Source organism: Bordetella genomosp. 2 (genome assembly GCF_002261345.1).
Taxonomy (GTDB): Bacteria; Pseudomonadota; Gammaproteobacteria; order Burkholderiales; family Burkholderiaceae_B; genus Bordetella_A.
In genome coordinates, this window is record NZ_NEVT01000006.1 from 338,684 (window position 1) to 448,082 (window position 109,399).

Annotated in this window: 114 protein-coding genes and 2 pseudogenes (2 of these 116 cut by a window edge); 47 read left to right on the plus strand and 69 right to left on the minus strand. The window is 68.3% G+C overall.

Annotated elements, in window-relative coordinates; genetic code table 11:
• The 4 genes from tauA to CAL24_RS11705 form a co-directional block, all read left to right on the plus strand.
• On the plus strand, positions 1 to 947 hold the 3' portion of the coding sequence (gene tauA / locus CAL24_RS11690; RefSeq protein ID WP_094806798.1) for a taurine ABC transporter substrate-binding protein. It extends 85 nt beyond the left edge of the window; only the last 947 of its 1,032 coding nucleotides appear in the window; its start codon lies beyond the left edge, outside the window; it ends in the stop codon at positions 945 to 947.
• A 72-nt stretch (positions 948 to 1,019) separates the two neighbouring features.
• Entirely contained in the window at positions 1,020 to 1,853 is an 834-nt protein-coding gene (locus tag CAL24_RS11695; RefSeq protein ID WP_094806799.1) for a taurine ABC transporter ATP-binding protein, read from the plus strand.
• On the plus strand, positions 1,846 to 2,679 hold the full coding sequence (locus CAL24_RS11700; RefSeq protein ID WP_028356044.1) for an ABC transporter permease subunit: 834 nt from the start codon (positions 1,846 to 1,848) through the stop codon (positions 2,677 to 2,679). Before CAL24_RS11695 ends, CAL24_RS11700 begins: the two co-directional genes overlap by 8 nt.
• Positions 2,680 to 2,785: 106 nt before the next feature.
• A complete protein-coding gene (locus CAL24_RS11705) occupies positions 2,786 to 4,303 on the plus strand; it encodes a PLP-dependent aminotransferase family protein (protein WP_094806800.1) in 1,518 nt (505 codons plus the stop codon).
• Between the two features lie 19 nt (positions 4,304 to 4,322).
• On the opposite strand, the gene CAL24_RS11710 is transcribed toward CAL24_RS11705, so the two are convergent.
• The 15 genes from CAL24_RS11710 to xsc form a co-directional block, all read right to left on the minus strand.
• Positions 4,323 to 5,744 (minus strand): NAD(P)/FAD-dependent oxidoreductase, encoded by a 1,422-nt coding sequence (locus tag CAL24_RS11710; RefSeq protein ID WP_028356042.1) that lies wholly within the window; start codon positions 5,742 to 5,744, stop codon positions 4,323 to 4,325.
• Between the two features lie 36 nt (positions 5,745 to 5,780).
• A complete protein-coding gene (locus CAL24_RS11715; RefSeq protein WP_028356041.1) occupies positions 5,781 to 6,176 on the minus strand; it encodes a nuclear transport factor 2 family protein in 396 nt (131 codons plus the stop codon).
• A gap of 37 nt (positions 6,177 to 6,213) precedes the next feature.
• The gene (locus CAL24_RS11720) at positions 6,214 to 7,209 is read right to left on the minus strand and encodes a CobW family GTP-binding protein (RefSeq protein WP_094806801.1); all 996 of its coding nucleotides are present in this window, start codon (positions 7,207 to 7,209) and stop codon (positions 6,214 to 6,216) included.
• A gap of 1 nt (position 7,210) precedes the next feature.
• Positions 7,211 to 8,866, minus strand: a complete 1,656-nt coding sequence (locus CAL24_RS11725) for an amidohydrolase (RefSeq protein WP_094806802.1) — start codon at positions 8,864 to 8,866, stop codon at positions 7,211 to 7,213.
• Positions 8,863 to 9,930 carry an ABC transporter ATP-binding protein gene (locus CAL24_RS11730; RefSeq protein ID WP_094806803.1) on the minus strand — a complete coding sequence of 356 codons (1,068 nt, stop codon included), beginning with the start codon at positions 9,928 to 9,930 and terminating at the stop codon, positions 8,863 to 8,865. The genes CAL24_RS11725 and CAL24_RS11730 overlap by 4 nt, the downstream gene beginning before the upstream one ends.
• Positions 9,927 to 10,922, minus strand: a complete 996-nt coding sequence (locus tag CAL24_RS11735; protein WP_094806804.1) for an ABC transporter ATP-binding protein — start codon at positions 10,920 to 10,922, stop codon at positions 9,927 to 9,929. Before CAL24_RS11735 ends, CAL24_RS11730 begins: the two co-directional genes overlap by 4 nt.
• Entirely contained in the window at positions 10,919 to 11,815 is an 897-nt protein-coding gene (locus CAL24_RS11740; protein ID WP_094806805.1) for an ABC transporter permease, read from the minus strand. The genes CAL24_RS11735 and CAL24_RS11740 overlap by 4 nt, the downstream gene beginning before the upstream one ends.
• Positions 11,812 to 12,780: an ABC transporter permease gene (locus tag CAL24_RS11745; protein ID WP_028356037.1), complete on the minus strand. Its 969-nt coding sequence runs from the start codon at positions 12,778 to 12,780 to the stop codon at positions 11,812 to 11,814. Before CAL24_RS11745 ends, CAL24_RS11740 begins: the two co-directional genes overlap by 4 nt.
• 10 nt (positions 12,781 to 12,790) lie before the next feature.
• The gene (locus CAL24_RS11750) at positions 12,791 to 14,377 is read right to left on the minus strand and encodes an ABC transporter substrate-binding protein (RefSeq protein WP_028356036.1); all 1,587 of its coding nucleotides are present in this window, start codon (positions 14,375 to 14,377) and stop codon (positions 12,791 to 12,793) included.
• Between the two features lie 118 nt (positions 14,378 to 14,495).
• Positions 14,496 to 16,115, minus strand: a complete 1,620-nt coding sequence (locus CAL24_RS11755) for a GMC family oxidoreductase (RefSeq protein ID WP_170947076.1) — start codon at positions 16,113 to 16,115, stop codon at positions 14,496 to 14,498.
• Entirely contained in the window at positions 16,112 to 17,044 is a 933-nt protein-coding gene (locus CAL24_RS11760) for a bifunctional enoyl-CoA hydratase/phosphate acetyltransferase (RefSeq protein WP_028356034.1), read from the minus strand. The genes CAL24_RS11755 and CAL24_RS11760 overlap by 4 nt, the downstream gene beginning before the upstream one ends.
• An 8-nt stretch (positions 17,045 to 17,052) precedes the next feature.
• The gene (locus CAL24_RS24330) at positions 17,053 to 18,366 is read right to left on the minus strand and encodes a TRAP transporter large permease (RefSeq protein ID WP_249278534.1); all 1,314 of its coding nucleotides are present in this window, start codon (positions 18,364 to 18,366) and stop codon (positions 17,053 to 17,055) included.
• Positions 18,363 to 18,899, minus strand: a complete 537-nt coding sequence (locus CAL24_RS11770) for a TRAP transporter small permease subunit (RefSeq protein WP_094806806.1) — start codon at positions 18,897 to 18,899, stop codon at positions 18,363 to 18,365. The genes CAL24_RS24330 and CAL24_RS11770 overlap by 4 nt, the downstream gene beginning before the upstream one ends.
• A gap of 57 nt (positions 18,900 to 18,956) precedes the next feature.
• The gene (locus CAL24_RS11775) at positions 18,957 to 20,060 is read right to left on the minus strand and encodes a TRAP transporter substrate-binding protein (protein WP_038853970.1); all 1,104 of its coding nucleotides are present in this window, start codon (positions 20,058 to 20,060) and stop codon (positions 18,957 to 18,959) included.
• Between the two features lie 211 nt (positions 20,061 to 20,271).
• Entirely contained in the window at positions 20,272 to 22,080 is a 1,809-nt protein-coding gene (gene xsc, locus CAL24_RS11780; protein WP_231501765.1) for a sulfoacetaldehyde acetyltransferase, read from the minus strand.
• 159 nt (positions 22,081 to 22,239) lie between these two features.
• Here xsc and CAL24_RS11785 point away from each other — a divergent pair, with 159 nt between their 5' ends.
• Both CAL24_RS11785 and CAL24_RS11790 read left to right on the plus strand, forming a co-directional pair.
• Positions 22,240 to 23,001, plus strand: a complete 762-nt coding sequence (locus CAL24_RS11785) for an IclR family transcriptional regulator (protein WP_094806807.1) — start codon at positions 22,240 to 22,242, stop codon at positions 22,999 to 23,001.
• A 54-nt stretch (positions 23,002 to 23,055) separates the two neighbouring features.
• Entirely contained in the window at positions 23,056 to 23,988 is a 933-nt protein-coding gene (locus CAL24_RS11790) for a DUF72 domain-containing protein (protein ID WP_038853969.1), read from the plus strand.
• A 13-nt stretch (positions 23,989 to 24,001) separates the two neighbouring features.
• Here CAL24_RS11790 and CAL24_RS11795 read toward each other — a convergent pair whose 3' ends face one another.
• Complete coding sequence (locus CAL24_RS11795) at positions 24,002 to 25,474, minus strand: sensor histidine kinase (protein WP_094806808.1); 1,473 nt, start codon at positions 25,472 to 25,474, stop codon at positions 24,002 to 24,004.
• Positions 25,471 to 26,181: a response regulator transcription factor gene (locus tag CAL24_RS11800; RefSeq protein ID WP_094806809.1), complete on the minus strand. Its 711-nt coding sequence runs from the start codon at positions 26,179 to 26,181 to the stop codon at positions 25,471 to 25,473. The genes CAL24_RS11795 and CAL24_RS11800 overlap by 4 nt, the downstream gene beginning before the upstream one ends.
• Before the next feature lie 126 nt (positions 26,182 to 26,307).
• Between CAL24_RS11800 and CAL24_RS11805 the strand changes: the two genes are divergently transcribed.
• The 18 genes and pseudogenes from CAL24_RS11805 (at position 26,308) to CAL24_RS11890 (ending at position 41,198) form a co-directional block, all read left to right on the plus strand.
• Positions 26,308 to 26,940, plus strand: coding sequence for a cytochrome b/b6 domain-containing protein (locus tag CAL24_RS11805; RefSeq protein ID WP_028356029.1), 633 nt, complete (start codon positions 26,308 to 26,310; stop codon positions 26,938 to 26,940).
• A 10-nt stretch (positions 26,941 to 26,950) separates the two neighbouring features.
• Positions 26,951 to 27,742: a molybdopterin-dependent oxidoreductase gene (locus CAL24_RS11810; protein ID WP_094806810.1), complete on the plus strand. Its 792-nt coding sequence runs from the start codon at positions 26,951 to 26,953 to the stop codon at positions 27,740 to 27,742.
• Positions 27,743 to 27,801: 59 nt separating this feature from the next.
• Entirely contained in the window at positions 27,802 to 28,107 is a 306-nt protein-coding gene (locus CAL24_RS11815; RefSeq protein ID WP_094807258.1) for a pentapeptide MXKDX repeat protein, read from the plus strand.
• A gap of 62 nt (positions 28,108 to 28,169) precedes the next feature.
• Positions 28,170 to 28,703, plus strand: coding sequence for a peptide-methionine (R)-S-oxide reductase MsrB (gene msrB, locus CAL24_RS11820; protein ID WP_094806811.1), 534 nt, complete (start codon positions 28,170 to 28,172; stop codon positions 28,701 to 28,703).
• Complete coding sequence (gene msrA / locus CAL24_RS11825; RefSeq protein ID WP_170947077.1) at positions 28,700 to 29,437, plus strand: peptide-methionine (S)-S-oxide reductase MsrA; 738 nt, start codon at positions 28,700 to 28,702, stop codon at positions 29,435 to 29,437. The genes msrB (CAL24_RS11820) and msrA (CAL24_RS11825) overlap by 4 nt, the downstream gene beginning before the upstream one ends.
• 210 nt (positions 29,438 to 29,647) lie before the next feature.
• On the plus strand, positions 29,648 to 30,097 hold the full coding sequence (locus CAL24_RS11830) for a nucleotidyltransferase family protein (protein WP_249278535.1): 450 nt from the start codon (positions 29,648 to 29,650) through the stop codon (positions 30,095 to 30,097).
• Positions 30,094 to 31,014, plus strand: a pseudogene (locus tag CAL24_RS11835) (XdhC family protein); the annotation flags it as partial. The gene CAL24_RS11830 and the pseudogene CAL24_RS11835, both read left to right, overlap by 4 nt.
• Before the next feature lie 130 nt (positions 31,015 to 31,144).
• Positions 31,145 to 31,777, plus strand: coding sequence for a cytochrome b/b6 domain-containing protein (locus tag CAL24_RS11840; protein WP_094806813.1), 633 nt, complete (start codon positions 31,145 to 31,147; stop codon positions 31,775 to 31,777).
• 10 nt (positions 31,778 to 31,787) lie between these two features.
• Positions 31,788 to 32,579: a molybdopterin-dependent oxidoreductase gene (locus tag CAL24_RS11845; protein WP_094806810.1), complete on the plus strand. Its 792-nt coding sequence runs from the start codon at positions 31,788 to 31,790 to the stop codon at positions 32,577 to 32,579.
• Positions 32,580 to 32,638: 59 nt separating this feature from the next.
• Positions 32,639 to 32,944, plus strand: a complete 306-nt coding sequence (locus tag CAL24_RS11850) for a pentapeptide MXKDX repeat protein (RefSeq protein ID WP_094807258.1) — start codon at positions 32,639 to 32,641, stop codon at positions 32,942 to 32,944.
• Positions 32,945 to 33,006: 62 nt separating this feature from the next.
• Positions 33,007 to 33,540 carry a peptide-methionine (R)-S-oxide reductase MsrB gene (gene msrB / locus CAL24_RS11855; protein ID WP_094806811.1) on the plus strand — a complete coding sequence of 178 codons (534 nt, stop codon included), beginning with the start codon at positions 33,007 to 33,009 and terminating at the stop codon, positions 33,538 to 33,540.
• Positions 33,537 to 34,274 (plus strand): peptide-methionine (S)-S-oxide reductase MsrA, encoded by a 738-nt coding sequence (gene msrA, locus CAL24_RS11860; protein ID WP_170947077.1) that lies wholly within the window; start codon positions 33,537 to 33,539, stop codon positions 34,272 to 34,274. The genes msrB (CAL24_RS11855) and msrA (CAL24_RS11860) overlap by 4 nt, the downstream gene beginning before the upstream one ends.
• 210 nt (positions 34,275 to 34,484) lie before the next feature.
• A complete protein-coding gene (locus CAL24_RS11865; protein ID WP_249278535.1) occupies positions 34,485 to 34,934 on the plus strand; it encodes a nucleotidyltransferase family protein in 450 nt (149 codons plus the stop codon).
• Complete coding sequence (locus tag CAL24_RS11870) at positions 34,931 to 35,956, plus strand: XdhC family protein (protein ID WP_094806814.1); 1,026 nt, start codon at positions 34,931 to 34,933, stop codon at positions 35,954 to 35,956. The genes CAL24_RS11865 and CAL24_RS11870 overlap by 4 nt, the downstream gene beginning before the upstream one ends.
• A 90-nt stretch (positions 35,957 to 36,046) precedes the next feature.
• Complete coding sequence (locus CAL24_RS11875; protein ID WP_094806815.1) at positions 36,047 to 38,878, plus strand: xanthine dehydrogenase family protein molybdopterin-binding subunit; 2,832 nt, start codon at positions 36,047 to 36,049, stop codon at positions 38,876 to 38,878.
• Entirely contained in the window at positions 38,875 to 39,423 is a 549-nt protein-coding gene (locus CAL24_RS11880) for a (2Fe-2S)-binding protein (protein WP_094806816.1), read from the plus strand. The genes CAL24_RS11875 and CAL24_RS11880 overlap by 4 nt, the downstream gene beginning before the upstream one ends.
• 2 nt (positions 39,424 to 39,425) lie before the next feature.
• The gene (locus CAL24_RS11885; RefSeq protein WP_028356020.1) at positions 39,426 to 40,673 is read left to right on the plus strand and encodes a c-type cytochrome; all 1,248 of its coding nucleotides are present in this window, start codon (positions 39,426 to 39,428) and stop codon (positions 40,671 to 40,673) included.
• Positions 40,674 to 40,772: 99 nt separating this feature from the next.
• Positions 40,773 to 41,198, plus strand: a complete 426-nt coding sequence (locus CAL24_RS11890; protein WP_028356019.1) for a universal stress protein — start codon at positions 40,773 to 40,775, stop codon at positions 41,196 to 41,198.
• A gap of 9 nt (positions 41,199 to 41,207) precedes the next feature.
• Here CAL24_RS11890 and CAL24_RS11895 read toward each other — a convergent pair whose 3' ends face one another.
• Together CAL24_RS11895 and CAL24_RS11900 are read right to left on the minus strand one after the other, a co-directional pair.
• Complete coding sequence (locus tag CAL24_RS11895) at positions 41,208 to 41,519, minus strand: protealysin inhibitor emfourin (protein ID WP_028356018.1); 312 nt, start codon at positions 41,517 to 41,519, stop codon at positions 41,208 to 41,210.
• Positions 41,516 to 42,571: a M4 family metallopeptidase gene (locus CAL24_RS11900; protein ID WP_094806817.1), complete on the minus strand. Its 1,056-nt coding sequence runs from the start codon at positions 42,569 to 42,571 to the stop codon at positions 41,516 to 41,518. Before CAL24_RS11900 ends, CAL24_RS11895 begins: the two co-directional genes overlap by 4 nt.
• Positions 42,572 to 42,789: 218 nt before the next feature.
• Here CAL24_RS11900 and CAL24_RS11905 point away from each other — a divergent pair.
• Positions 42,790 to 43,195: pseudogene (locus CAL24_RS11905) on the plus strand (DoxX family protein).
• Positions 43,196 to 43,326: 131 nt separating this feature from the next.
• Positions 43,327 to 43,881, plus strand: coding sequence for a peroxiredoxin (locus CAL24_RS11910; RefSeq protein ID WP_028356015.1), 555 nt, complete (start codon positions 43,327 to 43,329; stop codon positions 43,879 to 43,881).
• A 15-nt stretch (positions 43,882 to 43,896) separates the two neighbouring features.
• On the opposite strand, the gene arsC is transcribed toward CAL24_RS11910, so the two are convergent.
• From arsC to CAL24_RS11925, 3 genes are all read right to left on the minus strand, one after another.
• A complete protein-coding gene (gene arsC / locus CAL24_RS11915; protein WP_028356014.1) occupies positions 43,897 to 44,256 on the minus strand; it encodes an arsenate reductase (glutaredoxin) in 360 nt (119 codons plus the stop codon).
• 70 nt (positions 44,257 to 44,326) lie between these two features.
• Complete coding sequence (locus tag CAL24_RS11920) at positions 44,327 to 45,775, minus strand: CoA transferase (protein WP_094806818.1); 1,449 nt, start codon at positions 45,773 to 45,775, stop codon at positions 44,327 to 44,329.
• A gap of 102 nt (positions 45,776 to 45,877) precedes the next feature.
• Positions 45,878 to 46,204, minus strand: a complete 327-nt coding sequence (locus CAL24_RS11925) for a tetratricopeptide repeat protein (protein ID WP_094807260.1) — start codon at positions 46,202 to 46,204, stop codon at positions 45,878 to 45,880.
• A gap of 43 nt (positions 46,205 to 46,247) precedes the next feature.
• Here CAL24_RS11925 and CAL24_RS11930 point away from each other — a divergent pair, with 43 nt between their 5' ends.
• The 3 genes from CAL24_RS11930 to CAL24_RS11940 all read left to right on the plus strand — a co-directional run bounded on the left by CAL24_RS11930 (position 46,248) and on the right by CAL24_RS11940 (position 49,697).
• A complete protein-coding gene (locus CAL24_RS11930) occupies positions 46,248 to 47,906 on the plus strand; it encodes a DUF1800 domain-containing protein (RefSeq protein WP_249278536.1) in 1,659 nt (552 codons plus the stop codon).
• Positions 47,907 to 47,929: 23 nt separating this feature from the next.
• Positions 47,930 to 49,123 (plus strand): DUF1501 domain-containing protein, encoded by a 1,194-nt coding sequence (locus tag CAL24_RS11935; protein ID WP_094806820.1) that lies wholly within the window; start codon positions 47,930 to 47,932, stop codon positions 49,121 to 49,123.
• An 82-nt stretch (positions 49,124 to 49,205) separates the two neighbouring features.
• On the plus strand, positions 49,206 to 49,697 hold the full coding sequence (locus tag CAL24_RS11940; RefSeq protein WP_028356011.1) for a glutathione peroxidase: 492 nt from the start codon (positions 49,206 to 49,208) through the stop codon (positions 49,695 to 49,697).
• Positions 49,698 to 49,703: 6 nt separating this feature from the next.
• On the opposite strand, the gene CAL24_RS11945 is transcribed toward CAL24_RS11940, so the two are convergent.
• On the minus strand, positions 49,704 to 50,180 hold the full coding sequence (locus CAL24_RS11945) for an Lrp/AsnC family transcriptional regulator (RefSeq protein ID WP_094806821.1): 477 nt from the start codon (positions 50,178 to 50,180) through the stop codon (positions 49,704 to 49,706).
• A 130-nt stretch (positions 50,181 to 50,310) separates the two neighbouring features.
• On the opposite strand from CAL24_RS11945, the gene CAL24_RS11950 reads away from it, so the two are divergent.
• The 6 genes from CAL24_RS11950 to CAL24_RS11975 all read left to right on the plus strand — a co-directional run bounded on the left by CAL24_RS11950 (position 50,311) and on the right by CAL24_RS11975 (position 54,436).
• Positions 50,311 to 51,234, plus strand: a complete 924-nt coding sequence (locus tag CAL24_RS11950) for a DMT family transporter (RefSeq protein ID WP_028356009.1) — start codon at positions 50,311 to 50,313, stop codon at positions 51,232 to 51,234.
• Between the two features lie 117 nt (positions 51,235 to 51,351).
• The gene (locus CAL24_RS11955) at positions 51,352 to 52,050 is read left to right on the plus strand and encodes a glutathione binding-like protein (protein WP_028356008.1); all 699 of its coding nucleotides are present in this window, start codon (positions 51,352 to 51,354) and stop codon (positions 52,048 to 52,050) included.
• 22 nt (positions 52,051 to 52,072) lie between these two features.
• Entirely contained in the window at positions 52,073 to 52,543 is a 471-nt protein-coding gene (locus tag CAL24_RS11960) for a GNAT family N-acetyltransferase (RefSeq protein ID WP_094806822.1), read from the plus strand.
• Between the two features lie 17 nt (positions 52,544 to 52,560).
• Positions 52,561 to 52,836 (plus strand): biotin--protein ligase, encoded by a 276-nt coding sequence (locus CAL24_RS24225; protein WP_094806823.1) that lies wholly within the window; start codon positions 52,561 to 52,563, stop codon positions 52,834 to 52,836.
• Positions 52,833 to 53,609, plus strand: a complete 777-nt coding sequence (locus tag CAL24_RS11970) for a lipoate--protein ligase family protein (RefSeq protein ID WP_028356005.1) — start codon at positions 52,833 to 52,835, stop codon at positions 53,607 to 53,609. The genes CAL24_RS24225 and CAL24_RS11970 overlap by 4 nt, the downstream gene beginning before the upstream one ends.
• Complete coding sequence (locus tag CAL24_RS11975; protein ID WP_094806824.1) at positions 53,609 to 54,436, plus strand: RsiV family protein; 828 nt, start codon at positions 53,609 to 53,611, stop codon at positions 54,434 to 54,436. Before CAL24_RS11970 ends, CAL24_RS11975 begins: the two co-directional genes overlap by 1 nt.
• Before the next feature lie 39 nt (positions 54,437 to 54,475).
• On the opposite strand, the gene CAL24_RS11980 is transcribed toward CAL24_RS11975, so the two are convergent.
• The 6 genes from CAL24_RS11980 to CAL24_RS12005 all read right to left on the minus strand — a co-directional run bounded on the left by CAL24_RS11980 (position 54,476) and on the right by CAL24_RS12005 (position 59,825).
• The gene (locus CAL24_RS11980; protein ID WP_028356003.1) at positions 54,476 to 55,765 is read right to left on the minus strand and encodes a Glu/Leu/Phe/Val family dehydrogenase; all 1,290 of its coding nucleotides are present in this window, start codon (positions 55,763 to 55,765) and stop codon (positions 54,476 to 54,478) included.
• Positions 55,766 to 55,895: 130 nt separating this feature from the next.
• Positions 55,896 to 56,840, minus strand: coding sequence for a formimidoylglutamase (hutG, locus tag CAL24_RS11985; protein ID WP_094806825.1), 945 nt, complete (start codon positions 56,838 to 56,840; stop codon positions 55,896 to 55,898).
• Positions 56,837 to 57,616: an amino acid ABC transporter ATP-binding protein gene (locus CAL24_RS11990; protein WP_094806826.1), complete on the minus strand. Its 780-nt coding sequence runs from the start codon at positions 57,614 to 57,616 to the stop codon at positions 56,837 to 56,839. Before CAL24_RS11990 ends, hutG begins: the two co-directional genes overlap by 4 nt.
• Entirely contained in the window at positions 57,613 to 58,281 is a 669-nt protein-coding gene (locus tag CAL24_RS11995) for an amino acid ABC transporter permease (RefSeq protein WP_028356000.1), read from the minus strand. Before CAL24_RS11995 ends, CAL24_RS11990 begins: the two co-directional genes overlap by 4 nt.
• Entirely contained in the window at positions 58,278 to 59,021 is a 744-nt protein-coding gene (locus CAL24_RS12000; protein ID WP_028355999.1) for a transporter substrate-binding domain-containing protein, read from the minus strand. The genes CAL24_RS11995 and CAL24_RS12000 overlap by 4 nt, the downstream gene beginning before the upstream one ends.
• Before the next feature lie 66 nt (positions 59,022 to 59,087).
• Positions 59,088 to 59,825, minus strand: coding sequence for an IclR family transcriptional regulator (locus CAL24_RS12005; RefSeq protein ID WP_094806827.1), 738 nt, complete (start codon positions 59,823 to 59,825; stop codon positions 59,088 to 59,090).
• Positions 59,826 to 60,061: 236 nt separating this feature from the next.
• Here CAL24_RS12005 and CAL24_RS12010 point away from each other — a divergent pair, with 236 nt between their 5' ends.
• A complete protein-coding gene (locus tag CAL24_RS12010) occupies positions 60,062 to 60,796 on the plus strand; it encodes a hypothetical protein (protein ID WP_141218080.1) in 735 nt (244 codons plus the stop codon).
• A 5-nt stretch (positions 60,797 to 60,801) separates the two neighbouring features.
• Positions 60,802 to 61,377 carry a hypothetical protein gene (locus tag CAL24_RS12015; RefSeq protein WP_141218081.1) on the plus strand — a complete coding sequence of 192 codons (576 nt, stop codon included), beginning with the start codon at positions 60,802 to 60,804 and terminating at the stop codon, positions 61,375 to 61,377.
• A gap of 13 nt (positions 61,378 to 61,390) precedes the next feature.
• Here the strand turns inward: CAL24_RS12015 and CAL24_RS12020 are convergent, their stop codons facing one another.
• The 5 genes from CAL24_RS12020 to mltG all read right to left on the minus strand — a co-directional run bounded on the left by CAL24_RS12020 (position 61,391) and on the right by mltG (position 65,794).
• A complete protein-coding gene (locus CAL24_RS12020) occupies positions 61,391 to 62,218 on the minus strand; it encodes an ankyrin repeat domain-containing protein (protein ID WP_028355995.1) in 828 nt (275 codons plus the stop codon).
• A 57-nt stretch (positions 62,219 to 62,275) separates the two neighbouring features.
• Complete coding sequence (locus CAL24_RS12025; RefSeq protein ID WP_094806829.1) at positions 62,276 to 63,046, minus strand: TatD family hydrolase; 771 nt, start codon at positions 63,044 to 63,046, stop codon at positions 62,276 to 62,278.
• Between the two features lie 65 nt (positions 63,047 to 63,111).
• The gene (gene holB, locus CAL24_RS12030; protein WP_028355993.1) at positions 63,112 to 64,164 is read right to left on the minus strand and encodes a DNA polymerase III subunit delta'; all 1,053 of its coding nucleotides are present in this window, start codon (positions 64,162 to 64,164) and stop codon (positions 63,112 to 63,114) included.
• Positions 64,161 to 64,787, minus strand: coding sequence for a dTMP kinase (tmk, locus tag CAL24_RS12035; RefSeq protein WP_028355992.1), 627 nt, complete (start codon positions 64,785 to 64,787; stop codon positions 64,161 to 64,163). Before tmk ends, holB begins: the two co-directional genes overlap by 4 nt.
• Positions 64,784 to 65,794: an endolytic transglycosylase MltG gene (gene mltG, locus CAL24_RS12040; protein WP_038853963.1), complete on the minus strand. Its 1,011-nt coding sequence runs from the start codon at positions 65,792 to 65,794 to the stop codon at positions 64,784 to 64,786. Before mltG ends, tmk begins: the two co-directional genes overlap by 4 nt.
• A 150-nt stretch (positions 65,795 to 65,944) precedes the next feature.
• Here mltG and CAL24_RS12045 point away from each other — a divergent pair, with 150 nt between their 5' ends.
• On the plus strand, positions 65,945 to 66,952 hold the full coding sequence (locus CAL24_RS12045; protein ID WP_094806830.1) for a YgfZ/GcvT domain-containing protein: 1,008 nt from the start codon (positions 65,945 to 65,947) through the stop codon (positions 66,950 to 66,952).
• Here CAL24_RS12045 and CAL24_RS12050 read toward each other — a convergent pair.
• From CAL24_RS12050 to CAL24_RS12080, 7 genes are all read right to left on the minus strand, one after another.
• Positions 66,949 to 67,638 (minus strand): VIT1/CCC1 transporter family protein, encoded by a 690-nt coding sequence (locus CAL24_RS12050; RefSeq protein ID WP_028355989.1) that lies wholly within the window; start codon positions 67,636 to 67,638, stop codon positions 66,949 to 66,951. The genes CAL24_RS12045 and CAL24_RS12050 overlap by 4 nt on opposite strands.
• 7 nt (positions 67,639 to 67,645) lie before the next feature.
• A complete protein-coding gene (locus CAL24_RS12055; RefSeq protein ID WP_094806831.1) occupies positions 67,646 to 68,095 on the minus strand; it encodes a PaaI family thioesterase in 450 nt (149 codons plus the stop codon).
• Complete coding sequence (gene mmsB, locus CAL24_RS12060) at positions 68,092 to 68,982, minus strand: 3-hydroxyisobutyrate dehydrogenase (RefSeq protein WP_094806832.1); 891 nt, start codon at positions 68,980 to 68,982, stop codon at positions 68,092 to 68,094. The genes CAL24_RS12055 and mmsB overlap by 4 nt, the downstream gene beginning before the upstream one ends.
• Positions 68,983 to 69,027: 45 nt before the next feature.
• Positions 69,028 to 70,203, minus strand: coding sequence for an enoyl-CoA hydratase/isomerase family protein (locus tag CAL24_RS12065; protein WP_028355986.1), 1,176 nt, complete (start codon positions 70,201 to 70,203; stop codon positions 69,028 to 69,030).
• A complete protein-coding gene (locus tag CAL24_RS12070; protein ID WP_028355985.1) occupies positions 70,200 to 71,354 on the minus strand; it encodes an acyl-CoA dehydrogenase family protein in 1,155 nt (384 codons plus the stop codon). The genes CAL24_RS12065 and CAL24_RS12070 overlap by 4 nt, the downstream gene beginning before the upstream one ends.
• A gap of 180 nt (positions 71,355 to 71,534) precedes the next feature.
• On the minus strand, positions 71,535 to 71,876 hold the full coding sequence (locus CAL24_RS12075) for an RnfH family protein (protein ID WP_094806833.1): 342 nt from the start codon (positions 71,874 to 71,876) through the stop codon (positions 71,535 to 71,537).
• A complete protein-coding gene (locus CAL24_RS12080; RefSeq protein WP_028355983.1) occupies positions 71,866 to 72,300 on the minus strand; it encodes a type II toxin-antitoxin system RatA family toxin in 435 nt (144 codons plus the stop codon). Before CAL24_RS12080 ends, CAL24_RS12075 begins: the two co-directional genes overlap by 11 nt.
• Before the next feature lie 81 nt (positions 72,301 to 72,381).
• Here CAL24_RS12080 and smpB point away from each other — a divergent pair, with 81 nt between their 5' ends.
• Positions 72,382 to 72,849: an SsrA-binding protein SmpB gene (gene smpB, locus CAL24_RS12085; protein ID WP_028355982.1), complete on the plus strand. Its 468-nt coding sequence runs from the start codon at positions 72,382 to 72,384 to the stop codon at positions 72,847 to 72,849.
• A 103-nt stretch (positions 72,850 to 72,952) separates the two neighbouring features.
• Here the strand turns inward: smpB and CAL24_RS12090 are convergent, their stop codons facing one another.
• Positions 72,953 to 73,879, minus strand: a complete 927-nt coding sequence (locus CAL24_RS12090) for an SPFH domain-containing protein (protein WP_028355981.1) — start codon at positions 73,877 to 73,879, stop codon at positions 72,953 to 72,955.
• A 37-nt stretch (positions 73,880 to 73,916) separates the two neighbouring features.
• Positions 73,917 to 74,351 (minus strand): NfeD family protein, encoded by a 435-nt coding sequence (locus CAL24_RS12095; RefSeq protein ID WP_028355980.1) that lies wholly within the window; start codon positions 74,349 to 74,351, stop codon positions 73,917 to 73,919.
• A gap of 95 nt (positions 74,352 to 74,446) precedes the next feature.
• Here CAL24_RS12095 and CAL24_RS12100 point away from each other — a divergent pair, with 95 nt between their 5' ends.
• Entirely contained in the window at positions 74,447 to 75,196 is a 750-nt protein-coding gene (locus CAL24_RS12100; protein WP_094806834.1) for a glutamine amidotransferase, read from the plus strand.
• Between the two features lie 217 nt (positions 75,197 to 75,413).
• On the opposite strand, the gene ppsA is transcribed toward CAL24_RS12100, so the two are convergent.
• Entirely contained in the window at positions 75,414 to 77,777 is a 2,364-nt protein-coding gene (gene ppsA / locus CAL24_RS12105) for a phosphoenolpyruvate synthase (protein ID WP_094806835.1), read from the minus strand.
• Between the two features lie 160 nt (positions 77,778 to 77,937).
• Here ppsA and ppsR point away from each other — a divergent pair, with 160 nt between their 5' ends.
• Entirely contained in the window at positions 77,938 to 78,768 is an 831-nt protein-coding gene (gene ppsR, locus CAL24_RS12110) for a posphoenolpyruvate synthetase regulatory kinase/phosphorylase PpsR (protein WP_028355977.1), read from the plus strand.
• 45 nt (positions 78,769 to 78,813) lie between these two features.
• On the opposite strand, the gene CAL24_RS12115 is transcribed toward ppsR, so the two are convergent.
• Together CAL24_RS12115 and CAL24_RS12120 are read right to left on the minus strand one after the other, a co-directional pair.
• Positions 78,814 to 79,803 (minus strand): Bug family tripartite tricarboxylate transporter substrate binding protein, encoded by a 990-nt coding sequence (locus CAL24_RS12115; RefSeq protein WP_094806836.1) that lies wholly within the window; start codon positions 79,801 to 79,803, stop codon positions 78,814 to 78,816.
• 60 nt (positions 79,804 to 79,863) lie between these two features.
• Positions 79,864 to 80,682 (minus strand): RHO alpha subunit C-terminal catalytic domain-containing protein, encoded by an 819-nt coding sequence (locus CAL24_RS12120; protein WP_249278537.1) that lies wholly within the window; start codon positions 80,680 to 80,682, stop codon positions 79,864 to 79,866.
• Positions 80,683 to 80,724: 42 nt separating this feature from the next.
• On the opposite strand from CAL24_RS12120, the gene CAL24_RS12125 reads away from it, so the two are divergent.
• From CAL24_RS12125 to CAL24_RS12135, 3 genes are all read left to right on the plus strand, one after another.
• Positions 80,725 to 81,567, plus strand: a complete 843-nt coding sequence (locus CAL24_RS12125) for an RHO alpha subunit C-terminal catalytic domain-containing protein (protein WP_094806837.1) — start codon at positions 80,725 to 80,727, stop codon at positions 81,565 to 81,567.
• Entirely contained in the window at positions 81,560 to 82,126 is a 567-nt protein-coding gene (locus tag CAL24_RS12130; RefSeq protein ID WP_094806838.1) for a 3-phenylpropionate/cinnamic acid dioxygenase subunit beta, read from the plus strand. Before CAL24_RS12125 ends, CAL24_RS12130 begins: the two co-directional genes overlap by 8 nt.
• Positions 82,127 to 82,194: 68 nt before the next feature.
• Positions 82,195 to 83,181, plus strand: a complete 987-nt coding sequence (locus CAL24_RS12135; protein ID WP_094806839.1) for a Bug family tripartite tricarboxylate transporter substrate binding protein — start codon at positions 82,195 to 82,197, stop codon at positions 83,179 to 83,181.
• Here CAL24_RS12135 and CAL24_RS12140 read toward each other — a convergent pair.
• The 16 genes from CAL24_RS12140 to rpsB form a co-directional block, all read right to left on the minus strand.
• Positions 83,172 to 83,954, minus strand: a complete 783-nt coding sequence (locus CAL24_RS12140) for a TrmH family RNA methyltransferase (protein ID WP_094806840.1) — start codon at positions 83,952 to 83,954, stop codon at positions 83,172 to 83,174. The genes CAL24_RS12135 and CAL24_RS12140 overlap by 10 nt on opposite strands.
• Positions 83,951 to 84,565 carry a ribonuclease HII gene (gene rnhB / locus CAL24_RS12145; protein ID WP_170947078.1) on the minus strand — a complete coding sequence of 205 codons (615 nt, stop codon included), beginning with the start codon at positions 84,563 to 84,565 and terminating at the stop codon, positions 83,951 to 83,953. Before rnhB ends, CAL24_RS12140 begins: the two co-directional genes overlap by 4 nt.
• Positions 84,552 to 85,739 carry a lipid-A-disaccharide synthase gene (gene lpxB, locus CAL24_RS12150; RefSeq protein WP_094806841.1) on the minus strand — a complete coding sequence of 396 codons (1,188 nt, stop codon included), beginning with the start codon at positions 85,737 to 85,739 and terminating at the stop codon, positions 84,552 to 84,554. The genes rnhB and lpxB overlap by 14 nt, the downstream gene beginning before the upstream one ends.
• Complete coding sequence (gene lpxA / locus CAL24_RS12155) at positions 85,736 to 86,530, minus strand: acyl-ACP--UDP-N-acetylglucosamine O-acyltransferase (RefSeq protein WP_028355965.1); 795 nt, start codon at positions 86,528 to 86,530, stop codon at positions 85,736 to 85,738. The genes lpxB and lpxA overlap by 4 nt, the downstream gene beginning before the upstream one ends.
• On the minus strand, positions 86,531 to 86,986 hold the full coding sequence (gene fabZ, locus CAL24_RS12160; RefSeq protein ID WP_028355964.1) for a 3-hydroxyacyl-ACP dehydratase FabZ: 456 nt from the start codon (positions 86,984 to 86,986) through the stop codon (positions 86,531 to 86,533).
• Positions 86,987 to 87,047: 61 nt separating this feature from the next.
• Positions 87,048 to 88,142 carry a UDP-3-O-(3-hydroxymyristoyl)glucosamine N-acyltransferase gene (gene lpxD, locus CAL24_RS12165; RefSeq protein ID WP_094806842.1) on the minus strand — a complete coding sequence of 365 codons (1,095 nt, stop codon included), beginning with the start codon at positions 88,140 to 88,142 and terminating at the stop codon, positions 87,048 to 87,050.
• Positions 88,143 to 88,160: 18 nt separating this feature from the next.
• The gene (locus tag CAL24_RS12170; RefSeq protein ID WP_028355962.1) at positions 88,161 to 88,718 is read right to left on the minus strand and encodes an OmpH family outer membrane protein; all 558 of its coding nucleotides are present in this window, start codon (positions 88,716 to 88,718) and stop codon (positions 88,161 to 88,163) included.
• A 112-nt stretch (positions 88,719 to 88,830) separates the two neighbouring features.
• Positions 88,831 to 91,161, minus strand: a complete 2,331-nt coding sequence (bamA, locus tag CAL24_RS12175) for an outer membrane protein assembly factor BamA (RefSeq protein WP_094806843.1) — start codon at positions 91,159 to 91,161, stop codon at positions 88,831 to 88,833.
• A 54-nt stretch (positions 91,162 to 91,215) separates the two neighbouring features.
• Complete coding sequence (gene rseP, locus CAL24_RS12180) at positions 91,216 to 92,547, minus strand: RIP metalloprotease RseP (protein ID WP_028355960.1); 1,332 nt, start codon at positions 92,545 to 92,547, stop codon at positions 91,216 to 91,218.
• A gap of 26 nt (positions 92,548 to 92,573) precedes the next feature.
• A complete protein-coding gene (locus CAL24_RS12185; RefSeq protein WP_094806844.1) occupies positions 92,574 to 93,773 on the minus strand; it encodes a 1-deoxy-D-xylulose-5-phosphate reductoisomerase in 1,200 nt (399 codons plus the stop codon).
• Complete coding sequence (locus CAL24_RS12190; RefSeq protein ID WP_028355958.1) at positions 93,770 to 94,627, minus strand: phosphatidate cytidylyltransferase; 858 nt, start codon at positions 94,625 to 94,627, stop codon at positions 93,770 to 93,772. Before CAL24_RS12190 ends, CAL24_RS12185 begins: the two co-directional genes overlap by 4 nt.
• A gap of 18 nt (positions 94,628 to 94,645) precedes the next feature.
• Complete coding sequence (gene uppS, locus CAL24_RS12195) at positions 94,646 to 95,410, minus strand: polyprenyl diphosphate synthase (RefSeq protein ID WP_028355957.1); 765 nt, start codon at positions 95,408 to 95,410, stop codon at positions 94,646 to 94,648.
• 138 nt (positions 95,411 to 95,548) lie between these two features.
• Complete coding sequence (gene frr, locus CAL24_RS12200) at positions 95,549 to 96,109, minus strand: ribosome recycling factor (protein ID WP_028355956.1); 561 nt, start codon at positions 96,107 to 96,109, stop codon at positions 95,549 to 95,551.
• 15 nt (positions 96,110 to 96,124) lie between these two features.
• The gene (pyrH, locus tag CAL24_RS12205) at positions 96,125 to 96,841 is read right to left on the minus strand and encodes a UMP kinase (protein WP_028355955.1); all 717 of its coding nucleotides are present in this window, start codon (positions 96,839 to 96,841) and stop codon (positions 96,125 to 96,127) included.
• A gap of 93 nt (positions 96,842 to 96,934) precedes the next feature.
• Positions 96,935 to 97,813 (minus strand): translation elongation factor Ts, encoded by an 879-nt coding sequence (gene tsf / locus CAL24_RS12210; RefSeq protein WP_028355954.1) that lies wholly within the window; start codon positions 97,811 to 97,813, stop codon positions 96,935 to 96,937.
• A 177-nt stretch (positions 97,814 to 97,990) separates the two neighbouring features.
• A complete protein-coding gene (gene rpsB, locus CAL24_RS12215; RefSeq protein WP_028355953.1) occupies positions 97,991 to 98,740 on the minus strand; it encodes a 30S ribosomal protein S2 in 750 nt (249 codons plus the stop codon).
• A 373-nt stretch (positions 98,741 to 99,113) separates the two neighbouring features.
• Here rpsB and map point away from each other — a divergent pair, with 373 nt between their 5' ends.
• Both map and CAL24_RS12225 read left to right on the plus strand, forming a co-directional pair.
• Positions 99,114 to 99,935, plus strand: coding sequence for a type I methionyl aminopeptidase (gene map, locus CAL24_RS12220; RefSeq protein ID WP_028355952.1), 822 nt, complete (start codon positions 99,114 to 99,116; stop codon positions 99,933 to 99,935).
• Positions 99,936 to 99,949: 14 nt separating this feature from the next.
• Positions 99,950 to 102,562: a [protein-PII] uridylyltransferase gene (locus tag CAL24_RS12225; protein WP_038853958.1), complete on the plus strand. Its 2,613-nt coding sequence runs from the start codon at positions 99,950 to 99,952 to the stop codon at positions 102,560 to 102,562.
• Between the two features lie 187 nt (positions 102,563 to 102,749).
• Here CAL24_RS12225 and CAL24_RS12230 read toward each other — a convergent pair whose 3' ends face one another.
• The 3 genes from CAL24_RS12230 to CAL24_RS12240 form a co-directional block, all read right to left on the minus strand.
• Positions 102,750 to 104,168, minus strand: a complete 1,419-nt coding sequence (locus tag CAL24_RS12230) for a dihydrolipoyl dehydrogenase (protein ID WP_094806845.1) — start codon at positions 104,166 to 104,168, stop codon at positions 102,750 to 102,752.
• Between the two features lie 149 nt (positions 104,169 to 104,317).
• Positions 104,318 to 105,046, minus strand: a complete 729-nt coding sequence (locus CAL24_RS12235; RefSeq protein WP_094806846.1) for a glutathione peroxidase — start codon at positions 105,044 to 105,046, stop codon at positions 104,318 to 104,320.
• A 132-nt stretch (positions 105,047 to 105,178) separates the two neighbouring features.
• Entirely contained in the window at positions 105,179 to 105,382 is a 204-nt protein-coding gene (locus CAL24_RS12240; protein WP_094806847.1) for a heavy-metal-associated domain-containing protein, read from the minus strand.
• Between the two features lie 192 nt (positions 105,383 to 105,574).
• On the opposite strand from CAL24_RS12240, the gene cueR reads away from it, so the two are divergent.
• The gene (cueR, locus tag CAL24_RS12245; RefSeq protein ID WP_094807262.1) at positions 105,575 to 105,964 is read left to right on the plus strand and encodes a Cu(I)-responsive transcriptional regulator; all 390 of its coding nucleotides are present in this window, start codon (positions 105,575 to 105,577) and stop codon (positions 105,962 to 105,964) included.
• Between the two features lie 50 nt (positions 105,965 to 106,014).
• Here cueR and rlmD read toward each other — a convergent pair whose 3' ends face one another.
• From rlmD to CAL24_RS12265, 4 genes are all read right to left on the minus strand, one after another.
• Positions 106,015 to 107,388 (minus strand): 23S rRNA (uracil(1939)-C(5))-methyltransferase RlmD, encoded by a 1,374-nt coding sequence (gene rlmD, locus CAL24_RS12250; protein WP_094806848.1) that lies wholly within the window; start codon positions 107,386 to 107,388, stop codon positions 106,015 to 106,017.
• A 97-nt stretch (positions 107,389 to 107,485) separates the two neighbouring features.
• Entirely contained in the window at positions 107,486 to 108,238 is a 753-nt protein-coding gene (locus CAL24_RS12255; RefSeq protein ID WP_094806849.1) for a TorF family putative porin, read from the minus strand.
• Positions 108,239 to 108,509: 271 nt separating this feature from the next.
• Positions 108,510 to 109,133, minus strand: coding sequence for a hypothetical protein (locus tag CAL24_RS12260; protein WP_094806850.1), 624 nt, complete (start codon positions 109,131 to 109,133; stop codon positions 108,510 to 108,512).
• A 111-nt stretch (positions 109,134 to 109,244) separates the two neighbouring features.
• A protein-coding gene (locus CAL24_RS12265; RefSeq protein ID WP_028355943.1) for a 3'-5' exonuclease crosses the window boundary here: on the minus strand, positions 109,245 to 109,399 show its end. 637 nt of this gene lie beyond the right edge of the window; the window shows 155 of its 792 coding nt (coding positions 638-792); its start codon lies off the right edge, out of view; it ends in the stop codon at positions 109,245 to 109,247.

Sequence of the window (109,399 nt, forward strand, 5' to 3'; positions counted from 1 at the left end):
CCAAGCTGGTCGTCGGCTACCAGCTCATTGTCGGGCCGTTTCTATCGGCCATTGCCGACGGCAGCTTCGACAAGGCGCTGGCGCAGGCCGGCTACCAGGTCGACTGGCGCCAGTTCACATCAGCCGGTGATATCTCCACGGCGCTGGCATCCGGCAAGGTGCCGGTGGGCGTGCTGGGATCCACCGGCATCACCGCCGCGGCCACGCGCGGCGTGGACATGGAGCTGTTCTGGATCCTGGACAACATTGGCAAATCCGAGGCGCTGGTGGCCCGCGAAGGCTCCGGCATCAACAGCCCGCAAGACCTCAAGGGCAAGCGCGTGGCCACCCCGTTCGTGTCGACGGCGCACTTCCACCTGCTGGTGGGGCTGGAGAAAGTCTGGAAGATCAATCCCCGCGACGTGCGCATCCTGAACATGCAGCCGCCGCAGATCGTGGCGGCCTGGCAGCGCGGCGATATCGACGCGGCCTATGTCTGGCCCCCTGCCCTGGCGGAAATCCAGAAATCCGGCAAGACCATCGCCGATTCCGAGGAGATCGGCAAGGCCAGCGTGCCGACCTTCGACGGGCTGGTGGCCGACAAGGCCTGGGCGCAGAAGCATCCCAAGTTCATGGCCGCGTTCACGCAAGTATTGGCCAAGGCGTATGCCGACTACCGCGCCAATGGCGCCGGCTGGACCGCCGACTCGCCGCAGGTGCAAGGCATGGTCAAGCTGATCGGCGGCAAGCCGGACGACGTGGTCGGCGCGCTCAAGCTGCTGGGCTTTCCCACGGCCCAGGAGCAGGCTTCGCCGCAATGGCTGGGCGGCGGCAAGGAGTCCGGCGCGGCCCGGGCATTCGCCGCCAGCGCGCAGTTCCTGAAGGAACAAAAGCAGATCGACAAGGCATTGCAGGATTACAGCCCGCACGTGAACGCCAGCTATGCCCAGCAGGCCGCCACGCAGTAGCGTGGCCGGCCGCAACGTCATCCGGACGGCCGCCGCCCAGCGCGGGCCGTCCGCATTCCCGGAGGTAACCGCATGACCGTGCCGCCCTCGGACGCGCAAACTCTCAGGGCCGAAAACGTGAGCGTCACGTATCCCGGCCTGCACGACGGCGAGCCCGTCGTTGCCCTGCATGGCGTCGACCTCACCATCGAACCGGGCGAGTTCATCGTCGCGCTGGGGGCCTCCGGCTGCGGCAAGACGACGCTGCTCAGCCTGCTGGCGGGCTTCCTGTCGCCTACGGAGGGCCGCATTACGCTGGCCGGGGCGCCGATCGTCGGGCCGGGCGCGGACCGTGGCGTGGTGTTCCAGAAGCATGCCCTGCTGCCCTGGCTGAATGTGCTGGACAACACCGAGTTCGGGCTCAAGCTGCAGGGCGTGCCGCGCGCCGTGCGCCGCGAGCGGGCCGCCCAGAACCTCGAGCTCGTGGGCTTGCAGGATTTCCACCAGCACATGATCTACCAATTGTCGGGCGGCATGCAGCAGCGTGTCGGCATCGCGCGCGCGCTGACCTGCGATCCGGCCATGCTGCTGATGGACGAGCCCATGGCCGCGCTGGACGCCCTGACCCGCGAAACGATCCAGGAGCTGTTGCTGCGCATCTGGGAACGCACCGGCAAGATGTTCTTCTTCATCACGCACAGCGTCGAGGAAGCCCTGTTCCTGGGGTCGCGCCTGATCGTCATGTCGCCGCGCCCCGGCCGTATCACCCATACGTTCGCGCTGGACTTCAACCGGCGCTACCTGGAGGATGGCGATGGCCGCCGCATCAAATCCAGCCCCGAGTTCATCGCCATGCGCGAACAGGTCCTGGGCATCATCTACGGGGACGAACGCGCCGCCGGAGCGGCCGGGAGCCCGCATGCATAGGCGGGCCTCCTTCTTCGGCGCCAGGCCCGCCGCGCCAGGCAAAGTCTATGGCGCGCCGGGCGCCGGCCACAGCAGCCACATCAGCCTGATCACCAGCGCGGTCTTGATCGGCCTGTGGTTCCTGGTGACGTCCATGGAATGGGTCAAGCCGCTGTTCCTGCCATCGCCCCAGGCGGTCTATGCCAAGTTCATCGCCGCCATGACCGACGGCGTGGCCGGCTCGACGCTGGCCGAGCACGCGGCCGCCAGCCTGTCGCGGGTATTCGGCGCGTTCTTCCTGGCCTGCGCCACCGCCATACCGGTGGGCATCCTGATGGGCGTGAACCGCTACGCGCGCGGCATCTTCGATCCTCCCATCGAGTTCTACCGGCCCCTGCCCCCACTGGCCTACCTGCCGCTGGTGATCATCTGGTTCGGCATCGGCGAATTTCCCAAGATTTTCCTGATCTACCTGGCGATCTTCGCGCCCATGGCCATCGCGGCGCGCGCCGGCGTCCGGTCGGTATCGATCGAGCAGATCCACGCCGCCTACGCCATGGGCGGCACGCCCACCCAGGTCATCCTGCACGTCATCCTGAAGGCCGCCCTGCCCGAGATCTTCACCGGCATGCGCATCGGCATCGGGGTGGGCTGGACGACCCTGGTGGCGGCCGAAATGGTCGCGGCCGACCGCGGGCTGGGCTTCATGGTGCTCAACGCCGCGCAGTTCCTGGCCAGCGACACGGTCATCATGGGCATCGTGGTCATCGGCATATTCGCCTTCGCCTTCGACTTGCTGGTGCGCTACCTGGAACGCCTGGCGATCCCCTGGAAGGGACGCATATAGCGGGGCGGCGCCGGCCGGGCAATCCCCCATGGCCGGGCGCCCGCTTATCTTCTATGCTGGGTTGCAGACGGCGCGTCGACGCGCCTTCGCCTTTCCGGGAGGCTTCATGTTCCAGGCCGCGATGCCCAAGCCCGTATTGTGGGAAAGCCTGTTCCAACGGGAGAGCGCCACTCACCTCAGCCTGCAAGGCCGGCTGCGGCAAATGCTGGTGTCGGCGATTCTCAGCGGCCACCTGCCGCCGGGCGCGCCCGTGCCGTCCAGCCGCTACCTGGCCGACCAGCTCGGCATCGCCCGCAACACCGTGGTATTTGCGTACCAGCAACTGGTCAGCGAAGGCTACCTGGTTTCGCGCGAGCGCAGCGGCCATTTCGTCAGCGACGACGTGCTCAGCGGCCGGCTCGGCCAGGCCCCCGCCAGCGCCGGCCTGCCGCCGCGCACGGCGGTGCGCTGGGACGAGCGGCTGCGGTTCCGCCCCACGCGCCAGCGCAACATCGTCAAGCCGCGCGACTGGCAGACGGCCCCCTACCCCTTCGTGTACGGCCAGTTCGACCAGGAACTGTTTCCCACCGCGGAATGGCGCGAATGCTGTATCAAGGCGCTGTCGGTGCTGGACATCCGTAGCTGGGCGCCCGACCTCATCACCCATGACGACCCGGCCCTGATCGAACAGATCCGCACCCAGGTGCTGCCGCGCCGCGGCGTGTGGGCCGATGCCGACGAGATCGTCATTACCGTGGGCGCCCAGCATGCGCTGTACCTGCTGGCGGACCTGCTGATCAATGCCGACACGGTCGTCGGCATGGAAGACCCCGGCTATCCCGATGCGCGCAATATCTTCGCCAGCCGCACCCGCAACCTGGTGCCGCTGCCCATCGACGCCGAGGGCCTCTGCCTGGGCACCAACCTGCTCGACTGCGAATATGTATTCGTCACGCCCAGCCACCAGTGCCCCACCACCGCCACCATGCCGCTGGCGCGCCGGCAGCAGCTGCTGCGGCTGGCCGCCGAGGCCGACTGCATGCTCATCGAGGACGATTTCGAAAGCGAGAACCGCTACGGCGAGACGCCCATCGCGGCCCTCAAGAGCCTGGACCAGGACGGCCGGGTGATCTATGTAGGCAGCCTGGCCAAGGCGTTCGCGCCCGGATTGCGCATCGGCTATATCGTCGCCGCGCGCGAACTGACCGCCGAGCTGCGCGCGCTGCGGCGCCTGATGCTGCGCCACCCGTCCGCCTATATCCAGCGGGCCTTTTCGCTGTTTATTTCGCTGGGCCATCATCACGCGCTGCTGCGCAAGCAATCGCATGCCTACCAGCTGCGCGCGGCCGAACTGGCCAATGCGCTGGCGCGCCACCTGCCCGGCTGGCAGGCGACGCCCCTGACGGGCGGCTCGTCGTGCTGGCTGCATGGCCCGCCCTGGCTGGATGCGGGCCGGCTGGCGCAAGCAGCCCTGGAAGAAGGAATCGTGATCGAACCTGGCGGCGTATTCTTCATGAACGAAGCCAACGCGCCGCGCAATACCTTGCGGCTGGGCTACACCTCCATCAGCGCCGACCGCATCGAGCCGGGCATCGCGCGCCTGGCGCAGATCGCGCAGCGCATGGAGTTGCGCGGGGCCGCCTGAGCGCGCCCCGCGCCGCGTGCTAGAAAATCTCGTCGCGCAAGTAGTACCAGCGGTACAGCAAGGCCTGGCCCAACCGCCGCCACGGCGCGAAGGCGTGGCCAGGCAGCGGCGTATCGTAGATGGGCAGGTCCCACCGCACGCCGTCCTTGCCGACGATGCGCTGGGCCAGCCGCCGGCCGGCCTGGGCCGAGAACGATACGCCATTGCCGCCGTATCCGAGTGCGTAGTACACCCGCTGGGCAGGGTCGGGCTGGGTGACCCGGGGCATCATGTCGTGGCTCACATCCACCCAGCCCCACCAGGAATAATCAATCTCGATGTCGCGCAGCGCGGGGAACTTGCGCGCCAGGCCGTGGCGCAGGAGCTCCAGGTGGCGCGGCTGCCCGGCATCGGCGCCGTGGATGGCGCTGCGGCTGCCGATCTGCATGCGGCCGTCCGGCAGCAGGCGGTAATAGAACCGCAAGGTGCGCGTATCGGTGATGAACACCGTGCTGTGCAGCCCTGCCGCGCGCCGCTCCGTTTCGCTGAGCGGACGGGTAACCATGGAATTGGACAGGACCGGCATGATGCGGTTGTCCAGCAGCCGATTGACGCCCTGGGCCGTATAGCCGCCCGTGGCGAACGCCACGCGCCGCGCCCGCACGATGCCGCCGGGCGTGCGCAGCCGGAAGGTGCTGCCGTCGTTGTCCCAGCCCAGCACCGGGCTGCACGGGTGTACGCGCGCGCCCAGCGCGCGCGCCTGCCGCAGATAGCCGAACGCCAGCTTCAGCGGGTGTACGCCCGTGCCGTCGGGCTCCAGCAAGGCGCCCGCGGCCTCTTGATCGTGGGCGTAGCGCTCGTGCAGCTCGGCGCGGCTGAGCATGCGGGTGTCGTAGCCGAAGACCTCGCGCATGACGCGCGCCTCATTTTCCAGGAACGCCAGCTTCTTGGGCCGGTGGGCCGTATACAGGTGGCCGCCGGGTTGCGCGTCGCAGTCGATCTCGGCAACCAGGCTTTTCCAGTATTCGAAGCCATCGCGGATCTCGGCATCCAGCCGCCGGGCGACCTCCATGCCCCAGCGCTGGATCCATTGCGAACGGTACAGGCGGCCCGACGCGTTCTGTCCCTGGCCGCCATTGCGGCTGGTGCAGCCCCATACCGCCCGATTGGCCTCCAGCACCGTCGCGCGGATGCCGAAATCGCGCGCCAGGGCCAGCGCCGCCGAAAGCCCGGTGAAGCCGGAGCCGACGATCACCACGTCGGCGTCGACGTCGCTGGTGATCGGGCCGTCATCCGGCGGCGGCTCGCCGGCGGTCGCCACCCAGTAGGTGGGAGCGTAGTCCTGGCCTTGTCCAGGCGGCTTGACCAGGGGGTCGTAGAGCGGGTCGTACGGCGCCGCGGCGGCACCGGCGGCGCCGGCCGCGCGGGCGCCGCCATTGAGGAAATTCGCTTGAGCATCCATGGCGATCCGGCGGAAGGCGTGGTCGGCTGGCGGGAATTAGCGGCGGTCCGCGGGCAAAGGGGGACGTTGCTTGCGGAAGGCGTTCTTGATGTGGATCTTGCCGGCGCGGAAGGTGAAGACATCGACCATGTCGGCCTCGACGCGCGAACCATCGGGCGCCGTGCCGGTGAAAGTCGATTCGGACACGCCGCGGTCGCCCGCCACCCAGTGGCGGCCATCGCGCCATTGGGCATCGGGGAAATTCTGCCAGGCCGCCGCGAACGCCGCCCGTACTGCCGCCGTGCCGACATGGCGCGCGCCGTATTGCTCCGGGCCGGCCACGGTCTCGAAGACGCAATCGTCGGTCATGAAGCTCATCAGCGCGTCTATGTCGTGGCGATTCCAGGCGGCCGCGAATTCGGCCAGCGTCTGCGGGGTGACTGCATCGGACATGATGGCGGTTCTCCAGTCTGACAGGGATGCGATCAAGTTACGCGGCGCCGGGGGACCGGTCTAGAACCAGACCAGGGCATTCGCTTGCACCAGCGGCGCGGCCCAGGCAGCCTTCGACGGCGCCGCGGTCGAGGCCGCGCGCGCCGATCAGCACCAGCCCGGCCGGCACCGCCGCGCCAGGCGCCACGCGCGCATAGCGCACGCGCCCGCCGGCGTACTGCACCAGGACCTGGCCATGGCGGTCGGTCGTCAGCCAGCCTTTGGCGCGCACCACGCTGCGCGGCAGCTGCTTGAGCGCGCTCGTCAGCCGGTCGGCATCGAGCGGACCGCCGGCCGGCCAGAACCAGCTCTCGAAGGGATGGTCAGCGGCGTGCTCATGCTGCGCATGGCCGTGCCCCCTCTCGCGGCCGGCCCGCGCGCCGGCCTGGCCGGCGGCCGGTTCCGCTGCGGGAACGGCCAGCAAGGCGGCCAGGTCGGCGTCGGCGGACAGGATGGGCACGTCGGCGGCGCGCCGGGCCAGCCAGGCGCGGGCCGCGGCAGTTTCCTGCGGGCCGGCCAGGTCGGCCTTGCCCAGCAGCAGCACGCCGGCCGCATCCAGCTGGCGTCCGACGGTATCGGCCAGCAGCGGATCGGCCGCCTGTTCGCGGATGCGGCTGGCATCGACCACCACCAGGACGCTTTCCAATTCCAGCATCGGGTCGGCCATGCCGACCTGGGCGATGCGCGCCGGGTCGGACACGCCGCTGGCCTCGATGACGATCCACTCGGGCGCCGGGTCGCGCGCCATGACCCGCGCCAGCGCGTCGTCCAGTCCGCCGCCGATGCTGCAGCACACGCAGCCATTGGCCAGGCTGATGGTGTCGCCGTCGCGGCTGGCGACCAGCGCGGCGTCGATGTTCACTGGCCCGAAATCGTTGACCAGCACCGCCGCCCGGCGCTGGCTGCGCGCCAGGATGCGGTTCAGCAGCGAACTCTTGCCGGCGCCCAGGAAACCGCCGACCACCGTCAGCGCGATACGCGGCGGCGCGGCCATATCAGGCTCCCGGGGCCGCCAGCGGCCGGCCGCCCACCACGGTCCCGATGACGCCCGCGTCCTTCAGGTTCTCGGCGCCCAGGGCGCGCGGGTCGTCGCGCAGCACGCAGAAGTCGGCCCGCTTGCCGATCTCGATCGAGCCGATCTCGTGGTCCAGGTGCAAGGTGTAGGCCGCGCCCAGCGTGATGGCATGCAGCGCGGCGTCCACGCCGATCCGTTCGGATTCTCCCAGCACGCGGCCGCCGGCCGTGCGGCGGTTGACCGCGCACCAGGCGGTGAACAACGGTCCCAGCGGAGTGATGGGCGCGTCCGAGTGGATCGCGTACGGCACGCCCAGCCGGGCCGCGCTGGCGCAGGCGTCCATGCGGTTGGCGCGGTCGGGCCCCATGGTCTGCGCATAGTGCGCGTCGCCCCAGTAGTAGATGTGATTGGCGAACAGGTTGGCGCACATGCCCAGCCGGGCCATGCGCCGGAACTGGGCGGCGTCGGCCATCTGGCAGTGTTGCAGGGTATGGCGGTGGTCGGCGCGCGGATACCGCTGCAGCGCGCGCTCGACCGCGCGGATGGCTACTTCGGTGGCCTCGTCGCCGTTGGTGTGGATGTGCAGCTGCACCCCCGCCGCGTGGTAGGCCAGGACGATCTCGTCCAGCACGTCGGGCGGGGTCACCCAGATGCCGTTGGGCGCGCCGTTGTAGTAGCCCGGCCAGCGCAGCCGCGCGGTGAAGCCCTGGATGGAGCCGTCGACCACCAGCTTGACCATGCCCAGGCGCAGCTTGTCGTGGTTGCGCTGCTTGAGCTGCTCCAGCCGCCGCAGGCAGGCGGCGGGGTCGCCCGCGAAGGCCATGGCCGACGCGGCCGGGACGATCCGCACGGGGTAGTCCGCTTCCGCGCTGACCCGCGCCAGGGTATCGATGCCCTCTTCGTTCAACTCGTTGACCAGGTCGGTGGCCGTGGTGACGCCGGCCAGTTGCGCCACTTGCCCGAACAGCCGCAGGCCCCGCTCCGTCAGCCCGATGGTGCGGAACGGATTGCCGATCAGGCGCATGACCGGGAACATGGCGGCGAACTCGCACAATTCCCCCGTCGGCTCGCCGTTGTCAAAGCGGGTGATGCCTTCGATGTCGGTATCCCGGTCGATGCCCGCCCGCGCCAGCATGGCGCTGTTGGCGTTCATCAGGTGCATGCTGGCGTGCATCACCACTACGGGACGGGCGGCCGACACGGTGTCGAGCTCGCGCACGGTCATGCGCCCGCTGTCGAAATAGATGGGATCGAAGCCCCAGCCGATTAGCGGCTGGCCGTCCGGCAACCCCGCCTCGGCCTCGCGCAGGCGCGCGCATACCGCCTCGAAGCTGGTCAGCCCCTGCCACAGGCGGCCATCCGGCCCGCGCCGGTCGTAGTAGCCGACGTAGACGAAGGTCCACATGCCGCCCTCCGGCAAGTGGCAATGGCCTTCCACCAGCCCCGGCATGAGCACCTGGTCCGCATAGCGTTCGTCCACGATGGCGGCGCCCCACCCTTGCAGGCTCTCGGCGTCGCCCACGCCCAGGATGCGCCCATCGCGCACGGCCACGTGAGTGGCCTCGGGCTGGGCCGGGTTCATGGTGAGGATGGCGCGGGCCCGGAAGATCGTCGTGGCGGGCGATGGCGAAGTCATGCGGCGCTCCTTTGCGGCTGGGGTTGGGTGGAATGCGTGGCGCCCGGCACCAGCGGCGGATGCGCCACACCGTCTTGCACGACCACCCCGTGACAGGCCACCAGGTGGCCGGCGGCGGTCTCGCGCAGCGCGGGCGCCTCGGTATGGCAGCGCGCCTGCGCCACTGGGCAGCGGCCGGCAAAGCCGCAGCCCGGCGGCGGCTGCAGCGGGCTGGGCGGGTCGCCCGCCAGCCGGATGCGCTGGCGCGCCCGCTCGCGGCCGCCGTGCACGGTCGGCACGGCCGACATCAGCGCCACGCTGTACGGATGCAGCGGCCGGCCGAAGAACGCCTGGCGCGGCGCGCGCTCGACGATGCGGCCCAAATACATGACGGCGATGTCGTCGCAGATGTGCTGGACCACCGCCATGTCGTGCGAGATGAACAGGAACGACTGCCCCTGCTCGCGCTGGATGCGGCGCAGCAGGTTCAATATCTGGGCGCGGATCGCGATGTCCAGCGCCGACACCGGCTCGTCGCAGACGATCAGGTCCGGCGCGCTGGCCAGCGCCCGGGCAATGTTCAGGCGCTGGCGCTGGCCGCCCGAGAACTGGTGCGGGAACGCCTGCCGCTGTTCCGGGCGCAGGCCCACCTGGGCGAATAGTTCCGCCACGCGCGCCTCGCGCTGCGCCGGCTGGCCGATTTCCAGCAGGTCGAGCGGCGCGCGCACGATCTCGCCGGCGCGCTGGCGCGGATTGAGCGAGGAATACGGGTCCTGGAAGATCAATTGGAATCGCCGCCGCAGCGCGCGCAATGCGGCTCCCCGCAAGGTCGTCACGTCGACGCCGTCGAAATGAATCGACCCCGCCGTGGGCTCCGCCAGCCGCATGACCGACAGCGCGGTGGTGGTCTTGCCCGAGCCGGACTCGCCGACAATCGCGAGCGTGCGGCCGCGCTCCAGGTCGAACGACACGCCGTCCACCGCCCGCACCACTGCGGCGCCGCCGCGCCAATGGCCGCGCCGGACGGGAAAATGGACCTGCAGGTCGCGCACCGACAACAGCGGCGTCGCGGTGGCTGTGCTCATGGTGCGGCTCCTTCGTGCAGCCAGCAGGCCACGCGGTGCTGCGGCCCGGCCGCGAACATGGGGGGGAACTCCTGGGTGCAGCGCGGCATGGCGTGGCCGCAGCGGTCATGGAACGGGCAGCCGGCGCCGCGCTCCCACACGGGCGGCACCATGCCCGGAATCTCCGCCAGGTCGGGCCGCGCATCGCCGGGCGCGGGATCCAGCTCGGGCAGGCAGGCGATCAGGCCGCGCGTGTAGGGATGCGCGGGCCGGGCCAGGATGTCGGCCACCGGCCCCTCCTCCGCCACTCTCCCGCCGTACATCACCACCACGCGATCGGCCATTTCCGCTACCGCGCCCATGTCGTGGGTGATCAACAACACGGCGGTGCCGCGCCGCTGCTGTTGCTCGCGCAGCAGATCGAATATCTGGGCCTGCACCGTGACGTCCAGCGCGGTGGTCGGCTCGTCGGCGATCAGCACGTGCGGGTCGCAGGCCAGCGCGATGGCGATCATGACGCGCTGCCGCATGCCGCCCGACAATTGGTGGGGATACTCGTCGACCCGCCGCTCGGGCGCTGGGATGCCCACCGAGCGCAGCATCTCGATGGCCTTGGCGCGCGCGGCGGCCTTGTCGAGCTGCTGGTGCAGGCGCAGCGACTCGCCGATCTGGTCGCCGACGGTATAGACCGGGTTCAGCGCGGTCATCGGCTCCTGGAAGATCATCGAGATCTGGTTGCCGCGGATGCGCCGCAGCGCCGGTTCGTCGCACGCGGCGAGGTCCGCGCCGCGCAGGCAGATCGAGCCGCCCTCGATGCGGCCGGCCGGCGGCACCAGCCGCATGATCGCCAGGGCGGTCATGCTCTTGCCGCAGCCGGATTCGCCTACCAGGCACAGCGTCTCGCCGGGCATCAGCGCAAAGCTGATCTCGTTGAGCACCGCGGCGCTGCGGCCGCGCGCGTGGAACGCCACGGTCAGGCGCTCGACCTCGAGTACAGGCGTGGCGGCATTCATTCGCGGCCTCGCAGTGTGGGGTTGAGCGCGTCATTCAGGCCGTCGCCGATCAGGCTGACGGCCAGCACCGTCAGGAAGATGGCCGCGCCGGGCAGCGTGACCGCCCACCAGGCCGTCAGGATGTACGGGCGGTTGCTGCCTATCATCAGGCCCCAGCTCATGATGTTCGGGTCGCCCAGCCCCAGGAACGACAGGCCCGCCTCGAACAGGATGGCGGTGCCGATCGCCAGCGTCGCGGACACAATCAGCGGCGCCATGGCGTTGGGCAGTATCACCCGCCAGATGATGCGGCCGTTGCCGGCGCCGATGACGCGTTCGGCCAGCACGTACTCGCGCCGCTTCAGGCGCAGGAACTCGGCGCGCGCCAGGCGCGCGGTGCCGGTCCAGCTGACCACGCCGATGGCAATGGCGATGGTCGCCAGCGTGGGGCTGAACAGGGTCACCAGCACCATGGCGAACAACAAGGCGGGCAGCACCTGGAAGAACTCGGTGATGCGCATCAGCAGGTCGTCGACCCAGCCGCCGTAGTATCCCGCCAGCGCGCCGACCACCACCCCGATCAGCACCGACAGCACGGCCGCCACCACGCCCACCAGCAGCGTGGCCCGCCCGCCGTGCACCAGGCCCATCAGGACGTCGCGGCCCAGGTAGTCGCTGCCCAGCAGGGCGTACTCCGAGCCGGGCGGCTCCATGGGCGCCGCGGCGATCTCGAACGGGTCGCCCGGCATCAGCCAGGGCCCGGCCAGCGTGACGGCCAGGATCAGCAGCAACAGCAGCAGTCCGAACACCGCCGTGCGGTTGCGCAGGAACACGCGCAGGGCCTCGCGCGCCTGCCCGGGCGGCCGCACGGCCGGCGCGGCCGCCACGGGCGACAGGATCTGGGCTCGGTTCATGTCGTCTTGATCCTCGGGTCGATGAGACGATAGGCCAGGTCGGTGAGCTGGTTCATGACCACCACCAGCAGCGACGCGAACAGCAGGATGCCCAGCATGGTGGGATAGTCGCGCCGCAGCACCGAGTCGAAAGCCAGGCGCCCGAGGCCCGGCCAGTTGAATACCGTCTCCACCAGGATGGCTCCCGCCAGCACATTGCCGAACTGCAGTCCCAGCATGGTGACTACCGGCAGCACGCCATTGCGCAGCGCATGCTTGTAGAGCACCCGGGACTCGGACAAGCCTTTGGCGCGGGCGGTGCGGATATAGTCGGCCGACAGCGCATCCATGACGCTGGCGCGCGCCAGCCGGCTGTACTGGGCCAGGTAGACGAACGCCAGCGTAAAGGCCGGCAGCACCAGGTGGTGCAGCACGTCCAGCGCGCCCGCCCAGCCCGATTCGTCGGCACCGGCCGAACGCATGTCGGACACCGGGAAGATCGGCAGCACGGAGGCGAACAGGATGATCAACACAATCCCCATCCAGAACACGGGCGCCGAATAGCCGACGATCGACAGCAGGGTCACTGCCTGCGACAGCGGGCCGTTCGGCTTGCGCGCCGCCAGGGTCCCCAGGAAGGTCCCTACCAGGAAGGCGGCCAGCACGGCGGTGATCACCAGCAGCAGCGTGGCCGGCACGCGCTGCCAGATCAGGTCCGCCACTGGCAAGTTGAAGAAGTACGAATAGCCCAGGTCGCCTCGCAGCACCTGGCCCAGGTAGATGCCGAGCTGCACCAGGAATGGCTTGTCCAGGCCGTACTGCGCCCGCAGCTGCGCGCGCAATTCTTCGCTCAGGCCGCCCATTGAGCCGGCGATGGTTTCCACCGGGTCGCCGGGCGAGATATGGATCAGCAGGAAATTCAGCGACACCACGGCCAGCAGCAGCACGGCCGCATATACCAGGCGACGCAGCAGGAAGCGCAGCATGGGGCTCCTCCTACTGCGCGACCCAGGTTTCGTCCAGCGGCGACAGCAGGCCCCAGATGCCGTCGGGCAAGGCATGCACGCGCTTGGTGGCGAGGGTATGGTACGGAATCACCGTCAGGAACATGATGGGCAGGTCGGTCATGACCAGCTTCTGGAATTCCGCGTACAGCGCCTTGCGCTTGGCGGCGTCGGTCTCGCGGCCGGCCTGTTCGAGCAGCTCGTCGACCCGGGCATTGCGGTACGACTGGGTATTGGTCCAGATGATGTCGCGGATGTTGCTCGACAGATAGGTGCGGTGCACGCCGATCACCGGGTCGCCCCAGTTGAAGACGATGTCGGTGGTCATGTCGAAATCGTGGCTGGCGATGCGCTTGGCCCAGGTCGGGAAGTCCGGGGAAGCGCGCACCTGCACGGCGATGCCGATCTTCTTCAGCTGGCTGCGCAGGTACTCGGCGACGTTCTTGCCCTGCACATCGCTGCCCGGCATGTAGTCCATGGTCAGCGACAGCCGGGTGCCGTCGTCCTTCTCCTTGTAGCCGGCCTCTTCGAGCAGCTGCACCGCCTTCTTCAGGTCGAGCGGATAGCCCGGCAGGTCGGCGCTCGCGAAGGGGCTGGTGCCGATGATCGGGCCGTCGGCCGGCTTGGCGAAGCCGGCATTCAGGGCGCGCACGATGAACTTCTTGTCGGTCGCGTAGGCGATGGCCTGGCGCACGCGCGCGTCGTCGAGCGGCTTGCGGGCGGTGTTGAAGGCCACCCAGCTCAGCGCCCCGATGCCCTCATAGCCGCGGTCCGTCATGGTGATGGCCGGGTTGTCCTTGGCGCGGCGCAGGATGGTCGGGTCGGTCATGTACGGCAGCACATCGATGTCGCCGCGCTCGAGCCCGATCAGCAGGTTGGTGGCGTCGGGGTTGATCTTGATGACGATGCGGTCCAGGTACGGGCGCCCGGCCAGGAAGAATTTGTCGAAGCGCTCCAGCACGGCCTCCTGGCCCGGCTTGAACTCCTTCAGCTTGAACGGGCCGGAACCCACCACCCCGGTCGAATTGAGGCGATGGGATTTCAGGTCCTGGCCATCGTCGTACACGTGCTTGGGCAGGATCGGCATCAGCGCCGGCGACATGGCCAGCAGGATCGCCGGGTGCGGCTGGCTCATGTGCACCACCGCCGTGTGCGGGTCGGGCGCCTCCACCTTCTCGACCGGCGCCAGCATGGTCTGGAACGGATGGTTCTGCTTGATCGCCATGATCGAGAACGCCACGTCGGCGGAAGTCACCGGCTTGCCGTCGTGGAACAGCGCGTCCTTGCGCAGGTGCAGCGTCAGGGTCTTGCCGTCGGCGGACAGCTCCCAGGACTCGGCCAGGTAGGGATGCGGCTTCCAGTCGGCATCGAAGCGCACCGGACTGGCGAACAGCTGGGTACTGGGCATGGCGGTGGCGATGCCCGACTGCACCGCGCCATTGAGGTGGCGCGCCACCTGGGTCGAGCCCACCACCAGCGTGCCGCCCTTGACGGGCGTGTCGGCGGCGCCGGCCGCCGCGCTCCAGGCCAAGGCGGCGCTGATTGCCGCCGCGACCGCTACATGTCGTATGCCGCGCATGGTCCATCCCCTTCTGAATGTTTTTCCGGGCCCGTCAGGCGGGACGTACCGCTAGGGTATCGGCCCTGCCCCGCCGGGCTTAGTACCAGTGGCATGGACTCGTTGGGACCAGCGCCGGTCAGGCCGCGTCGGCGAGAATCAGGTCGGCGGCTTTTTCCGCGATCATCATGACCGGGATATTGGTATTGCCCGACACCAGTGTCGGCATGATGGAGCAGTCCACCACTCGCAGTCCCTGCACGCCGCGCACCCGCAGGCGCGCGTCCACCACCGCCAGGGGATCTCCCTGCGGTCCCATGCGCGCCGTGCCGCTGGGGTGGAAGATGGTGGCGCCGTGCTCGCGGCAGAAATGCAGGATGTCCTCATCGCTGTCCGCCGGCGCGCCAGGCCGGTGCTCGCGCACCAGCAGGTCGGCCAGCGGCCGGGCGGCGGCGAGCCGGCGCGCATAGCGCACGCCCGCCACCGCGGTGCGCCGGTCGAGCTCGTCGGAAAGATAGTTCGGCTGGATGGCGGGCGCCTGGCGCGGATCGCTGCTGGTGATGCGCACGGTGCCGCGCGAGCGCGGCCGCAGCTGGCAGACCGACAGGGTACAACCCGGGAAATCGTGTACCGCGCCGCCCGCCATGTCGGCCGACAGGGTCGCCACATGGAACTGCACATCGGGCCGCGTCGACTCCGCCAGGGCGCGCCCGAACAGCGCGCCCTGGTTGATGCCCACCGCCAGCGGGCCGGAACGCGTCAATGCCCACTGCAGCCCGATGCGCGCCCGGCCCGCCAGCGTGCGCAACTGGTCATTGGTGGTGATGGGCCGCGCGACCTGCCACATCAGGCGGAACTGCAAATGGTCCTGCAAGTTCGCGCCCACTCCCGGCGCATCGACCCGCACCGGGATGTCGAACCCGCGCAGCAGCCCGGCCGGGCCGATGCCCGACAGCTGCAACAATTGCGGCGACTGGATGGCGCCCGCGCACAGCAACACTTCGCGGCGCGCGGCCAGGGTCTGGCGGCGTCCGTCCGCCAGTATCTCCACTGCCGCGGCGCGGCTGCCCTCGAAGACCACGCGGGTGGCGAGCACGCCGGTGCGGATATGCAGGTTGGCGCGCCCGCGCGCCGGCTTCAAGTAGGCGCGCGCCGCCGAACAGCGCAGCCCCCGGTGCGTGCTCAGCTGGTAGTAGCCCACGCCCTCGTTGTCGCCGGTATTGAAATCGTCGCGGCGCGGCAGGCCGAACGTGCCCTGGGCCGCCTCGATGAAGGCTTCGATCAAGGGGTGGCGCGCCCGGATCGAACTGGCGTGCACCGGCCCCTCGGTGCCGCGCGTCGGGCCCGGCCCCAGGTCGTTGCACTCCAGCTTGCGGAAATAAGGCAGGCATTCCTCCCAGCTCCAGCCAGGGTTGCCCTGCCCGGCCCATTCGTCGTAGTCCTGGCGCTGGCCGCGCACATAGATCAGGCCGTTGATGCTGCTGCTGCCGCCCAGCGTGCGCCCGCGCGGCCAGTAGATGCGGCGTCCCAGCATGCCCGGGTCGGGGTCGGTATAGAACCCCCAGTTCAATACGGGGTGGAACATGGTCTTGCCATAGCCGATCGGCAGGTGGATCCACGGGCTGCGGTCGGGCGGACCCGCCTCCAGCAGGCACACCGTATGCCGTCCGCCGGCCGACAGGCGGTTGGCCAGCACACAGCCGGCCGACCCCGCGCCCACCACGATGTAGTCGTAAACCGCCATGGCGCGCCTGGTCATGCGGGTTGTGCGGTCGCCAGCCACCGCCCGTACAGGGCCGCCACCGCGCAGCTGTTGATGCGCGCGGCTGCCGAGTCGGCGCGGCTGGTCAGCAGCACCGGCACGCGCGTGCCCAGCACCAGGCCCGCCATGGAGGCCCCGGCCAGCCAGGTCAGTTCCTTGTAGATCATATTGCCGGCCTCGATGTCGGGCACCAGCAGGATGTCGGCATCGCCCGCCACGGCCGAGATAATTCCCTTGAGCTGGGCCGCCTGGGCCGAGATCGCGTTGTCGAACGCCAGCGGCCCATCGACCTGCCCGCCTTCGATCTGCCCCCGGTCGGCCATTTTCGAGAGCGCCGCGGCATCCAGCGTGGCCGGCATGGCAGGGTTCACCGACTCCGTGGCGCACAGCACCGCCACCTTCGGGCGCGCCACGCCCAGCGCGCGCGCCAGGTCGATGGCGTTCTGGGCGATATCGGCTTTCTCGGCCAGGCTGGGCGCGATATTGACCGCGGCGTCCGTCACCAGGAACAACTTGGGATACGCCGGCACCGCCATCACGAAGGCATGGCTGACGCGCCGCGCGGTGCGCAGGCCCGCGTCGCGGGCCACCACCGCGGCCATGAAATGGTCCGTATGCAGGCTGCCCTTCATCAGCATGTCGACCTGCCCGTCGCGCGCCAGCGCGGCGGCGGCGCAGGCGGCGGCGCGTTCGTCGTTGCCGGTATCGTGGATCTCCATGTCCGCGGCCGCGCCGTCCAGCGCGGCGAGCAGCTCGCGCAGGCGGCCGGCCGGACCGACCAGCACCGGCTCCATGTAGCCTTCGGCGCGCGCCTGCATCACGGCCTGCAGGCACTCGGCCGTCATCGGATAGGCCACCGCGGTACGCGGCCGCCCGTGTGACCGCGCGGCCGCGCGCAGGGGGTCGAACAATATTTCGCCATTCATGTGCCGCCCTACTCCCTCAACAAGTTGGGCAGCCACAGCGCCAGCTGCGGGAACCACAGTACCAGCAGCAGGCCGAGTACCTGCAGCCCCATGAACTGCAGCATGCCCAGGTAAATGTCCTTCAGGCTCCATTGCGGCGCGGCGCCCTTCAGGAAATACGCCGACAGCGCCACTGGCGGCGACATCCACGCCGTCTGCAGGCAGACCGCCACCAGCGTGCAGAACCAGATCGGATCGATGCCGAGCTGCCGCACCACGGGCAGGAAGATGGGCACCACGATCAGCACGATCGGCACCCACTCCAGCGGCCAGCCCAGCAGGAAAATCAGCGTCAGCATCAGCAGCAGGGTCAGCGTCGGCGACAGTTGCAGCGCCGTGAGCAGGCTGGCCAGATATTCGGCGCTGCCCAGCCGCGAGAACACGGCGCCAAAGTAGTTCGAGGCCGCCACCAGCAGCAGGATCATGCAGGAGATCTCCAGCGTGGCGAACAGCGCGCGCTTGAAGGACGGCCAGCTCATCTTGCGGTAGGTCAGCGTCAACAGCAGCGTAATGAAGGCCCCGCACGCGCCCGCGTCGGTCGGCGTGGCGATGCCGGCCAGGATCACCCCCAGCGTGGACAGGATCACCACCACCACGGGCGCCGACCCCAGCGCCAGCTCTTTCAGCGCGTAGCCCAGCGGCTGGCGCAGCGACGCGGGCAGCGTCGGCCCCAGCGCCGGGTTCAGGTAGCTGCGCACCAGGGTGTACAGGATGAACAGCACCGACAGCAGCAGGCCCGGGATGACCGCGGCGGCGAACAGCTCGGTGGCGGGCACGCCCACCACCGGCCCCATCACGATCAGCATGACCGAGGGCGGGATCAGGATGCCGAGCGTGCCGCCCGCCGTGATGGCGCCGGCGCTCATGCGGGCGTCGTAGCCGCTCTTGATCATGGTGGGCGCCGCCATCACGCCCAGCAGCGTCACCGACGAGCCGACGATGCCGGTGGCGGCGGCGAAGATCGTGGCCGTGATCAGCACCGCCAGGTAGAGCGAGCCGCGCACGCCCGCCAGCAGCAGTTGTACGCCGCGGAACAGGCGCTGCGCCAGCCCGGACTGTTCCAGCAGAAAGCCCATGAACAGGAAGAACGGCACCGCGGCCAGGGTCGGGTCGCGCATGACCGAGAAAAACTGCAGCGTCATCAAGTGCAGGGCCAGCTTGCCCAGCGCCAGCCAGCCCACGCCCAGGGCCACCGCGATCAAGGTGAACACGATGGGAAAGCCGGCGAAGATCGCGAGCACCAGCACCGCCAGCGAAGCCACGCCCAGCAATTCGGGGCTCATGGCCACTCTCCCCGCACGACGGCATGGATGCTCTTGAGCGTTTCCGACAGCCCCTGCAGCAGCAGCAAGGCGGTGGCCAGCGGAATGGCGGCCTTGAAAGGCCAGACGATCGGCATCCACGGGCTGGTGACGATCCGCTCATTGCGCTGGAAAGAAGCCCAGAAGTAGTCCCAGCCGACGACCAGGAACAGGGTCAGGGCCGGAAAGAACAGCAGCAGGTAGCAGGCCAGGTCGACCGCGCCCTGCACGCGTGGCGGCCACTGGCCGTAGAACAGGTCGGTGCGGATATGGGCCTTGCGCAGCAGCGTATAGGCCGACCCCAGCATGAAGAACGAGCCATACAACATATACGTCATGTCATAGGCCCACACGGTGGGAGCACTGAAAAAATAGCGGCCGATGACCTCGTAGACCAGCGAGCCGACCATCGGCAGGATCATCCAGGCGACGATCCAGCCCGACCAGCGCGTAATACTGTCCAGCACCCGCGTCACGCGCGTGACGGCGCCGGCTTGCCGCGAGTCCTCTTGCATGCGCGCCTCCGGTGTGCGGCGCCGGGCCGATGGCGGCCCGGCGCGCCTGGGGTGTCCCTAGGGGTTGTCCTGCATCGCCGCATGGCCCAGGCCCGCGTACAGGTCGAGGATCTTGGTCCAGTACGGCACCACGGTCTTGCCGAACTGGCGCTGCGAGTCCAGTACTTCCTTGAAGAACGGGTCCTTGGCGGCATAGCGGTCCAGCACCGTATTGGTGGCCTGCACGAAGGCGGGGTAGAAGTCCTTCGGCGTGTCGCGCACCGTCACGTTCTGCGCCTTGAGCTTTTCCAGCGCGCGGGCATTGCGCGCCACATTGAAGGTGTATGTCTCGCCGATGCTGGCCAGGGACGCCACCCGCACGATCTCCTTGAGGTCATCGGGCAGCTTGTTCCAGAAGGACCGGTTGATCAGCACCTCGCCCACGTCGGTGGACTGGTGCAGGCCTTGCAGGTAGTAGTTCTTCCAGATCGTCTGCAGGCCCAGGTTCACGTCGTCGGCCGGCCCGATCCATTCGGCCGCGTCGATCACGCCGCGCTGGGCGGCCGGCACGATCTCGCCGCCCGGCAGCGCCACCGCGGAAACGCCCATCTCCTTGAAGATCTCGCCCGTGATGCCCGGCGGCGAGCGGTACTTCAGCCGCTGGAAATCGGCCACGCTGTTGATCGGCGCCTTGAACCAGCCTAGCGGGTCGGGCCCCATGGGTTGCAGCATGAAGACCTCGACGTCGGCTTTCAGGACGTCGTGGTAGAAGCGATCGAGCAGTTGGTTGCCGCCGCCCTCATACAGCCACGCCACGTGCGATATCTGGTCCAGTCCGGCGCCTGCCCCGGCCATCGGGTTGCTGAACAGCCCTGCGGCCGGGTGCTTGCCCGACCAGTAGTGCGTCCAGGCATAGCCGCCCTCGACAATGCCCTTGTCCACGGCGTCGAGGATCTCGAATGCCGCCACCACCGCCCCGTCGGGCAGGATCTCGACCTTCAGGCGCTGGCCCGACATCTTCTCGATGCGCTGGCCCCAGCGCTGCATCAGCTCGAAGTACATACTGCTGTTGGGCACGGCGGTCTGGATGCGCATGACCTGCGGCGCCGCCTGGGTGGCGCCCGCGGCCGTCAGGGCGAGCGCGCCCAGTGCGCTGCCCAGCCATTTCTTCCAGTGCATCATGTCTGTGCCTCCTCCACGTCGAACGTGGTCTGGATTTATGGTTTTTGCATCGACACGCCCGCCGGATCCTGCGGCCCGGACGGGCCCTGCAAGATGCCGGATCAGGCTACCCCCGCGGCGCGCCGCGGACAATCGCGCCGGCGCCGCGATCCGGCCGGAAAATGCAGAAAATGGAACGGCGAGGCACGAGACCGTTCCACTATCCGCAGAATCAGTTGCGCACCGGCTCGATCGGCAGCGGCACCTCTCCAGGCCGGAACGCTTCGTTCACATAGGACTTGTATTTGTCGAGCAAGCGCACCGGCTGCTTGAGCGCATCGCGCCGGAACGGGTCGCCCAGTTCCTGGCTGACCATCATCTCCAGCACGGTGGTCTTGCCCTCGGACTGGGCCTGGCAGGCCGCGCGCAGCGCGTCGCCAACCTGGTCGGCATGCTCGACCCTTACGCCCTGCACGCCCATGGCGCGCGCCAGCTCGGCGAAGTCCGGGTTCTTCAGGTTGCTGCCGACGAAGCGCCGTCCATAGAAGTCGACCTGGTTCTTCTTCTCGGCGCCCCACTGGCCATTGTGGAACACCACCGCGGTGACCGGGATTTCCTCGCGCGCGCAGGTCAGCAGTTCCTGGAAACTCATGCACCAGGCGCCATCGCCCACGTAGGCGACCGCCGGCCGGTCGGGGCGGCCCAGCTTGGCGCCGATCAAGGCGGGCAGCGCATAGCCGCAGTTGCCGAAGCTCATGGCGGCCAGCATCGAATCCGGCTCCCGGAAGCGCAGATAGCTGTTGGATACCGAGCAGATATTGCCGATGTCGGTCGACACCATCACATGGTCCGGCATGGCGCGCTCCAGCTCGCGCAACATGCGGCGCGGATGCATGCGGCCGCCGCCGCGCGCGATGATGTCCAGGCTCCAGTCGTCGCGCTCGTGCGACCAGCTGTCCAGCTCCTGCTCCCACTGCTTCTTTTCCTCCGCGATGCGGGCGCCGCGCTGCTCGCGGTTGCCCAGGCAGGCCGGCTGCGCCGCGGCCAGGCGCGCCGTCAGGGCGGCCGCGGCCGGCTTGGCGTCGCCGCACACGGCCACCGATACCGGCCGCACCAGGCCCAGCATGCGGTGATCGGCATCGACCTGGATGATGCGGGCCTGCTGCGGCCAGTAATCCAGGCCGTGCTGCGGCAAGGTGCCGAACGGCCCCAGGCGCGTGCCCAGCGCCAGCACGACGTCCGCCTGGGCCAGCAGCTTCATGCCCGCCTTCGAGCCCTGGTAGCCCAGCGGGCCGCACCACAGCGGATGGTCGGCCGGGAAGGCGTCGTTGTGCAGGTAGCTGGTGACGACCGGGGCGCCCAGCAGCTCGGCCAGCGCGATGCATTCCGGCTGCCCGCCGGAGAACAGCACGCCGCCGCCGGCCACGATCACCGGAAAACGCGCTTCGGCCAGCAGGCGCGCCGCCGCGTCCAGGTCCTCGTCGGCGCCCGGTCCGCGGCGCACCCGGCGCGGCGCCGGAATGGCGACGTCGATCTCCCCATAGAAATAGTCGCGCGGGATGTTCAACTGCGTCGGGCCGCGCTCGGCCATGGCATTGTCGAACGCCTTGCCGGTGAACTCGGCAATGCGGTCCGGCCGGTTGACGTGCGCCTGGTACTTGGTAATGCGCGAGAAAATCGGCAGCTGCTCGGTTTCCTGGAAGCCGCCCAGTCCCATGCCCGACGTGCCCGTCTCGGGCGTGATGGCCACCACCGGGCTGTGGGCCCAGTAGGCGGCCGCCACGCCGGTCACGAAGTTGGTGATGCCGGGGCCGTTCTGGGCGATACATACGCCATGCCGGCCGGTCACGCGCGAATAGCCGTCCGCCATGTGGGCGGCGCCCTGCTCGTGCACGGTGGGTACAAAGCGGATGCCGGCGGCCGGGAACAGGTCCAGGGCGTCCATGAAGGCCGACCCCACGATGCCGAAGACGTCTTTCACGCCCTGGGCGACCAGCGTTTCGACAAAGGCCTCGCTGGGCGTCATGTGTACCTTGCTCATGCTCCTCTCCTGGCAGATGCGCGGCCGCACGCCTGTCGCGCGGCACAATGGGATCGATTCTGCAGAAGCGTGGCCGGCCTTGCCATAGGCGGGCGTTTCATTTTTCGCGTGTTTTGTGCGACGATGCGCGAGACCGCCAGAAACTTCAATTTTTGAAAGATGAGCGAAGAACCCGGTTCCGCGGCGCTGCGCGCGCTGGCCTTGCTGGAGCACGTGGCGCAATCCGAGCAGCCGGTCAGCCTGGCTGCCCTGACCCAGGCCACCGGCCTGCCCAAGCCGACCGTGCTGCGCATCCTGTCGCGGCTGGTCGACGCCGGCATGTTGCTGCGCGAGCCCGCCGGCAAGTCCTATGTGTCGGGGCCGCGCCTGGCGGCGCTGGCGCGCGACACCCTGCTCAATTCGCCACTGCGCGCCGCGCGCCGGCGCATCCTCGACAGCCTGGTCGACCAGATCGGCGAAACCTGCAACTGCACCATGCTCGACGGCGACGAGGTCATGTACCTGGACCGCGTCGAAACCGCCTGGCCGCTGCGCCTGAACCTGCAGCCGGGCTCGCGCGTCCCGCTGCACTGCACCGCCAGCGGCAAGCTGTTCCTGGCCTACATGCGCAAGGAAGCGCGTACGCGCCTGCTGGCCGCCGCCCCCCTGCCCCGCTATACGCCCAACACGCTGTGCGACCCGGCCGCGCTGGAGCGCGAGTTGCGCACGGTGCGCAAGGAAGGCGCCAGTTTCGACCGCGAGGAATTCCTGGTCGGCATCGTCTGCATGGCGGTGCCCATCCTGCAGGGCCGGCGCGCCGTCGCCGCCGTGGCGCTGCATGCCCCGGTGGCGCGCCTGAACATCGAACAGGCGCGCGAATGGCTGCCCCTCATGCAGGAAGCGGCCGCGGCCCTGTCGGGCACCTATGCCCCGGACACCTGAGAGCGCGGCCCGCTTCTTGCTGGCGCCGCGGCTTTCCGGCTCCATTCCTTCATCATGACACGCCCAGCTACCGCCAGCGCGATCCGCATCGGCATCTCCGGCTGGCGCTACGCGCCCTGGCGCGGCAGCTTCTATCCCGAGGACCTGCCGCAGTCGCAAGAACTGGCCTACGCGTCGCACCAGGTGCCCACCATCGAGATCAACGGCACGTTCTACTCCCTGCAGCGGCCCGAATGGTTCGCGCGCTGGCGCGACGCCACGCCGCGCGGCTTCGTGTTCAGCGTCAAGGGCACGCGCTTTATCTCGCACCGGCTGCGGCTGCGCGAGGTCGAAACGCCGCTGGCCAACTTCCTGGCCTCGGGGCTGTTCGAGCTGCGCGAGAAACTGGGGCCGATCCTGTGGCAATTCCCGCCGTCGATGCGCTTCGACCCGGAGCGTTTCGAGCGTTTCCTGGACCTGCTGCCCCACGATACCGATGCCGCCGCGCGCCTGGCCCGCCGCCATGACGAACGCATGGCCGGGCGCGCGGCGCTGGATCCCGGGCCGCGGCGCCCGCTGCGGCACGCCGTGGAAATCCGCCACGAGAGCTTCGCCTGCCCGGAATTCGTGCAGATGCTGCGCGCCCGCGGCGTGGCCCTGGTCACCGCGGACACCGCGGGCAAATGGCCGTTGCTGGAAGACGCCACGGCCGATTTCGCCTACCTGCGGCTGCACGGCGACCGCGAACTGTACGCCAGCGGCTACACCGAGGCGGCGCTGCGGCGCTGGGCGGCCCGCATCCGCGCCTGGTCGCGCGGCCGCGAACCCGCCGATGCGCGGCGCGCCGGCCCGCGCGCCGCGCAGGCATGGCGCAGCCGCGACATCTACTGCTATTTCGACAACGATATCAAGGTCAAGGCGCCCGGCGACGCGCGCACGCTGGCGCGCCTGCTCGGCCTGCCGCTGGCGCCGGTCGATCCGCCGGCCGGGGACGCCGGCCCGCCCTGAGGCCGGCGCCGGCTCAGCGCCCGGCCGGCAGCAGGAAGCGGAACACCGCGCCGTGGCCCGGCTCGTCGAGCAGGCGGATCTCGCTGCGGTGCAGCTGCAGAATGCGTTGCACGATCACCAGGCCCAGACCGCCGCTGTCGCGGCGCTGCTGGGTCAGCACCGAGGCGCGCGTGAACAGGCCGGCGCGCAGCTCGGCCGGGATGCCGGGGCCGGTATCGCTGACCCGCACCTCGACGCCCTGCTCGGCGCTGCCCAGCCGGACCTCGATGCGGCTGCCGGGAGGACTGTGCCGGATGGCATTATCCAGCAGGTTGGTCAGGACCCGCTCGATCATGCCCAGGTCGGCGCGCACGGCGGGCAGGTCGCGCGAAAACTCGATGCCGAGCCGCTGGCTGCGCGCCTCGGCCGCCAGTTCGAATTTCTGGATCACGTCCTGCACCAGCTCCGGCAGCGAAAAAGTGTCCAGCTCGGGCTGCACCAGCCCGGATTCCAGGCGCGCCAGCTCGAACAGTTCTTGCGCCAGCCGGCCGACCTTGCGGCTCTGTCCCAGCGCCGTGTCCAGATAGCGCCGGCGCTCGTCCGGCGTCAGCGTTTCGTCCTTGAAGCGCAGCGTTTCCAGGTAGCCGTGCAGCGAGGTCAGCGGCGTGCGCAGGTCGTGCGAGATGTTGGCGACCAGGTCGCGCCGCTGCTGGTCCTGGCGCGTCAGTTCGCGCCACTGCTCGGCGATGCGCTGGCCCATCTGCGCGAAGGCGCGCCGCAACACGGTGATTTCGTCGGCCCGCTCGCCGGCCGCGTCATCGTGGCTGCGGCGCAGCGCGGCCGCCGCGGCGCCGTCGCCATCGAAATTGCGCACTGCCTGGGTCAGCGCGCGCAACGGCCGGGTAATCAGGGAAAAAGCGACCAGCCCCGCGATCAGCCCCAGCAGCGCCACCAGCGCGATGGTCCATAGCGTCGTGCGCACCACCGCGCTGGCCGACACGGCCGAGGCCAGCGCGTCGTGGGCCTCGCCCTGCAGCACGACGTAGACATAGCCCCGGTCGCGGCCGTTCACTTGAATGGGCGCGGCGCTGAAGACCTTGTGCACGCCCGGATTGCGCGGGTCGTCGCCGGCGATCGGCAGCGGCTCGCCCGCCAGGAAGCGGCGCAGCGGCGCCAGGTCGACGTGCTCCAGCTTGACGCGGCCCGCCGGCGCGGCATCGGCGGCGATCCGTCCGGCGTTGTCCAGCAGGTAGACCTCCACTGCCGGGTTGACGGCCATCAGCTGGTCGAACAGCAGCCGCACGGCTTCGCGGTTCCAGCCGCCGGCGTCCATCAAGGGTCGGGTGCCGGCAATGTGGGCAGCCAGCCCGCTCGAGAGCCGCTGGGTCACTTCCTGCTGGTACCGCTCGTTGGCCGCCATGTGCAGCCAGGCGGACGCGCCGCAGCAGGCCAGCAGCAGCAAGGCGAACACGGCCGACATGCGCTGGGTGAGGGTCAGCCGGTTCATGGAGCGTCTCCGGCGGCCGCCAGTTTATAGCCGCGGCCCCAGACGGTCAGGATGCGGCGCGGCTCGGACGGGTCGTCCTCGATCTTGGTGCGCAGGCGGTTGATATGGGTATTGACCGTGTGCTCGTAGCCTTCGTGCTGGTAGCCCCAGACCTGGTTCAGCAGGTCCATGCGCGAGAAGACCTTGCCGGGATGCCGCGCGAAGAAATACAGCAGGTCGAATTCGCGCGGGGTGAGCTCGAGCGGCCGGCCATCCACGACCGCTTCGCGCGCCAGCGGGTCGATGGACAGGCCGGCCAGTTCGAGCCGGCCAGCCTCCAGGCGGACATTGCGCTCCAGCGCGTCGGCGCGGCGCAGCAGCGCCTTGATCCGCGCCACCAGCTCCAGCATGGAAAATGGCTTGGCCAGGTAGTCGTCCGCCCCGAGTTCGAGCCCCAGGATGCGGTGCACCTCGCTGGAGCGCGCGCTGGTGATGATGATGGGCGTGTAGCGGGCCATGGCGCGGGCCCGCTTGCAGATTTCCAGGCCGTCGATGCCGGGCAGCATCAGGTCCAGCACCAGCGCGTCCCAGCGCCCGGCCTCCAGCTGGCGCAGGCCGTCCTCGCCGTCGGCGGCATGGGCCACGGTATAGCCCTCGTCGCGCAGGTGCGGGCGCAGGAGGTCCGCGATGTGGACATCGTCCTCGACGATCAGGATGCGTTTGGGCATGGCGTGGCGGGGCGTCTGGAGCCGGTTCAGTATCCGCTATTGTCGCCAATCGCGGCCGGCCAGTTATCACATTTAATTTAAGTTTGCGTGAGGACTTCGCCATGCGCGGCGGGCAAGAATCCCCGCATGGCTACTCCATCGACCCCGCTTCCCGGCGCCGCCGCGGCAAGCCGCAACCCCGCCGCGCATCCCGTCTGGGTGCGCGCCACCCACTGGGTGAATGCGCTGGCCGTGCTCATCATGACGGCCAGCGGCTGGCGCATCTACAACGCCGCGCCGCTGTTCGATTTCGTCTTCCCCGCCGGCATCACCCTGGGCGGCTGGCTGGGCGGCGCGCTGCAGTGGCATTTTGCCGGCATGTGGCTATTGGCCGGCAACGGCCTGCTCTACCTGGGATGCAGCCTGGCCAGCGGCCGGCTGGTCCGGCGCTTCTTCCCGCTGTCGGCGCGCGGCATCGCGGCCGACCTGGCCGCCGCGCTGCGCGGACGGCTGTCGCACGCCGATCCGCGCCGCTACAACCAGGTGCAGCGCGCGGCATACCTGTTCGCGGTCATCGATCTTGTCGTCCTGGTGCTGTCCGGCCTGGTGCTCTGGAAGTCGGTGCAGTTCGAGACGCTGCGGACGCTGATGGGCGGCTATGAGGCGGCGCGCTACGTGCATTTCACCGCCATGGCCTTGCTGATGGGCTTCGTGGCCGTGCACCTGGCCATGGCGGCGCTGGTGCCGCGCACGCTCATGACCATGATCCGTGGCCGCTGAGGAGCCATGCATGAAGATTCCCAAGCCTGTCGCGCTCTCCGCCCTGGACGGCCCGGCCATTCTGAAAGAAGCCCGCAAACTGCTGGCCCCGCGTATCCAGCAGCCCGCACGCAGGGCATTCCTGCAGCGCACGCTGACCCTGGGGGGGCTGGCCATGCTGACCGGCTGCAGTCTCAGCGACGACGACAGCGTTGAGCAGGCATTGACGGCCATCTCGCGCTTCAACGACCGCGTGCAGGCCGGGATCTTCGATCCGCACCAGCTGGCGCCCACCTATCCGGAATCGATGATCACCCGCCCCTTTCCCTTCAATGCCTACTACGGCATCGAGCACGTGCCGCAAGTAGACGAAGCCTCGTTCCGGCTCGAGGTGACCGGGCTGGTGGCCGACAGACGCGCCTGGCGCCTGCAGGAACTGCGCGGCATGGCGCAGGTGGACCAGGTCACCCGCCACATTTGCGTGGAAGGCTGGAGCGCCATCGGCAAATGGGGCGGCGTGCGCTTCTCGGACTTCCTCGAGCGCGTGGGCGCCGACCGGCGGGCCAAGTATGTCGGGTTCAAGTGCGCCGACGACTACTACACCAGCATCGACATGGCCACGGCGCTGCATCCGCAGACCCTCCTGGCGCTGACCTACGACGGCCGGACCCTGCCCGCCGAGTACGGTTTTCCCATGAAGCTGCGCATGCCGACCAAGCTTGGCTACAAGAACCCCAAGCACATCCAGGCGATTTTCGTGACCAACACCTACCCGGGCGGCTACTGGGAAGACCAGGGCTACAACTGGTTCGGCGGGAGCTAGGGCCGGTGCCAATGATTTTCCACCCGCGGCGCGGCCGCGACAACCACGAGGACCTCACCATGAACAAGCTCTCCACCTGCGTTTTCTCGATGTGCCTGGCGCTGGCCGCAGGCAGCGCGTTCGCCGCCGACCAGATGGCCAAGGACGGCATGGCCAAGGACGGCATGTCGAAAAGCTCGATGTCCCGCGACGGCATGGGCAAGCATGAGGGCATGTCGAAGGACGGCATGGCCAAGGATGGCATGTCGAAGAGTTCGATGTCCCGCGACGGAATGGGCAAGCATGACAGCATGTCGAAGGACGGGATGTCGAAAAACGGGATGCAAAAGGACTCCGGCATGTCGAAAGACGGCATGAAGAAATAATCGCCACCTTGCCGGCGGGGTCGCTCCGGTACGGGAGCCCGCCGCCCCATGCGGAGCACACTATGAAACCGACCCGTAGATCATTCCTGGCCGCCGGCGGCGGCGCCGCGCTGGCGAGCCTGCTGGGCGTCCTGGCTGGCGCGCGCCACGGCGCGGCGCAAGCAGCGCCCGCCGACTTCCCTCTGGTCCGCAGCGACGCGCAATGGCGCGCCCTGCTCACGCCCGAGCAGTACCGCATCCTGCGCCAGGCAGGCACCGAACGGCCCTATTCCAGCCCGCTGGACCACGAGCACCGGGCCGGCACGTACGCCTGCGCCGGTTGCGGGCAGGCGCTGTTCTCGTCCGACACCAAGTTCGACAGCGGCACTGGCTGGCCCAGTTTCTGGCAAGCCCTGCCGCACGCCGTCGGCACGGCCGGCGACCGCAGCTACGGCATGGTCCGCACTTCGGTGCATTGCGCGCACTGCGGCGGCCACCTCGGCCACGTGTTCGACGACGGGCCGCCGCCAACCGGGCTGCGCTACTGCATGAACGGCGCGGCAATGCAGTTCGCGCCGTCGGCATCGCCGGCCGCCCCGACCAGGAGCCCGTCATGAAGAAAACCCGCAATTCGGCGCCGCCGGCCGCCCCGGGCCGCCGCACCGCCTGCCTGCGGCTGGCCGGCGCCGGGCTGCTGGCCATGGCCGGCTGGCTCGCCATCCAGCCAGCCGGGCGCGCGGCCGATGCCGTCTTCGAGATCCCGCCGCCGGCCCGCGACGTCCCCGCCGCGGGCGGCATGGCCACGGCCGTGCTTGCGGGCGGCTGCTTCTGGGGCGTGCAGGCGGTGTTCCAGCACGTCGAAGGAGTCCGCGAGGCACTCTCGGGCTACGCCGGCGGCAGCGCCGCCACCGCCGACTACGAGACGGTCAGCGGCGGGCGTTCGGGGCATGCCGAGGCGGTACGCATCACCTACGACCCGGCCCGCGTCAGCTATGGGAAGCTGCTGCAAATCTACTTCTCGGTGGTCCACGACCCGACCCAGCGCAACCGCCAGGGCCCCGACGTGGGGCCGCAGTACCGCTCGGCCATCTTCCCGGCCGACGCGGCGCAGCGCCAGGTCGCGGAAGCCTACATCGCGCAGCTCGACCGCTCCGGCGCCTATCCCGGCCCGCTGGCCACGACAATAGAGACGCTGCAAGGCTTTTATCCGGCGGAGGACTACCACCAGGATTACCTGGCGCGGCATCCGGACAGCCCATACATCATCGTCAACGATCAACCCAAGGTCGACAACCTGGCCCGCGCCTACAGCGCCTACTATCGCGCCCGACCGGCGCTGGTGCGCCCCTGACGCCGGCGCCGACCGCTTGACGCTGCCCGCCGGGCGGGCATAACCTCGGAGTCGGCTCCAGGTTATGGAAGGAAACTTGTCCACCACATCGGCGGTGCATCATTGGGTAGGCGTCCTGCTGGCGGCGGGCGAAGGCGCGCGCTACCTCGCCGCGCGGCGCGCCCTGCGCGGTGCCGCCAACAAGCTGCTGGCCTGCCCGACACGATCGCCGTGGTCGCCAATCGCCCGCCCGAGCTGCCGGCCCTGCTCGCGCGCCTGGGGTGCTCCATCCTGACGGCGCCGCCCGCGCCGCGCGGCATGGGCGTATCGCTCGCCGCCGCGGCCCGCCACCTGCTCGATCGCCCCGCTCCCGGCGGCCAGTTGCCCGGCTGCGTCGTGGCCCTGGCCGACATGCCATGGCTGCGCCCCGACACCCTGCGCCGGCTGCTGGACCACGCCGCCGGCGATCGCATCGTCGCGCCGTTGTACGACGGCCGGCGCGGCCACCCGGTGGTATTCGGCGGGCAATACCTGGCCGAACTGGCCGAGCTCGACGGCGATGTCGGGGCCCGCGCCCTGCTGGCGCGCCACGGCGTACTGGAAATCGATTGCGACGATGCCGGCGTGCTGCGCGACATCGACGTTCCGCAAGATCTGCACAGAGGAAACCCAAGCTCATGAATCCGCTCGACATGGATGTACTGCGCCAGGCGCGCGACTGGGTCGCTGCCGGGCATACCGTGCACCTGGCCACCGTGGCCCAGACCTGGGGCTCGGCGCCGCGCCAGGCCGGCGCGTTGATGGCCCTGCGCGGCGACGGCCGCATGGTCGGCTCGGTGTCCGGCGGCTGTGTCGAGGACGACCTGATCGCGCGCGCCCGGGCCGGCTCCCTGCCCGCCCGCCCGGACCGCGTCACCTACGGCGTGACCGGCGACGAGGCGGCCCGCTTCGGCCTGCCCTGCGGGGGCACGCTGCGCCTGGTGGTCGAGCCGCTGCAAGGCACCCAATGGCTGGACGCCGTGCTGGCGGACATCGGCCAGCAGCGCCTGGTGGCGCGCACGCTCGACCTGCAATCCGGCGCCTGTACGCTGGCGCCGGCCAGCCCGGCGGACGGCCCGGACTTCGACGGCCGCGTGCTGCGCTCGGTATACGGCCCGCAGTGGCGGCTGCTGATCATCGGCGCCAACCAGACCGCCCGGGCGCTGTGCGGCATCGCCGCGATGCTCGATTTCCGCGTGCTGGTGTGCGACCCGCGCGAAGAGCTGTACGCGGGCTGGGACGCGCCCCATGGCACGCTGATCACCAGCATGCCGGACGATGCCGTGCTGGAGATCGGCGTGGACGAGCGCACGGCCATCGTCGCCCTCACCCACGATCCCAAGCTCGACGACATGGCGCTGCTGGAGGCCCTGAAGTCGCCCGCCTTCTACGTGGGCGCGCTGGGCTCGCGTCCCAACCAGGCCAAGCGGCGCGAGCGGCTGCGCCAGTTCGACCTGGACGATGCCCAGATAGCGCGACTGCACGGCCCGGTCGGCCTGCGCATCGCCAGCCGCACGCCGGCGGAAATCGCCGTGGCGGTGGCCGCCGAACTGGTTTGGGCATGGCGTGGCGGGGCGTCTGGAGCCGGTTCAGTATCCGCTATTGTCGCCAATCGCGGCCGGCCAGTTATCACATTTAATTTAAGTTTGCGTGAGGACTTCGCCATGCGCGGCGGGCAAGAATCCCCGCATGGCTACTCCATCGACCCCGCTTCCCGGCGCCGCCGCGGCAAGCCGCAACCCCGCCGCGCATCCCGTCTGGGTGCGCGCCACCCACTGGGTGAATGCGCTGGCCGTGCTCATCATGACGGCCAGCGGCTGGCGCATCTACAACGCCGCGCCGCTGTTCGATTTCGTCTTCCCCGCCGGCATCACCCTGGGCGGCTGGCTGGGCGGCGCGCTGCAGTGGCATTTTGCCGGCATGTGGCTATTGGCCGGCAACGGCCTGCTCTACCTGGGATGCAGCCTGGCCAGCGGCCGGCTGGTCCGGCGCTTCTTCCCGCTGTCGGCGCGCGGCATCGCGGCCGACCTGGCCGCCGCGCTGCGCGGACGGCTGTCGCACGCCGATCCGCGCCGCTACAACCAGGTGCAGCGCGCGGCATACCTGTTCGCGGTCATCAATCTTGTCGTCCTGGTGCTGTCCGGCCTGGTGCTCTGGAAGTCGGTGCAGTTCGAGACGCTGCGGACGCTGATGGGCGGCTATGAGGCGGCGCGCTACGTGCATTTCACCGCCATGGCCTTGCTGATGGGCTTCGTGGCCGTGCACCTGGCCATGGCGGCGCTGGTGCCGCGCACGCTCATGACCATGATCCGTGGCCGCTGAGGAGCCATGCATGAAGATTCCCAAGCCTGTCGCGCTCTCCGCCCTGGACGGCCCGGCCATTCTGAAAGAAGCCCGCAAACTGCTGGCCCCGCGTATCCAGCAGCCCGCACGCAGGGCATTCCTGCAGCGCACGCTGACCCTGGGGGGGCTGGCCATGCTGACCGGCTGCAGTCTCAGCGACGACGACAGCGTTGAGCAGGCATTGACGGCCATCTCGCGCTTCAACGACCGCGTGCAGGCCGGGATCTTCGATCCGCACCAGCTGGCGCCCACCTATCCGGAATCGATGATCACCCGCCCCTTTCCCTTCAATGCCTACTACGGCATCGAGCACGTGCCGCAAGTAGACGAAGCCTCGTTCCGGCTCGAGGTGACCGGGCTGGTGGCCGACAGACGCGCCTGGCGCCTGCAGGAACTGCGCGGCATGGCGCAGGTGGACCAGGTCACCCGCCACATTTGCGTGGAAGGCTGGAGCGCCATCGGCAAATGGGGCGGCGTGCGCTTCTCGGACTTCCTCGAGCGCGTGGGCGCCGACCGGCGGGCCAAGTATGTCGGGTTCAAGTGCGCCGACGACTACTACACCAGCATCGACATGGCCACGGCGCTGCATCCGCAGACCCTCCTGGCGCTGACCTACGACGGCCGGACCCTGCCCGCCGAGTACGGTTTTCCCATGAAGCTGCGCATGCCGACCAAGCTTGGCTACAAGAACCCCAAGCACATCCAGGCGATTTTCGTGACCAACACCTACCCGGGCGGCTACTGGGAAGACCAGGGCTACAACTGGTTCGGCGGGAGCTAGGGCCGGTGCCAATGATTTTCCACCCGCGGCGCGGCCGCGACAACCACGAGGACCTCACCATGAACAAGCTCTCCACCTGCGTTTTCTCGATGTGCCTGGCGCTGGCCGCAGGCAGCGCGTTCGCCGCCGACCAGATGGCCAAGGACGGCATGGCCAAGGACGGCATGTCGAAAAGCTCGATGTCCCGCGACGGCATGGGCAAGCATGAGGGCATGTCGAAGGACGGCATGGCCAAGGATGGCATGTCGAAGAGTTCGATGTCCCGCGACGGAATGGGCAAGCATGACAGCATGTCGAAGGACGGGATGTCGAAAAACGGGATGCAAAAGGACTCCGGCATGTCGAAAGACGGCATGAAGAAATAATCGCCACCTTGCCGGCGGGGTCGCTCCGGTACGGGAGCCCGCCGCCCCATGCGGAGCACACTATGAAACCGACCCGTAGATCATTCCTGGCCGCCGGCGGCGGCGCCGCGCTGGCGAGCCTGCTGGGCGTCCTGGCTGGCGCGCGCCACGGCGCGGCGCAAGCAGCGCCCGCCGACTTCCCTCTGGTCCGCAGCGACGCGCAATGGCGCGCCCTGCTCACGCCCGAGCAGTACCGCATCCTGCGCCAGGCAGGCACCGAACGGCCCTATTCCAGCCCGCTGGACCACGAGCACCGGGCCGGCACGTACGCCTGCGCCGGTTGCGGGCAGGCGCTGTTCTCGTCCGACACCAAGTTCGACAGCGGCACTGGCTGGCCCAGTTTCTGGCAAGCCCTGCCGCACGCCGTCGGCACGGCCGGCGACCGCAGCTACGGCATGGTCCGCACTTCGGTGCATTGCGCGCACTGCGGCGGCCACCTCGGCCACGTGTTCGACGACGGGCCGCCGCCAACCGGGCTGCGCTACTGCATGAACGGCGCGGCAATGCAGTTCGCGCCGTCGGCATCGCCGGCCGCCCCGACCAGGAGCCCGTCATGAAGAAAACCCGCAATTCGGCGCCGCCGGCCGCCCCGGGCCGCCGCACCGCCTGCCTGCGGCTGGCCGGCGCCGGGCTGCTGGCCATGGCCGGCTGGCTCGCCATCCAGCCAGCCGGGCGCGCGGCCGATGCCGTCTTCGAGATCCCGCCGCCGGCCCGCGACGTCCCCGCCGCGGGCGGCATGGCCACGGCCGTGCTTGCGGGCGGCTGCTTCTGGGGCGTGCAGGCGGTGTTCCAGCACGTCGAAGGAGTCCGCGAGGCACTCTCGGGCTACGCCGGCGGCAGCGCCGCCACCGCCGACTACGAGACGGTCAGCGGCGGGCGTTCGGGGCATGCCGAGGCGGTACGCATCACCTACGACCCGGCCCGCGTCAGCTATGGGAAGCTGCTGCAAATCTACTTCTCGGTGGTCCACGACCCGACCCAGCGCAACCGCCAGGGCCCCGACGTGGGGCCGCAGTACCGCTCGGCCATCTTCCCGGCCGACGCGGCGCAGCGCCAGGTCGCGGAAGCCTACATCGCGCAGCTCGACCGCTCCGGCGCCTATCCCGGCCCGCTGGCCACGACAATAGAGACGCTGCAAGGCTTTTATCCGGCGGAGGACTACCACCAGGATTACCTGGCGCGGCATCCGGACAGCCCATACATCATCGTCAACGATCAACCCAAGGTCGACAACCTGGCCCGCGCCTACAGCGCCTACTATCGCGCCCGACCGGCGCTGGTGCGCCCCTGACGCCGGCGCCGACCGCTTGACGCTGCCCGCCGGGCGGGCATAACCTCGGAGTCGGCTCCAGGTTATGGAAGGAAACTTGTCCACCACATCGGCGGTGCATCATTGGGTAGGCGTCCTGCTGGCGGCGGGCGAAGGCGCGCGCTACCTCGCCGCGCGGCGCGCCCTGCGCGGTGCCGCCAACAAGCTGCTGGCCTGCCCGACACGATCGCCGTGGTCGCCAATCGCCCGCCCGAGCTGCCGGCCCTGCTCGCGCGCCTGGGGTGCTCCATCCTGACGGCGCCGCCCGCGCCGCGCGGCATGGGCGTATCGCTCGCCGCCGCGGCCCGCCACCTGCTCGATCGCCCCGCTCCCGGCGGCCAGTTGCCCGGCTGCGTCGTGGCCCTGGCCGACATGCCATGGCTGCGCCCCGACACCCTGCGCCGGCTGCTGGACCACGCCGCCGGCGATCGCATCGTCGCGCCGTTGTACGACGGCCGGCGCGGCCACCCGGTGGTATTCGGCGGGCAATACCTGGCCGAACTGGCCGAGCTCGACGGCGATGTCGGGGCCCGCGCCCTGCTGGCGCGCCACGGCGTACTGGAAATCGATTGCGACGATGCCGGCGTGCTGCGCGACATCGACGTTCCGCAAGATCTGCACAGAGGAAACCCAAGCTCATGAATCCGCTCGACATGGATGTACTGCGCCAGGCGCGCGACTGGGTCGCTGCCGGGCATACCGTGCACCTGGCCACCGTGGCCCAGACCTGGGGCTCGGCGCCGCGCCAGGCCGGCGCGTTGATGGCCCTGCGCGGCGACGGCCGCATGGTCGGCTCGGTGTCCGGCGGCTGTGTCGAGGACGACCTGATCGCGCGCGCCCGGGCCGGCTCCCTGCCCGCCCGCCCGGACCGCGTCACCTACGGCGTGACCGGCGACGAGGCGGCCCGCTTCGGCCTGCCCTGCGGGGGCACGCTGCGCCTGGTGGTCGAGCCGCTGCAAGGCACCCAATGGCTGGACGCCGTGCTGGCGGACATCGGCCAGCAGCGCCTGGTGGCGCGCACGCTCGACCTGCAATCCGGCGCCTGTACGCTGGCGCCGGCCAGCCCGGCGGACGGCCCGGACTTCGACGGCCGCGTGCTGCGCTCGGTATACGGCCCGCAGTGGCGGCTGCTGATCATCGGCGCCAACCAGACCGCCCGGGCGCTGTGCGGCATCGCCGCGATGCTCGATTTCCGCGTGCTGGTGTGCGACCCGCGCGAAGAGCTGTACGCGGGCTGGGACGCGCCCCATGGCACGCTGATCACCAGCATGCCGGACGATGCCGTGCTGGAGATCGGCGTGGACGAGCGCACGGCCATCGTCGCCCTCACCCACGATCCCAAGCTCGACGACATGGCGCTGCTGGAGGCCCTGAAGTCGCCCGCCTTCTACGTGGGCGCGCTGGGCTCGCGTCCCAACCAGGCCAAGCGGCGCGAGCGGCTGCGCCAGTTCGACCTGGACGATGCCCAGATAGCGCGACTGCACGGCCCGGTCGGCCTGCGCATCGCCAGCCGCACGCCGGCGGAAATCGCCGTGGCGGTGGCCGCCGAACTGATATGGGTGCGCAATTCGCTGGGCACCGGGCAGGCATCGTCGCACCTGGATGTCGGCAGCCTGCCGCCGGCGGACGGCGTGCCGCGCCTGAAGGCCGACCCCGCGCCCTAGCCCGTTCCCCCGGGAGCCCAGCCGCTCCTTGCCCATTGCGTTGTCCGGCGCCGCGCGCGCCGCATCCGTATGCCCTGAAAGGAACGCGCCATGAGACTTGCCAGTCCGTCCCGCCGCTCTTTCCTCAAGACCGCCGCGATCGGCGCGACCACAGTCTATATTGCGCCGCTGGGCAGCAAGGCGTATGCGGCGCTGTTCGAAGAACAGTTGCTGACGCCGGTCGAATGGAATCCCGCCAGCGGGCATGCGCGTTTCCGCATCGACGCCATTGCCAAGGTCACCGGCTCGAAGATCTTCGCGCGCGACATCCGTTCGCGCGACTTGCCGAACTGGCCGCGCGAGCAATCGCATGCCCTGATCCTGCGCACCACCCTGGCCGACCGCGTCTATGCCGGGCTGGACCTGGCCATCCTGGAGCCCGACCTGCGGCCGGACCGGCTGGTCACCGCCGCCGACCTGGCGCGCGACAAGCTGGCCTTTCCGGCTTTCTACGGCGAAGACATGCTGCTGCCGGAGGGCAAGACGCCCGCCTATCTGGGCCACGCGGTGGCCATCCTCATCTATCACGATTTCGCGCGTTTCCGCTACGCCAAGGACAAGCTGCAGTTCCGCCGCGACGTGGTGCGCTACGGCGCGCAGACCGGCCCGCTGCAGCGCGACCCATGGGGCACGTTCCGCTACGTGCGCGTGGGCGGCGCCGCCGGCTATGCCGACGATGTCTATTCCAGCCTGAAGGACGCGCCCATCTTCCCCAGCACCATGCGCAAGCACCTGCCGGTGTGGCCGGACGGCGTGGACCACGGCCAGCTCGGCGAACAGGGCATGTACCACGCCGGGCGCATCGCCGCCGAGCTCGACGCCCCGCCCGGCGACTGGCTGGTGCTGGAGCGCCGTTACCAGACGCAGTCCATCGACACGGCGGCGCTCGAGCCCGACAATGCCAACTGCTGGTACGACGCCGCCGCGCAGGCCCTGCACATGGTGGTGCCGACCCAGTCGCCCCAGGAAGTGGCCGACAGTACGGTGGAAATGACCTCGCCCGGCCGCTTCCCGGTGCGCAAGGTGTTCCTGCACCCCTGCTACACCGTCGGCTACGGCTCGAAGGACCACTGCAACATGCCGTTCTACGGCGTGGTCTGCGCCCTCTACGGCGACGGCCGGCCGGTGCGCATCGCCAACGACCGCTACGAGCAGTTCCAGACCTCGCTCAAGCGCCACGCCTTCGACATGCGCTACCGCATCGCCGTGGACCGCAAGACCGGCCTGATGCAGGCATTCCAGGCCCATCTCGAAGCCAACGGCGGCGGCCGCGCCAATTTCTCGCCGTCGGTCGCCATGGTGGGCGCCACCGCGGCGCAATCCATCTACTACATCCCCAAGAGCGACCTGACCGCCGTGGCGATCGCCAGCCGCGCCATCGACGCCGGCTCGGCGCGCGGCTACGGCACCTTGCAGAGCATGGCGGCCACCGAAATGATGGTCGACGAAATCGCCGCCGAACTTCGGCTCGACCCCATCGAATTCCGCCTGCGCAATGTACTGAAGTCCGGCATGAAGAACACCCAGGGCGCGGTACCGGCCGGCGCCGTGCGGGCCGACGAGATCCTGCGCAAGGCGGCCGCCCACCCGATGTGGACCGGGCGTGCCGAGAAGAAGGCCCGCTACGAGGCCGAGCACCCCGGCCAGCGCTACGGCGTCGGCTTCGCCTGTGTGCAGAAAGACTTCGGGACGGGCGCCGAATCGTCCTTCGCGCGCGTCGAGATCGACCCGCAGGGCCGCGTCAGCCTGCACCATAGCGGCACCGAGATAGGCACCGGCATGAGCACCTCGCAGGCGCTGGTATGCGCGGAATGGCTCGGCGTGCCGGCCACCCGCGTGCTGACGTCCGTCATAGACTGGCCCGACCTGCCGATGCAGACCAGCGGCGACCCCTACCTGATGCGCCAGGACGAGCAGGACACGCTGTCGCGCAACCCGCGCTGGACGCCCGCCTACGCTTCGCCGTCGAGCGCGACCAACTCGGCCTTCTATTTCAGCCACACCACCCGCGAAGCCGCCCGCATTGTCTTCCTGCATGGCTTGTGGCCGGCCGCCCTGGATTTCTGGAGCCGCGGCCTGGGCGGCGGCCAGGCCGCGCCGCTGGTAGTGCGCGCCGAGGACGCCCGCTGGGTCGACGGCGCCCTCACCTGCGCCGGCATGCAGCCGCTGCCGCTGGCCCAGCTTGCCCGGCGCGCCCACGAAATGGGCCTGGTGACCGGCGCGGTCGTGCACGCGTTCAACCGCTGGCAATGGGCCGAGGCCGATTTCCCGATCGACGGCCAGACCCGGCGCCTGCCCCTGGACGGGCTGGCGCTGCGCCATGGCGCCGGCGCCACAGGCCGGCAGCCGGCCTCCGCGGCCACGACGGCCAACGGCTACCGGGCGATCGACCGCGCGCAGGTGTACATCCCGCCGGTGCAGCGCAACAACGCCGCCGTCACCTATTACGCCGCGGTGGGCGCACTGGCCGAGCTGGCCGTGCATGAAGCCAGCGGCAAGGTCGAGCTGCTGGCGCACCACTCGCTGGTGGAATGCGGCAACATGATCTCGCCCGAGCTGGTGTCCAGCCAATTGCAGGGCGGCCTGGCAATGGGCATCGGCCATGCCCTGCATGAATACCTGCCGCTCTATGAAGACGGCCCCGGCGACGGCACCTGGAACTTCAACCGTTATCACTTGCCGCTGGCCAGCGAAGTCGCCCTCTGGACCCAGACGGCCGAGATCCTGCCGCCGCTGTCGGACACCGATCCGCCCAAGGGCATCGCCGAAGTGGTCATGATTCCGATCGTCGGGGCCATCGTCAACGGCATCGCCCACGCCATCGGGCACCGCTTCACCACATTGCCCGTCACCGCCGCGCAGATACAGGAGGCCCTGGCATGAGCATCGCCACCGAACCCCTCAGCCTGACGATCAACGGCAAGGCCGTCGGCCCGCTGCAAGTGCCGGCGAACCTGATGATGATCGATTTCCTGCACGAATACCTGGACCTGACCGGTGCGCGGCTGGGCTGCGGCCAGGGCATCTGCCATGCCTGCGTCGTGATCCTCGACAAGCCCGACGGCACCAGCGAGGAGATCCGCACCTGTATCACCGGCGCGCTGTTCTTCCAGGGCAAGCAGGTGCGCACCGTCGAAGCGCACGGCCGCCGCAATGCCGAGGGCGAGGCGGTCGACCTGTCGCCCATCCAGCAGAAGTTCCTGGAGCACTACAGCTTCCAGTGCGGCTACTGCACCCCCGGCTTCGTCAACGCCGCCACGGTGCTGGTCGAGCGGCTCGCGCGCCAGCCCGTGGCGCGCGAGCGCGTCGAACAGGAAGTGACCGGGGCGCTGGACCACCACATCTGCCGCTGCACGGGATACGTCCGCTATCACCAGGCGGTCAAGGATGTCGTGCTGAACACGCCTGGACTGACCACTGGAGACTGACCATGGCCGCCCTCTGCCCTTCGCTGCGCTCCGTGCTGGCGGCCGCCTGCCTGGCCATGCTGGCTGCCTGTGGCAAGCAGGACGACGCGCCGGCGCCGCCCGCCCCGCCGATCGCCGCCGGCCAGGACCAGTTATTGCGCGGCCGCTACCTGGTCCAGGCGGCCGATTGCGCCGCCTGCCACACCGCCGAAGGGGGTGCGCCGTTTGCCGGCGGCGTGCCGCTGGAATCGCCGTTCGGCAAGTTCTACGGCACCAACATCACGCCCGATGCCGAGCATGGCATCGGCGACTGGAGCGCCGACGATTTCTACGCGGCGCTGCACGACGGCATGACGCCCGATGGCCCGCTCTACCCGGCCATGCCGTACACCTCGTACCGCCAGCTCAGCCGCGCCGACAGCGACGCCATGTATGCGTACCTGCGCAGCATCGAGCCGGCGGCGGTGCCGAACCGCGAGCCGGAGCTGGATTTCCCCTACAACATGCGCTTCGGCGTACGGTTCTGGAACTGGCTGTTCCTGGAAGACAGCCTGCCGGATGCCTCGCAGGGCAGCTCGCAGGCCTGGCTGCGCGGCCGCTACCTGGCCGGCGCGCTGGGCCACTGCGCCGAGTGCCATACGCCGCGCGGCAAGCTCGGCCAGCTCGACGCCGACCGCCCGCTGCAGGGCGGCGCCCTGGGGCGCATCCTGGCGCCGGACATTTCGCCCGCCGGCCTGGCCGCGCGCGGCTGGACCATCGACGACCTGCACGCCCTGTTCGCTACCGGCATCGCCCCGCAGGGCGCCGCCTTCGACGAAATGTTCCCGGTGGTGCACCTGAGCACGCAATACCTCAGCCGCGAGGACGTGGCGGCGCTGTCCACCTACCTGCTGGGAGACCACCCGCCGGCGCCCGCCCGGGCCGCGCCGGCCACGCTCGAGCCGCGTGTGCGCGACAGCGGCAAGGGCCTCTACGTCGCCCTGTGCGCCGGCTGCCACGGCTTCGACGGCCAGGGCAAGCCCGGCGTGGCGGTGGCGATGCAAGGCAACACCGCCTTGCGCGACAGCAACCCGCACAACCTGGTGGCAGTCATGCTGGACGGCATCGAGGCGCAGGATTTTCCCGGCACGGCCGCCATGCAGGCGATGCCGGGTTTTGCCGGTACACTGACAGATGCGCAGCTGGCCGACCTGGCCAATTACTTGCGCGCCGAATGGGGCGGACAGGCCCCCACGGTGACCGCGGAATCGGTCCAGACGCTGCGCCGCTAGGCGTATGGGCTGAGATTGATCCAGGTCAATTCGTACCAGCCTCGATTCGCTATCCTGGAACGAAGGTGCTGATCGCACCCCAATTTATGGAGAGCACTCATGTACAAGATCCTCGTTCCCATCGATGGCTCCGAATGCGCGCTGCGGGCGCTCGACGCCGCCATCGCCATGGCCGGCCAGCACGGCGAGTCCGAACTGCACCTGCTGAATGTCCCGCTGCCGATCCTGTCGGGCCACGCCCGCATGTTTCTCGACAAGAACGAAGTGCAGGCCTATTACGACGAGGAAGGCGCCAAGGCGCTGGCCGACGCAAAGCGCGCCGCCGAGCAATCCGGCGTGCGGTTCGTCACCGCGGTGCGGCCGGGCCAGTCGGCCCAGACCATCGTCGACTACGCACGCGCGCAACAGTGCGCGCACATCGTCATGGGCACGCGCGGCCTGGGCGCCCTGCCCGGCATCCTGCTGGGCTCGGTGGCCAACAAGGTGATCCACCTGGCCGACCTGCCCATCACGCTGGTGAAATAAATAACCCTTCTACAGGGTTTTCCAGAGCCGCAGCAGCGGCTCTGGCGCCTGCGTCTCCGGCACTTCGAAGCGCACGCTCGCGGGGGCGTCGATGAACCAGATCTCGATGCGGAAATAGCGCTGGTCGCCTCCCGCTGCGCCATCGCTGCTGGCCTGGGGCGCCGCCTGGCGCAAGGCTTCGCAGACGTCGCGCCGCACCTCGTCGGGGCAGTTGCGCAGGTCGATATCGCGCGGCGCGGCGCGGCCCGGCAGGTAGGCCAGGCCGCCCTGGCGCGACAGCCGCACCAGCGTCGCCTGGGACAACGGCGGCAGGTCGATCATGCCAGCACTCCCACGGCGCGCCAGGCTTCGCGCACTGCGCGCTGCGTGGCCGCGTCGGCATGGGACGCCTCGATGGTCAACGCGGCGAACGTGGCGAAATCGGCGCTGGCCCCCAGCCGCTTGTCCCGCAGCGTGTCGTACCAGACGCGTCCGGCGCGTTCCCAGGCGGGCCCGCCCAGTTCCATGGCGGCCAGGTAGAACGCCCGATTGGGAATGCCTGAATTGATATGCACGCCGCCGTTGTCGTCTTGCGTATCGAGGTAGTTGTCCATATGCGCCGGCTGCGGGTCCTTGCCCAGCGCGGGATCGTCGTACGCCGACCCCGGCTGCGCCATGGACCGCAACGCGCGCGCGTTGACCGCCGCGGTGAACAGGCCGGCGCCCACCAGCCAGTCGGCCTGGTCGGCCATCTGGCCGGCCTGGTGCTGCTTGACCAGCGAGCCGAACACATCGCACAGCGATTCATTCAGCGCGCCGGACTGGCCCTGGTAGCGCAGCGCCGCCTCGTGGTCGATGACGCCATGGCTCAATTCGTGGCCCACGACATCGACCGCCAGGGTGAACCGGTTGAATATCTCGCCGTCGCCGTCGCCGAACACCATCTGCGCGCCGTTCCAGAACGCGTTGTCGTAGTCTTCGCCGTAGTGCACGGTGCCGACCAGCGGCAACCCGGCGTTGTCGATCGAGTGACGCCGGTATACCTGCCAGAACAACTGGTAGGTGGCTCCCAGGTGATCGTAGGCTTCGTCGACCGCGGCGTCGCCCGTGGCCGGCTGCCCTTCGGCCCGCGCCAGGATGCCGGGCAGTTGGGTGCCGTTGCCGGCATTGTGCACGGCGCGGCTCATCTGGCCGGGTGGCAGGGCCTGGACGCCGGGCGCGCCCGCCTTGGCGATGGCGGCCTGGCTGGCGCGTATACCGCGCTCCTGCTGGTCGATGTGCAGCGTGGCGATGGCTCTCTGGCGGACACGCGGGTTGGCATGGCGGGCCAGGTGGTCCAGCATATAAGGCGGAATCACGCCAGAGCACCAGGAGTCGGGCATGGGGCGGGACATGAGTAGCCTCCTTCGGGCCGGGATCGGCCGGCCATTGATGAAACCTTAGCAGAAAAGCATTGCGCGGGTCCTGCCCGAATCATCATGATCCGGCGCTCGGGGAATACCCTTGCTATTCACAAAGGATTTGCAATAATGTCTGCGCTTGCGGCGCAGGAACTCAACCGGTCCGGCGGGCTCTGATTGCAGGCCATGTTCAACTAACAAGAGAAAATACCATGATCAAATCCGACGATACCGGCAAGCTCATTCTGCGCCTCAGCCTGGGCATCCTCGTGCTGATGCACGGCCTGATGAAACTCTCCGGCGGGGTCGGCGGCATCTCCGGCATGCTGTCCTCGCATGGCCTGCCCGGCTTCCTCGCCTATTTCGTCTACGTGGGCGAAGTCATCGGCCCCCCTGCTGGTCATCCTGGGCATCTACAGCCGCCTGGGCGCCCTGTTCATTTTCTTGAACATGATCGTGGCCATCCTGCTGGCGCATGCCGGGCAATTGTTCAGCACCAACCAGCAAGGCGGCTGGGCGCTGGAGCTGCAGGGCATGTTCCTGTTCGGCGCGCTGGCGGTGGCGTTCATGGGCGCGGGCCGCTTCAGCCTGGGTGGATCCGGCGGGCGCTGGAACTGAGCGACGCCGCATGTCCGGCAATGTAGACGGGGCCGCTGGAGCGGCCCCGTCTACATTGGTGCTAGCATGAATCTGCTTGCTTGCCGGACGAGCCGCCGACCGGCGGCGCCGGCCATTCACGGAGAGGCATCATGAAACATCCCCTGGCCATCATCGCATTCGCCGCCATGCTGGCAGCCCCGGCTGCAGCGCGCGCCGAACTGCCGGCCGGCGCGCCGGCGCCGGATTTCTCCACCCAGGCATCCCTGGGCGGCAATGTATTCACGTTCAAGCTGGCGCAGGCGCTGGCCCAGGGGCCGGTGGTGCTGTATTTCTACCCGGCCGCGTTCACCCAGGGCTGCACGATAGAGGCCCGCAACTTCGCCGAGGCCACCGACGACTACAAGGCGCTGGGCGCCACTGTCATCGGCGTGTCGGCCGACGATATCGAGACACTGAAGAAGTTCTCGGTCAGCGAGTGCCGCGGCAAGTTCGCCGTGGCGGCCGATGGCGACCAGGCCATCATGAAGGCCTACGACGCCGTGCATGACCGCCGGCCCGACTATGCCAAGCGCGTATCGTATGTGATCTCGCCGGACGGCAAGATCATTTATTCGTACACCGACATGAGCCCCGACCGCCATGTGGCCAACACGCTGCAGGCGCTGCGCGACTGGCGCGCCGGGCACCCGCAGGCCCGGCGCTGACCCGGCCCTTGCCCGTCAGGCGGCGGACGGCAGGATCTCCAGCACGCGTTCGGCGGGCCGGCACAAGCGGGCGCCCTGCTCCGTCACCACGAACGGCCGGTTGATCAGGATGGGATTGTCGACCATGGCGTCGAGCAGGTCGTCGTCGCTCACGCCGGCCGCGTCCAGGCCCAGCTCTTGGTACAGCGACTCCTTGGTGCGCACGGCTTCGCGCACGCTCAGGCCCGACTGCTGGATCAGCCCGGCCAGCGTCTGGCGCGACGGCGGCGATTTCAGGTATTCGATGATGGTGGGTTCGATCCCGGCGTCGCGGATCATCTGCAGCACGTTTCGCGACGTGCTGCAGCGCGGGTTGTGATAGATGGTGGCAGACATGCGTACTCCTTTCCCAAACACCGACAGTCTACCCGCTGGCGCCCCGCGCGGGGGCCCTCGGCGGCGGGTCTCAACTGAAAGGCCAGACCGTCGGGTGCGTGCCCGGCGGGACCGATGGCCGCACCCAGCGCGCCGGTGTCAGCGAGAACTGCGCGGCATGCCGCACGGCCGCCATTTGCCCGAAACCGGATGGGCCCGACTCCAGGAAAGGCTCGATGGGCGGCATGCGGCACTGCAGCCCGCCCGGCACCCGCCCCAGCGAGCGCAGCCAGCGCGCCGTCTGCGCCAGCGATACGCGCACGTGCCACGATCCGCCTTCGGTGGCCTGGCGCGCCAGCGCGACCTGCGCGCCGAAGGCCATCAGGTAGCCCGAGGCGTGGTCCAGTATCTGCACCGGCATGGGCTTGGGCGCCAGGCTGCCGGCGGCCCGCGCCTCGGCATGATTGAAGCCCGTGGCCGTCTGGACCAGCGAATCGAACCCGCGGCGCCGCGCCCAGGGTCCGCTGTCGCCATAGGCGGACAAGGATACGTAGACGATGCCTGGCCGCATGCGCGCCACTTCCTCGGGGCCGAATCCCAGCGCCGCGAGCGCGCCCGGCCGGTAGCCCTGCACGAAGAGATGGGCGCTGCGCAGCAGGTTGCTCAGCGCGATGCGCCCTTCGGCCGTTTCGAGGTCGGCGTGGACGGACAGCTTGCCGCGGCTGGTCTCGGCGATGGTCTCGATGTTCGGCAGGTGCGGCGAATTCACCAGCATGACATCGGCGCCGTAGGCGGCCAGGGCGCGGCCGCACACCGGCCCGGCAATGATGCGGGTCAGGTCCAGCACGCGGATGTCTTTCAACGGGCGCGCGTCGTGCCCGTACCGGGGCAGCGGCCGCGGATCGGCCTCGCCGATCCGTTCGACGCTCAACACGGGCTGGCCGGCCAGCGCCAGCCCTTGCGGATGGCGGTCCCATTCATCGAAGCTGCGCATTGCCGTCACCACCAGGCCGGCCTGGGCCGCCTGCTCTTCGAAATCGAGCGCGCGCCAGCGCGAGAGCGCCTGCTCGACCGCCTGGCGCGAGGTCTCCGGCCCGGTGGGGCAGCCCAGCAGCGCCAGCGCGCCGTCGCGATGGTGGGCGAAATTGGCGTGGATGCGCACCCAGCCGCCGTCGCCGCACGGGTAGACGCCGGTGATCTTGTCGTGCACGTCGGGCGCCACGCCGTCGAGGGTGAAATAGCTGCGGCATTCCTGCGCCGCGTGCAGCATGTCGAGCGCCACGCGCTGGCGCGCGCCGCCGCGCAGATGCCAGAGTTCGGCCGCCGCGAGCGCCGCCGCCGCCATGCTGGTCTGGGCCGCCGTGCCGACGGCGAACGACGACGGCAGCACCGGCTCGGCGCCGGACAGGTCGATGTAGTCCATCGACTCGTCCGGCATGTCGAGCGAGCGCCACAGGCTCTGCAGCGCATCGCGCGCGGTCTTGCTGTCGTGGGGTTGGCCGGCGGGGATGGCCGGGCGCGAGTCCGTCAGGTTTTCCATATCGTCCAGGGTCGGTTTCGCCCAGATTACAGAGCCCCCGCGGCACTGCGTCAATATCCGGGTCGCGCCGGCATGCGCCGGCGTCACATCTACTTGTAGCTTTTACATCTGCCCGGCCCGGTCGAGCCGTTTCAGGAAGACCTGCAACTCCTTGACGACCTGCTGGTCGCCGCGCGCCTGGGCGGCGTTGCTGCCCGCCTCCCACGCGGCCCGCGCGCCCGCCAGGTCGCCCTGCCCCTGCAAAGCCTTGCCCAGCCACTTCCAGGCCACCGAATAGCCCGGATCGAACGCCAGCGCCGCGCGCAGATGGGGGACCGCGGTGGCATAGTCCTCCTGCTCGGCATAGGCCTTGCCCAGCGAAAAACGCAGCAGCAGATTGTCCTGGCCCTTGGCCAGCATGGCTTGGAGTCGCTCGATCAGATCGTTCATGTCCATACTGAATTGTGGTCTTATAGACTCATGATAGATCAGCATGCCGCCTGCTGCCGTGCGAAAGCAACTGTTTCCGGGAGTATCAATGGGGCTTGAGACGAAATTCCGCCGTGGTAGGCTGACGAAATGCCAGTTTGTGACGAGCTACGCGAGTTTGTCGATCGTGCGAAATTTTCTGCTTCTTCTTTGCGCCTCTCTACTTTTTCCATTTGTCCCTGCATCTGGACTGGCCGCACAGAGTCGGGACATTGACTTGCCTCTTCCCGCTCTGGTGGATCGGCTGACATGGGGAGCCACTTCCGCTGAATTGGCACAGGCGCGCCAACTGGGTGCACGCAAATACATTCTGAAGCAGCTCAAACCAGATCCCAGCGCAACACTGCCCGAGCCAGTACGGCGGCACATTAGCGCACTATCGATCTCGAAGCTTTCAGCTCAAGATGCGTTGATCGGGGTGCGGCGCTACCAAGTTCAAGTCAATCTCATGCCGGACGGCCCCCAAAAAACTGAGGGTCTCAAGGAAGTTAGGAGAAAAACTCGCGCTCGACTCCAGGAAGCAGCACAACGCGCGACTTGGCGCGCCCTTTACTCGCCGAATCAGCTGCACGAGCAGATGAGTTGGTTTTGGTTCAACCATTTCAATATATACGGCGACAAAGGCTTGGTCGGTGCCGTAATAGATGATTACGAAGATCGTGCGATTCGTCCCTATGCTCTAGGGAAATTTCGGGATTTGCTCGAGGCCACCATGAGGTCTCCCGCCATGCTCATTTATCTTGACAATCAGCGCAACCGTCATGAGCAGGTCAATGAAAACTATGCACGCGAACTCATGGAGCTGCACACTCTAGGGCTGCAAGGAGGATACACCCAAAAAGATGTACAGGAACTGGCGCGCATACTGACTGGTATGGGCGTGCTCTACAACAAGCAGCCGCCACGTTTATCCTCAGATTTAAGCAAACAGCTGGTGCATCAAGGGGCGTTCCTATTCAACCCTGCTCAACATGATTTCGGCACCAAGAACTTCCTCGGGCAGCAGATCAAAGGCGAAGGATATCAAGAGATAAAGCGAGCGATTGACATCTTGTCTCGCCACCCTGCAACCGCCCGCCATATCAGCACGAAGCTAGCCGAGTTTTTTGTGGCTGACGACCCGCCCAGAGCTTTAATCGACACCATGGCCAAGACATTTCAGTCTAGCGATGGCGATATCGCTGCCACTTTGCAGACGATGTTTTTCTCAGAAGCTTTCGCCGAATCGCTGGAAGCAGGGAAATTCAAGGACCCAGTGCATTACACCTACTCAGCTTTACGGCTTGCTTATGCCAATCTTCCGCCACTCACCCGTGCCGATATAGTCAACGATTGGCTGCAACGCATGGGCCAACCATGGTATGGACGTTTGACACCCGACGGTTACCCCCTGGCCCGCTCAGATTGGTCGGGCTCTGGACAAATGGTGGTGCGCTTCGATCTGGCTCGGCAAATTGCCTCTACTTATCAAGTCTTCTATCGAGCCAAAAATAAGAAAACTGTAGTCGCTTTGCCAGCACTACCGAGACTGCTCGACACTTATGGGGAGAGTGGTTTGTTCCAAGATCTCTCGCCCGCGACCCGGCAGGTAGTTAGCCAAGCCGAAACGGATCAGGCAGCCAATATGTACCTGCTCGCTTCACCCGAATTCATGCTCCACTGAGCATGTAACGAGGATATTCCATCATGCAACGACGCACTGTCCTTAAACTCGCCGCGATTGCTCCACTGAGCCTGGGGGTCACTCGTCTTTTTGCAGCATCCGTCGATACGCCACGTCTGCTCATCGTGTTCATGCGCGGTGCCTATGACTGCAACAGCCTATTGGTGCCCGTATCCAGCGATTTTTATTACGAAGTTCGTCCCAACATCGCTATCGACAAGCCGGGAAACGGTGCTAACTCTGCTTTGTCGCTCACCGACGGCTGGGGACTGCATCCAGCCATGGCTGAGACCTTGTTGCCTCTTTATAATTCCAAAGAACTCGCATTCGTTCCCTTTGCGGGCACTGATGATCTAACCCGAAGCCATTTCGACACGCAAAATGGTATCGAACTTGGCCGACCCGGCAAAATCGACAACCGCTATCGATCCGGTTTTCTGAACCGGTTGGCTCAGATTCTCACAAAAGACAGCGCACGACCCGTCTCTTTTACGAGCGACCTTCCACAGATCTGGCGAGGCGACTACCGAGTTCCGAACGTCGATTTGGGAGGATCGCGCGAGCAATCTGTTATGTCCCAGAATGATGCCCGTGCTATCCAGTCTATGTATCGTGACACTGACTTGAGCGGAGTTGTAGCCGAAGGTATCGAACTCAACACCATGGCGCAGCACGATTTCATCGAAGAAATGAATCGCGCAAACGGGCAGGCAATGGCCACCGATCAACTCGAGCGCGAAGCCGCCCGAGTCGGCCGTTTTATGGCAGATCGCTACAACCTTGGTTTCATCGATGTAGGCGGGTGGGACACTCACGTTGGCCAAGGTGCTGCAGAGGGCTTTCTCGCCAACAAGCTCGCTCAGTTAAGCCGCGCCCTTGTTTCTTACAAAAACGCGCTTGGCAGCGCTTGGCGCGACACCACAGTGGTTGTTATCAGCGAGTTCGGGCGCACATTCCGCGAGAATGGCAACAAGGGCACCGATCATGGGCACGGCACGGTCTATTGGGTGCTGGGTGGCAACGTGCAAGGCGGCCGCATCGCCGGACGCCAGGTGGACGTACGCCGCGAAACCCTGTTCCAGGACCGCGACTACCCAGTTTTGAACGACTACCGCGCCTTGTTTGCAGGCCTCTTCAGCCGCCTATACGGACTCGATGCCAAACGACTGGACCAGATTTTCCCTGGCGTGCGCGCACAGGACTTGAACCTGGTCTAGTCGCGGTGGCCGCGGCGCTACACTCAGGTTGACGGGCTGCCCGACGCCACCACCGGCAGCCCCGCTACAGGAGGTGCGCGCCATGAACACGATCTACGATTTTTCCGCTCCCGACATCAATGGGGTCGAGCGTTCGCTCGACGAATTCCGCGGCCAGGTGCTGCTGGTGGTGAACGTCGCGTCGCAATGCGGTTTCACGCCGCAGTATGCGGGGCTGGAGGCGCTCTATCGCGACTACCATCCGGCTGGCCTGACCGTGCTGGGCTTCCCGTGCAACCAGTTCGGCCACCAGGAGCCCGGCGACGAGGCCGCGATCCGGGACTTCTGCAGCACGCAGTATGGCGTCACGTTTCCCATGTTCGCCAAGCTTGACGTCAACGGCCCGGAGGCCCACCCGCTGTACCGCTGGCTCAAGGGCGAAAAGCCCGGCGTGCTGGGCACCGAGGCCATCAAGTGGAACTTCACCAAGTTCCTGGTGGGCCGCGACGGCCAGGTGATCAAGCGCTATGCGCCCACCGACAAGCCGTCGGCCCTGAAGGACGACATTCTGCGCGCCTGCGAAACGCCCGCCTGAACCGCGTCAGGAGCGGGCCTGCAGCGGTGGCAGCCGGCGCCGCACGGGGCTGGATTTGACGATGGCGGTGTTGGTTTCGGCATATTCCGTGACGCGGTCCAGCACGCCGTCGAGTTGATCGATCGATTTCAGCAGCAGACGCGCAATGAAGCAGTCGTCGCCCGTGACCTTGTCGCATTCGACGAACTCGCCGATACCCGCGATCAGCTTCTCGACCTTGCGCAATTGTCCGGGCAGCGGACGAATGCGCACGATCGCCGTGAGCGTATACCCGAGCGCGGCCGGATCGATATCCAGCGTGTAGCCGCGCACCACCCCGGACTCTTCCAGGCGTCTTAGGCGATCGGCCACGCTTGGCGCCGACATGCCGACCTGGCGTGCCAGGTCGGCCGTGGTGGTACGCGCATTGGCGGTCAGCAGCTCGACCAGGCGGCGGTCGATGCCGTCCAGTGCGCCGTTTTCGTTTTTTAGGTTTTCTGCCATAAATACCACCTAAAGAAAGGCTAGAGAGCAAAAACTAAGTCGAACATGCATATTATGCACCAGAATCGCCTGGGATAATTCTCTTCATCGACATCGCCATGTACGGCGAGGCAACCGCAAGGAGTTTTCGATGAAGACGACCAACGAACGGACCGGGCTGGCGCAGATGGCCGCGGCCATGGCCATTTCCGGAACGGTGGGCATATTCGTGCTGGAATCTGGCCAGAGCGCGTGGAACGTGGTGTTCTTCCGCTGTGTGTTCGGCGCGCTGGGCTTGCTGGCCTACTGCCTGGCGCGCGGACTGCTGCGGCCGGGAATCTTCACCCGCGCCACCCTGGCCTGGGCGCTGGCGGCCGGCGCCGCCATCGTGCTGAACTGGGTGTTGCTGTTCTCCGCTTACCGGCTGGCATCCATTTCATTGTCCACCGCCGTCTACAACTTCCAGCCGTTCTTCCTGATCGCGCTGGGCACCGTCTTTCTGGGCGAGCGGCCCACGCTGGGCAAGCTGGCTTGGTCGCTCATCGCGTTCGGCGGCCTGCTGCTGGTGCTGCGCATCGAGCCGGCCGAATTGGCGCAGGCCGGCGGCTATCTGCATGGCCTGGCGCTGGCCCTGGGCGCCGGCGCGCTGTACGCCGTGACCTCCATCATCGTCAAGCGCCTCAAGCACATCGCACCCCACGTGCTGGCGCTGGTGCAGGTCAGCCTGGGCGCGGTGCTGCTGCTGCCCATGGTGGACTTCGGCGCCCTGCCGGCGGCTCCGTCGCAATGGGGCTACCTGGTGGCCATCGGCCTGCTGCATACCAGCCTGACCTATATCCTGCTGTACTCGGCCATCCAGAAACTGCCGACCACGTCGGTCGCGGCCCTGGCCTTCATCTACCCCGCGGTCGCCATCGTGCTCGACTTCGTGGTGTACGGCCAGCGCCTGGCCTTGTCGCAGGTGGCCGGGGTCAGCCTGATCCTGCTTGCGGCCGCCGGGGTCAGCCTGAACTGGCGCCTGCCGGCGCGCGGCGGCCGCCGTGCACGGCCGGATGCGGGAGCGGGCGCCGCCTGACGGCCGGCAAAGCCCCCCCTCGCCCGGCGGGGCTTGCACCGGCCGGGTGCGGGGAACCGCTATCATGGCCGCTTGAACCGCCGTCCGCCGCGGACGGCCCACTCAAGGACTTGCGCCATGATCGATCTCTACTACTGGACCACCCCCAACGGCCACAAGATCACGATGTTCCTCGAAGAGGCCGGCCTGCCGTACCGGATCCATCCGGTCAACATCAGCAAGGGCGACCAGTTCAAGCCCGAGTTCCTCGCCATCGCGCCGAACAACCGCATTCCGGCCATCGTCGACCAGGAGCCCGCCGACGGCGGCGCGCCGGTGCCCTTGTTCGAGTCCGGCGCCATCCTGCTGTACCTGGCCGAGAAAACCGGCCGCTTCATCGCGCAGGACCTGCGCGGCCGGGCCGAGACGCTGCAGTGGCTGTTCTGGCAGATGGGCGGCCTCGGCCCCATGGCAGGGCAGAACCACCATTTCTCGGCCTACGCGCCCGAGCGCATTCCCTACGCCATCGACCGCTACGTCAATGAAACCAACCGCCTGTACGGGGTGCTGAACAAGCGCCTGGCCGACCGCGAGTTCGTCGCCGGCGAATATTCCATCGCCGACATGGCCGCCTACCCGTGGATCGTCCCGCATGAGCGCCAGGGCCAGGACCTCAACGATTTCCCGCACCTGCAGCGCTGGTTCCAGGCCATCGCGGCCCGGCCCGCCACGCAGCGTGCCTATGAGAAGGCCGCGGCGATCAACACCGCGCCCTCGGTGCAGACGGAAGAATCGCGCCGCGTCCTGTTCGGCCAGACTGCCAAGAACGTAGGCTGACGACATGCCCCAGGAAGCTTCGATGTCCTCCGCTCCCCTGCACTTCCGGCGGGCCCGCGGCGCCGACCTGGACGCCATTGTGGGATTGCTGGCCGACGACATCCTGGGCAGCGGCCGCGAAGACCCGTCCGTGCCGGCCAGTCCCTGCTATGTCGCCGCGTTCGAGGCCATCGAGCGCGACGCCAACCAGTTGCTTGCGGTGGCCGAGCGCGACGGCGCCGTGGTCGGCTGCCTGCAGTTGAGCTTTATCCCGGGGCTGTCGCGCCGCGGCCTGTGGCGCGGCCAGATCGAAAGCGTGCGGATAGCGGCCGCCGAGCGCGGCGCCGGCGCCGGCCGCGCGCTGTTCGAATGGGCCATCGCGCAATGCCGCGAACGGGGCTGCGGCCTGGTTCAACTGACCACCGACAAGGCCCGCGCCGATGCGCGGCGCTTCTACGAGTCGCTCGGCTTCGCTGCCACGCACGAAGGCATGAAGCTGGAACTCGGCGCCTGAACCGGAGTCCCATTGCCATGCATGGTGAATACAAAGTACCTGGCGGCAAGCTGGTGGTCGTGGATCTCGACGTCGCCGGCGGCCGGCTGGCGGATGTCCGGTTGAGCGGCGATTTCTTCCTCGAACCGCCCGAGGCGCTCGACGCCATCAACCAGGCCCTGTGCGGGCTGCCCGCCGATGCCGACGAAACGCGCCTGGCCCAGGCCGTGCAACAGGCCCTGCCGCAAGGCGCCGAATTGTTCGGCTTTTCGCCGCAGGCGGTGGCGGTGGTGGTCCGGAGAGCCCTCGCATGACCCGCACCCACTGGAACGACTACGCCTGGCAGCTCATCCACGAGGGCCCGCAGCCGCCCGCGCTGCACATGGCCCTGGACGCGGTCATCACCGACGAGGTCGGCGCGGGCCTGCGTCCGCCCACGCTGCGCATCTGGGAGTGGTCGGCCCCCGCGGTGGTCATCGGCCGCTTCCAATCCCTGAAGAACGAAGTCGATCCGGACGGCGCGCGCCGCCACGGCGTGCAGGTCGTGCGGCGCGTCAGCGGCGGCGGCGCCATGTTCGTCGAACCTGGCAACACCATTACGTATTCGCTCAGCGTGCCGCAGGCCCTGGTGGAAGGCATGAGCTTCCAGCAATCGTACGAATTCCTGGACGGCTGGGTCATCCGCGCCCTGCACGACCTCGGCATCAAGGCCTGGTACCAGCCGCTGAACGACATCGCCTCGGAAAGCGGCAAGATCGGCGGCGCCGCGCAGGCGCGCCGTGCCGGCGCGGTGCTGCACCACGTCACGATGTCCTACGACATCGACGCCGAGAAAATGGTGCAGGTGCTGCGTATCGGCCGCGAGAAGCTGTCCGACAAGGGCACCACCAGCGCCAAGAAGCGCGTCGATCCGCTCCGCAGCCAGACCGGCCTGGCGCGCGACACCATCATCGAACGCATGCTGCAGACCTTCCAGAGCCTGGCGCCGCTGGCGCCTGTCCAGCTGGCCGAGGCCACGCTGGAGCAGGCCCGGCGCCAGGCCCGTGAAAAATTCTCCACCCCGGAATGGACCGCCCAGGTGCCCTGATGCCGATCCCGAATCTCCTGGCCGGCGCGCCGCGCCGTACCCGCACATTGGCCGCCGGCGCCGCGCTGGCCCTGCTGGCAGGGTGCGCCAGCTCGCCCTCCGACACCATCAGCCTGCCCTCCTCCACGCCACAGCCCACCGCCACCGAAGCCCAGGTGACGGGCGTGGCGGTCGAGCGCATCCAATGGCAGGGAAGCAAGCCCGGCTGCGAAGGCCAATGTCCGCGCATCGAGATCGACAGCGTGGCCTTCCCCGAAATACCGAAACTGACCGAACTGGTCGACCACGTGCTGGCCTACATGACGGGCGTGGATCCGCAGCGGCCCCGCCCGTACGACACGCTGTCGCAGTACACCCAGTATTTCTGGCAGACGGCCCAGCCGCGCGACGCCACGATCTTCAAGGCCAGCGTCAAGGCCGTGGTGGGCAATGTGGTGGCGGTCGAGTTGCACACCGACCAATACTTGACCGGCGCGGCGCACGGGATTCCCGCCACCCAGTACCTGAACTGGCAGCGCGACCGGGCGCGCGTGCTGGCGCTGGACGAGGCGCTGCAGCCCGGGGCCCGCCCGGCGTTCGTGGCGGCCCTGCGCCGCGCGCATGGCGCCTGGCTGGCGCGCAATGAAGATGCGCAGCGCGACCCGCAGGCCTACGACCGCATGTGGCCGTTCCAGGAAAGCAATAATTTCGCGCTGACGCGCGAAGGCGTGGTGGTGAAATACGACGCCTATTCGATCGCGCCGTATTCGCACGGGCAGCCGGAGCTGCTGATCCCGTACAGCGAACTGCGCAACGTGCTGCGGCCGGAATTCCTTCCGGCCGCCTGATGTCCCGCGAGCCGGGCGTCGCCCGGCCTGCCGCGCCTGTCAGGGATACAGGCCGCGCACCTGGCGCGCCTGCAGGATACGCGTGCAGGCGACGATGAACGCCGCCGTGCGCAACGTCACCTTGTGCTCCTTGGCCATTTGCGACACCGCGGCATAGGCCTCGCGCATCAGGCGCTCGAGGCGGTGGTTGATCTCCTCCTCGCTCCAGAAGAAGCTGGAGAAGTCCTGCACCCACTCGAAGTAGCTGACCGTCACGCCGCCGGCGTTGGCCAGCACGTCGGGCACCACGTACACGCCGTTTTCGCGCAGCACGTCATCGGCCTCGGGAGTGGTCGGGCCGTTGGCGCCTTCCACGACGATCTTGGCGCGCACTTTGTGGGCGTTGGACTGGTTGATCTGGCCTTCCAGGGCGGCCGGGATCAGGAATTCGGTCTCGAGCTCCCAGAACTGCGCGTTGTCCAGCACCTCGGCGCCGCTGAAACCGGCCACGCCACCCTTTTGCGAGACGTGCGAAAGCAGCTTGTGCACATCCAGGCCGGCCGGGTTGTAGACCGTGCCGGTGTGGTCCTGCACGGCGATGACCCGCGCGCCGGTCTCGTGGAACAGGCGCGCCGCCGTGCCGCCCACGTTGCCGAAACCCTGCACCGTGACGCGGGCCTGCGAGACGTCGATGTTGCAATCGCGCGCGGCTTCGCAGGCGGTCACGAAGACCCCGCGCCCGGTCGCCTCGACCCGCCCCAGGCTGCCGCCCAGCGCGATCGGCTTGCCGGTGACCACGCCGGTGGCGGTGGACCCCTCGTTCATCGAGTACGTGTCCATCATCCACGCCATGGTCTGGGCGTTGGTGTTCACGTCCGGCGCGGGGATGTCTTTCGACGGCCCGATGATCACCCCGATCTCGGAGGTATAGCGGCGCGTCATGCGTTCGATCTCGGCTTGCGAGAGCGTGCGCGGATCGACCCGGATACCGCCCTTGGCGCCGCCATACGGCAGGTTGACGGCGGCGTTCTTCACCGACATCCAGGCCGCCAGGGCCATGACCTCGGAGAGGGTGACATCCTGGTGGAAGCGCACTCCGCCCTTGCCCGGCCCGCGCGAGGTGTTGTGCTGCACCCGATAGCCTTCGAAGTGGGCGATGCTGCCGTTGTCCAGCTCGATCGGCACGTCCACGATCAGGGCGCGCTTGGGCCGCTTGAGCGTTTCCACCCAGCGCGCCAGCGGTCCCAGGTAAGGCGTGACGCGGTCGACTTGCTGCAGGTAGATGCCCCAGGGGCCGAGGTGTTCGGCATCCAGGTACGACGGCAAAGCATGGGAAGGCTTATCGGACATGAGTGAAATCTCCAGGCTGGACTGGCGTCATTGTAGCCAGCAAAATTTATGTCGTCCCCATTAAAACTGAAAAAATTTAAATGGGGACTTAACATGGAGAACCGGCTCTGCGTGGCCCTGCCCTGCCATCTTACGGCGACAGCAATTGCCAAGCCAATCTGGCAGCCACGCGCGCCGTGCGCTGGTCGATATCGAACGCCGGGTTGCATTCCGCCAGGTCGGCCAGCCGCAGCTTGCCGCTCTGCTTGACCCGCAGCACGATCTCTTCCACCACCGGCAGCGGGACGCCATAGGCGGCTGGCGCCGACACGCCGGGCGCCACCGCCGCGGGCAGCACGTCGATATCGACCGTCAGGTAGACGTGGCCGGCGGCAGCCAGCAGGCGGTCCAGGTCGGCCAGGCGGGCGTCCAGGAAGCGTTCCTGCAGGTCGCGGTCCTCGACCCAGGCCGCGCCGATCTCGGCCGCGCGCGCGTACAGGGCCGCGGTGTTGCCCAGCCGCGAGACCCCGTAGCAGGCGTATTGCCAGGCATGGCCGTGCGCGGCGCAGTGCTCGGCGATCTGGTCGAACGGCGTGCCGGAACTGGCGGGCCGCCCGGTGCGCAGGTCGAAATGGGCATCCAGGTTGAGCACCAGCACCGGCTGCCGGTCGCCGCGCCGGTCCAGCCACCGGCGCAATCCCTGGAAGCTGCCCCATGCCACTTCATGGCCGCCCCCCAGCACCAGCGGGCGCGCACCGGCCGCGAGCACCTCGGCGACCCGTGCGGCCAGCCTGTCCTGGGCGGCCTCGAGGTCGCCGTCGTCGCACACGACGTCGCCCGCGTCGACCAGCCGCTCGTAGCGGTGCGCCGGCAACCCGGCCAGCGCGCGGCGAATCGCCGCCGGCGCCTGGGCCGCGCCGGTGCGCCCCTGATTGCGCGCCACGCCGGCATCGCAGGCGAAACCTATCAGCGCGGGGTCGGCCGGCGCGATTCCCTGGCTGGCGGCCGCGACAACGTGCGCCAGGCGGCGGGTATCGCCGCGCTCGCCGCTGTCGTCGCGGGCGCGCCAGACGGTCCGATCGAGGCCGGCGCTCATGCGGCCCCCTGCGCCGCAGGGCTCAGCACGGCCTGCAAGAAGGCGCGCGCGCGCGCCTCGCGCGGCGCGGTGAAGATCACGTCGGGCGGGCCGGACTCCACAATGGTGCCGCCGTCCATCACCGCCACCACGTCGGCCACTTCACGCGCGAAGCCCATTTCATGCGTCACGACCATCATGGTCATGCCTTCCTTGGCCAATACCTTCATGACCTGCAGCACTTCGCCCACCAGTTCGGGATCCAGGGCCGAGGTCGGCTCGTCGAACAGCATGACCTCGGGCTCCATCGCCAGCGCGCGGGCAATCGCCACGCGCTGCTTCTGGCCGCCCGACAGGCTGGCCGGCATCGCCTGCATCTTCTGCGCCAGGCCGACCTTGGCCAGCAGTTGTCCGGCCAGCTCCTCGGCCGCCGCGCGTCCCATGCCGCGCAGCGTGCGCGGCCCGACCGTGACGTTGTCCAGCACCGACAGGTGCGGGAACAGATTGAACGACTGGAACACCATGCCGACACGCGTGCGCAAGCGGTTGAGCCGGGCCTCGGGCATGGGCTTGCCATGGTCCAGCAACGCCTCGCCGCAGATATCGATCGTCCCACCCTGCGCCACTTCCAGTCCGTTGCAGCAGCGCAGCAAGGTGCTCTTGCCGGAGCCGCTGGGGCCGATCACCACCACGACCTGCGAACGCTGCACATCGAAGTCGATGCCGCGCAGCACCTCCACGGCGCCGAACGATTTGCGCAACCCGCGGATGCGGATCATTTCCTCTTGCTGGTTCATTGCACCATTCCTCCAGCGCGCAGGCGGTGCTCGACCCGGCGCAGAACCGTCGTGGTCGCCGTGGTCAGCACCAGGTAGATCAAGGCGATCACCAGGTACGTCTCCAGCGAGCGGTACGACACGCTGATGATCTTCTGCCCTTCGTGCATCAGGTCGTGGATCGTCAGCAACGACACCAGCGCCGAGTTCTTGATGAGGGCAATGAATTCATTGCCCAGCGGCGGGATCATGCGCACCACCGCCTGCGGCAGGATGATGATGCGCATCGCCTGGCCGCTGGACATGCCGAGCGAACGCGCCGCCTCGGTCTGGCCGCGGTCTACCGACTGGATCGCCCCGCGCACGATCTCGGACACATAGGCGCCCGAATACATGCCCAGGCCGAGCACGCCGCAGGCGAAAGCCGGCAGCATGATGCCGAACTGAGGCAGGCCGAAGAACCAGATGAACAGCTGCACCAGCAGCGGCGTGCCACGGAAGCACAACAGGTACAGGCTGCACAGTCCGTACAGCGTGCGCCGCTGAGGATTGAGCCGGCCCACGCCGACCAGCAGGCCGATCAGGCAGCCCAGCAGCAGCGCGCAGGCGGTGACTTCGACGGTCACCGCCGCGCCGCGCAGCAAAGCGTCGAAGTCGGCGAAAACAGGAGAAAAATCGAGGTTCATTTGGCGCCGGCCTCGAACCACTTGGTGACGATGCGGTCATACGTGCCGTCGGCCTTGAGCTGCTTGAGCGCCGCATTCAGCGCGGCGGTCAGCTCCGGCTGGTTCTTCGCCACCGCGATCCCGTACTGCTCGGTGGTGATCTGTTCGTCCAGCACGGTCAGCCCGGGCGCGCTTTGCGCGAACAGCTTGGCGGCCGGCTTGCCGGTCACGGCCGCGTCGGCGCGGCCGACCTGCACCAGGTTGAACATTTCCTGGTTCTTCTCGACTTCCACGCGCTGCACCTTCGGATAATGCTCCTTCAGGTAATTGACCGACTTGGTGCCCACCTGCACCGACACCTTGCGCCCGTCCAGATCCTTCAAGGTCTTCACCGGGCCGTCCTTGCGCGTCAGCACCACCAGGCCGCCGGCGTAGTACGGGTCGGTGAAATCCACCACGTTGCGGCGCGCATCGGTGATGTAGATGGCCGAGACCGCCATGTCGGCGCGTCCGGCCTGCAGCGCCGGGATCAGCCCTTTGAAGTCGATGTCGATCCACTCGATCTTGCGGTTCATGGCCTTGCCCAGCGCCTCGATCAATTCGATGTCGAAGCCGGTGCGCTGCCCGTCCTTGACGAACTCCATGGGCGGGAAGGTGGCGTCGGTGACCACGCGCAGCGGGTCCTGGGCGTGGGCGGGGGTGCTGCCCCAGGCCAGTCCCAGCACCAGGGCGGCGGTCAGCAATTGGCGGCGAGTTTTCATGTGGTTTCCTCTTGGATAGTAAGAATGTGAAACGTGGAACGGCGGTTGGACTACGGCGGGATGCAATCAGCGGCTTTGCAATCGGCCCGAAATACGCCGGGCCGCGGCGATTGTCATGTCGATGAGCGCGCTGGCGCGCAGCGCGGCGCGGGTCGAAGGCGCCATCAGCGTGATGGAACCGACGGCCTGGTGCGGGCGCTGGAATACCGGCACGCTCACGCCCCAGACACCCGCGTCCACTTCGCCGTCCGTGACGGCGTAGCCGGCGGCGCGGATCGACTCGAGGCCGGCCGCCAGCGCGGCGACATCAGCACCGGAGCGCTGCAAGTCGTCCAGCAGCGCGTGCAGCCGCGCCGCCGGCATGAAAGCCATCAGCGAACGCGCCGAGGCGCCGCGCACCAGCGGCAGCCCCCGGCCTTTCACGAACGAGCAGCGCAGCGGGTGCTGGCTTTCGACCATGTCCAGGCACACGGCCTGGTCGCGCATGGCCACCAGCAGCCCGACCGTCTCGCCGGATTCGGCCGCCAACCGCGCCATGTCGGGCTGCGATTCCTGCACCAGGAAGGACGATTGGTCGAACCCCCAGGCCAGCTGGACGCACAGCGGACCCGGGCCATACTCGCCGCCCTGCTCCGCGACGAAGCCCCAGCGCTTGAGCAAGGCCACCTGCCGGTACAGCGTGCTTTGCGCCAGGCCGGTCTTGTCGGCGAGCGCCGCGATCGACAGCGGCCCGTCATGGCGCGCCAAGGTGGCCAGCACGAAAAGCACCCGGTCGGCGCCGCCGGCGATGGCCTGCTCCTGCATGGTGGGACTCCGAATGACGAGTAGGGAGACGCAGCTTAGTCTCTTTTTCTCAATTTTCTATGCCTGCATTCCCGATTTATGAGAATCATCCGGGAAAACACGGATGCCGACGTCCTGCGCCGGCATCCCGACCGCTTACATCGTGTTGCCACCCGAGGCCGCGCTGTAATACACCGTCGATAGAATGAAGTCCCTGCCCTGAATGTCCTCATTTCCCGCTTCTTACGAGGCTCCACATGGCTACTGGCTTTCATTCCGCGTCCGTCATATTGCGACGGTCGAACGACACCCTGACGCTCACGCCCTGGCAAGCCACTGGCACACGCCGCGCCAGCCGGCGCGCCGACCGGGCCGGCGCCGAATCCCTGCTGCGGCTGTTCATGCACGACGACAGCAATCGCCTGGCGGTCATGCGCCTGTGCCACGAGGTCGAGCCGGGCTATACGCTGGCCGGCTCGCAGACGCCCGCCGGCGCCGCCCAGCACATGGCGGCACTGATCGCCAACGGCAAGGTGCTGGCCGCTCGCACCGGCGAGACGGCCCAGTACGCGGACGGCCAGTTCCCCTACACCATCAGGCAGCTGGCATTCCTGCCCGCGCAAGGCACGGGGGTCAACGGCTCGTATTTCCTGCGCGGCCACTACACCGTGCAAGGCAATGTCATCACCGTCTCGGCCATGGGCTATACCGCCGCCATGCATAAAGGCACGGCCAGCTTCTTCGCGTCGGCCCGCCTCGACATCGACGGCGCGCCAGGCGAACCGCATTCCCTGACGCTCGACGAGCCCGGCTACTGGCCGTCGGATGAGTACGTGCCGGTCGGCTCGGCCAGCTGGCAGTTGCCCGAGGTCCGCCATGGCCAATCGGTGACGCTGGTGATTTCCGGCGGCTATGTATTCAGCGCCGCCGCCGGCCGGGCCGCGCCCATGCCGGCCACTACCGAGCGCGACTTTCCGCTGGCCCTGAACTGATGCCCATGCTTCGGCGCGGCCTCCCGCTCGGCTGGCTGCTCGTCGCCGCGGCATTGGCGCCCGTCCATGGCACGCTGGCGGCGGCAGACCCGCTGCCCGAGGCGCGCGCCGCGTACCACGCCGCCCAGGGAGATCCGGGCCGGCTGCAGGCGGCGCTGGCGCTCGCAAGCGATGCCGTGCGGCAAGCGCCCGGCGACGCCGAAGCCCGGCTGCTGCGCGCCGACATCCGCACGGCCTTGCACGACTACCCGCAGGCGCTGGCCGACTACCAACAGGTAGCGGACGCCGATCTGCCGGCGTCCCGCAAGATGATGCAGTGTCTGTTGCGCGAGCGCGTGCAACCCGTGCCGCCGCCGCTGGACTGCTATGCCGATGCCGGCCGGCGCTATGCCGCGGGCGGGGCGCGGCCCGCCGGCGACCCCAACTACGTCATGGCACAGTTGCTGGCCGACACCCCGGAGGCCGGCCGCCTGGCCGACGCGCTGCTGGAGGCGACGCCGCCCGGCCCGGAGCGCGAGATCCGGGAGATGCTGTTCAAGGATTTCGACCGTGCGCGCTACCTGCGCTCGGTCTTGCCATGACTGCGTTCACCCGCTATTCGTAGGTATCGAGGCGCACGCCCGAGACGCCTGAAACCGAGGGTTGCGCCGGCTCGACCGGTGCGGGCGACGCCGGCTCGGGCGCAGGCGCGGGAGCCGCGGCGGCGGGTCCGGCGGACGGCGCCGTCCCGCTCCGCTGGGCCTCGCGCCGCGCCTGCGCCTCGGCGATCAGCGTGGCCAACTCGCGCGCCAGCTTGCGCTGCTTGCCCTCTTCGGCCCAGTCGGCCGCGTTCTTGCCCTTCAGGTCGCGCGTGGTGACGTCGGCGCCGGCGTCCAGCAGCAATTGCACCATGTCGCGGCTGCCCGAGAAGCCGGCCATCATGAAAGGCGTCGTGCCGTCCGGCGACGGCGCATTGACCATCGCCTGGTGCGCCAGCAGCAACTTCGCCGTCTCCACGTGGCCCTTCGAGGCCGCATAGTGCAGCGGGGTCCAGCCGAGCCGGTTGACCTTGGCGCCCCGCGCGATCAGTTGCCGGGCGCGCTCCGTCTGGCCCGCCACCGCCAGGTACATCAGCGCCGTCTCGTTGGCGGGGTTCGTCGCTTCCAGGTCGGTGCGCGGATCGGCCGCCAGCACATCGAAGACTTTCCAGGCGCCGTCCACCACCGCGCGCATCAACGCCGGCTGCCCGTTCTTGTAGCGCACGTTGGGGTCGGCCCCCGCGGCCAACAGCTCGCGGATCTCGGGGGCGTGGTCATTGTGCACGTACACCCACCAGTTCTGCTGCGACGCCGCCGCCAGGGAGGGTGTCGTCCAGGCAGCGGCGCAGGCCAGCCCGGCGGCGGCCAGGGTCAATCGCAGAGTCTTGGTGGCAGGACGCTTCATAGAAATCACATTAAAAGTAGAACTTTAAACAATCAACTTTAACTATTCGACTTTAATTTATCTTTCTATCTTGTTGAAAAGTCTGAAGAAATTTTCCGTCGACGCCTCTGCCACCTGCTCGACCGGCATGCCCTTCAGGGTAGCGATCTTCTCGGCCACGTGGATCACCTTGGAGGGGTCGTTGCGCTTGCCGCGATACGGCACCGGCGCCAGGTAGGGCGAGTCGGTCTCGATCAGCAGGCGGTCCAGCGGCATCTTGGTTGCCACCTCGTGCACGATGCCGGCGTTCTTGAACGTCACGATGCCCGACAGCGAAATATGGAAGTTCAGGTCCATGGCGGCCTGCGCCATTTCCCAGGACTCCGTGAAGCAATGCATCACGCCCCCGACTTCGGCGGCGTTCTCCTCGCGCAGGATGCGCAGGGTATCCGCCACCGACTCGCGGGTATGGATGATGAGCGGCAGGCCGGCCTGCCGCGCGACGCGGATATGGCGGCGGAAACGCTCGCGCTGCCAGTCCAGCGGCTCGCTGAGCCGGTAGTAGTCCAGCCCGGTCTCGCCGATGGCGACGACCTTCGGATGGCGCGACAACTGCAGCAATTCCGATTCGGTGGGGTCCGAACTCGCCTCGTAGTCGGGATGCACTCCCACCGACGCCCACAGGTTGCGGTGCGGCTCGACCAGTTCGATCAGGCGCGGCCAGTCCGGCAAGTCGACGCTGACCACCAGCGCGTGCGTGACCCGGTTGGCGGCCATGCTCTGCAGAATGGCGGGCAGGTCCTGGGCGAGATCGGGAAAATCCAGATGGCAATGCGAATCGACGTACATGGAATATTCGGGAAGAACGGCGTCCCGCTCGATGCCCGCCAGGCGCGCCGGCGGGCGAACAGGGACTATGACTGGCAGGATAGCACCATGCGCTGCAGCGTCGCATGGGCGAACAATTTGGCGTTGAGGGGGTGCGTGGCCAGGCGGCGCTGCTGCGTCAGCCAGCGCGCCGCCTCCGCCAGGCGCACCGCGTCGGCGCGCGCCGCGGCTTGCCCCACCGGCTTGGCCAGGGACGGGAAATAGCGCACCGGGGCGCCGGCCCCGGCCAGCATCAGGTCGGTGGACAGGCGCTGCAGCGCATCGATCCACTCCAGCGGCGCGCTTTTTTCCAGGCTGTCGGCCAGCGTGCCGATATCCGGCGCCTGCCCCTGGGCCAGCGGATTGACCAGTTGCGCCAGCCAGGCCGGACAGGCCTGGTCGCCACTCTGGGCCAGGCGCAATGCGGCCAGCGGCGCGCCGCCGGCCGCCGCCAGCCATTCTTCGGCGGCATCGACGCCCTGCCCGCGCAGCCATTGCAGGGCCTCGTCCGCGCCCGGCGCCGGCAGCGGCAGGCGCCGGCAGCGCGATACCAGCGTGGGCAACAGGCGGTCCGGCGCATCGGCCACCAGCAGGAACACCGTATGCGCGGGCGGCTCTTCCAGCACTTTGAGCAAGGCGTTGGCCGAGATGACATTCAAGGCCTGGGCCGGGTACAGCAGCGCCACGCGCCAGCCGCCCCGGTGAGTCGCGGTGTTGAACCAGGATTCCAGCGCGCGGATCTGGTCGACGCGGATTTCCTTGGAGGGCGCCCGCTTGGCGGCGCCGGTGGCCGCCGGCTCGGCCTCGTCGGCGCCGTCGGCCGCCTCGGCGCCTTCCTGCAACGCCACCGCCTCGGGACGGATGCGCCGCAAATCGGGGTGGTTGCCGCTGGCCACCCAGGTGCAGGCGGGACACTGCCCGCACGCCAAGTGGTCGCGCGGCGCTTCGCACAGCAGGCTGGCCGCCGCGGCGGCGGCGAAATCCAGCTTGCCGATGCCGGCCAGGCCGTGCACCAGCCAGGCGTGCGCGAAGCGCTCGCGCCCCGCCAGCCAGGCCCGGGCCGTTTCGTGCTGCCAGGGCAGGAAAGCGGCCACGCTCATGCGGCCCCTCCCGCCAGCGCGCGCAGTTCGGCATCCAGTTGGGCGCGCACCTGCTCCATGGGCCGGCTCGAGTCGACGATGCGGATGCGCTGCGGATGCGCCGCCGCGCGGGCATGATAGGCGGCGCGCGTGCGCTCGAAGAACGCGGCTTCCTCGCGCTCGAAGCGGTCCGGCTGGCGGGCATCGGCCAGGCGCGCGCGCGCCAATTCAAGGGGCACATCGAACAGCCAGGTGCGGTCCGGCTGCAGCGCCGGCCGCAGCCATTGTTCCAGCGTCGCCACGCGCTCGGCGCCCAGCTGGCGGCCCCCGCCCTGGTAGGCATAGGTGGCGTCGGTATAGCGATCGCACACGACCCAGTCGCCGCGCGCCAGCGCCGGCTCGATGACCTGGCTGAGGTGCTCGCAGCGGGCCGCGAACATGAGCAGGGTTTCGGTGTCGAGGGTCATGGATTCGGACAGGACCAGCGTGCGCAGGGCCTCGCCCAGCGGCGTGCCGCCCGGCTCGCGGGTCGCCACGACCGTGAACCCCATGGCGCGCAGCGTATCGGCGATCCAGGCCGCGTGCGTGCTCTTGCCGGCGCCGTCCACGCCTTCGAGGGTGATGAAGCGTCCGCGTGCGGTCATTGGTCCCGGCCCAGAATGTAGCGCGCCACGTTGCGATTGTGTTCGGACAGGTTAGCCGAAAATTCGCTGGTGCCGTTGCCGCGCGAAACGAAGTACAGGTATTTGTGCCGCTCCGGCTGGACGGCGGCCAGCAGCGCCGCGCGCCCGGCGGCGGCGATCGGCGTGGGGGGCAGCCCGGCCCGTGTATAGGTGTTCCAGGGGGTGTCGGCGCGCAGGTCGCTGCGCCGGATGCGGCCCTGGTAGCGCTCGCGCATGCCGTAGATCACGGTAGGGTCGGTCTGCAGCATCATGCCCAGCCGCAGGCGATTGATGAACACGCCGGCCACGCGGGTGCGGTCGGGCCCGTGGCCCGTCTCTTTTTCGATGATGGACGCCAGCACCAGCGCCTCGTAGGGGCTGTCCAGCGGCAGGTCGGGCTGGCGCTCGGCCCATGCCTTGGCCAACACCTGCTGCTGCTGCTGATAAGCCTGCCGCAACAGGTCGAAATCGGTCGTGCCGGGCGTGAATACATAGGTATCGGGGAAAAACAGCCCCTCGGGCTCTTTGATGGGCGAGCCCAGGCGGGTCATCAGCGCTTCGTCGCTGATGTCGCCCAGCGTCTGCTTGACGTCGGGATTGGCGCGCAGCGCCTGGCGGATCTGGGCGTAGGTCCAGCCTTCGACGAAAGTGATCTGGCGCTGCACCATTTCACCGCGCGCCAGCCGCTCCAGCAATTGCCATGGCGAATCGCCGGCGCGGGCCTCGTAGCCGCCCGCCTTGATCAGCTTGTCGCGCTCGGACAGCCGCGCCATCCAGGCAAAACCCTCTTCCCAGATGGGAATGCCCGCCGACTTCATGGCGCGCGCCACCGCGCGCGGGGTGCTGCCCGGGGCGACGATGAACTCGACTTTATCGGCGGGCAAGGTCATGGCGCGGTTCATCCAGGTCCATGCCCCGCCCGCGGCGAGCGCCGCCAGCAGCACCAGCGACAAGCACGCCAGCAGAAAATAGAAACGAAGCTTTTTCATAAGAGTGCGCAGTTTAATGGATGATGGCGGACGAGGCGGCGGCTGCGTCCCTGTTGCGGACGGGGCTTTGGCGCGCCCGGCCCGCCGCCGCGGGTATCATGGCCATGTCCGGGCGCCAGCGCGGCGCCCGCCTCTCGCATTCCATACGCCATGCACGCTTTCTTTGATTCGATTCCCGCCCAGGCCGATGGTTCGGCGCACCTGGCCCCCCTGCCCGACTACGCGGTCATCGCCGCCTCCGGCGCCGATGCCCTGTCGTTCCTGCACGGCCAATTGACGCAGGACATCACGGGCTTGCCGCCCGACGCCGCCCGGCCGGGCGGCTATTGCACGGCCAAGGGGCGCCTGCTGGCCACGCTGGTGCTGTGGCGCGCCGCGCCCGACCCGCAGGCCGGGTCCGATGGCCCCCAGCTGTACGCCCTGGTGCGGCGCGACGTGGCCGACGCCCTGGCCAGGCGCCTGTCGATGTTCGTGTTGCGCGCCAAGGCCAAACTCGCACCCGCGCCGGTGCAGGCAGCAGGCGTCTGGTGCGAGCCGGAGCGCCTGGCGGCCCTGCAGGCCGCCGCCGGCGGCCCCCTGCCGACCGCGCCCTGGCAGCGCGTCGACCTGCCCGCCGGCACCTGGATCGCCGCGCCCTCGGCCGGCACGGCCTTGCGCTGGTGGTGGCTCGCCACGGACGCCCAACTGGACCAGGCCGCCGCGCTGGCGCAGCTGTTGGCGCGCGGCGACGCCGAGCAATGGCGCTCCGACGACCTGGCGGCCGGCCTGCCCTGGGTCGGCGCCGCGACCCAGGATCTGTTCATTCCGCAAACCGTCAACCTGGACCTGCTGGGCGGTGTCAGCTTCACCAAGGGGTGCTACCCGGGCCAGGAGGTGGTGGCGCGCAGCCACTACCGCGGCACGATCAAGCGCCGCACCGCCTACGGCCGCCTGGACGGCAGGGGCGAGGCCCCCGCCGCCGGCACCGATATCTACGACGCCACGCAGCCGCAGGAGCCCTGTGGCCGTGTCATCGAGGCTTCGCGCACGGCGGTGTTGTTCGAGGTGGCGCTGTCCGCCCTGGCCGCCGGCGAGCTGCGGGTGGCGGCCCCGGACGGCCCGCACATCGCCGTGGCGCCGCTGCCCTACGCGCTGGAAGAAGGCGCCGGCCGGCCCTAGACCGCGACGCCGAACAGCGCGCCCACCCCGGCCGTCAACAGCATGGCCAGGCCTCCCAGCACCGTGACGCGCAGGGCCGCCGGCGCGACCGGGGCGCCGCCGGCCTGCGCGGCGATTGCCCCCAGCACCGCCAGCCAGACCATGGACGAGGCCGTGACGACCGCCACGATGTGCTCGACCGGCACCAGGGCCGCGGTCAGCAATGGCAGGGCGGCCCCGCTGGCGAACGACAGTGCGGAGGCCACGGCGGCCTGCACCGGCCGCGCCCGGTTGTGCACCGAAATGCCGAGTTCGTCGCGGGCGTGCGCATCCAGGGCGTCGTGGCGGGTCAGCTGCTCGGCCACCTGGCGCGCCAGGCCGGGCGACACGCCGCGTCCGACGTAGATATCGGTGAGCTCCTGCAGCTCCTGGGCGGAATTGCCCGTCAGGGAGCGCTGCTCGAGCCGCAGGTCGGCGGCCTCGGTGTCGGCCTGCGACCGCACCGAGACGTATTCGCCCGCCGCCATCGATAGCGAGCCCGCCACCAGGCCCGCCAGGCCGGAGGTCAGCACCGCCTCGTGGGCGGCGCTGGCCGCGGCCACCCCGGCGATCAGGCTGGCGGTGGAAACGATGCCGTCATTGGCGCCCAGCACGGCGGCGCGCAGCCAGCCGGCGCGGAAAATACGGTGATGTTCCTTGGCGGGCATACGTCGGCTAGCGCGGCGTCACCCGCACGGCGGTCATCAGGCCCGCCACGCACTGGGTGGCCTGCCCGCCGCGGTACGCGATGACCTCGACCTGGCAGACCGCGAGCCGCCGGCCGGCCTTGAGCACCCGGCCCGTGGCCAGGAAGCGCTCGCCGTCGGCGGGCGCCAGAAAATTCATCTTGAACTCGGACGTGAGCACGTCCTCGCCCGGCTCGAACAGCGACAGCGCCGCGTAGCCGCCGGCGCTGTCGGCAATCGTGGTGCCGATGCCGGCATGCAGGTAGCCGTTCTGCTGGCACAGGTCGGGCCGGAACGGCAGCTCGATGTCGACCTGTCCCGGCTCGACGCGGCACAGGCGCGCGCCGAACGCGGCCATGACCGTCTGTTTGCCAAAGCTGTCGTATACCCGCTGCCGCGCGGCTTGCGCGGCAGCGGCCGGGTCGATGTGGCCGTTCATTCCTGTTTGCGTGCGTACAGGTTGACGATGCTGGAGAAGTCCAGTTTGCCGCTGCCGGCGGTGCTGTGCAGCGAATACAGGTTGCGCGCCAGTTCGCCCAGCGGGATCGAGGAACGCGTCGACAGCGCCGCCTCGGCGGCCAGGCCCAGGTCTTTCAGCATGAGATCGACCCCGAAGCCGCCGGCGTAGCCCTTGGAGGCCGGCGCGTGTTCCATGACGCCGGGCCAGGGGTTGTAGAGCTCGGTAGCCCAGTTGCGCCCGGAGCTCTTGGCGATGATGTCCGACAGGACCTGCGGGTCCAGGCCGTTGGCCACGCCCAGCGCCAGCGCCTCGGAGGTGCCGGCCATCAGGATGCCCAGCAGCATGTTGTTGCAGATCTTGGCCACCTGGCCTGCGCCGGCCGCGCCGGCATGGAAAATGTTCTTGCCCATGTTCTGCAGCACCGGCATGGCGCGCTGCAGGGCGGCGGCCTCGCCGCCGACGATGAAGGTGAGCGTGCCAGCCGCGGCGCCGCCCGTGCCGCCCGACACCGGCGCGTCGATCATGGCCAGCCCGCGCGCCTGGGCGGCGGCGGCCACCTTGCGGGCCGAGTCGGGGGAAATGGTGCTGCATTCGATCACCAGCGCGCTGGGGTCGATGCTGGCCAGCAGGTCGTCGCCCAGGTACAGGGCCTCGACATGCTTGCTGGCGGGCAGCATGGAAATGACGATCTCGGCGCCCTGCACGGCTTCGGCCGCCGAGCCGGCGGCGCGCGCGCCGGCGTCCGCCAGGCTCTTGACCGCCGCGGGCACCAGGTCGAATACCGCCAGGCTGTGGCCGGCCTTGATCAGGTTGTGCGCCATGGGCGCGCCCATATTGCCCAGGCCGATAAACGCGATGCTGCTCATGTGGGGTCTCCTCGTGGGTGGATGGAATGTGCCGGTAGGCGCCGCTCAGTCTTGCGCCGGGTCCAGGTCGGCCAGCGGATGGGGCTGCCCCGCGGGCCATGGCGGCTCGAAATAGCGCCTTACCCAGTCTGCCGAGGCCTGCTCGAGCGTGGCCGGATTCCACTTGGGTTGCTTGTCCTTGTCGATCAGCAGCGCGCGTATGCCTTCGGCGAAATCGCCCTGCACGGTGCAGGCCAGCGCGGCGACGTATTCGATGCGGAACACGTCGGCCAGCGACCGCAGCCGCGTGTGCTGCTGCAGCGCGAAGGCCAGCCGCGCCGAGCCCGGCGAGCCGGCCAGCATGGTGGCGGCCGCCCGCGCCAGCCAGGGGTCGGCGTGGTCCTTCAGGGCGGCGATGGCCTGGTAGATGTCGGCCAGGTCATTGCCGCTGCACAGGCTGTTGATCTGGAAGGCGTGCTGTCGCAGCGGGCCGGGCTCGAGCGCCGCGGCCGGCTCATGGGCCAGCAGGACGCGGCGCAGCAGCCCGTCGTTGATGGCGCGCGGCGGCGGCGCGCCGTTGCCCGGGCCGCCCGCCTGGCCGGCCCACGGGGCCTGCAGCAAGGCGTCGACCACCCGCGGCCACTCGGCCGAATCGACGCGGAAGTCGGCCACCCCCGCGTAGAAGGCGTCCGAGGCGTTCAAATGGGCGCCGGTCAGGGCCAGGAACAGCCCGGTGCGGCCCGGCATGCGATTGAGCAGCCAGCTGCCGCCGACATCGGGGAACAGACCGATGGAGATTTCCGGCATGGCGATGCGCGTGGTTTCGCTCACCACGCGGTGGCTGGCGCCCATCATCAGGCCCACCCCGCCGCCCATGACGATGCCGTGCCCCCAGCAGAGGATCGGCTTGGGATAGGTATGGATGCGATAGTCCAGGCGGTACTCGCGCTCGAAGAAGGCGCGCGCATGGGTATTGGCCCAGGCGCCCTGCCCCTGGTGCTCCTGCATGCTGCGATACAGGCCGTGCAGGTCGCCGCCGGCGCTGAAAGCCTTGCCGCCTGCGCCCTGCAGCACCACGGCGGCCAGCCCCGCGTCGCGCGCCCAGGCATCGAGCTGGCCGGCCAGCAGGTCGACCATCTCGAGCGACAGGCCGTTGAGCGTCTGCGGCGCGTTGAGCGTGGCAAAGCCCAGCCGCATGCCATTGGCGGCGGTTTTCTCTTCGAACAGCACGGGGGCGTTCATCGGATGTCGGCTCCTTTGTCGAGCAATTGGCGGGCCACGATCACGCGCATGATTTCGTTGGTGCCTTCCAGGATCTGGTGTACGCGAGTATCGCGCACCAGGCGCTCCAGCGGGTAGTCGCGCAAGTACCCGTAGCCGCCGTGGATCTGCTGCGCGTCAAGGCAGACCTGGAAGCCCATGTCGGTGGCGAAGCGCTTGGCCATGGCGCAATAAGTGGCGGCGTCGGGCGAGCCGGCGTCGAGCTTGCAGGCGGCCAGCCGGACCATCTGGCGCGCCGCCACCAAATGGGTGGCCATGTCGGCCAGCTTGAACTGCAGGGCCTGGAATTCCGCCAGGCGGCGCCCGAACTGGCGCCGTTCGTCCATATAGCGCCGCGCCGCGTCCAGCGCGCCCTGCCCGGCGCCCACCGAGCAGGTGCCGATGTTGATGCGGCCGCCGTCCAGGCCCTTCATGGCGATCTTGAAGCCCTCGCCCTCGTTGCCCAGCATGTTGGCGGCCGGCACGCGCACGTTCTCGAACGAAATGGGCCGGGTGGACTGGCTGTTCCAGCCCATCTTTTCTTCCTTGCGCCCATAGCTGATGCCGGCGCTGTCGGCCGGCACCGCGAAGGCGCTGACCCCGCCCGGGCCCGCGCCGCCGGTGCGCGCCATCACGACCAGCAGGTCGGTGTCGCCGCCGCCCGAGATGAATGCCTTGGCGCCGTTCAGGACGAAGGCGTCGCCGTCGCGCTCGGCCCGGGTGGCCAGCGAACCGGCGTCGGAGCCGGCGCCCGGCTCGGTCAGGCAGTAGGAGGCGAGCTTCTGGCCGCTGGCCAGCAACGGGCCCCATTGCTCGCGCAGGGCCGGCTGCCCCCACTGCCCCACCATCCAGGTGGCCATGTTGTGGATGGTCAGGAAGGCGGTGGTCGAGGGGTCGACCGCCGCCATTTCCTCGAACACCAGGGTGGCGTCGAGGCGCGGCAGGCCCAGCCCGCCGATGTCTTCGGCGGCATAGATGGCGCAGAAGCCCAGCTCGCCCGCGCGGGCGAAGGCTTCTTTGGGGAAGATGCCCTCGGCGTCCCAGCGGGCGGCGTGCGGCGCCAGCTCGCCCTGGGCGAAGTCACGAGCGGCCTGGGCAAAGGCGCGCTGCTCGTCGGTCAATTCCAGATCCACGGCTTTGTCTCCTGGTGGTCGGCATCGACGGTGCCGCGGCCGTCTCGTGAACTGCCGCGTCCGCCATGGGCCGATTTTGCATGACGTTAACGTAAACGTAAATCTATCATGGCCATCTTACGCCCGATCGACGCCGGAATTTGTCCTGATCGTGACAATGGGCGCGGGGCCCGGGACCCGCTACAACAGGCCGGGCGGACGCTCGCGGCCCAGCCGGGCGGCCGCCTTGGCGCGGCGGTGCTCGGCGCGGCGTCGGCGCGACACCATGGGATCGTAGGTCAGGGGACGGTAGATTTCGACGCGATCGCCGTCGGCCAACGGCGTGTCGGCACGGCATTGCTGGCCGAAAATGCCCACGCCGCAGGCCCAGGGATCCAGGCCGGGAAACGCCGCGGCCAGGCCGCTGGCCTGCAAGGCCTGGGCCACCGTGGCGCCGGCCGGGAGCGCGAGCGTGCGCTGCCACACCGCCGACGGCATGGCGTGGCACACGCTGACCCGCAGCACCCCAGCCTCACTCGCCATACAAGGCCTGCGCGCGCTTGGTGAACGAATCGATGAAACTGGTGGCGATCCGGTTGAACACCGGGCCCACCACCATTTCGAGCGCCCGGTTGGAAAAGGCGTATTCCATCGTGAACAGCACCTTGCAGGCGTCCTCGGCCAGCGCCTGGAACTGCCAGTGGCCCGCCAGCATCGAGAACGGCCCGTCGACCAGTTCGAGGTCGATGCGCTCGGGGTAGTCGTGCGTATTGCGGGTGGTGAAGCGCTGCTTGAGGCCGGCGAAGCTGATCAGGATGGATGCCTGCATGCCGTGCTCGCTGCGCGACTGGACCTCGGCGCCGCCGCACCACGGCATGAACTCCGGATACTTCTCCACGTCGGCCACCAGATCGAACATCTGCGCGGCGCTGTAGGGAACCAGGACGGATCGCTGTACTTTGTGCATCGGCTATCGCAAATGGCTAGAATGATAGGATTTTACCGGTAGTAGCGCTGCTAGCCGGTTTCCCGCCCCATTTGCGCCTTTATGAGCATCATCGACAACCGCAAGGCCACGCACGACTATTTCATCGAAGACCGCTACGAAGCCGGCCTGGTCCTGCAAGGCTGGGAGGTCAAGGCGATCCGCGAAAACCGCGTGCAGCTCAAGGAAAGCTACGTCATCGTGCGCGACGGCGAGTTGTTCCTGCTGGGCATGCACGTCAGCCCCCTGCCCACGGCCTCGACCCATATCCATCCCGACGCCATGCGCACCCGCAAGTTGCTGCTCAAGGCCGAGGAAATCAGCAAGCTGATCGGCAAGGTCGAGCAACGCGGCTACACCCTGGTGCCGCTCAACCTGCACTACAAGAACGGCCGCATCAAGCTCGACTTCGCGCTGGGCCGCGGGAAGAAGCTGTACGACAAGCGCGATACCGCCCGCGAAAAAGACTGGCAGCGCGAGAAAGAGCGCATGATGAAGCACGACACGCGCAATTCCCGCAAGGACAGCTGATTGGCCCGGCGCCGCGACGGCGGCGCCCAGGCGGGCGGAATGCACCTCCGGTGTCTGACACCCGCAGGGTGCCAGGCGCCCCGCCCCTTGGCGCAGTTGCGCGTCAGCCGGCCTTGCCGGTCTTGACGATGGCCATCGCCGACGCGATCAGCCCGCCCACGTCGGACAGGTTCGACGGCAGGATCAGCGTATTGCCTTCCTTGGCCACGTTGCCGAAGGCCTCGACATAGCGCTCGGCCACTTTCAGGTTGACGGCTTCCATGCCGCCGGGCTGGCGCACCGCGTCGCCCACCTGCGCGATGGCCTTGGCGGTGGCTTCGGCAATGGCCAGCACCGCCGCCGCCTCGCCCTGCGCCTGGTTGATCTGCGCCTGCTTTTCGCCTTCCGAACGGGCGATGGCGGCCTCGCGCTCGCCGGTGGCGATGTTGATCTGCTCCTGGCGCCGCCCTTCCGAGGCGGCGATCAGGGCGCGCTTCTCGCGCTCGGCGGTAATCTGCGCCTGCATGGCGCGCAGGATCTCGTTGGGCGGGGTCAGGTCCTTGATCTCGTAGCGCAAGACCTTGACGCCCCAGTTGAGCGCGGCCTCGTCCAGCGAAGCCACGATGGTGCTGTTGATGAACTCGCGCTCTTCGAAGGTGCGGTCCAGTTCGAGCTTGCCGATGACCGAGCGCAGCGTGGTCTGCGCCAGCTGGGTGATGGCCGAGATGTAGTTCGACGACCCATACGACGCCCGCATGGGATCGGTGACCTGGAAATACAGCACGCCATCGACCTGCAGCTGCGTGTTGTCGCGCGTGATGCAGACCTGGCTGGGCACGTCCAGCGGGATTTCCTTCAACGAATGCTTGTACGCGACCCGCTCGATGAACGGGATCACGAAGCCCGCGCCGGGCGACAGCACGCGGTCGAACTTGCCCAGGCGCTCGACCACCCAGGCATGCTGCTGGGGGACGATGGCGATGGCCTTGACGATGATCAGCAGCGCCAGGACGACCAGTACGATCAGGACGATGGTGGAGGTATCGAGCATGGTGGAGATATCCTGCGTGAGGGAGTGAGGGGCCGGCTCAGGCCGGGCCGGCGGTTTCCTTGCGGGCCAGTACCAGGCGCGTGCCGCGCACTTCGGCGATGACGTGCGTGCCGGCCGCGCGCGGCTGCCCGGCGGCCAGCTCGGCCTGCCAGTGGGCGCCGCGGTACCAGACCCGCGCCAGGCCGGCGTCGGACCAGGCTTCGACTTCGACGGCCTGGCCAATGTCCATGTTGACATCGGCGTTGCGCCCGGCGTCGATCTCGCGTTTTTTCAGCACCCCGGTGCGGCGCAATACCAGCAGCCCCAGCAGCGCCACCGCGGCGCAGGCCACCAGTTGCCATTCGAACCCCGCCGCCAGCCATGCGGCAATGCCCCCGGCCGCCAGGCCCAGGGCAACCAGCAGCAGGTAAAACGTGCCGCTGGCAACCTCGCCTATCAGTGCGGCCGCTGCCAACCCGAACCAGATCCACATATCCCACGCCTCGTCCAAGTTGAGTACGGCGTCGATTGTACGGATTTCCGCCTGGGGCGGTGCGAAAACCCGTCGCGACGACTATCATGATGCCCATGAACGCTCCCGCCGCCTCCGCATTGCCGGTCCTGATCCTGCATACCGGCGACCCCGACGACGTCCTGCGCCGGTCGCACGGCGACTATGCGCAGATGCTGCGCCACGCCGCCGGCCTGGAACCCGCCGCCGCCCGCATCGTGCGGGCCGACGCGGGCGAGCAGCCACTGGCCCCGTCGTCCTATCGGGCCGCGCTGATCACCGGCTCGCCGGCCATGGTGACCGACCGCGCGCCCTGGAGCGAACAGGCCGCCGCCTGGCTGCGGCAGGCAGCGGCGGCCGGCCTGCCGATCTTCGGCGTCTGCTACGGGCACCAATTGCTGGCCCACGCCCTGGGGGGCGCGGTCGACTACAACCCGCGGGGGCGCGAGCTGGGCACGCAAACCATTGAATGCCTGCCGGCGGCCGCCGGCGACCCGCTGATGGCCGGGCTGCCGGTCAGCTTTCCGGCGCAACTGCTGCACGCGCAGACCGTCACCCGCCTGCCCGCCGGCGCCGTCGCGCTGGCGCGCTCGGCGCTCGACGATCATCAGCTGGTGCGGCTGGCGCCCAGCATTTACTCGGCCCAGTTCCATCCCGAATTCGGCCCCGAGTTCATGCACGACCACCTGCTGCGCTACCAGCCGGACTACGCCCGCGAAGGCCTGGACGCCCGCGCCCTGGCCGCCGGCCTGAAGCCGACGCCCACCGCCGCCAGCCTGCTGCGGCGGTTCCTGGGCCTGCGGCAGCCCGCGACCACGCACCCCTGAGGCCCGGTCCCGCACTTTTGCGGGGTGCTCGCCAGGTGCCTGACACCCCAGGGTGTCAGGCACCTTTGAAGCAAAGGTGTCAGACACCCGGCGGGTGTCTGACACCTGGCCCGCAGCCGGGCCCCTCCGACCGCCGCTTGCGGATCAAAAAAAGCCCCCGCCTCTCGCGAGACAAGGGCTTTTGCCATGTCCGCCCGGCGTGCCGGACGGGCATGGATCATTTAGCCAGGCGCTGCCAGGTATCGACCACCGTATCCGGGTTCAGCGACATGGACAGGATGCCCTCGTCCTTGAGCCACTGGGCGAAATCGGGGTGGTCGCTGGGGCCTTGGCCGCAAATGCCCACGTACTTGTTGGCCGCCAGGCAAGCCTTGATGGCCCGGCGCAGCATGAACTTGACGGCATCGTCGCGCTCGTCGAAGTCGGCCGCCAGCAGTTCCATGCCTGAATCGCGGTCCAGTCCGAGCGTGAGCTGGGTCATGTCGTTCGAGCCGATCGAGAAGCCGTCGAAATACTGCAGGAACTCCTCGGCCAGGATGGCGTTGGACGGCACTTCGCACATCATGATGAGCTTCAGGCCGTTCTCGCCGCGCGCCAAGCCGTGGGCGGCCAGCAGGTCGACGACGCGCGCGGCCTGGCCCAGCGTGCGCACGAACGGCACCATGATCTCGACGTTGGTCAGGCCCATCTCGTCGCGCACCTTCTTCAGCGCCTCGCACTCCATGCGGAAGCATTCGGCGAAGTCGGCCGCGATATAGCGCGACGCGCCGCGGAAGCCCAGCATGGGGTTTTCTTCTTCCGGCTCGTAGCGCGAGCCGCCCACCAGCTTGCGGTACTCGTTCGACTTGAAGTCGGACATGCGCACGATGACCGACTTGGGCCAGAACGCGGCGGCGATGGTGGCGATGCCCTCGGCCAGCTTCTCCACGAAGAACGCGCGCGGGCTGGCATAGCCGCGCGCGGCCGACTCGACCGCCTTCTTCAGTTCGCCGTCGACGTTCGGGTAGTCGAGCACGGCCTTGGGATGGATGCCGATGTTGTTGTTGATGATGAACTCGAGCCGCGCCAGGCCCACCCCGGCGTTCGGGATCTGCGCGAAATCGAAGGCCAGTTGCGGGTTGCCGACGTTCATCATGATCTTCACGTCGATCGGCGGCATCTCGCCGCGCCGCACTTCCTCGACCTCGGTTTCGATCAGGCCGTCATAGATGCGGCCCTCGTCGCCCTCGGCGCACGACACGGTGACCGCCTGGCCTTCCTTCAGGACGTCGGTGGCCTCGCCGCAGCCCACCACGGCCGGGATGCCCAGCTCGCGGGCGATGATGGCGGCGTGGCAGGTGCGACCGCCGCGGTTGGTGACGATGGCCGAGGCACGCTTCATGACCGGCTCCCAGTTGGGGTCGGTCATGTCGGTGACCAGCACGTCGCCGGCCTGCACCTTGTCCATTTCGGAAATGTCGGCCACCACCCGCACCGGGCCGGAGCCGATCTTCTGGCCGATCGCACGGCCGGTCACCAGCACCTGGCCGGCGGCCTTCAGGCGGTAGCGCTGCTGCACGTCGTTGCCGTTCTGCTGCGACTTGACCGTCTCGGGGCGCGCCTGCAGGATGTAGATCTTGCCGTCGATGCCGTCGCGGCCCCATTCGATATCCATCGGGCGGCCGTAGTGCTTCTCGATGATGACCGCGTAGCGCGCCAGCTCGGTCACCTCATCGTCGGTCAGCGAATAGCGGTTGCGCTCGGATACCGGCACGTCCACCGTGCGCACGGCGCGCCCTTCGGGCCGCTCGGGGTCGAATTCCATCTTGATCAGCTTGGAGCCGATGCGGCGGCTGACGATCGGATAATGCCCCTGCTCGAGCGTCGGCTTGAAGACGTAGAACTCGTCGGGGTTGACGGCGCCCTGCACCACCGTTTCGCCCAGCCCGTACGACGAGGTGATGAACACCACGTCATGGAAACCCGACTCGGTGTCGATGGTGAACATCACGCCGGCGCTGCCCTTGTCCGAGCGCACCATGCGCTGCACGCCCGCCGACAGGGCGACCTCGGCATGCGCGTAGCCCTTGTGGACGCGGTACGAAATGGCGCGGTCGTTGTACAGCGAGGCGAACACGTGGCGGATCTTGTCCAGCACGTCGTCGATGCCGACCACGTTCAGGAAGGTTTCCTGCTGGCCGGCGAACGAGGCGTCGGGCAGGTCCTCGGCGGTGGCCGACGAGCGCACGGCGAACGAGCCCTTGCCGTCCGCGTCGAGGGCGGCGAAGGCGGTGCGGATCTGCTGCTCGAATTCCGGCGAGAATGGCGCCTCGATGATCCACTGGCGGATCTCGGCGCCGGCCGTGGCCAGTTCGCGGACGTCTTCGGGGTTGAGGGTGCTGAGGCGGGTGGCGATGCGCTGGTCCAGGCCCGAGGCCTTGAGGAAGTCGCGGAAGGCTTCGGCGGTCGTGGCGAAGCCGCCCGGCACGCGGACTCCCGCGCCGGACAGCTGGCTGATCATCTCACCTAGCGATGCGTTTTTGCCTCCTACCGAGTCCACATCCGACATGCGGAGCTGCTCGAACGAAACGACGTACGACATTGAAGTCACCTTTTACAATGGAGAGAAAGCGAGTTTGGTCAATGCATCCGGATGCGCTGACCAAACTGGCCTTGGACCGCTCTTGGGGTGACTTATTTCGGGGTCAGATTGTACCCGGTCGGGCACCTTGGCTTTCCCCTCTGGTTGGAATATTTTACATATGGCTTCGACCCCTATCGAACGCACTGTCTACATTGTTTCGGACAGTACCGGCATCACCGCCGAGACCTTCAGCCACTCCGTGCTGTCGCAGTTCGAGCAAGTGCGCTTCCGCCCGGTGCGCCTGCCTTTCATCGACACCCTGGACAAGGCGCGCGAAGTCGCCGCGCGCATCGACCGCAACGCCCTCGAAACGGGGGTGCCGCCGATCGTCTTCAGCACCCTGGTGGACCCGCGCAGCATGGAATGCGTGCGCAGCGCCAACGGCATTTTCCTGGACTTGTTCGGCACTTTCGTGGGGCATATCGAACAGGCGCTCGGCCTGAAGTCGAGCCATTCGATCGGCCGTTCGCACATGGCGGCCAACTCCGAGCAATACCGCAACCGGATCGACGCCATCAACTTCAGCCTGGCCCACGACGACGGCCAGTTCATCACTCAGCTGGACCAGGCCGATGTCATCCTGGTGGGGGTGTCGCGCTGCGGCAAGACCCCCACCAGCCTGTACCTGGCGATGCAGTACGCCATCAAGGCGGCCAATTTCCCGCTCACCCCCGACGACTTCGAGCGCGGTACCCTGCCCTCCACCGTCGCGCCGCACCGCGCCAAGCTGTTCGGCCTGTCGATCCAGCCCGAGCGCCTGGCCGAAGTGCGCAACGAGCGGCGCCCGAACAGCAAATACGCCACCCTGGAACAGTGCCGCTACGAAGTGGCGGAGGCCGAGCGCATGATGCGGCGCGAGGGCATCTCCTGGCTGTCCACCACCACCAAGTCGATCGAGGAAATCGCCACCACCGTCATGCAGGAAGTGGGGCTGGACCGCTCGAACTGACGCCGCCCGGGGCGGGCGGGCCGCCGCGCCCGGGATGCGGCAGGCTCAGGCCGAGCCGTACGGGATGCTGACGCCGGCGTGCCTGGCGACCGCGCCCCAGCGTTTCAGCTCGGCCTGGTTGAAGGCGGTGAATTCCGCCGCATTGCGCAGGCGCGGCTCGAAACCGGCCGCGATGAACTTCTCGCGGTACTCCGGCGTGTCGAAGCCCTTGACCAGCGTATCCGAGAGCAAGGCGACGATATCGGGCGGGATGCCGGCCGGGCCGTAGACGCCCAGCCAGCTCGTCACGTCGAAATCGGCCATGCCCTGTTCCTGCATGGTCGGCACGTCGGGCAATTGACGGGCCCGGTAGCCGCTGGTCACCGCCAGGGCCTTGAGCTTGCCGGACTGGATCATCGGCAAGGTGGGCGGCAGGTTCATGAACAGCAGGTCCAGGTCGCCATTGGCGACCCCGACCAGCGCGTCGCTGGCGCCCTTGTAGGGCACGTGCTGGACCTTGAGACCGGTGCGCAGCCCGAACAGCTCGCTGGTCATGTGCGACGAACTGCCCACGCCGTTGCTGCCGTACAGCAGCGGCTTGCCGGTTTTCTGCTGGTAGGCGATGTACTCCTGCAGCGAATTGGCCGGGTGCCGGCTGCCGACCACCAGCACGTTGAGGAACTCCGCCGCCTGGGCGATGGGCATGATGCGCTTGGGAATGTCCAGCGGCATGCCGGTGCGCGTGACCGGCGGAATCACATTGTGGCCCAGGCCGCCCAGCTGCAGCACGTAGCCGTCCGGAGGCGACGCCGCCACTGCCAGCATGCAGATGACGCCGCCGGCGCCCGCGCGGTTCTCGACCACTACGCTCTGCTTGAATCTTTCCTGCATGACCTGCGCCGCCATGCGGGCCGCCAGGTCGGTGGCGCTGCCCGGCGTGGAGCCGACCATCATCGTCACCTGCCGCGCTGGATAACCCTGCGCCTGCGCCGCCGACCACGCCGGCATGGCCAGCGGCGCGCTGCCCAACAGTTTCAATACGGTACGCCGTTTCATCATTTTCCCCTGTCGATTTTGTGTGGATATGACCCGGTACAACGTCCCTGCGTCCGGCGCCTAGTCGCGCGGCGCCAGATCCTGCCAATCGAGGCCTTTCATGAACTGCGCCCAGCGCCGGTAATAGGCCCGCGCGTTTTCCTCGGTGAACTCATTGCTGACGACGGCGCCGCGCAGCTCCGGCACGGGCTGCGCGTGGCCGATGCCCATCTGGTAATTGAAGTACAGGCCGCGCGCGACCGCGCCCTTGCTGGCGTCCGTCGCGCAGGTCCAGTTCTCCATGTCGTCCGATTCGGTCATGCCGCCGGGCCCCGAGTAGCGCAGGTAGTAATGCCGCGCCGCTTCCTTCACCTCCTCGGGCGCATCCTTGTCGACCAGATACATGCGCCACATTTCCATTTCAGTGGGGCTGACCGGATGGTAGACGGTGATGGTCCGGGGCTGCCAGCCGTGAAACGACATGTTGGGGAAAATGGTGCCGACCCGGTGCCGCACCCGCATCCGGTCGCCCAGGTTGGCCACCCGCTTTTCGTGGATTTCGCGGTAATAGCGCTCGAGTTCGGGGTGCTGCTGGTAGGTGGGGTTGTAGTCCGGCTCTGCGAAATGCGGCAGGTTGCCCAGCAGGCCATGCCCCAGGTCCTTGAAGGCGATGGCCACCCGCCCCTTCATCGCGTCGCGCCGCCCTTTCCCTCCGCTGGGCCCGATGCCGACGATATCGACCGAGCGATGGCTGATGTCGTGATAAAGATCGCCGATGAAGTTCTCGGCCGGCATCTTCCAGTTGCAGGGCACGCGCCACTTCTGCACGCCGCCGATCACCTCCGAACCGCCGGGGCTGCCGTCGCGGTGGTCCAGCGCCGAGTCCAGGTAATACTTCATGTCGCCCAGGTAGTCCAGGAATTCCTGGACTACCTGGGCGACATGAAGTATTACCTGGACTCGGCGCTGGACCACCGCGACGGCAGCCCCGGCGGCTCGGAGGTGATCGGCGGCGTGCAGAAGTGGCGCGTACCCTGCAACTGGAAGTTCGCCCCGGAGAATTTCATCGGCGACCGCCATCACGATATCAGCCATCGTTCGGTCGACCTGGTGGGCATCGGCCCCAGCGGCGGCAAGGGGCGCCGGGATTTCACCGAGGACCGCGTCTGCGTCGCATTCCCCGCCCATGGCCACGGCACCATCGGCCGGCTGCCGGCATATAGCGAACCGGAGTACCGCAACCAGTTCCAGGGCCATCCTGTCGTCGAGCGCTACTACCGCGACATCTATGAAAGGCGGGTGGCCAACCTGGGCGATCGCAAGCGGGTGACGCCGCACGCCGTGGGCACGATCTTTCCTAACATGTCGTTCCATGCCCACCAGCCGCGTTCACTGGCGGTCTTCCACCCCGTCAGCCCGACCGAAATGGAGATGTGGCGCATGTACCTGATCGACAAGGATGCGCCCGAGGAAGTGAAAGAGGCTTCGCGCCACTACTACCTGCGCTATTCGGGGCCGGGCGGCCTGACCGAGTCCGACGACATGGAGAACTGGTCGGTCGCCACCGACGCCTGTCGCGGCGCGGTGTCGCAGAGCATGTATTTCAATTACCAGATGGGCCTCGGACATGCCGTCCCGGTGCCGACGCTGCGCGGCGGCGTCACCGGCCCCTATACCGAGGAGAACGCGCGCGGCTTCTATCGCCGCTGGGCCCAGTTCATGCAGGCGCCCGACTGGACCGCGCTCGTCCCCAACACAAACGCCGAGGAAACCTACCATGAATGACGCGACCAAGGCCGCGCCGGCCGATCCTGCTGCTCGTCCCGCCTCCATGGAGCTATGGTGGGAAATCCAGGCCTTCCTGTATGCCGAAGCCGACCTGCTGGACCAGCGGCGCTATGACGACTGGCTGGCGCTGCTGCATCCCGACATCGAATACCGCATGCCCCTGGCGCGCAACATGCGGCGCGACCAGATGAGCCGCGAGTTCACGCAACCCGGCGACGCCGCCTGGTTCGACGAGGGCTTGCAGACCCTGACCCAGCGCGTCGCGCAGATCAACACCGGCATCCATTGGGCCGAGGAACCCGCCTCGCGCGTCTCGCACCTGGTCACCAACGTGCGGGTATCCATCGACGCCGACCAGCCCGACCCGCCGGCGCGGGTGCGGGCAACTTCGCGCTTCATCGTCTACCAGAACCGCCTGCAGACCGAGACGGCGCTTTTCGTCGGGCGGCGCGAAGATGAGCTGTGGCGGGACGCGAATACGTGGAAAATCCGCCGGCGCACGATCTACCTGAACCAGAACGTCCTGCTGGCCAAGGCGCTCACCACTTTCTTCTGACCCGCGCGCCCGGCCCGTGCCGGCGCAAGCATGGTGCAGTGAACGGTCGTCGTCTCCAGGAGCTGAAAATGCATCGTCGGAGTGTGCTGAAGGCGCTGGCGGGCTTGCCCGCCCTGTGCGCCCATGTGCCGGGGCGCGCCGCCCCGGCTTATCCTGTCCGCCCGGTCAGGGTGGTGGTTCCGTTTCCGGTGGGCAATGCGGTCGACATCGTGGCGCGCATCAGCGCCGAAGTCCTGGGCGAGCGCTACGGCCAGAGCTTCATCGTCGACAACAAGCCCGGCGCCAAGGGCATCATCGGCATCCGCTATGCCGGCGAGCAGCCGGCCGACGGATACACGCTGGTGGGAGGCGGCCTGGGCAACGTACTGCCGATCGCCACGCTGCGCAACCTGCCGATCGACATCGCCGCCACGCTGCTCCCGATCGCCCAGGTTGCGGAATTCGCCAACGTCTTCATTGTGCGAACCGACTCGCCGTTCCGCACCATCGCCGACGTGGTCGACCACATGCGCGGCCAGCCGGCCGGCCAATTGACCGTCGGCGCCGGCGACATCGGCAGTTCGGCCCACATGGCGGCCATGCTGTTTGCCCAGCGCACCGGTTTACGCATCACCCATGTGCCGTACCGGAGCCAGAACGAGATCGTCGTGAACCTGGTCGGCGCCACGCTGGACGTCGGCATCAGCAGCGTTCCCGCCAGCTTGCCGATGCTGCGCGGCGGACGCATCCGCGCGCTGGCGATCACCAGCAGGCAGCGCTCGAGCCAGCTTCCCGAGGTGCCGACCATGGAAGAGTCCGGCGTGGCGGACGACTATAACGTCAGCAGTTGGCTGGGCCTGTATGGTATCCATGGCATGCCCGAGGCCGTACTCGATCAGCTCGGTGCCGATCTGCCGCAGGCCCTGCAATCGGCCGCCATACACGACAGGATCCGCGCGGCCGGGCTGGATGTCAGTGTGCTGGGGCCGCGGGAGTTCGCCGAGGTCAATCGGTCGGAGATCGCGCGCTGGTCGGAATTCGCGCGGCAGATCGGCGCGGTCAGCGACTACAGCTGACGCGCCGCCGCCTGGCGGCGCTGCTCGAACAGGCACAGCGCCGCGGCCACGCCCACGTTCAGCGACTCCACCGCCGCGGCGTGGTCGATGCGCACGCGCAAGGCCGCGGCGCGTTGCAGTTCGGGCGCCACGCCCTGGCCTTCATGGCCGAACACCCATGCGCAGGCAGCCGGCAGCCGGACGGCGTACAGGTCTTCGGCGTCTTCCAGGGTCGTGACCGCCAGCGGTACCGCCAGGCGCGCGACGCAGGCCGCCAGGTCGGCATGCTCGTGCAGCTCCAGGGCGAAATGCGCGCCCTGCCCGCCGCGCAGCACCTTGGGCGCCCATGCCGCCGCGCAGCCCGGCGACAGCAGGACGCGCCGGATGCCGGCCGCCGCGCTGACGCGCAGGATGGTGCCGACATTGCCCGGGTCCTGCACGCGGTCCAGCCATACCATCGGCTCGTCCAGCCGCTCCGGCAGTCGCGGCGCGGGCGGGTCCACCACGAACAACACGCCCTGCCCCGTCTCGACCGTTTCGAGCTGCCGCAGCAGGCGCGGCTCGACCAGCAGCACCTGCCGCTGCGGCACCGCCGCCAGCAGCGCGGCCAGTTCGGGGCTCCCGGTCCGCTCGGCGTCGAACACCGCCAGGGCCGGCGGGCCGGCCAGCTGCAGCCACGCCTGGCATACATGGACGCCCTCGAGCAGGGCCTGGGTGCCGCGCCGCCCGGCATGCGCGGCCAGGCGCTGCAATTGCTTGAACTGGGGGTTGTCGCGCGAGGCGATCTGCTTCATGGCGCCATGGCCAGCCGCTCGCGCACCGGCGCGAAGCTGCGCCGGTGTTCAGGACATGGCCCATGCTCGCGCAGGCGATCGATGTGCAGCGGGGTCCCATAGCCCTTGTGCTGGTCGAACCCGTACTGCGGATACAGGCCATGCAGGCGCAGCAAGTCGGCATCGCGCGCGGTCTTGGCCAGGATGGAGGCCGCCGAGATGGCCGGCACCAGCGCGTCGCCCTTGATGACGGTCTGGACCGTGCACCGCAGGCGCGGCGCCTGGTTGCCATCGACCATGGCCACCTGCGGCATATGGGCCAGACCTTCGACCGCGCGCTGCATCGCCAGCATGGTCGCGCGCAGGATGTTCAGGGTATCGATTTCCTGCACGGTGGCGCTGGCCACGAACCAGGCCAGCGCGCGTTCCTGGATGAGCAGCGCCAGCTCTTCGCGGCGTGGCGCGGCCAGGATCTTGGAATCGGCCAGGCCGTCGATGGGACGGTCCGGATCGAGAATGACGGCGGCCGCATACACGCCGCCGGCCAGCGGCCCGCGCCCGGCCTCGTCCACGCCGGCCATGCGCACCCCGGCGAAATCGGGCGATTCGGCGAACAGGCTATGCTGGGCCATTGGCCACCTCGAGTATGGCACGCGCCGCCAATTGGGCGGTGTCGCGCGCGAGGTCCTGGTGCAGCGCGGTGAAGCGCGCTTCGATCCGGGCGGCCTGGGCGTCGTCGGTCAACGCGGCCCAGGTCGCTTCGGCCAGTTTATCCGGCGTGGCGTCGTCCTGCAGCAGCTCGGGCACCGCGAAATCCCGCAGCAGCACATTGGGCAGCCCCACCCAGGGCAGATACGGTCGCTGCTGGCCCGATTTCCAGGCCATGATGCGCCGCATCCAGGGCGACAGGTAGTACGAAATGACCATGGGCCGCTTGAACAGGGCCGTTTCCAGGGTGGCGGTGCCGCTGGCCACCAGCACGGCGTCGCTGGCTTCCAGGGCGCTCCAGGCGACCGGCGCATCCTCGGCGGCCGGCACGTCGGCGGCGGTAAGGCAGCGCAGCCCCGGCACCGGATAGCTGGCCAGTATGGCCTCGAATTCCTGCCGGCGCTGGGCGTTCACCATGGGCACGATGCAGACCAGGTTCGGATCGCGCCGGCGCAGCTGCTGGGCCGCCTGCAGGAAGCGCGGCGCCAGGATCCGGATCTCCGAGGCGCGGCTGCCCGGCAGGATGGCCAATACCCGCGCGCTGGCGTCCAGCCCGAGCCGCTGCCGGGCGGCCTGGCGGTCGGGCCGCATGGGGATGGCATCGGCCAGCGGATGCCCCACATACGTGACCGGGATGCCCTCCTTGCGATAGAGCTCTTCCTCGAACGGGAACAGCACCAGCATGTGCGAGACCGCCGCGCGGATCTTGTGGATGCGCTCATAGCGCCAGGCCCAGATCGACGGCCCCACGAAATGCACCGTGGGCGTGCCGGCCTGCCGCAATTGCAGCTCGAGCTTCAGATTGAAATCGGGCGCGTCCACGCCCACGAATACCGAGGCCGGTTCGCGCAGCCAGCGCCGCTTGACGTCGCCATAGGTGCGCAGCAGGCTGGGCAGCCGCTTGAGCGCGTCCACATAGCCGAATACGGTCAGGGCGTGCATCGGGTGCCAGGCCTCGAAGCCGGCCGCCTGCATCGCCGGCCCGCCGATGCCCTGGCAGCGCAGGTCCCGCGCCTGGCGGCGCAAGCCCGCGATGACGCGGCTGGCCAGCAGGTCGCCGGACGGCTCGCCCGCCACCATGCCGACGGACAGGGTCATGGCCGGATGATGCCCCGGCCGGAGGCGTCGAGGAAGTCCAGCAGGGTCTGCAGGGACTCCGCGGCATCCGGATGCGACTGCTGGCGCGCGCGCAGCTCGGCGCGCGCCTCGTCCAGCGACAGGCCGCGCCGGAAGATGATCTTGTAGGCCTCGCGCAGGCTGGCGATGACCGATGCGCTGAACCCGCGCCGGCGCAGGCCTTCGACATTGACGCCCACCGGTCGGCAGGGGTTGCCGGCGCCCAGGACGAATGGCGGCATGTCCTGCATGAGCGAGCTGTTGCCGCCGGTCATGCTGTGGGCGCCGATCTTGCTGAACTGGTGCACCCCGGTCAGGCCGCCCACGATCGCCCAGTCGCCGACGTGCACGTGGCCGCCGAGCTGCACCGAGTTGGCCAGGATGGTGTTGCTGCCAATGTGGCAATCGTGCGCGATGTGCACGTAGGCCATGATCCAGTTGTCGTCGCCCAGCGTGGTGGCGCCGCCGTCCTGGACCGTGCCGGTGTTGAAGGTGGTGAACTCGCGCACCGTATTGCGGTCGCCGATGACCAGGCGGGTGGGTTCGCCCGCGTATTTTTTGTCCTGCGGCATGCCGCCGATCGAGCAGAACCGGTAGAAGCGGTTGTCGCGGCCGATGGTGGTGATGCCGTCGAGCACGCAGTGCGGGCCGATTTCCGTGCCGGCGCCGATGGTGACACCCGGGCCCACGACGCAATACGGCCCGATACGGACGCTGCCGTCGATCTGGGCGGCGGGGTCGATCAGGGCGGTGGGATGGATGTTTCCGGACATTTACGCTTCCAGGCTGCGGATCGCGCACATCAGCTTGGCCTCGGCCACCACCTGGCCGTCGACCAGCGCGCGCCCTTGGTATTTGCAGATGGCCCGGCTCAAGCGCTCGGCCTGGACTTCGAACCGCAACTGGTCGCCCGGCACCACCGGGCGCCGGAAGCGCGCCTCATCGATGCCCACCAGGTAATAGGCGGTGGTGGCGCTGTCGCACTTCAGGCCGCCGTCTTCGTCGGTGAATGAGAACAGCGCCGCAGCCTGGGCCATGGCTTCGGTGATGAGCACGCCGGGCATCACCGGGTGATGCGGGAAGTGGCCTTCGAAGAACGGTTCGTTGATCGTGACATTCTTGATGGCGACGATGGACTTGCCCGGTACGATATCCAGTACACGGTCGATGAGCAGCATCGGATAACGATGCGGCAACCGCTCCATGATCGCCTTGATGTCCAGTTCCATTTCGTAAGGTTTCCTACCGTTTTGAATTATGATGCCGCGCCGCCGCTTCCCGGGCGGCGGGTCAGGCCTTTTCCAGGGCCCGCAGGCGGCGCCGCAGCTGCGAAAGTTGTTGTAACACAGCGGCGTTGCGCTGCCATTCCCCGTGCTCGGCGTAAGGATACACGCCCGTGTAGCGGCCGGGCTGCAGAATGTTGGATGTGACCGCCGTGCCGCCGGATATGTGGACGTCGTCGGCCAGCGTCAGGTGGCCCGACAACATGGCCGCCCCGCCGATGGTGCAGCGCGACCCGATGACGGTGGAGCCCGCCACCCCCACGCAGGCCGCCATGGCGGTATGTTCGCCGACCCGCACGTTATGGCCCAGCATGATCTGGTTGTCGAGCTTGACCCCGTCGCCGATCTCGGTGTCCTCGAGCGCGCCGCGGTCGATGGTGGTGTTGGCGCCGATTTCGACGTCGTCGCCGATGCGCACGCCGCCCAGTTGGGCGATCTTGCCCCAGGCGCCCTGCCCGAGGGTGGGATCCGGCGCGAAGCCGAAGCCGTCGGCCCCCAGCACCACGCCGCTGTGCAGGATGGCGCGCGCGCCGACGCGTACGTTGGCGTAGAGCGTCACGCGCGCATGCAGCAGGCTGTCGGGCCCGATGCTGGAACCCGCGCCGATGACGCAGCCGGGGCCCAGCGTGGCGCCTTTGGCGATGCGCGCGCCCGGCTCCACCACGCAGTGCGGCCCGATGCGCACGTCATCCTCGATGACGGCGTCGTCCGCGACCACGGCTAGGGGGTGCACGCTGGCCGGCAGCCTGGGCCGGCGCGCCGCGTCGAACCACTGGGCCAGGCGGGCGTACAGCAGGTACGGATGGGCGCAAACCACGCGCGGGCAGGCTGGCGCATCCGGGTTGGCGGCCAGCGCGGAAGCGGCTTCGGCCGTGACGATCACCGCGCCCGCGCGGGTGGCGAGCAGTTGGTTCTGGTAGCGCGGATTGGCCAGGAAGCTGATCTCTTCGCTACCGGCCGCGGTCAGGCTGCCGATGCCGCGGATCCTGGGCAGGCCGGCGGCGGGCGCCGCCTCGATGCGCCAGTCGAGCCCGCGCGTATCCGCGGCGGCCAACAGGGCATCGAGGGCCGGCGCATTGGCGGGGTCCAGCAAAATCGGCATGCGTTCGGGTGCCCGCGATTACTTCAGCGCCTGGATCACCTTGTCGGTGATGTCGACGCGCGGGTTGACCGTCACCGCGTCCTGGACGATCAGGTCGTAGTTTTCCTGTTCGGCGATGCGCTTGATTGCCTGGTTCGCCTTGGTGACGATGGAGGAAAACTCTTCGTTGCGGCGACGATTGAAATCTTCCTGGAACTCGCGGCGCTTGCGCTGCAGTTCGGTATCCAGGCGCGACAGTTCGCGTTGGCGGTTGACGCGGTCGGATTCCGACAGCACCGGCGCGTCCTTGTCGAATTTCTCGGCCTGGGCCCGCAGGTTGTTGCTCAGGCGCTGGAGCTCGTCGTCGCGCTTCTTGAATTCGGACTCGATCTTGCTCTGCGCGGTCTTGGCGGGCGCCGATTCACGCAGGATGCGCTCGGTATTCACGAAGCCGATCTTGGTGCCTTGCGCCTGGGCAGGCAGCGCCACCGCCGAGCCCAGGACGAGTGCACCCGCCAAGGCCAGCGTACCGCGCAGTTTGCCGACGCGCTTGGCACGCGAAGGGCTCGAGGTGTTGAGTGCGAAATCAGACATCATGAAAATCTCACCTTCCAATGAGGTAAAGCAAAGCCAATATTGTGCCACTAAACGGCGCGGGAGCCGGCCCGCCCCGCCCTGCTGGTGTGATCAGGCGTAACCGGACCGGTCATCAGAAGCCCGTGCCGATCTGGAACTGGAAGCTCTGGCGGTCGTCTCCCGACTTGGCGTTGAGCGGCCGGGCGTACGACAGCTGCAGCGGCCCCAGCGGCGATTGCCAAGACAGCCCGACACCGGCCGAATAGCGCCAGCCGCAGGGATCCTCGACCTCGTTGCCGGGTTCGCCGGCGGTGCAGCTCATGCCGCTGCCGGCGGCCACCTGGCCGGCGTCGGCGAACAGGAACCAGCGCAGCGTGCGGTCCTTGCTGGCGCCCGGGAACGGCAGGTACAGCTGCGCGTTGGCCACGATGCGCCGCGAGCCGCCGAGGTAGTCGCCGGTGCGGGTATCGCGCGGGCCCAGCGAGGCGCCGTCGTAGCCGCGCACCGTGCCGATGCCGCCGGCGTACACGTTCTTGATGACCGGGTAGTCCAGGCTGCCGTAGCTGCGGCCCCAGTCGACCATGCCATTGAGCGCCAGCGTGTAGCTGCGGCCCAGCGGGATGTAGTACTGCTGCTGCGCGCTGAGCAGATAGTACTTCAGGTCCATGGTGGAGAAGTCGCCCTTCAGGCGGGTGTACGAACCCTTGGTCGGCGCCAGGGCGCTGTCGCGCGTGTCCTTCGACCAGCCGGCGTTCAGGATGAACGCATTGGTGCTGTCGCCGTACTGGTCGACGAAGTCGCGGTACGCCTGCGGGGAATCGTCGTACAGATCGATCTGGTTGCGCTCGAAGGTGCCGCCCAGGAAGATGCGATCGTATTCGGAGATGGGCACGCCGAAGTTCATGCCCAGGCCCATGGCCTTGACGCGGTAGTCGCCGTCGTTGTTGTCCCAGGGCTCGGTGACCCGATAGTACGCCGAGGTGGTGCGGCTGATGCCGTCCTTGGTGAAGTACGGATCGGTGTGCGACAGCACCGCGGCGCGGTTGGTCTTGCTGGTGTTGAACTGCAGCGTCAGGTTGGTGCCGCTGCCGAATACGTTGTCTTCGCTGATGCCCGCCGACAGGATGGCCTTTTCGGACGAGCCGTAGCCCACCCCGAGGTTGATCATGCCGGTGGGCTTTTCTTTCACGTCGACGTTGACGTCGACCTGGTCGGGCGAGCCGGGCACCGGTTCGGTGGCCACGTTGACTTCGCTGAAGTAACCCAGCCGGTCGATGCGGTCGCGCGAGATCTTGAGGTCGCCCGAGTCGTACCAGGCGGCCTCTTCCTGGCGCATTTCGCGGCGCACCACCGCGTCGCGGGTGCGCGTGTTGCCGCCGATCTGGATACGGCGCACATAGACGCGCCGGCTCGGGTCGACGTAGAACGTCACGTCGGCCTCGTGCTTGTCGCGGTCCAGCGTGGGGTTGGGATTCACGTTGGCGAACGCGTAGCCCAGTTCGCCCAGGTAGTCGGTAATGGCCTTGGCCGAATCGTTGGCCTTGGCCGCCGAAAAGACCTCGCCTTCCTTGGTCTGCACCAGGTTGTTGATTTCCTTGTCCAGGCCCAGCAGGTTGCCCGCCAGCTTGACGCTGCGCACCGTGTAGGGCTTGCCCTCGTGCACCGTGACGGTAATGTAGATGTCCTTGCGGTCGGGCGAGATCGTGACCTGCGGCGGCTCGACGGAGAACTCCAGGTAGCCCTGGTCCAGATAGAACGAGCGCAGCCGCTCGATGTCGCCCTCGAGCTTCTCGCGCGAGTATTTGTCCGTGTTCGTGTACCAGGTGAGCCAGCCGGGCGTGGTGAGGTCGAACAGGTCGAGCAGGTCGCCTTCGGAAAAGGCTTCGTTGCCCACGATGCTGATCTGGCGGATCTTGGCGACCTCGCCCTCGAACACGTCGAAACTGACGCCCACGCGGTTGCGCGGCAGCGGGGTGACGGTGGAGGTGACCTCGACGCCGTACTTGCCCTTGCCCAGGTACTGTTCCTTCAGTTCGAATTCGGCCCGCTCGAGCATCGACTGGTCGAAGATGCGGCCCTCGCCGAAGCCGACCTGCATGAGCGACTTGGTGATCGCCTTGGAGTCGAATTCGCGCATGCCGTTGAACGTGACCGACGCGATGGTCGGGCGTTCCTGTACGACCACCACCACGACGTCATTGTCGGTCTGGATCTGCACGTCGCTGAAGAAGCCCGTGCCGTACAGGCGGCGCACCGCCTCGGTGGCGTCGGCTTCTGTGAATTGCTCGCCGACTTTGACCGGCAAGTAGCCGAACACGGTGCCGGCGTCGGTGCGCTGAATGCCTTCTACGCGGATATCCCGCACGACAAAAGGGTCGAACGCATGAGCCAGAGCCGGCATGAGCAGCGCGGCGAGCAGGCTCGGCATGATGCCCTTTTTGTGATGAAACATCCGAAAAGACATGTCCTTGGCTATCCTAGGTCGAGCAAATGGCGGAGGATTTTATTCGATCGCCCGTCAGGTGAACAGGCGCGCGAAATCGTTGAACAGGGCCAGCCCCATGAGCCCGGCCAGCAGGCCGATGCCGGCGCGCTGGCCGATGTCGATCCATCGATCGGGCGGCGGGCTGCCGCGCACAATTTCGACGAGATAGTACAGCAGATGCCCACCGTCGAGCATCGGTATCGGCAACAGGTTCAGTACGCCCAGGCTGATGCTGATGAGCGCCAGATAGGCGATATAGGCCGCGATGCCGATGCGCGCGGTCTGGCCAGCATAGTCGGCGATGGTCACCGGACCGCTGATATTGCGCCAGGAAACCTCCCCGATCACCATGCGGCCCATCATGCGCAGCGACAGCCAGGCGGTATCCCAGGTGCGCACCGTGGCCCGCCATATACTCTCGAACACACCGTAACGGACGGTCACCATGGGCAGGTCGCCGCCGAGCTGCACGCCAATGCGGCCGATGGCCTGGCCCTGCACCGTTTCGGCCTGCGGCACCACGGTCAGCGACACGCGCGCGCCGTCGCGCACCAGCGCCAGCGGCAGCGGCTGGCCGGGATGCTGCTGGATGATGCGCACCAGTTCGGCGGTATCGGGGTCGGCGGTCGTCCCGACGGCGACGATGCGGTCGCCCGCGCGCAGGCCCGCCTGCTCGCCGGCCCCGCCGGCGATGACTTCGCGCACGATGGGCTTGGGCGGCGCCATGCGCAGCCCGGTGTCGGCCAGGGGGTCGCCCTGCGCCGGATCCATGCGGTTGCCGGGCACCTGCAGCGCGAGCCGGTTGGTGCCGCCGTCGGCGGTGCGGACCTCGATTTCGGCCTGCCCGCCGGCCGAGAGCACGTCGAGCAGGCGCCAGCGGGCGTCGTTCCAGGACGCAACCTCGCGGCCGTCGATCGCCAGCAGGCGGTCGCCGGCCCGGAAACCCGCCTGCTCGGCCGGCGTGCCGACCGCCGGCGCGCCGATCACGGCGGCGGGCTCTTCGGTGCCGGCCAGGTTGAGCCCGGCGTAGAGCATGACCGCCAGGGCCAGGTTGAACAGCGGCCCGGCCGCCACGATGGCGATGCGGCGCCCCACCGGCTGGGTATTGAACGACTGGGCCGCCAGCGCCGGCGGCGCGCCCGGCGGGGGGTCGTCCTGCATCTTGACGTAGCCGCCCAGCGGAATGGCGGAGACCGCCCATTCGGTACCGTGGCGGTCGATGCGGCGCAGCAGCACCCGGCCGAACCCCACCGAAAAGCGCAGCACCCGCACGCCGCACAGGCGCGCCACCCAGTAGTGGCCCAGCTCGTGGAACGTGATGAGGATGCCCAGGGCAACGATGAAGGCTAGCAGGGTGAAAAGCATGGATGGACTCTGTGGGCCGGAACGCGTCAGGCCAGACCGAGATTGCCCGCGTAGGCGCGCGCCTCGGCGTCGAACGCCAGGACGTCGGCCAGGCTATCGAGCGTAACAGATGACTGTCGTTGCTGCCATTCCAGGGCGGCCATGATGACGCGGGGAATCCAGGTATAGCGCAGCCGCCCCGACAGGAAGGCCTCCACGGCGACCTCATTGGCGGCGTTGAGCGCCACGCAGGCGGCCTGGCCGGCCCGCAGCGCGTCGAATGCCAGCCCCAGGCAGGGAAAGCGCTGCAGATCGGGCGTTTCGAATTCGAGCCGGCCGCAGCGCGCCAGGTCGAGCGGCCCCACTCCGCTGGCCAGCCGGTCGGGAAAACCCAGGCCGTAGGCGATGGGCGTGCGCATGTCGGGCTGGCCCAATTGGGCCAGTACCGAGCCGTCCTCGTACTCGACCAGCGAGTGGACGACACTCTGCGGGTGGATCAGGACTTCGATCCGATCGGCCGGCATGGCGAACAGCCAGTGCGCCTCGATGACCTCCAGCCCCTTGTTGAGCATGGTCGCCGAATCGACCGAGATCTTGCGGCCCATGCTCCAGTTCGGATGGGCGCAGGCCTGGTCGGGCGTGACCTCGTGCAGGTCCTGCGGGTCGTGGCGCCGGAACGGCCCGCCCGAGGCGGTCAGCAGGAGCCGGCGCACGCCACGCGCGGGCTGGTCCGGCGCGCCGGCCCGCTCGCCGTGCGGCAGGCACTGGAAGATGGCATTGTGTTCGCTGTCGATGGGCAGCAGCTCGGCGCCGTGTTCGCGCACCGCCCGCATGAACAGTCCGCCGGCGGCCACCAATGCCTCTTTGTTGGCCAGCAGCACGCGCTTGCCGGCGCGCGCGGCGCCAAGCGCCGCCGGCAGCCCGGCGGCGCCCACGATGGCCGCCATGACCGTGTCGCAGCCGTCGTCGGCCGCGGTGTCGGCCAGCGCCTGGGCGCCGACGCGGATCTCGGGCGCGGGCCGCCCGGCCGGCCAGGCGGCCTGGAAACGCCGCCGCGCCGCCTCGTCCGGCACCACCACCACCGCCGCCCCGCTGCCGGCGGCCTGCTCTGCCAGCCGCTCCATGCGGCTGTGCGCCGACAGCGCATGCACTTTCAGCCGCTCGGGATGGCGAGCGATGACATCCAGGGTGCTTTCTCCGATGGAACCGGTGGAGCCCAGGACTGCGACGCGTTGGAAACGACTCAAAACGACACTCCAGACAACAGGAACGCGAATGGCGCCACCGGCAGGATGGCGTCGATGCGATCGTAGACTCCGCCATGCCCCGGCAGCAGGGAGCTGGAATCTTTGCGGCCGGCCCGGCGCTTGAGCAGCGACTCGAACAGGTCGCCCACGATGGACAGGATGCCGAGGACGGCCGCGGCGGGCAGCGCCAGCCAGAGCGACCAGCGTTCCACCAGCGCGTGGCCGAAGCTGCCTGTCCACAAGCTGGACAGCGCCACCCAGGCCACCGCGGCCAGCACGCCCGCCACCGCCCCGGCGATGGTCTTGCCGGGGCTGACCCTGGGCGCCAGTTTACGCTTGCCGAAGGCCCGGCCGGCGAAATACGCGGCGATGTCGGCCACCCATACCAGCGCCAGCAGCGACACCACGAAGACGCCGCCGCGCGCCATGAACAACAGGGCCAGCACGGCCCACGCGGCCAGAACGGCGGGCACGCTGAACAGCGACCACGCCACACTGGCCGGCGGCGCGTCGGCCCGTCCGCGCACTACCGCCGTGCTGGCTCCCAGCAGCCATGCCAGCGCCACCAGCGGCACCAGCCAGCGCACCACCGCGGCCTGCAAGCCCAGGCCGGCCTGCGCGCCGGATAGCCAGGCCCAGGCCAGCCACAGCATGGCCGCCAGCAGCGCGGCAGCCACCCCCACGCACAGCGGGCGCGACGGCGGCTGGGATACGGTCAGGCGCAGCCATTCCCAGCAGGCGCACGCGGCCGCCACCGCCAGCAGCGCCACGAACCACCACGGGTTGCCGCTGGCCAGCGCGGCCGCCAGCACCGCCAGCAGGACCACAGCGGTCAAGACGCGTTGTCCGAGCATGGGGAGTCTCCGTAGGGATCAGCGCGCCGCGCCGTCGCGCAGTTGCGCGCTGGTGCGGCCGAAGCGGCGCTCGCGGTTGCGGTACCACTCGAATGCCGCGTCGAGTTCGGCGGCGCCGAAATCAGGCCAGTATTGGTCGGTGAAATACAGCTCGGTATAGGCGAGCTGCCAGATCAGGAAATTGGAAATGCGCTGTTCGCCGCCGGTGCGGATGAACAGGTCGGGCTCGGGCGCCCAGGCCATGGAGAGATGGGCGGCCAGGTGCTGTTCGTCGATGCGCTGCGGGTCGCGCGCCAATCCGGGATTCTGGGCCAGCATGGCGCGCGTGGCTTGCAGGATGTCCCAGCGGCCGCCGTAGTTGGCCGCCACGGACAGGTGCAGGCGATCGTTCTGCGCGGTGCGCGCCTGGGCCTCGGCGATGAGCGTCTGCAAGCGCGGCTCGAAGCGCGACATGTCGCCCACCACGTGCAGGCGCACCCCCTGCTCGTTGAGCTTGTCGACCTCGCGCTCGAGGGCCTGCACGAACAGGCGCATGAGCAGCGAGACTTCCTCGGCGGGGCGTCGCCAGTTCTCGGAACTGAAGGCGAACAGGGTCAGGTAGCGCACGCCGCGCCGCCCGCAGGCCTCGACCACGCGGCGCACCGCCTGTACGCCCTTGGCATGCCCGGCCGTGCGCGGCAGGTGGCGCTGCGTGGCCCAGCGGCCATTGCCGTCCATGATGATGGCAACGTGCTCGGGGATGGCCTGGGTGGGGGGAATTGCCTGTGTGGAACTGATAGCCATGAGCTGGGAACGTCGTGCCGAAGAGGTCCGGAATGGGCCTGAGGAACCTAAAGAACCACGCCGCCGGGCCGGCTCCGCACTCGCCAGGCGAGCTGCAGCGCGGCGCGGGCGGCGCGTGACATCGGCACCTGGCGCAAATTATACGGTCATGATTTCCGCTTCTTTCTGGGCGATGAGCTTGTCGATCTCGGTCACGTGGCGGTCGGTGAGCTTCTGGATGTCGTCCTGGGCGCGCCGCTCGTCGTCTTCCGAGATTTCCTTGTCCTTGACCAGCTTCTTCAATGCCTCGTTGGCCTCGCGGCGCAAGTTGCGCACGGCGATCTTGGCATCCTCGCCCTCGCTCTTGACTACCTTGGTGAGGTCGCGGCGGCGTTCTTCGGTCAGGGCGGGCATCGGCACACGGATGCTATCGCCCATGGCCATGGGATTCAGGCCCAGGTCGGACTCGCGGATCGCCTTCTCGATGGCCGCCGCCATGGGTTTCTCGTAGGGCTGCACGCTGATGGTGCGCGCGTCGACCAGGTTCACGTTGGCGACCTGGCTCACGGGCACGGGCGAGCCGTAGTACTCGACCTGCACATGGTCGAGAATGCCGGTGTGGGCGCGGCCGGTGCGGATCTTGGACAAGTTGACTTTGAGCGTATCAAGCGACTTGACCATCCTGGTTTCGGCGGATTTGCGGATTTCTGCGACGCTCATGGGAATTTCCTCTGCTTAAACGTGTACCAGCGTGCCTTCGTCTTCGCCGCTGGCCGCTCGCTTGAGCGCGCCGGACTTGTTGATCGAAAACACCTTGATGGGCAATTTCTGGTCGCGGCACAGCGCGAAGGCCGTGGCGTCCATGACCTCGAGCCGGCGCACGATGGCCTCGTCGAAGCTGATGCGCGTGTAGCGCGTGGCGGTCGGATCCTTGTTGGGGTCGGCGCTGTAGATGCCATCGACCTTGGTCGCCTTGAGCACGATCTCGGCGCCGATCTCGGCGCCGCGCAGCGCGGCGGCCGTGTCGGTGGTGAAGAAGGGGTTGCCCGTGCCGGCCGCGAAAATGACGACCTTGCCCTCTTCCAGGTAGCGCAGCGCCTTGGGACGGATGTAGGGCTCGACCACCTGGTCGATGTTGAGCGCCGACTGCACGCGCGTGTCGACGTCCTTGTGCTTGAGGGCGTCCTGCAGGGCCAGGGCGTTCATGATGGTGGCCATCATGCCCATGTAGTCGGCCGTGGCGCGGTCCATGCCCTGCGCGCCGGGAGCGACGCCCCGGAAAATGTTGCCGCCACCGATGACGATGGCCAGCTCTACGCCCAGCGCGACCACTTCGGCGATCTCGTCGGTCATGCGCACGATGGTGCTGCGGTTGATGCCGAAGGCATCCTCGCCCATCAGCGCCTCGCCGGAAAGTTTGAGAAGAACCCGTTTGTATGATCTGCTGGTCATAGGTGATGTCCCGAAGAACGATCCGACGAAAGTGTAAGACAAGAAATGGGGCCGGACTAGACTTTTCTAGCCGGCCCCATGTACTACAGCCGATCAGGCGCGACCGGCGGCAGCAGCGGCGACCTCGGCGGCGAAGTCGCTGGTCTTCTTCTCGATGCCCTCGCCCACCACGAACAGCACGAATTTGCTGATCGAGGCGTTCTTTTCCTTGAGCATCTGCTCGACGCTCTGCTTGTCGTTCTTGACGAACGGCTGCGACAGGAGCGTGACTTCCTTCAGGAACTTCTGCACCGAACCCTCGACCATCTTGGCGACGATCTCGGCGGGCTTGCCCGATTCGGCGGCCTTCTGCTCGGCGACCGAGCGCTCGGCGGCGATGTCGGCGGCCGGCACGCCTTCGGCGTTCAGGGCCTTGGGCTTGGTGGCGGCGATGTGCATGGCCAGGTCCTTGCCCACTTCCTCGGCGCCGGCGTACTCGACCAGCACGCCGATCTTGCCGCCGTGCACGTAGCTGGCCAGGGCGTTGGGGGTCTCGATGCGCTCGAAGCGGCGCACGGAGATGTTCTCGCCGATCTTGCCGATCAGGGCGGTGCGGGTGGTCTCGACCGTGCCCTCGCCCATCGGCAGCGCCGACAGCGCGGCCACGTCGGCCGGCTTCTGGGTGGTGACCAGCTCGGCCAGCGTGTTAACAAAGGCGACGAAATCGTCGTTCTTGGCCACGAAGTCGGTTTCGCAGTTGACCTCGATGACGGCGCCCTGCTTGGCGTCGGCCGAGATGTACAGGCCGATCAGGCCTTCGGCGGTGACGCGCGCGGCGGCCTTGCTGGCCTTGTTGCCCAGCTTGACGCGCAGGATTTCCTCGGCGCGGGCCAGGTCGCCTTCGGCTTCGGTCAGGGCCTTCTTGCACTCCATCATGGGCGCGTCGGTCTTCTCGCGCAGTTCCTTGACGAGGGCGGCGGTAATTTCAGCCATGGTTGCTCCAATTTCGCTAAGACATGCCCCGGCACGACCGGGGCACATGGTTTGAATCGACTGGGCGCCCGCGCTGGCGGGCGGCGAGACGGGAGCCCGTCTCGGGATCTGCGCCGGCCGGGGCGGTCGCGGGACGGTTGCCCGCCCGCCGCGGCCGGCCCGCCGGCGCTACCGGGCTCAGCCCTGGTTGTCCTGCACTTCGACGAACTCTTCCGAGCCTTCGCCGCCTTCTTCGACCAGGCCGTTCAGGTTCTGTTCGCGGCCTTCCAACACGGCGTCGGCGATGCCCTTGGCGTACAGCGCGATGGCCTTGGCGGAGTCATCGTTGCCGGGAATGACGTAGTCGATGCCTTCAGGCGAGTGGTTGGTGTCGACCACGGCCACGACCGGGATGCCCAGGGTGCGGGCTTCGGCGACGGCGATCTTGTGGTAGCCCACGTCGATGACGAACAGCGCGTCGGGCAGGCCGTTCATGTCCTTGATGCCGCCGATGGACTTGTTCAGCTTGTCCAGTTCGCGCTGGAACAGCAGGCCTTCCTTCTTGATCATGCGCTCGGCGCCGCCGTCGGCGACGACCGCTTCCATGTCCTTCAGGCGCTTGACCGAGGTCTTGACCGTCTTGAAGTTGGTCAGCATGCCGCCCAGCCAGCGGGCGTCGACGTACGGCATGCCGCAGCGGGCGGCCTCGGCGGCGACCAGCTCACGGGCGGCGCGCTTGGTGCCGACGAACAGGATGTTGCCGCCGCGGGCGGCCAGCTGCTTCACGAACTTGGTGGCGTCCTGGTACTTGGCCACCGTCTGCTCGAGGTTGATGATGTGGATCTTGTTGCGATGGCCGAAGATATAGGGGGCCATCTTGGGGTTCCAGTAGCGGGTCTGGTGACCGAAGTGGACGCCAGCTTCCAGCATTTCGCGCATGAGGGACATGAGTTTCTCCGAGGGTTGGTTCTTGCACTACGCCTGTACCGGCCATACGGCACGGCCGGCACCCTGGGTGGCATAGCGCGCGATTTCCTGACAATCAGGATGGACAAGCCCGAAACCGGCTGGCCGATCGCCGCGCGGCGAACGAACCCAGACGACCGTGGCGGCGAGGGCCTACAATGTGCATTCAATGCACGGGCCCCAGCCGCCAGGGCAATGCCAGCCAGCACTTGCGCCATCGAACTTGCAAAGGTGTCATTTGCAATGACCCATTTTTGCAGCATGCAATGACGTGCGGTGCGCCTGGCTTTGCCCCCGGTTTTTTAGGCAAGCCTATAATTCTACTATTTTTTCACCCAGTCACTCAAGCCAATACATGGGCATCGTTACCAATCCCGCCGACCTGGACAAAATGCGGGCGGCCTGCCAGACCGCCGCGCAGATCCTCGATTTCATCACTCCCTACGTCAAGCCGGGCGTCACCACGGGCGAACTCGACCGTCTGTGCCTGGAATACCTGACCGATGAGCTGAAGGTGAAATCGGCCACGGTGGGCTACGCCCCACCGGGCTACCCGCCCTTCCCCGGCGCCATCTGCACCTCGGTGAACCACCAAGTCTGCCACGGCATCCCGGGCGACAAGGTGCTGAAGAACGGCGATTCGCTCAATATCGACGTCACCATCATCAAGGACGGCTGGTTCGGCGATACCAGCCGCATGTACCACGTCGGCGAGCCGTCCATCCAGTCGCGCCGCCTGGCCGAGGTCACCTTCGAGTGCATGTGGAAAGGCATCCAGCAGGTGCGCAACGGCGCCACGCTGGGCGACGTCGGCCATGCCATCCAGAAGCACGCCGAGGCCAACGGCTACTCGGTGGTGCGCGAATTCTGCGGCCACGGCATCGGCCAGCGCTTCCACGAAGACCCACAGGTGCTGCACTACGGCAAGCCGGGCAGCGGCGTGCGCCTAACCACCGGCATGATCTTCACCATCGAGCCGATGATCAACGCCGGCCGCCGCGAGATCCGCCAGTTGGCCGACGGCTGGACGGTGGTGACGCGCGACCACAGCCTGTCGGCCCAGTGGGAACACACCATCGTCGTGACCGACACCGGCTACGAGGTGCTGACGCTGTCGCCCGGCGTGCGCCAGCCGCCCGCCTTCGTGACCGAACCGCTGGTCTTGCCGGCCGCCTGACTGCCCCCACCCGCATGAATGCCGCCGCCCTGCCCACCTTGTCCGGCCTGCGCGAGCGGCTGCAAACCGCGCGCCTGGCCGCCATCGCGCAATTCCGCCAGCATCGCCGCCCCGATACGCTGCTGGGCGACTTGCGGCGCATCGTCGACCAGGCGCTGCGCGACCTGCTCAAGCTGTATCCGCTGCCGGCCGGGGCCACCCTGGCCGCCGTGGGCGGCTACGGCCGCGGCGAACTGTACCCCCACTCCGACGTCGACCTCCTGATCCTGCTGCCGCACGCGCCCGCGCCAGCCGATGCCGGCGCCATCGAGCGCCTGGTCGCGGCCTTGTGGGACCTGGGCCTGGAGCCCGGCCACAGCGTGCGCACGCTGGCCGACTGCGAGCAGGAAGCCCAGGCCGACATCACGGTCGAGACCGCCCTGCTGGAATCGCGCTGGCTAGCCGGCAGCCGCGCCCTGATGAAACAGTTCGAGGCCGCCATCCAGGCGCAGCTCGACGCCGCGGCGTTTTTCCAGGCCAAGCGGGTCGAGATGCAGCAGCGCCACGCCCGCTACCAGGAAACACCCTATGCGCTGGAACCCAATTGCAAGGAATCGCCCGGCGGGCTGCGCGATTTGCAGGTCATCCTGTGGATGGCGCGGGCCGCCGGCTTCGGCCGCAACTGGCGCGAAGTGGCCCAGGCGGGCCTGCTGACGCCGTCCGAGGCGCGCGACCTGCGCCGCGCCGAGCAGGCATTCAAGCGCCTGCGCATCGAGTTGCACCTGTTGACCGGCCGTCGCGAGGATCGGGTGCTGTTCGACCTGCAGCCCGGGCTGGCCGAGGTGTATGGCATCCAGGCCACGGCCACGCGGCGCGCCAGCGAGCTGCTGATGCAGCGCTACTACTGGGCGGCGCGGCTGGTGACGCAGCTAAATGCCATCCTGGTGCCGAACATCGAAGAGCGCCTGTTCCCGCGGCCGGATACCGGCGCGCGCGACATCGACGACGATTTCCGCAACCTGCGCGACCGCCTCGACATCGTGCGCGACGATGCATTCGAGCGCAATCCCACCCTGCTGCTGCGCGCCTTCCTGGTGATGCAGCAGCACGCCGAACTGACCGGGATGTCGCCGCGCACGCTGCGCGCCATCTGGCACTCGCGCCATCGCATCGACGCGCAGTTCCGCCGCAACCCGGTCAACCGCAAGCTGTTCCTGCAGATCCTGCAGCAACCGCGCGGCATCGTGCACGAGCTGCGGCGCATGACCATGCTGAACATCCTGCCGCGCTACCTGCCGGTGTTCAGGCGCATCGTCGGCCAGATGCAGCACGACCTGTTCCATGTGTACACGGTGGACCAGCACACGCTGGCGGTGGTGCGCAACATCCGGCGCTTCACCATGCCGGAGCATGCGCAGGAATACCCGCTGGCCAGCCAGCTCATCGCCAGCCTCGAGCGTCACTGGCTGCTGTATGTGGCGGCGCTGTTCCACGACATCGCCAAGGGCCGCGGCGGCGACCATTCCGAACTGGGCGCGCGCGACGTGCGCCGCTTCGCCCACGACCATGGGCTGGAGCCGGACGATGCGGAACTGGTGGAGTTTCTGGTGCGCCACCACCTGCTGATGTCGGCCGTGGCCCAGAAGCGCGACCTGTCCGACCCCGCGGTGATCAAGCAGTTCGCTGCCACGGTGGGCAACGAGCGCCACTTGACGGCGCTGTACCTGCTGACCGTCGCCGACATACGCGGCACCAGCCCGAAGGTCTGGAATGCCTGGAAAGGCAAGCTGCTCGAAGACCTGTACCGCCTGACGCTGGCCACGCTTGGCGGCTCGCCGGCCGATACGCACACCGTGCTGACCGAACGCAAGGAGGAAGCCGCCCGCCTGACCCGGCTGGCGGGCCTGCGCGACGATGCCCGCGAGGCCTTCTGGAACCAGCTCGACGTGGCCTATTTCCTGCGCCACGACGCCTCGGACATCGCCTGGCACACTCGCCACCTGTATTACCAGGTGGCGCCGGACGGCCCGGTGGTGCGGGCGCGGCCCACGGAGCACGGCGAGGGGTTGCAGGTGATGGTCTACACGCGCGATGTCCCGGAACTGGTGGTGGCCATCTGCGCCTATTTCGATGCCAAGTCGCTTGGCATCCAGGACGCGCGCATCCATACCACCCGGCACGGCTGGGCGCTGGACAGCTTCATCGTGCTGCCACCCGAAGGCAGCGCCGATCTGCGCGCCCAGGCCGCGCTGGTCGAGCACGAACTGGCCGAGCGCTTGCGCGACCCGCACGACACGGCCGGCCCGCGCGGCGCCTATGGCGCCCCGGTGCGGCGGCGCCAGTCGCGCATTGCCAAGGTATTCCCGGTGATGCCGCAGGCCGAGCTGCAGCCGGACGAGCACAGCCAGTCATGGCGGCTGTCGGTGACGGCCACCGACCGGCCCGGCCTGCTGCACGCCCTGACGCGCGTGTTCGCCGAGCATGGCGTGAGCGTCGGCATGGCCAAGATCATGACCCTGGGCGACCGCGTCGAAGACGTGTTCATCATCACCGGCTCGGCCCTCGAGCGCCCGCGCACCCAGATGCAGTTCGAGCGCGCGGTGCTCGACGCCCTGGCCGGCGACCACGTCCAGCAACGCGCGGCCTGACAAGCCGGGCGGGCGACAGGTGTCTGACAGCTCGATGTCGCGGCAGCCTGCCGGGCTTCGGCAGCAGAAAGCGGGTGTCTGACACCCCACGGCGACACCGTTTCCACGGGCAGGCCGCCTCAGGGGGTGTCAGACACCTGCATGCAGGCGCCTGCATGGCCTCCATGCATCTGCCGCCCGGCCGGGCTCAGGCGGCGGCGCGGCGTTGGCGTCGGGCCTGTTCGAGGCGGGCGGCCGCGTCGCGCAGGGCGGTGCGCACGCCCTCTTCCACCACCGGGTGGTAGAACGGCATGTCGAGCATCTGCGCCACGGTCAGCTGTTGCTGCGCGGCCCAGGCCAGCAGGTGGCCGATGTGCTCGGCGGACGGCCCGACCATCTCGGCGCCCAGGAAACGCCCCGACTCGATGTCGGCATAGACGTGCAGCATGCCCTTGTTCTTCAGCATCACGCGCGAGCGCCCCTGGTCGCCGAAATCGACCTCGCCGGTCACGAAACTGCCGGCCGGCAGGCTTCCGTACGAGGCGCCGACCAGGGCGATCTGCGGATCCGAGAACACCACGCCGAGTGGCGCGCGGCGCTGGCCCGGCCGGACATCCGGATAGCGGGCCGCGTTCATCCCGGCAATGCGGCCTTCGTCCGCCGCTTCGTGCAGCAGGGGCGCATCGGCATTGGCATCGCCGGCGATGAAGATGGCCGATTCGCCGGCCTGCATGGTGGTCCGGTCGAACACGGGCACGCCGCGGCCATCGAGCGCCAGGCTGGTCAGGTGCAGGTCCAGGCGGTCGACATTGGGGCGCCGGCCGGTCGCGACCAGCGCGTAATCGAAGCGCTCGGTGCGCTCGGTATTGTCGAGCGCCACATAGCGCACTTCGACCTCGTCGTCGACGCGCTGCGTGGACAGGACGCGCGCGTCCGGGTCCAGGTAGAACTCGTCCTGGAAAATGCGGCGCGCACGTTGGCGCACGGCCGGGTCGGCCAGGCCGCCCAGGCTGCCGCTGACGCCGAAGACCCGCACGCGCACGCCCAGCCGCGCCAGGGCCTGCCCCAGTTCGAGCCCGATGACGCCGGGCCCGAACACGGCCACGCTGCGCGGCAGATCCTGCCACGCGAACACGTCGTCGTTGACCACCAGGCGGTCGCCCAGCGCCTCGAACGGCGCCGGCACCGACGGACGCGAGCCGGTGGCGATCACCACGCTGGCGGCGCGCACCTCGACCCGCTCGTCCACCCGCAGCACCGTGTCGGACACGAAGCGGGCATAGCCGGCCAGCTTGTCTGCGGCGGGGATGTTCTCCACGCCCTCGAGCACGAAGCCGACGAAGCGGTCGCGCTCGCGCCGCACGCGCTCCATGACCTCGCGGCCATCGACGCGCACCTTGCCGTCCACATGCACGCCGAACGGCGCGCCATGCGCCGCCGCATGCGCCGCTTCGGCGGCGGCGATCAGCAACTTGGAGGGCATGCAGCCGACCCGGGCGCAGGTGGTGCCATAAGGTCCGCCCTCGATCAGCACCGCGTGCTTGCCGGCGGCGCGCGCCGCCCGGTAGGCCGCCAGGCCGGCGGTGCCGGCGCCGATGACGGCGATATCGGTATGCAAAGTATCCATGACTGTTCCAGGCTATGGCCCGCGCGGCGTGCCGGATGGCCGCGCCGCAGGCGGACGCCCGCGGCCGGCCGCAACGGCAGCCGGCCGCGGGCGCGAAAGAGAGAGTGGTGAGATGGCGGCGGCCCGCGCCCGGCGGGCCGCCATGACCGTCAGGCCAGGTGAGCCTTCAGGTCCTCCAGGCCGCCGATCAGCTTGCCGTTGATGAAGACCTGGGGCGCGGTGGCCTTGCCCGACACGGCGCCGATGACCCGGCCGCGGACCTTGTGGTCCAGCGGGATTTCGAGCGCATCGTAGCCCTTGTCCGCCAGCAGCGCCTTGGCTTCCACGCAGAACGGGCAGCCGGGCTTGGAGAACACCACGACCTGATCGGGCTTCTTGGCGTGCGGCGCGATGTAGGCCAGCATGGTGTCGGCGTCCGACACTTCGAACGGATCGCCTTGCTTCTGGGGCTCGATGAACATCTTCTCGATCACGCCGTCCTTGACCAGCATCGAATAGCGCCAGCTGCGCTTGCCGAAGCCGAGGTCGCGCTTGTCGACCAGCATGCCCATGCCTTCGGTGAAGTCGCCGTTGCCGTCCGGCAGCAGCGTGATGTTGGCCGACTCCTGGTCCTTGGCCCATTCGTTCATCACGAACGTGTCGTTGACCGAGACGCACACGATGCTGTCCACGCCGGCCTCGCGGAAGGCGGGCGCCAGCTCGTTGAAGCGCGGCAGGTGGGTGGACGAGCAGGTCGGCGTGAACGCGCCCGGCAGGGAAAAGACCACCACGGTCTTGTTCTTGAACAGGTCATCGGTGGTGACCTGTTTCCAGTCATTGCCCTGGCGCACAGGGAAGGTCACGTTGGGAACGCGTTGGCCTTCGCGGTTTTGCAGCATTCGATCATCTCCTTGGATTGGGATTGGTGGACTGACCACCATGGGAGAGATGATAAATACACACTATCAATATATCAAATTTAATTATTCAAATAAATTGATAGCCCAGACCAATCGCCCGCGCGGCGACGCTCAACCGACCAGTTGCGGCTCATAGCCGGCGGCGGCGATGGCGGCGCGCACGCGCTCCACGTCGGCCGCGCCTTCCACCGTGACGCGATGGGCGGCGAGATCGGCCGCCACGCGCGCGCCGGGCACGGCCTGCTGCACCGCCGTGGTGATCGACTGGACGCAGTGGCCGCAGGACATGTCGGGCACATTGAACTGGATGGACATTGATAGGCTCCTTCAGAAATGGCCGCCGTGAGCAGCGGCAACGGAACCCAGCTTAAACCTTCCCATGATGGCAAAGTCAAGCCTATAATGCGCTTAACCTTCCCATCATGGAAAGGATGCCTCCCTGCCCCGGACGCTACGCTGCGCGCCCCGGCTTTCCGAAAACCCGTTCACGAGGAGCCCACCATGACCATGAATATCGGCGAGGTCGCGCGGGCCTCCGGCATTTCCGCCAAGATGATCCGCTATTACGAGAGCATCGGCCTGGTCGGCCCGGCCACACGCACCGAATCGGGCTATCGCGTATATGGCGACAATGACCTGCATACGCTCAGGTTCGTGCGCCGCGCGCGCGACCTGGGCTTTTCGGTGGAGCAGATGCATGAGCTGCTGGCGCTATGGCGCGATCGCGACCGCGCCAGCGCCGACGTCAAGCGCATCGCGCTGCGCCATGTCGAGGGGCTGGAGCGCAAGGCGGCGGAACTGCAGCAGATGGCCGAGACCCTCAAGCACCTGGCGCGCCACTGCCACGGCGACAGCCGGCCGGACTGCCCGATCATCCAGGAGCTGGGCGCCGGCTAGGGCCCGCTTTCGTTCAAAGAGGCCCCGTACTGGCCGGCACGGGCCGCGCGCTACGCGGCTTCCTGGCCCTTCAGGCTGGCCTGCGCCTGGATCGCCAGGACTTCGTCGGCCGGCAGCGATTCGAACACCGCGATCGACTCCACGTGGCCAGTGTGGGGAAACATGTTGATCACGCCGGCGCTCTTGAGCACATAGCCGCCCTCATGCGCCATGATCGCGGCATCGCGCGCCAGCGTGGCCGGGTTGCACGACACATACACGATGCGGACCGGGCGCTCGCGCGGCGCCAGTTGGGCCAGTGCCTGCGCCACCGCCTGGGCGCCCTCGCGCGGGGGATCGATCAGCATGCGATCGAAATGGCCGAGTCCGCGCAGCCAGTCGACGTCCACCTCGAACAAGTTCAAGGTGGCGAAACTCGTGCGCCCTTCCAGCCCGTGGCGCTCGGCGGCGGCCAGGGCCCGGTCGGTCAGGGCCTTGCTGCCCTCGATGCCGACCGCCTCGCGGGCGCGGGTGGCCAGCGGCAGGGTGAAGTTGCCCAGGCCACAGAACAGATCGGCCACCCGGTCTTGCGGCTGCACATCGAGCAGCATGAGCGCGCGCGACACCATGGCCCGGTTGATGGCGTGGTTGACCTGCGTGAAATCGGTGGGCCGGTACGGCATGCGCGGGCCGAACTCGGGCATGGTGTAGCACAGCGCATCGGCATGCGCCGGATCGAGCGGATGGACCGTATCGGGCCCCTTGGGCTGCAGCCACCACTGCACGCCATGCTCGGCGGCAAAGGCGCGCAACACCTCCAGGTCGTGCTCGGTGAGCGGTTCGAGATGGCGCAGCACCAGCACCGTGACGCCCTCGCCCAGCGCCACTTCGATCTGCGGCATGCGGTCGGGCGCCGACATGGCGGCGATCATGGCACGCAGCGGCATCAGCATGTCGCTGACGTGCGCCGGCAGGACGTGGCATTCGCGCATGTCGGCCACATAGCTGCTCTTGCGTTCGTGGAAGCCCACCAGCACACCGCCCTTCTTGGGCACGACGCGCACCGACAGGCGGGCGCGATAGCGATAGCCCCAGGTGGGGCCGTGCAACGGCGGCAACACGCGCTGCGGGCGCAGCTTGCCGACATGCCAGAAGGTGTCTTCCAGCGCGCGCTGCTTGATCGCCACCTGGGCGCTGGGCTCCAGGTGCTGCATGGCACAGCCGCCGCATACGCCGAAATGCGGACAGCGCGGTGCCACCCGGAGCGCGGCGGGCCGCAGAATGTCCTCGACCCGCGCGATCTCGTACGAGGGTTTGCGCCGCACCGTCTGCGCGGTGACGCGCTCGGTGGGCAGCGCGCCCTCGACGAACACCACCTTGCCATCGCGGCGGGCGATTCCCCGGGCCTCCAGGTCCAGGGACTCGATATTCAGTACTTCGGCCATCTCTCTTGCAATCCAGGCATTTACAGGCAACCGGGCATTGTAAAAGAGGAAACCGGAACCCGCCGCGGCGGGGCCGCCTTCCAGCGTGACTCGGGCGCTAGAACGCACGGGCCACCGAGAATACCGCCCCCAGCCGGCCGGACGGATGGCCGTTCTTGGTCGGCAGCCAGTTGTCGGCCGACGCCCCTACCGCGGCCAGCCCGAGCACCCAGCCGTTCAGGTCCTTGGTCACGCCCAGCTTGTAGTCGACATAGTGCCCGATGGAATCCCCGTCCATGTCGACCTGCTGCTTCAGCTTCTGGTAACCCACGTGCGCCACCAGGCCCCAGCCGTCGCCCAGGTCGAAATTGGCCGTGCCGTCCAGGTACCAGGTGCCCTTGCTGTCGGGCGTGCTGAAAAAGTCGCTCGGCGTGTAGGAGTACTTCAACGAGTAGCGGCCGTAGCTCAGGCCGACGTACAAGTCCGTGTTGTTGTAGTTGCCGCCCTTGGGCGAGGAGGACCCGGGGTAGTAGTAATACAGCGCGCCGACATCCAGCCCCAGGCCATGCCCGAGTTCGCCTTTCCAGCCGCCGTAGAAGTCCATTTCCAGGTTGCCCTCGGGGAACACGAAGTCGGAGACGTTCGAGTTCCAGTTGCCCAGGTAGAAGCCCGAGCTGTGCGCCAGGTCGAAGCCGACTTGCACCGCCGGACGGAAGTTGGTCTGCGAATAGCCGCGGAACCGGTAGTCGCTGACGATGGCGGCATTGCCGCTGAGCGAAAAGCCCGCGCCCAGGTCGGTGGGCTCGGCATGGGCGGATGCGGCGATGGCGGCAAGGACGGCGACGGACAAGGCAGGCAGGGAGCGTTTCATGGTGCGGGATCCTGTGCGGAGGTCGGCGCGGCGGGACTGCCGCGCCCGGCGGCCGGCTGTCATGGAAATGTCACCGGCTCGCCTCGCTTGAAGCACCTTTCATGCCAACTCCGGTACCGGGCAATGCGCGTTCCGGGGCCCTCGTCCAGGCACCGCTTCGGTGCGCTGGTCGCCCTGCCCGCACCTTTTCGAGGCCGCCGGCAGGGCCGCCTGCGCCAGGCTGGCGAAAAAAAGCCGCGCGGCACTCGGCCGCGCCCTGGTTGCTACCGGGTCAGTTGGACTGCGCCGCCCCGCTGGCGGGAGCTTGGGCCTGGCCGGCGCCCCGGCCCTGGCGCTCTTCGCGGTTTGCCCGGCGCTCCTGCATCTTGGCCCGGCGTTCCTGCATCTTGGCGTGGCGCTCCTTGACGATTTCGGTGACCTGCTGGCGCTGGCCGTCGTTCAGGCTGTCCCAGGCGGCCAGCCACTTCTCGCGCACCTGCTCGGCCTGCTTGCTGAACTGATCGCGGTTCTCGTCGTGGCGTGCCACCAGGGCGCGCGGATCGAGCTTGCCGCCTTCGAGCTGGCTGGCCAGCAGCTCATGGCGCTTGGCGCCGGCCTCGCGCATGGCGGTGTGCAGGTCGCGCTGGGCCTGCCGCGCGGCATCGAAGGCGGCCTGCTGCTTGGCATCGAGCTTGAGCGCGTCGACCTGCTTCTGCGACAGCGGACCGATGCCGGGGACACGGAAGCCGTCGCGCATCATCATGCCGCGGTGGTGGCCGTGGTACTTGCCATGGGCTTGGCCCATGCCGTCCATGCCTCCCATGCCGGGCGCGGCAACCGCTGCGCCAGCGAGGCCGCCGGCGGCGACGACGAAGCTGAGGGCTGCCAGGGAGGAACGAATAGCGTATCGGGACATGGTGATCTCCTGAAAAAGTAGAACGCGAGCCCATTGTGCGAGCGGGGTGGTTACGCACCCGTTTCGCGCCGGCGTTCCGATATTTCAGTCGGTTGCTGGCTGCCCGCCGGCTCAGGCCGGCGCGGCGGAAGCGTCCCAGGCCTGCAGGTAGAGGCGCCAGTGCGGCGCGTCGCTGGCCGCGAGGGTGTCCCGCACCAGGTCGATTTCCGCCTGGTAGGCGGCGGCGTCCAGCTCGCCGCGCAGGAACCGGAAACGGCAGTACACCA

Excerpts from the sequence above, each read along its gene's own strand:
- hutG (WP_094806825.1), bottom strand. The coding sequence starts at position 56,840 with ATGAGCGCCGGCCTCGATCGGACCGTCTGGCGCGCCCGCGACGACAGC.
- CAL24_RS11790 (WP_038853969.1), top strand. The coding sequence starts at position 23,056 with ATGACACGCCCAGCTACCGCCAGCGCGATCCGCATCGGCATCTCCGGC.
- CAL24_RS11995 (WP_028356000.1), bottom strand. The coding sequence starts at position 58,281 with ATGAACCTCGATTTTTCTCCTGTTTTCGCCGACTTCGACGCTTTGCTG.
- CAL24_RS11745 (WP_028356037.1), bottom strand. The coding sequence starts at position 12,780 with ATGCTGCGCTTCCTGCTGCGTCGCCTGGTATATGCGGCCGTGCTGCTG.
- CAL24_RS11850 (WP_094807258.1), top strand. The coding sequence starts at position 32,639 with ATGAACAAGCTCTCCACCTGCGTTTTCTCGATGTGCCTGGCGCTGGCC.
- CAL24_RS12130 (WP_094806838.1), top strand. The coding sequence starts at position 81,560 with ATGAATGACGCGACCAAGGCCGCGCCGGCCGATCCTGCTGCTCGTCCC.
- rnhB (WP_170947078.1), bottom strand. The coding sequence starts at position 84,565 with ATGGCCCAGCATAGCCTGTTCGCCGAATCGCCCGATTTCGCCGGGGTG.
- CAL24_RS24225 (WP_094806823.1), top strand. The coding sequence starts at position 52,561 with ATGCATGGTGAATACAAAGTACCTGGCGGCAAGCTGGTGGTCGTGGAT.
- CAL24_RS11980 (WP_028356003.1), bottom strand. The coding sequence starts at position 55,765 with ATGTCCGATAAGCCTTCCCATGCTTTGCCGTCGTACCTGGATGCCGAA.
- CAL24_RS11810 (WP_094806810.1), top strand. The coding sequence starts at position 26,951 with ATGAAGATTCCCAAGCCTGTCGCGCTCTCCGCCCTGGACGGCCCGGCC.
- CAL24_RS12005 (WP_094806827.1), bottom strand. The coding sequence starts at position 59,825 with ATGCAGGAGCAGGCCATCGCCGGCGGCGCCGACCGGGTGCTTTTCGTG.
- rlmD (WP_094806848.1), bottom strand. The coding sequence starts at position 107,388 with ATGGCCGAAGTACTGAATATCGAGTCCCTGGACCTGGAGGCCCGGGGA.
- CAL24_RS12055 (WP_094806831.1), bottom strand. The coding sequence starts at position 68,095 with ATGAACGGCCACATCGACCCGGCCGCTGCCGCGCAAGCCGCGCGGCAG.
- CAL24_RS11725 (WP_094806802.1), bottom strand. The coding sequence starts at position 8,866 with ATGACTTCGCCATCGCCCGCCACGACGATCTTCCGGGCCCGCGCCATC.
- CAL24_RS12260 (WP_094806850.1), bottom strand. The coding sequence starts at position 109,133 with ATGTCCCGATACGCTATTCGTTCCTCCCTGGCAGCCCTCAGCTTCGTC.
- CAL24_RS11890 (WP_028356019.1), top strand. The coding sequence starts at position 40,773 with ATGTACAAGATCCTCGTTCCCATCGATGGCTCCGAATGCGCGCTGCGG.
- tmk (WP_028355992.1), bottom strand. The coding sequence starts at position 64,787 with ATGACCGCACGCGGACGCTTCATCACCCTCGAAGGCGTGGACGGCGCC.
- CAL24_RS11940 (WP_028356011.1), top strand. The coding sequence starts at position 49,206 with ATGAACACGATCTACGATTTTTCCGCTCCCGACATCAATGGGGTCGAG.
- uppS (WP_028355957.1), bottom strand. The coding sequence starts at position 95,410 with ATGGCTATCAGTTCCACACAGGCAATTCCCCCCACCCAGGCCATCCCC.
- CAL24_RS12075 (WP_094806833.1), bottom strand. The coding sequence starts at position 71,876 with ATGGCGAGTGAGGCTGGGGTGCTGCGGGTCAGCGTGTGCCACGCCATG.
- CAL24_RS12050 (WP_028355989.1), bottom strand. The coding sequence starts at position 67,638 with ATGCCCGCCAAGGAACATCACCGTATTTTCCGCGCCGGCTGGCTGCGC.
- CAL24_RS12230 (WP_094806845.1), bottom strand. The coding sequence starts at position 104,168 with ATGGATACTTTGCATACCGATATCGCCGTCATCGGCGCCGGCACCGCC.
- msrA (WP_170947077.1), top strand. The coding sequence starts at position 33,537 with ATGAAGAAAACCCGCAATTCGGCGCCGCCGGCCGCCCCGGGCCGCCGC.
- CAL24_RS11760 (WP_028356034.1), bottom strand. The coding sequence starts at position 17,044 with ATGAATGGCGAAATATTGTTCGACCCCCTGCGCGCGGCCGCGCGGTCA.
- frr (WP_028355956.1), bottom strand. The coding sequence starts at position 96,109 with ATGAGCGTCGCAGAAATCCGCAAATCCGCCGAAACCAGGATGGTCAAG.
- xsc (WP_231501765.1), bottom strand. The coding sequence starts at position 22,080 with ATGAGCAAGGTACACATGACGCCCAGCGAGGCCTTTGTCGAAACGCTG.
- msrB (WP_094806811.1), top strand. The coding sequence starts at position 28,170 with ATGAAACCGACCCGTAGATCATTCCTGGCCGCCGGCGGCGGCGCCGCG.
- CAL24_RS11885 (WP_028356020.1), top strand. The coding sequence starts at position 39,426 with ATGGCCGCCCTCTGCCCTTCGCTGCGCTCCGTGCTGGCGGCCGCCTGC.
- CAL24_RS11955 (WP_028356008.1), top strand. The coding sequence starts at position 51,352 with ATGATCGATCTCTACTACTGGACCACCCCCAACGGCCACAAGATCACG.
- CAL24_RS11845 (WP_094806810.1), top strand. The coding sequence starts at position 31,788 with ATGAAGATTCCCAAGCCTGTCGCGCTCTCCGCCCTGGACGGCCCGGCC.
- CAL24_RS12095 (WP_028355980.1), bottom strand. The coding sequence starts at position 74,351 with ATGTGGATCTGGTTCGGGTTGGCAGCGGCCGCACTGATAGGCGAGGTT.
- CAL24_RS11930 (WP_249278536.1), top strand. The coding sequence starts at position 46,248 with ATGCCGCCTGCTGCCGTGCGAAAGCAACTGTTTCCGGGAGTATCAATG.
- CAL24_RS11700 (WP_028356044.1), top strand. The coding sequence starts at position 1,846 with ATGCATAGGCGGGCCTCCTTCTTCGGCGCCAGGCCCGCCGCGCCAGGC.
- CAL24_RS12065 (WP_028355986.1), bottom strand. The coding sequence starts at position 70,203 with ATGAACGCCCCCGTGCTGTTCGAAGAGAAAACCGCCGCCAATGGCATG.
- map (WP_028355952.1), top strand. The coding sequence starts at position 99,114 with ATGGGCATCGTTACCAATCCCGCCGACCTGGACAAAATGCGGGCGGCC.
- CAL24_RS11695 (WP_094806799.1), top strand. The coding sequence starts at position 1,020 with ATGACCGTGCCGCCCTCGGACGCGCAAACTCTCAGGGCCGAAAACGTG.
- CAL24_RS11875 (WP_094806815.1), top strand. The coding sequence starts at position 36,047 with ATGAGACTTGCCAGTCCGTCCCGCCGCTCTTTCCTCAAGACCGCCGCG.
- CAL24_RS11920 (WP_094806818.1), bottom strand. The coding sequence starts at position 45,775 with ATGGAAAACCTGACGGACTCGCGCCCGGCCATCCCCGCCGGCCAACCC.
- CAL24_RS11770 (WP_094806806.1), bottom strand. The coding sequence starts at position 18,899 with ATGCAAGAGGACTCGCGGCAAGCCGGCGCCGTCACGCGCGTGACGCGG.
- lpxB (WP_094806841.1), bottom strand. The coding sequence starts at position 85,739 with ATGACCCTGTCCGTCGGCATGGTGGCGGGCGAGCCGTCCGGCGACCTG.
- CAL24_RS12015 (WP_141218081.1), top strand. The coding sequence starts at position 60,802 with ATGCTTCGGCGCGGCCTCCCGCTCGGCTGGCTGCTCGTCGCCGCGGCA.
- CAL24_RS11900 (WP_094806817.1), bottom strand. The coding sequence starts at position 42,571 with ATGTCCCGCCCCATGCCCGACTCCTGGTGCTCTGGCGTGATTCCGCCT.
- CAL24_RS12000 (WP_028355999.1), bottom strand. The coding sequence starts at position 59,021 with ATGAAAACTCGCCGCCAATTGCTGACCGCCGCCCTGGTGCTGGGACTG.
- CAL24_RS11970 (WP_028356005.1), top strand. The coding sequence starts at position 52,833 with ATGACCCGCACCCACTGGAACGACTACGCCTGGCAGCTCATCCACGAG.
- CAL24_RS11785 (WP_094806807.1), top strand. The coding sequence starts at position 22,240 with ATGAGCGAAGAACCCGGTTCCGCGGCGCTGCGCGCGCTGGCCTTGCTG.
- CAL24_RS11750 (WP_028356036.1), bottom strand. The coding sequence starts at position 14,377 with ATGCGCGGCATACGACATGTAGCGGTCGCGGCGGCAATCAGCGCCGCC.
- CAL24_RS12170 (WP_028355962.1), bottom strand. The coding sequence starts at position 88,718 with ATGATGTCTGATTTCGCACTCAACACCTCGAGCCCTTCGCGTGCCAAG.
- CAL24_RS11910 (WP_028356015.1), top strand. The coding sequence starts at position 43,327 with ATGAAACATCCCCTGGCCATCATCGCATTCGCCGCCATGCTGGCAGCC.
- msrB (WP_094806811.1), top strand. The coding sequence starts at position 33,007 with ATGAAACCGACCCGTAGATCATTCCTGGCCGCCGGCGGCGGCGCCGCG.
- CAL24_RS11880 (WP_094806816.1), top strand. The coding sequence starts at position 38,875 with ATGAGCATCGCCACCGAACCCCTCAGCCTGACGATCAACGGCAAGGCC.
- CAL24_RS11990 (WP_094806826.1), bottom strand. The coding sequence starts at position 57,616 with ATGAACCAGCAAGAGGAAATGATCCGCATCCGCGGGTTGCGCAAATCG.
- CAL24_RS12135 (WP_094806839.1), top strand. The coding sequence starts at position 82,195 with ATGCATCGTCGGAGTGTGCTGAAGGCGCTGGCGGGCTTGCCCGCCCTG.
- mmsB (WP_094806832.1), bottom strand. The coding sequence starts at position 68,982 with ATGAGCAGCATCGCGTTTATCGGCCTGGGCAATATGGGCGCGCCCATG.
- CAL24_RS12090 (WP_028355981.1), bottom strand. The coding sequence starts at position 73,879 with ATGCTCGATACCTCCACCATCGTCCTGATCGTACTGGTCGTCCTGGCG.
- CAL24_RS24330 (WP_249278534.1), bottom strand. The coding sequence starts at position 18,366 with ATGAGCCCCGAATTGCTGGGCGTGGCTTCGCTGGCGGTGCTGGTGCTC.
- CAL24_RS11815 (WP_094807258.1), top strand. The coding sequence starts at position 27,802 with ATGAACAAGCTCTCCACCTGCGTTTTCTCGATGTGCCTGGCGCTGGCC.
- CAL24_RS11975 (WP_094806824.1), top strand. The coding sequence starts at position 53,609 with ATGCCGATCCCGAATCTCCTGGCCGGCGCGCCGCGCCGTACCCGCACA.
- rpsB (WP_028355953.1), bottom strand. The coding sequence starts at position 98,740 with ATGTCCCTCATGCGCGAAATGCTGGAAGCTGGCGTCCACTTCGGTCAC.
- bamA (WP_094806843.1), bottom strand. The coding sequence starts at position 91,161 with ATGTCTTTTCGGATGTTTCATCACAAAAAGGGCATCATGCCGAGCCTG.
- CAL24_RS11795 (WP_094806808.1), bottom strand. The coding sequence starts at position 25,474 with ATGAACCGGCTGACCCTCACCCAGCGCATGTCGGCCGTGTTCGCCTTG.
- lpxA (WP_028355965.1), bottom strand. The coding sequence starts at position 86,530 with ATGTCCGGAAACATCCATCCCACCGCCCTGATCGACCCCGCCGCCCAG.
- CAL24_RS12225 (WP_038853958.1), top strand. The coding sequence starts at position 99,950 with ATGAATGCCGCCGCCCTGCCCACCTTGTCCGGCCTGCGCGAGCGGCTG.
- CAL24_RS11895 (WP_028356018.1), bottom strand. The coding sequence starts at position 41,519 with ATGATCGACCTGCCGCCGTTGTCCCAGGCGACGCTGGTGCGGCTGTCG.
- CAL24_RS11755 (WP_170947076.1), bottom strand. The coding sequence starts at position 16,115 with ATGACCAGGCGCGCCATGGCGGTTTACGACTACATCGTGGTGGGCGCG.
- CAL24_RS11775 (WP_038853970.1), bottom strand. The coding sequence starts at position 20,060 with ATGATGCACTGGAAGAAATGGCTGGGCAGCGCACTGGGCGCGCTCGCC.
- CAL24_RS12190 (WP_028355958.1), bottom strand. The coding sequence starts at position 94,627 with ATGCTCGGACAACGCGTCTTGACCGCTGTGGTCCTGCTGGCGGTGCTG.
- mltG (WP_038853963.1), bottom strand. The coding sequence starts at position 65,794 with ATGAAAAAGCTTCGTTTCTATTTTCTGCTGGCGTGCTTGTCGCTGGTG.
- CAL24_RS12100 (WP_094806834.1), top strand. The coding sequence starts at position 74,447 with ATGAACGCTCCCGCCGCCTCCGCATTGCCGGTCCTGATCCTGCATACC.
- ppsR (WP_028355977.1), top strand. The coding sequence starts at position 77,938 with ATGGCTTCGACCCCTATCGAACGCACTGTCTACATTGTTTCGGACAGT.
- CAL24_RS11705 (WP_094806800.1), top strand. The coding sequence starts at position 2,786 with ATGTTCCAGGCCGCGATGCCCAAGCCCGTATTGTGGGAAAGCCTGTTC.
- CAL24_RS11720 (WP_094806801.1), bottom strand. The coding sequence starts at position 7,209 with ATGGCCGCGCCGCCGCGTATCGCGCTGACGGTGGTCGGCGGTTTCCTG.
- CAL24_RS11925 (WP_094807260.1), bottom strand. The coding sequence starts at position 46,204 with ATGAACGATCTGATCGAGCGACTCCAAGCCATGCTGGCCAAGGGCCAG.
- ppsA (WP_094806835.1), bottom strand. The coding sequence starts at position 77,777 with ATGTCGTACGTCGTTTCGTTCGAGCAGCTCCGCATGTCGGATGTGGAC.
- CAL24_RS11935 (WP_094806820.1), top strand. The coding sequence starts at position 47,930 with ATGCAACGACGCACTGTCCTTAAACTCGCCGCGATTGCTCCACTGAGC.
- CAL24_RS12025 (WP_094806829.1), bottom strand. The coding sequence starts at position 63,046 with ATGTACGTCGATTCGCATTGCCATCTGGATTTTCCCGATCTCGCCCAG.
- CAL24_RS11710 (WP_028356042.1), bottom strand. The coding sequence starts at position 5,744 with ATGGATGCTCAAGCGAATTTCCTCAATGGCGGCGCCCGCGCGGCCGGC.
- CAL24_RS12240 (WP_094806847.1), bottom strand. The coding sequence starts at position 105,382 with ATGTCCATCCAGTTCAATGTGCCCGACATGTCCTGCGGCCACTGCGTC.
- CAL24_RS12045 (WP_094806830.1), top strand. The coding sequence starts at position 65,945 with ATGCACGCTTTCTTTGATTCGATTCCCGCCCAGGCCGATGGTTCGGCG.
- CAL24_RS11950 (WP_028356009.1), top strand. The coding sequence starts at position 50,311 with ATGAAGACGACCAACGAACGGACCGGGCTGGCGCAGATGGCCGCGGCC.
- rseP (WP_028355960.1), bottom strand. The coding sequence starts at position 92,547 with ATGCTTTTCACCCTGCTAGCCTTCATCGTTGCCCTGGGCATCCTCATC.
- CAL24_RS11840 (WP_094806813.1), top strand. The coding sequence starts at position 31,145 with ATGGCTACTCCATCGACCCCGCTTCCCGGCGCCGCCGCGGCAAGCCGC.
- CAL24_RS11805 (WP_028356029.1), top strand. The coding sequence starts at position 26,308 with ATGGCTACTCCATCGACCCCGCTTCCCGGCGCCGCCGCGGCAAGCCGC.
- cueR (WP_094807262.1), top strand. The coding sequence starts at position 105,575 with ATGAATATCGGCGAGGTCGCGCGGGCCTCCGGCATTTCCGCCAAGATG.
- pyrH (WP_028355955.1), bottom strand. The coding sequence starts at position 96,841 with ATGACCAGCAGATCATACAAACGGGTTCTTCTCAAACTTTCCGGCGAG.
- CAL24_RS11870 (WP_094806814.1), top strand. The coding sequence starts at position 34,931 with ATGAATCCGCTCGACATGGATGTACTGCGCCAGGCGCGCGACTGGGTC.
- CAL24_RS11945 (WP_094806821.1), bottom strand. The coding sequence starts at position 50,180 with ATGGCAGAAAACCTAAAAAACGAAAACGGCGCACTGGACGGCATCGAC.
- lpxD (WP_094806842.1), bottom strand. The coding sequence starts at position 88,142 with ATGCCGATTTTGCTGGACCCCGCCAATGCGCCGGCCCTCGATGCCCTG.
- CAL24_RS12120 (WP_249278537.1), bottom strand. The coding sequence starts at position 80,682 with ATGAAGTATTACCTGGACTCGGCGCTGGACCACCGCGACGGCAGCCCC.
- CAL24_RS12140 (WP_094806840.1), bottom strand. The coding sequence starts at position 83,954 with ATGAAGCAGATCGCCTCGCGCGACAACCCCCAGTTCAAGCAATTGCAG.
- CAL24_RS11735 (WP_094806804.1), bottom strand. The coding sequence starts at position 10,922 with ATGAATGCCGCCACGCCTGTACTCGAGGTCGAGCGCCTGACCGTGGCG.
- arsC (WP_028356014.1), bottom strand. The coding sequence starts at position 44,256 with ATGTCTGCCACCATCTATCACAACCCGCGCTGCAGCACGTCGCGAAAC.
- CAL24_RS11730 (WP_094806803.1), bottom strand. The coding sequence starts at position 9,930 with ATGAGCACAGCCACCGCGACGCCGCTGTTGTCGGTGCGCGACCTGCAG.
- CAL24_RS11800 (WP_094806809.1), bottom strand. The coding sequence starts at position 26,181 with ATGCCCAAACGCATCCTGATCGTCGAGGACGATGTCCACATCGCGGAC.
- CAL24_RS11715 (WP_028356041.1), bottom strand. The coding sequence starts at position 6,176 with ATGTCCGATGCAGTCACCCCGCAGACGCTGGCCGAATTCGCGGCCGCC.
- CAL24_RS12020 (WP_028355995.1), bottom strand. The coding sequence starts at position 62,218 with ATGAAGCGTCCTGCCACCAAGACTCTGCGATTGACCCTGGCCGCCGCC.
- CAL24_RS12010 (WP_141218080.1), top strand. The coding sequence starts at position 60,062 with ATGGCTACTGGCTTTCATTCCGCGTCCGTCATATTGCGACGGTCGAAC.
- holB (WP_028355993.1), bottom strand. The coding sequence starts at position 64,164 with ATGAGCGTGGCCGCTTTCCTGCCCTGGCAGCACGAAACGGCCCGGGCC.
- CAL24_RS12080 (WP_028355983.1), bottom strand. The coding sequence starts at position 72,300 with ATGCACAAAGTACAGCGATCCGTCCTGGTTCCCTACAGCGCCGCGCAG.
- fabZ (WP_028355964.1), bottom strand. The coding sequence starts at position 86,986 with ATGGAACTGGACATCAAGGCGATCATGGAGCGGTTGCCGCATCGTTAT.
- CAL24_RS12255 (WP_094806849.1), bottom strand. The coding sequence starts at position 108,238 with ATGAAACGCTCCCTGCCTGCCTTGTCCGTCGCCGTCCTTGCCGCCATC.
- CAL24_RS12115 (WP_094806836.1), bottom strand. The coding sequence starts at position 79,803 with ATGAAACGGCGTACCGTATTGAAACTGTTGGGCAGCGCGCCGCTGGCC.
- msrA (WP_170947077.1), top strand. The coding sequence starts at position 28,700 with ATGAAGAAAACCCGCAATTCGGCGCCGCCGGCCGCCCCGGGCCGCCGC.
- CAL24_RS12235 (WP_094806846.1), bottom strand. The coding sequence starts at position 105,046 with ATGCTGCAAAACCGCGAAGGCCAACGCGTTCCCAACGTGACCTTCCCT.
- smpB (WP_028355982.1), top strand. The coding sequence starts at position 72,382 with ATGAGCATCATCGACAACCGCAAGGCCACGCACGACTATTTCATCGAA.
- CAL24_RS12125 (WP_094806837.1), top strand. The coding sequence starts at position 80,725 with ATGAAGTATTACCTGGACTCGGCGCTGGACCACCGCGACGGCAGCCCC.
- CAL24_RS11740 (WP_094806805.1), bottom strand. The coding sequence starts at position 11,815 with ATGAACCGAGCCCAGATCCTGTCGCCCGTGGCGGCCGCGCCGGCCGTG.
- tsf (WP_028355954.1), bottom strand. The coding sequence starts at position 97,813 with ATGGCTGAAATTACCGCCGCCCTCGTCAAGGAACTGCGCGAGAAGACC.
- CAL24_RS11960 (WP_094806822.1), top strand. The coding sequence starts at position 52,073 with ATGTCCTCCGCTCCCCTGCACTTCCGGCGGGCCCGCGGCGCCGACCTG.